Here is a 115,343-nt window from a genome sequence, read left to right as displayed (position 1 = left end):
GTTTTGACTGCCGGATTGGTAAGCATCCACTTCAGCTTCGTTCATTTCTTCCGGTCGGCGCTCAAGCTCCTGCGTTAGCGTTGACTCTTCCGCATTTTCTGCACCCGGCTCTGCTGAAGCCGCGCTCTGTTCAAGGCCTGTTGCATCCGTCAGCCGGCGCGCGGCTTTTTTAGAAACTTTTTTTGCCTTTTTCGGAGCGCTGCCCGCTTCCTGTCCTGGCTGCTCTGCTTTTTCAGCTTCATTGGCATTTGTTTGGGCGTTTTTTTGGTCCTGTATTTTCATGCCGGTTTTTTCTACTTTTTCGCCGACAGTATTTTTAACTCCATTTATTCTGCCCTTAGTTTCTTTAACCTTTTTATTTCCTTTATAAACAACTTTGCTCGCGTCAGCCGCCTGTTTGGCTCCTTTAGCTTTTCCTGAAACGGCTTCTTTCGCCTGTTCACCCGCATTTTTTGCGGTATCTTCAGCGCTTTTCTTCTTATTTTCCACGGTGCCTTGCAGCTGTCTGCCCGATTCCTTTACGTTATCTTTCGCCTGCTTTGCTTTATTCGCAGGTTTTTTTGCTGTCTGCTTAAGCTTGGGAGCCTTTTTTTCTTTCTCCTGGTTTTCAGCTGGCTCATCAGTATTTTCTTCCTCAGAAGATTCCTCTGAGGATTGAAGTTTATTTTTCGTCCCTTTAGTGATTAGAGGAAGCGCTCCGCCAATAAGGCTGCCAGCGGCCATCAATCCGTACGTAACTTTATCTTTAGCGTCGGTCACTGTATCTCACCTTTCTTAACGTGAAAATTTAATTTATACGCAAAAACCCTCATCCGGCCAAAGGCTTCATGCTTTTCCAATGAATAGCTGGAAATAAACAGTCATGAATTCGCTGGGCTGGAGAGGGTCTTTAATGTAATCATTTGAGCAATTTCTTCTTAAATTAAGGAGAGAATTGCTCCAATCACAACAATAGCTCCAATAACCATTAAAATTGTACGAATCATGACAAACACTCGCTTTCTCATCTGAATTGAATAACTTCTTTAGTTGAAATTACCTTTTACTTCATGGATCTAAACTTTTTAATGAATTTATTTTTAAAAAAAGTTCTAAATACCTATATTTCTGATTCATATTTTTAACGAGCGTCTAAATTTTTCTTTATTCTTTGGGGCTCAGGAAAGCCATTGTTAGATTTACTCACAAGAATAATGTGGTTTTCGCACTTATATTTATCAAATATTCGTCAGTGCACGTATGAAAAAGTTCAGAAGTACGAAAAAAGGAAAAAGTACGTTAAGTTTTCTTTCACATATGCTGAATTACCTTTTGGCTTTACCTAGAATAAAACTCGTAGTCGAAAAATAAATACTGCAGGTACATATTAAAAGGAAAGAGGTGCAGCATGGGCAGTAATCATACTGGAATCGTCTCATTTGTAGGTGCCGGACCGGGCGACCCTGAATTAATCACCGCTAAGGGGCTGCGCAAATTACAACAGGCCGATGTGGTTATTTATGACCGTCTGGCTCATCCCGGGCTCCTGCTGCAGGCTTCTCCTGATGCGAAATTTATATACTGTGGCAAGCAGCCGTGCCGGCACACGCTCCGGCAGCAGGACATTCACCACGAGCTCCGGGTCCATGCCCGGCGCGGCAGCCGGGTCGTCCGTTTAAAAGGAGGGGATCCGGGGGTTTTTGGAAGAGTTGGAGAAGAAGCCGAAGAGCTTCAAAAGCATCAGATCCGCTTTGAAATTATTCCGGGGGTCACTTCCGGAAGCGCTGCTCCAGCTTACGCCGGTGTTCCTTTGACCCACCGGGAACATTCACGCTCTTACACCGTGGTGACCGGCCACGGCAAACAGCAGGACGGAATGCCCGATATTCAATGGGGCGGCCTTGCTGCTGGTTCTGATACGATCGTCTTTTATATGGGCGTCAAACACGCCGGATGGATCGCAGAACAGCTGATCCAGCAAGGCCGCTCACCCGAAGAATCGGTTCTTATTGTGCAGTGGGGCACCTACGGCAGGCAGCAGTCAACCGCCGCTTCGCTCGCCGGGCTTGAAGAAGCCGTTCACAGAAAAAAGATTACAAATCCGGCAATTATTGTAGTAGGCACTGTTACCGGAATGCACTCCAGAACGCAGTGGTTTGACCCGGGTAAAAAAACCGGGCGGAGCATTGCAGCCTTCACCGCCGGACGTCCCGGGCTTCAGAATTTTACAGATTATCTGCAGGACGAGCAGGCCGCCATTTGCCATACGAATCAGCCGATTGATGCCGGAGGCCTTTCATCAAACACCGAACATGCTCTTTCACGACTGCTTGAAGAGGAGCTGATCGATACTATTTTCGTCCCCGATTATGCCTCCTATCAACAGCTGAAGCCAGGCATTGACCGGATGATAAGCGAACAGCAAACCACTGCTTCTCCTGTGTACATTATTTTTGATAAGGAGGCCTTCCCTTCAGATGAAGCAGATGTGTTTTATATAGATCCTTCACTGCTGCCTGAACAAATGACAGACCAGTTAAACAGCCTTAATTCGTTTTCTGTGAAAACACCGGCCGGCATTTAAACCGGTGAAAATGTCAGAATTATTTAAATTATCTGAGGAGGATTCATTCATGAATAAAGAGCGTCTCGTCTTAATCGGCAACGGCATGGCCGGTATGTACACCATTGAAGAAATTTTAAAGCAGGAGCCGGACCGTTTTGAAATTACGGTTTTTGGCAAGGAACCGCACCCAAACTACAACCGCATCCTGCTGTCCTCTGTTCTTCAGGGTGACAGTGAATTAAAAGATATCGTTTTAAATGATTACAACTGGTATGAAGAACATAATATTACGCTTCATACAGGCGATGAGGTCAAACGTATTGATACGGAAAACAAACAGGTGGAAAGCGCCGGGGGGATTGTGTGTACTTACGACCATCTGATCGTCGCTACCGGCTCCAACCCTTTTATGCCCCCTATCCCCGGATCTGACAAAGAAGGAGTAATTGCCTTTAGGGACATAAAAGATACCGAAACGATGATTGAAGCCTCCAAAAAATATGAAAAGGCAGCTGTAATTGGCGGAGGGCTGCTCGGTCTTGAGGCTGCCCGGGGCCTGCTGAACCTAAACATGGAAACAGAAGTAATCCACATTCAGGATCAGTTAATGGAGCGCCAGCTCGACCCGAACGCCTCCAAAATGCTGAAGCGTGAGCTCGAAGGCCAGGGCATGCGGTTCCACATGGAAAAGCAGACAGAACAGATTTTCGGACGCAAACGCGTCCAGGGACTTCATTTCAAAGACGGGGAATCACTTTACGCCGATCTCATTGTTATCGCTGTCGGCATCCGTCCTAATATTAGCCTTGCAGAGAATTCCGGTCTGGATACAAACCGCGCGATTGTTGTGAATGATTATCTTGAAACGAGCGCTCCCGATGTATACGCCGTTGGTGAATGTGCAGAGCATAACGGCATTGCCTACGGCCTGGTAGCTCCATTGTATGAACAGGGAAAAATTCTGGCTGAGCGGCTCGTCTCCAAGGAACCAACCGGGACCGGCTACCGGGGCTCTCTTACATCAACCAAATTAAAGGTTTCAGGTGTGGATGTCTTTTCGGCAGGTGAATTTGGAGAAGCGGAAGATTTAAAATCTGTGCTTGTCCATGACGACTTTGATGGCGTTTATAAAAAAGTGAATATCCGTGATAACAAGGTGGTCGGAGCTGTTTTATTCGGAGATACCTCCGATTCACCGAAGCTTTTGAACCTGATTAATAAAAAAGAAGACATCTCCGACGTTGGCAAAGGGCTTATCCTCCCTTCCGAAAGCAATGCGCCAATGGAGAGTCCAGTCGTAGACATGGCGGACGAAGAAACGGTCTGCGGATGTAACGGGGTCTGTAAAGGCGATATCGTTTCTGCCATTAATGACAAAGGACTGACTTCCGTCAACGAAATCAAACAGCATACGAACGCTTCACGCTCCTGCGGCGGCTGTAAACCGCTCGTTTCCGACCTGCTGAATGCCACGCTCGGCGACGAGGCTTCCGGTTCCGAAGTGGAGCCGCTGTGCGGTTGTACCGATCTCTCTCACGAGCAGGTCACTGAAGAAATAAAGACTAAGCAGCTCACCCATACCCGCGAAGTGATGAATGTTCTGGGATGGAAGGAGCCTGAAGGCTGCTCCAAGTGCCGCCCTGCCCTGAACTATTACCTGAGCGTTTCGAAACCAGAAGAGTATGAAGACGACTACTCCTCCCGTTTTATCAATGAACGTGTGCACGCCAATATTCAAAACGACGGCACCTATTCCGTTGTTCCAAGAATGTACGGAGGCGTCACTAATTCAGATCAGCTCCGAAAAATTGCCGATGTCGCAGAAAAGTATGAAGTGCCGCTGCTTAAGATGACAGGCGGCCAGCGTATCGACATGCTTGGTGTCAAAAAAGAAGACCTTCCGTCCATATGGGGAGAACTCGACATGCCTTCCGGCCATGCTTATGGAAAAAGTATACGCACCGTTAAAACATGCGTCGGTGAAGACTTCTGCCGTTTCGGTACTCAGGATTCCATCGGGATGGGTATGAGCATCGAACAAAAATATGAACGGCTCAACACTCCCCATAAAGTAAAAATGGCCGTCTCTGCCTGCCCGAGAAACTGCGCGGAGTCCGGTATCAAAGACATCGGTATTGTCGGTCTTGAAGGGCACTGGGAAATGTACGTCGGCGGAAATGGCGGCGTTGACCTCCGGGGCGGCGAACTGCTCGGAAAAATGAACAGTGATGACGAGCTGTTGGATTCTATCAGTGCCTTTCTTCAGTATTACCGGGAGTCCGCCCACTACCTCGAGCGTACCTCCCACTGGATCGAACGCGTCGGCCTTGATCATGTAAAAGCGGTCGTTCTCGAAGATGAAGAGGGACGGGCAAACTTAATTGAGCGCATGGAAGTAGCCCTCGAGCATAAAGGGGAAGACCCATGGAAGGAACTTACGTATAACGAAAAGAAAAAGCAGGAGCTGTTTGAACAGCGTAAAGTGGAGCTCGTTTAATATGAGGGAGGAATAGTGATGAATAGCGTAGATAAACAAAAAGAAGTAGCTGTAGCAACTGTCGATGAAATTACGGTCGATATTCCTAAAGAAGTGATTATTGAAGAAACTTCAATAGCCATTTTTAAGACTAAAGAAAACACCATTTTCGCCCTGGAAAATAAATGCCCTCACAAAGGAGGACCTCTTTCCCAGGGGATTGTCAGCGGAGAACATGTCTTCTGCCCGCTTCACGACTGGAAAATCAGCCTAAACGACGGACAGGCCCAGGGAGCGGATGAAGGCTGTACCGCCTCCTATGATATAAGAATTGAAAACAACATGGTTTATCTGCTTTTAAAATAAATCTTCTTTGCCCGCATCGGCGAACTTCCTGAGAAATAAGTATGCGAGTGTCAGCTGTCAATTGTTTTTTGAATAAACCAAAAATAATTACCCCACCTTAGGAGGTTCTCCTTTTGACTATTAAAGACCTTTTCCGCTTTCAGGATGAACGTATTAAAATTCTTCATTTCTGCTGGTTTGCGTTCTTCATCTCATTTTTCGCCTGGTACAACATGGCTCCACTCGCGACCACTATGATGGCTGACCTTGGATGGCTCACAACTGAACATATCGCCGCCCTCGGAATTATGAACGTAGCCCTGACTATTCCGGCCCGGATCATTATCGGCTCACTCCTCGACCGATTTGGCCCGCGGGTCGTCTTTTCCACACTGTTGATTATTATGGCGGTGCCTACATTTATTTTTGCATTCGGCAGCACCTGGGCACAGCTTGCCATCAGTCGGCTTGTACTAGGAAGTATTGGCGCAAGCTTTGTTGTCGGTATCCGAATGATCGCAGAATGGTTCCCGCCTAAGCACGTCGGATTTGCTGAAGGGATCTACGGCGGCTGGGGCAATTTTGGTTCAGCAGCAGGAGCTATTATTCTCCCGTGGCTCGCCATTACCCTTATCGGAGGCGATGACAGCTGGAGATACGCGGTCGCCTTTACCGGGGTTATCTGCTTTATTTATGGTATTGTTTTCTATTTAAATGTCCGCGACACACCGGAAGGTCACACGCTTATTAAACCGAAGCGGTCCGGTGCCATGGAAGTGAGCTCCTGGAAAGACATGGCTCAACTGATGTTTTGGACGATACCTGTCGGCGGTGCCGTAGCCCTTAGCGCCTGGAGAGTCTTCGATATGGGCTTTATCTCCACATCTATTGTATACGGCATTTTCACAGCTGTAGGTATCGTATTAATTTATCAAATCTATATGATCGTCAAAGTAAACGTTCCTATTATTAAACAAGGCATAGCAAAAGACGATCAATACAATTTCAAAAACGTTGGAGCGCTGAACAGTACTTATTTCGCCAACTTCGGTGCAGAGCTCGCGATTGTATCGATGCTCCCTATGTTCTTCCAGCTCACCTTCTCCCTTACACCGTCCACAGCCGGTCTTATTGCAGCTTCATTTGCCTTCGTGAACCTGCTTGCCCGTCCGCTTGGCGGTGTACTATCCGACCGCCTTGGAAGCCGGCGCAAGGTGATGCTCGTTTACATGTTTGGCATCGTGATCGGCATGTGCGGCATGGGCATGATCAACTCCGGCTGGCCGGTAATACTCGCTGTCCTCATGACGGTCCTTACTTCGTTATTCGTGCAGGGAGGCGAAGGCGCCACCTTCGCAATGGTTCCAATGGTAAAAAAACGGGTCACCGGACAGGTGGCCGGCATGACCGGAGCATATGGAAGCATCGGTGCAAGCGTATATTTAACGCTTTATACGTTCGTCACCCCGAGCCAGTTTTTCTTCATTCTGGCCGGCGGGGCTTTCGTAAGCTTTATCATATGCTATTTTACACTCGAAGAACCGGAAAATTCCTTTGCCGACGACTACTACCTCTCGAAGGAGGATCAGCTGCTTAAAGAAAAAGCAAAAGGAGCGGCCCTCCGCTCGAAGGAAGCCGTTTCCTACGCCAGCCAGGTTTCTGATAAAGACCGCTGAGTGAGGGCCCGGTCCTGGTTTACCAGGCCGGCCCGCGGAGCGTTTCTCTATTAGGGATAAACGCTCCGCGGGCTGCAGAGGCCACTGCCTGCCATGTCAGCCACAAACCCCGACCAGCTCCCGTGCCGTTCACAACCGGTACAGGAGCTGGTTTTTTATTTATTAAATAGACACCATTCCGGCACAAAAAAGAACGCTGTCGATTCCGGCAGCGTTCGTTGTATCTATTATACTTTTTGTTTTTGCGCTTCTGCCGGCTTCATGGAGACTGCTGCCAGCTTAAACCCCGGCATCTGGCATACTGGATCCAGTGTACCTGCAATCAGCCGGTTCACGTTCTGTTTGCCTGCCCAGTGAAAAGGCACGAAGATCGTATCCTTCCGGATGTTTTCCGACCATTGATTTCTAACCACAATAGAGCCCTGCAGAGATTCCAGGGTGACAAGGTCGTTTTCCTTAATGCCGTACTTTTCTGCTGTTTCTGGATGAATTTCGACGAATGATTCAAAATAACGGGCATTTAATCTGGCGCTTTTTCCAGTCTGAACCCCGGTCAGGTAATGCGACATTACCCTGCCAGTCGTTAAATACAGCGGTCTCGCTTCCGACAGTCGTTCTTTAATAATTTCTTTACCGTTTTCTGGAGTAAAGCAGCGGGCTCTGCCGCCATCATGTACAAAAGAGTCATCAAACAGGCGCTGCCTTCCTTTTTCTTCCGGGGAAGGGCACGGCCAGAAAACGCCCTCTTCCTTTTTAATCCGTTCATACGTAATTCCGTAATAATCAGCCGGTCCCCCCTTTGAAGCAAGACGCAGTTCTTCGAAAACATCTTCTGCCGAGCAGTAGCTGAACCACTTTTCTTTACCAAGACGCGAAGCAATCAGCGATAAAATCTCCCAGTCGTGCTTTGCCTGGCCAGGAGCCGGGCGCATTCCCTGTCTCCAGGTCACCCGCCCTTCCATATTCGTAAGCGTTCCTTCATCTTCAATATAAGCGGTCGACGGGAGGACCAGGTCGGCGTATTCCGCCGTTTCTGAAATAAATAAATCGACGACCACTAAAAAATCAAGCGCCTCCAGCCCCTGCTTCACAATAGAGGCGTTCGGGTTGGAAGCGATAGGATTGGATCCTACTAAAAACATCCCTTTAATTTCCCCGTTCTGCGTTTTCTGCATCATTTCATAGGCGGAGACACCTTTTCCGGGCAAATCCTTCTCATTCACATTCCAAACCGCAGCTATATGCTCCCTGGCTTTTGGGTCTTCAATCGAGCGGTACCCCGGAAGCTGGTCAGATTTCTGGCCGTGTTCCCTGCCTCCCTGGCCGTTTGCCTGACCGGTAATCGCTCCGTATCCAGCACCTGGTTTACCGATGTGGCCGCAGATCAGCGCTAAATTAATAAAATGGCGGACAGCCTGGTGCCCGTCAATCTGCTGCTCCACTCCCCGCGCAGTAAATACCATGCCTGTACCAGCTTCGGCGAAGATCGTGGCCGCCTGCTCAATGTCGCCGCGGGGCACATCTGCCCGTCTTGCAAGCTCCTCTACGCTGTACTGGCGCACGTAAGCTTCAAGCTCTTCAGCACCTTCTGTACGGTTCTGCAGAAACTCTTTATTCTGCAGGCTTTTATCAAAAATCACTTTTAAAAGCGCGGTTGTCAAAGACCAGTCCTCCCCGGGCTTCAGCTGCAGATGCAGGTCTGCCATTTTAGCTGTCTCTGTCACCCTCGGATCAATCACAATAATAAAGGATCCGTTCTGTTTCGCCTGTTCAAAATACGGCATAATGGTTGGCTGGCATTCCGCAATATTAGTACCGGCGAGTATAATGCATTTTGAGTTTGGAATTTCCTCAATGCCGTTGGTAAAACCGCGGTCGACTCCGAACGTCTTTGTCGCCGCCGAGGCAGCAGAAGACATACAGAACCGGCCGTTGTAATCAATGTATTTTGTCTGCAGCCCAACACGGGCAAATTTGCCGAGCAGATAGGATTCTTCATTCGTAAGCGAGCCTCCGCCGTATACCGATAAAGCATCTTTGCCGGAGGCGTTTTGAATTTCCTTCGTCCGCTGTTCAATAATATCCAGGGCTTCGTCCCATTCAATGGACTTAAACCGGCCGTTCACTTTTTTCATCGGCATCGTAATCCGGTCTTCATGAATAACGTGCTGGTAGGCGGAGTGACCTTTGACACATAACCGGCCGTGCGTGGTGGGGTTATCCACACCTACGGTTTTATATTTAATGCCTTTTGTAGTGATCTGCTCCACTACTTCCTTTTTACACTGCATACTGCAGAAAGGGCACTGAGCCTGATGCCGGTTTTCTTCGAGCACCGCCGGCTCTATTGTTTGTCCGTAATTGGATCCGAAATCATTCATGAACTGTACTCCCTTCTGGAATCGAAAAATGATACGGCAGCGGCTTCTTCAAACAGACACTTAACTGGTGGAGCAGCTGCTCTCTTGTCTCCGGATCAAAGAGTCCTTCCCGTATATGAATAACGGTCATACGCCCGCACCATCCGGCAAATGATTCCTTAAAAAACGCTGTTTCCCGGTAATATTGAAGCAGCGCCCAAATATACTCTTTTATTTCCATAAAGGTAGGGGCTGAGAACAGCAGCACGGACTTTTCCTCAAAATGAATATGAAACTCCCACTTGTCTTCCATTTTAAGCAGTCCGGCGTCAACGTGATTACCTTCAAGAATTGAAAAACCCTCCAGCATGACAAAACGGAGCGTATCGGGAAAAGGAACAGCTTCCACCGGTTCCTCGAGCTCCAGAGCGTACGGTACCATTCCGGGATTGTGACGCTCCCGGATCCGGTCCTTGAATACACTCTGAACAGCCGTCATTTGAAAACCTGGAAAGTTAAGGAGGGGAATATCCAGGCTGTCACATACCTCCACCACATCTTCGTCCTCTACATAAGGGAGCTGTATGCGTCCGCCCGCTGTAATGTGAAAATAGCTCAACTGGTATTTTTCGATAACGGCATTTAAATTTTTGATCAGCTCAGGAGATATAATTCCTGCCTTCATGATCGGCTGCAGAGTATAGGTCCCATCCGCCTCCAGGGAAATGTACGGCGAATATGTAAATGGCAGCGTTTCATTGCTTGAAAGCTCTCCCTGCTTCATTTGGATCATATATAGATAGTACGCAATGGCAGGCCGGCACATTTCGCAGCCTTCAGACGTTTTCCAGTTTAACGCCTCCATCGCTTCCTCCGGCGTCGACGGTTTTACTTCCATCAGCCGGTTAATCAACGTAGGATGGTCAAGCCCCGTGCATCCGCACAGCGCTTCTGCCTTGTTTTCCGCTTCCACCTTCCCTTCACAGGCAAGCTTCAGCAATCCCTCTGCCATGCTGCTGCAGCCCCCGCAGGAGGTGGAAGCTCCTGTACAGGTTTTCACTTCATCCAGCGTGGTCAGTTCTTTCTCCTGAACGACCTGGATAATGGTATTTTTATTTACATTATTACAGGCACACACCGTGTCAGATCCCGGCATTTCCAGTAGAAAACCGGCCGGCTCGCTGCTTGCTGACAGCAGCTGTTTTTTCTCCGAAGCATTGATTGGTTTGTCCGTCATCACCAGGCTCTTTAACAGATCGCTGTTAGTCGTATTTCCGTAAAGCACAGCTCCCTGGACCGTTTTATGACGAAAAACTATTTTTTTATAAAGCTCATTCTCTTCATCATGAAGCACCCATGATTTTGTAGCTTCATCCTCTATCAGAGAGCCGACAGAAAACAACTCCACCCCGGATATTTTCAGCTTTGCTGAAGTACTTGACCCTTTATAGTAGGCTTTATGCTCGCCGCTTAAACGCCGGGCCAGTACATCCGCCTGTTCGTTCACCGGCTGTACCAGACCGTATGTCCGGCCGTCATGTTCTATACATTCGCCTATTGCGTATATGTGCTTGTCACTTGTCTCCATTTGATCGTTCACGATTATTCCGCGGTTCGTTTCAATACCGGATGCCTCTGCAAGCTTCAGCTGCGGCCGGATCCCGATTGCAAATACCACCATGTCTGCTTCCATGTGTGTCCCGTCCCCAAAAGCAATTCCTGATACCTTCCGGAGCCCCAAAATAGAAGTAACGTCTTTACTCAGCAAAAATTTCACTCCGCGCCGTTCCAGTTTTCCCTGCAGCATGGCGGCAGACTGCCGGTCAAGCTGGCGGTCCATAATGTTATCCGCCCGCTGTATGACAGTCACTTCTGCATCGAAGCGGCTCAATCCATTAGCCGCTTCAAGCCCAAGCAGACCTCCGCCAATAACCAGAATCCGGCGTTTACATTCAGCTGCTTCTACAAGCCTGCGGCAGTCTTCAAGCGTGCGAAAAGGAAATACTCCCTCTTTTTCTACACCTTCCACCGGGGGGATGAGCGGCGATGATCCTGTAGCGAAAACTAAATGATCGTATGAGTGTTCTCCGCCAGCCGTCACGATTTTCTTTTCCTCTTTTAACACATGCTCGACCGGCTCTCCCGGATGAAAAGATATATTATTCCGGCGGAACCATTTATTTGTATAGGTTGTTAAGTCGTCTTCTGTTATTTCTCCATTTAAATAGGATGAAAGCTGAATCCGGTTGTATGGGAGCGTTTTTTCTTTACTGAAAATAGAAATATGCACCCGGGCCGCCCGCTCACGCAGCTGTTCCATTAACCGGATCGCCGCAAGCCCTCCTCCTATAATGACTACATGCTGTTTTTTCATGTTAGAAACCGCCCTCCCGCAGAGCGAAATATGTTTTCCGAAATTTTCATAAGCTACTATCAGTCTGTAGAAACCTTACGAATTCTTCAATCACCTTGTAAGATAAGCTGTCGATGTTTTTATAGTCCCAGCGTTCCTGCTGAAAACAAAAAAGTTGATGACTTAGGTGAATTGTTCGATAATAGGAGGTAATAATTAAAACGGAGTCAACAGACCTGGAGCATATCGGAGGAGAAGAAATGAAACTAATTGCAACGGATATGGACGGAACATTGCTGGATCAGAACGGAGAAATCAGTAAAGAGAACGCCGAAGCGCTTCAGGCTGCTTCGGCACAAGGCATTGATATTGTGATTGCCACAGGGAGAACCTACGAAGCAGCACACAGGCCATTGGCGTCCGCCGGTCTGTCCTACCCAATTATCAGTATGAACGGGGCAGTCACTTACAAAAACCGGAAAGAAATACAGCGTTCTGCCCCAATATCAGAAAGCTCCTGCGAACGAATTTTAACCGTGCATCACGCTGCCGGTTCTTATATTGAACTGTTTACCAGCCAGGGAATTTTCGCCCCTTCAAGAGAAGCATATATGAGTATCGTTGTAGGAATGCTGCAGACCGCGCACCCCGAGCTGACAACAGCTGCAGCAGAACAGTATGCCGAGCGCCGGCTTGAGGATGAAAATTTCCAGTTCGCAGACGATTTCTTTTCAATACTCGATTACGAGGGCCTCGATGTGTATAAAATGCTCGCCTTTTCTTCAGAGGCTTCCGTTCTCGAGCGGATGAAATACGAGCTCCGGGGTGATAACGAGCTCGCTCTGACTTCTTCGGGCATGGGAAACCTTGAATTAAATCATGTACGTGCCCAAAAAGGCTTTGCCCTTCAGGAGTTCGCGCTCGGACGCGGAATCTCCCTTGAAGACGTTATGGCTCTCGGGGATAACTTTAACGATTTGAATATGCTCCAAATGGCCGGCCGGAGCGTCGCCATGGGAAATGCCGTTCCGGAGGTTAAGGAGGCATCCGGCTTTTCTACAAAAACGAATACTGAACACGGCGTCGCTCACGCTGTGCATGACATGCTCCATGAATTAAAAACTAAAAGCAGCTGATAATCCTGCCGTCCCCCTGCCGGACGGCTTTTGTACGGCCGGCCGGGAATAAGCGCACACAAAAGCATTTTTATGGACTCCTGTGCCCGGAACACCCGGGAAGTAACACTTGCCAACACGCGGTTAATGTGAGAATATAATTTTGTTTGCTAAAAGTACGAAGTACATATATATATAATAATTTGTCATGAATCGTTCACAAACAATTGACAAGATAGCGAACTTTTTTGTCAATATCTCTAAATTTAACGACATATGTGATACATTAGTATCGGATGAACACGGTTGGGGGGAATAAAATGAAATCGGAAAATATCGAACGCACGGTTCAACAAGGATCCCTCGCTGCCCCGAAACAGGCACTTCGTAAAGTACTGGCGGAAACGATTAAAACCGGGATTATCAAATCCAATTTAATCGTTATGTTTGCAGGGATTACCCTTGCTTTATATATTCACAACATCGCTTTTTCCGAAAAAATCGGAGCGATAGTCCTTGCCACGCTTGGCTCAGGTCTTGTTATCGGCGCTGCCGGCACGTTTAACAACTTATACGACCGCGACATTGATAAGATCATGGACCGGACGAAGAACCGCCCTACGGCGACTGGCCGGATGCAGCTGAAAAATGCACTTATACTGGGAATTGTTATGACACTTGCAGGCTTAGGCTTCTTATATGCGGCTTCACCGCTCGCCGCCTTCTTCGGATTTACAGGCTTATTCTTTTATGTTGTTCCATATACAATGTGGAGCAAGCGGCGCACGATCTACAATACAGAGATTGGGAGTATTTCCGGAGCAGTGCCCCCGCTTATCGGCTGGGCAGCTATTTCCAATGACTTTTTCCACCCGGCAGCTCTCGGCCTTTTCGTTATTATGGTTTTATGGCAGATGCCGCACTTCTATGCCATCGCCATACGCAGACATGACGAGTACAAAGCAGCAAATATTCCTATGCTTCCAGTAATCAAAGGAAACCGGCGGACCTATATTCAGACAAACGTATACCTTGTTCTGTTAACGCTCTCGAGCTTTCTTTTCCTTCCTGTCAGCAGCTTTATCGTTGGCGTTTCCTTCGTATTAAGCGCGGCCTGGCTTGCTGCAAGCTTTATATGCTACCGGCGGATGGACAGTAAAAAATGGGCAACTACTATGTTTATTTTTTCGCTGAACCATATGACGATTTTGTTCACTGTCGTAATTGGATTTTCTCTAATCTCCCCGTTTTTTAATTAAAGCATGTTCTGGCACCCGCATGGGTCCCGAACATGTTTTTCTTTACCCTCGTTTTTATATGGACCTGCGGGGGTTTCATTCGAATTCCCATACAGAAATATGTATAATATATTCAAGACCGGTGAAAACGTTGTCAAATTAACATAAAAAAGAGGTGGATGATGACACAGCGCATAGCCTGGATTACAGACAGTACCAGTTCTATCGATGCAGAAACGGCCGCAAAATATAATATTCATATTGTTCCCTTATCTGTTGTGTTTGAAAACGAAAGCTATAAAGAAAATATTGAAATTACAACGGATGAATTTTATGAGCGGCTGCCGCATGAAGAAGTATTCCCTACGACCAGCCAGCCATCTGTAGGCAGTTTTTCCGAACTGTTTGAACAGCTGAAGGATTCTTATGATGCAGGAATTGCCATACATATCAGCAGTCATTTAAGCGGCACTCTTCAGACAGCCCAGCTCGCAGCAGATATGACCGGATTTCCGCTCTTCACTGTGGATTCGAAGATGGGCGCCGGCAGCATCCGCCCGCTGCTGACGAGAGGATCGCAATTAGCAGACGAAGGGCACACGCCGGAGAAAATACATCAGCGGTTAACAGAGATGGCCGGGCACGCCAGAGGCTATCTGCTGCTCGGAAGCCTCGAACAGGCACACAAAGGAGGCAGAATCTCCCGCGGAAAGCTGATCCTTGGCACGCTTTTGAAGATCCACCCTCTTCTTACCTTTGATGGTGGCCAGATTGTTCCTTTTGAAAAAATACGAACCCGGAAACGGGCGGAAAGCCGGCTGCTGCAAATTGCTAAAGAAGCCATAGCCTCCTATCAGGTCGAGGACATGAGTATTATTTATACGACAACGAAGGAAAAAGCAGAGACATGGAAAACAGAGCTGCAGAACCTCTCCCCTGACCTCACGATTCACCTTTGCCCTCTCAGCCCGGTAATCGGTGTTCACGGCGGGGCTGAAACGATGGGAATCATGTGGTATGAATACGGATAAAAAACTTGTGACTTTTCCTTCCAGGCTCTATAATTAGACCAATCCGCACCATACTTTCATTTTGGAGGAAAACGACCGTGCAATTTAATCAGGAAAAAGCCGACGGCTCCTTATACGATTATTTGATTGAGCATATAGATACGATGCGTGGCACATCTTCTGCCGATTCTTTTCCCGACCCCCCTTCCGATGATTATACAAGTCAAAAGCTCGAAGAAATGAAAAAAGTCTTTGCCCAGGAGCTTATTCATGTATTTCAGGAGGAAGAAACCCAGTTTTACGAGCACTTTGAAGAAAAAATCAGTGACATTGTGGAGGAAAATAAGGAAATGTGGCAGCCAATGCTGACCATTCAGGAAGAATTTACTTATTACCGCAACGCCATTTTAGAACAGATCCGCCTGTTTGTTCATCAATATGAGGAATCAATTCCCATCGATCACGTGCTCGACTGGCAGCGCAAAGCACTCCAGGCTTTCGATTACGCCGGGCGGGCGTTCATGAAAGAAGCCATTTATCATATGAACGAACAGATGCAGCTGAAAGAGGCAATGATCATGGAGCTTTCCTCCCCGATCATTTTGATTCAAAAGAAAACCGGCCTCCTTCCGCTCATTGGCCATATCGATGAACAGCGGGGACAGGTTATTGTGGAGCATACGTTAAAGCAGTGCACCGAGAGCGAATTAACACGTCTGTATATTGACCTTTCCGGCGTTCGTGACATCACCACATTCGTTGCTCAGCGCATCATGCAGCTTGCCACCGCCTTAAAGCTGGTTGGGGTAAAGACTACGCTGTGCGGCATGCGTCCGGAAATGGCCCAGACGGCTGTCCAGCTTGGCATCAGCTTTAAAGATATCGATATCGTTTCAGAGCTGACCCATGCACTGCGCACAAACTACGCTTTATAAAACATAAGCCTCTGAGCTCCTAAAGTGTTCAGAGGCTTTGGTCTGCCAATTATTTAAGCAAGGCAAAACCATATATACGATGGCCGATTTTATACATATTCCATTTCCTTCCGCTTCATTCAGCCCGTATATGACATTTGTCATTTTTTCTCCCTGACGTCTATGACTTACAGACGGAGTCAAAATTTTATATTCTATTTATAGAGATACACCCCATAAAGCAGGGAGCGATTAACCATGAGCAGACAAGAACAAATGCAATTGAAAAAAAGTGCTGCCCCTTACGCACATTCTGACCATAAAGCAAGTATTATTCAATTATTTAACTCCATTCTTCCTCTCCTGGCCCTCTGGGCGCTTGCATACGGAGCTTATTTCATATCTCCTTTTATCAGTGCAGCCATTGCGATCGTCGCCGGAGGCTTTGTCGTCCGTACCTTTATCATCTTTCACGATTGCACACACGGTTCATTTTTCAAAAGCAGCAAAGCGAATGACCGGATTGGTACGTTAACCGGGATCATTACTCATTTCTCATACGCAAAATGGAAAAGAAGCCATATGATGCACCATTCCACCAGCGGCAACCTCGACAAACGGGGCACCGGAGATGTTTGGGTCATGACCGTCGAGGAATACCAAAACGCCAGCAAATGGCTCCGGCTCAGCTATCGCATGTACCGCAACCCATTCGTGCTTTTCTTTTTAGGGCCATTTTACCTGTTTCTCGTGGAGAACCGCTTCAACCGTAAAAATGCGAAAAGAAAAGAACGCCTGAACACGTATTTCACCAATATTTCTATTGTAGTTATTTACGCTTTGTTAATCTGGCTTGTCGGCTGGGCTGCTTTTTTCACTATTCAGATCCCTATGCTTTTCACAGCAGGGTTTCTCGGCATCTGGTTGTTTTATGTCCAGCACACATTTGAAGACTCCTACTTTGAAAACGAAGACAAATGGGACTTTGTAAAAGCTGCCGTAGACGGAAGCTCTTACTACGAGCTTCCAAAGGTGCTTCAGTGGATTACCGGCAATATCGGCTACCATCACGTGCATCACCTCAGTCCACGTGTGCCAAACTATAATTTGCCAAAAACCCATGAAAACATTGAACCACTGCAGCAGGCTACAAAGATTACTCTTAGGACAAGCCTCACATCCATTCGGTTCCGGCTGTACGATGAAACAAATAAAACCTTTGTCAGCTTCAAGGAAGCAAATATCCGAAGCAAAAGACAGGCAGAGGCTTCTAGAACCTCTCCAGCACCAGCTGATAAAAAATCTTAAAAACAAACCCTTCTCTGTTACAGAGAGGGGTTTGTTATACTTAATATAAAGAAGTGCTACGCCTCATGAAAAAGGAGCCCGTTTATGCATCACTGGTTCGATATATTTCCAAAAAGTACGGGACTCAGCTTGTACGCCTGGATCATTTTCTGTTTACTGCCATTTTATTTTATTATCCGCTCCGCTACGTACTTTGAAATTACCCTCGGTGTCTTTATGATTCTTCTATTCTTTACAACCTATCGTTTATCTTTCATTAAAAAAGGCTGGACGGTTTATTTATCTGTGAGCATTGAAATGCTGATCAGCATCGGAATGACTCTTTATTTCGGTTATGTTTATTTTTCCCTGTTTTTGGCTTTCTTTATCGGCAATATCCAGCATAAAGCCGGTTTTATCACCTTATACGTTCTCCACCTTATCACTACCCTGACCGCTGTTATTATAGGTTTTTACGTCCAAAATGAACTGTTCATGATGCAGCTTCCCTTTATTGCGATCAGTGTTATCGGCGTCATTCTTCTTCCTTTTAACATCTACAACCGGAATAAGCGTGAAAAGCTTGAAACCGAGCTTCACCAGGCTAACCAACGCATTTCCCAGCTCGTGGTTCTTGAAGAGCGGCAGCGGATTGCCAGAGACCTGCATGATACTCTTGGGCAGAAGCTCTCTTTGATTGGTTTAAAAAGTGAACTCGCAGGAAAATTAATAGACACTAAACCTGAGCGGACTCAGGCAGAGTTAACAGACATTCACCAGACCGCCCGAACCGCATTAAAAGAAGTTCGCGAGCTTGTATCAGATATGAAAGGGGCCAAGCTGAGCGACGAACTCCTCCGCGTAGAAGAGATTCTCCAGGCCGCCGGTATTACTCTTCATGTAACAGGGAGCGCCAGCTTTAACGAAGCCCCGCCTCTCATTGAAAACGTGCTCAGTATGTGTTTAAAGGAAGCTGTCACCAACGTTGTCAAACACAGCGAAGCCACAAACTGTTATATTACGATTGATCAATCAACCACCAGTCTTTCACTTACAGTCGAAGACGACGGCAAAGGCATGTCCTCTGATCAGAAATCGTGGTCCGAAAGCGGTCTGCAGGGTATTAAAGAACGCCTCGGTTTCATCAACGGCCAGTTGGATTATTATTCCTCCGGGGGCACAAAGCTTGCGATTCAAGCGCCCCTGGTCGTTCAGCAAATTAAATGAAGGAGCCGCCAGCTATGATAAGAATAGTGATCGTGGAGGATCAACAGATGCTTTTAGGAGCGCTCGGTTCTCTTCTTGATTTAGAAGAGGATATGGAAGTGGTCGGAAAGGCGGAAAATGGACAGGAAGCTTTGACTCTTATTGAAAATGAGCAGCCCGATGTTTGCATTATGGATATTGAAATGCCGGTAAAAAGCGGGTTAGAGGCTGCAGAGGAACTAAAGGAAAGCACGTGCAAAATTATCATTCTCACCACCTTCGCCCGCACCGGTTATTTTGAACGGGCCCGAAAAGCGGGAATCAGCGGCTACCTTTTGAAGGACAGCCCGAGTGAAGAACTGGCTCAGTCTATCCGCATTATTATGAGCGGGAGAAAAGTCTATTCCCCTGATTTAGTGGATCTTGCATATAACACTGCCGCTACACTTACTAAACGTGAAGAAGAAGTACTCGCTTTAATCGCAGAGGGGAAAAGCACTACAGCCATAGCCCGGCAGCTTTCCCTCACCAACGGCACTGTAAGAAACTATATTTCAGTTATTTTCGATAAGCTTGAAGTAAGCAACCGTGTGGAAGCCGTCACTAAATTTCAGGAATTAAAGCATTAAAGGGCGCCTGCTGCTCCGACTTGCATATGCAGCAGGCTTCTGCTATACTACTTTTATACCATATACATGTATGGGTATAAAAAGAAAGGGGAATTCACATGATCGCAACGCTTCCTCGCATTAATGAACTGGCGAGAAAAAAGGTGAATCAGGGACTGACTGTACAAGAGCAGCAGGAGCAAAAGCAGCTTCGTGAAGAGTACCTTCAGATGATCCGCGGATCGATGGAGGCGACTCTGCTTACCACCACCGTGCAGGACCCGGAAGGTAACGATGTAACACCGGATAAATTAAAAAACATTCAATCCTAAAAGACGCCTGATATAAAAACCGGCACGCTAAATAAAACAGCGTGCCGGCTTATTTTTATTCTTTTTGCGGGCGTTCACTGAGTGTACTGAAGGCTGTGAGTCCAAAAACAGTCGTAATAAACATAATAAACCCCATTGGGACAGCCGTTGTTTCATCAATACCGGCAAGCGGGGAAACTATCGAGCCAATCAAGAGCGGAAGCATACCGAGCAGCGCGCTTGCACTCCCTGCCCGGTGACCCTGTTTGGCAATTGCCAGTGTAAACGAGCTTGTCAGCACCATTCCCATCGCTGTCATATAAATGAAGATGGGAATGACAAGCAGCGCAAGCGGTCCTTCAATGATTGTCATCACGAGAAGAAAAGAACTTGCGCTTACCGCCGTGATTACGGCTGTGCGCAGCAGTTTGCGTTCAGCAATAATGCCTGCCAGCCGGCCTATTAAAAAGCTGCCGGTGATAATCGCGAGACCGTTGATGCCAAATAATACACTGAATACCTGGGCAGAAACCCCGTAGATCTCCTGATAAACAAACGGCGTGCCGGAAACGTAAGCAAAGCTTCCGCCATGCACGAAGCCAAGCGTTAAGGCATAGCCTATAAAAGAACGATCCTTCCACAGATCACCAATAGTGCGGATCGTATATTTGAGTGAACTCGGCGTCCTTCTTTCCTCCGGAAGAGTCTCCTCGAGCCGAAAACCAATCGTAACGACAATGGCAATCCCTACGGCCGCAAGAAAAAGAAAAATTGTCGACCAGTTTGAAAACGGAAGAAGCAAAATAGCTCCCCCGATCATCGGTGCTGCCATCGGGGCGATAGCATTAATAACCATCAATAAGGAAAAGAACTTTGTCAGCTCCCGGCCGCTGAAAATGTCCCTTACCACTGCCCGTGAAACGACAATACCGGCAGAAGCGGTTAAACCCTGCAGCAGCCGAGCAGCAATCAATATGTATATATTCGGTGCGATTGCACAAATAAACGAAGCAGCCGCAAACAATGTGATAGAAACCAGCAGCGGCTTTCTTCTTCCTTTCGCATCACTAATCGGCCCGACAATCACCTGACCAACTGCAAGCCCTACAAGACAGGCAGTTAAACTAAGCTGCACCATAGAAGCGCGGGCGTTCAAATCTTCCGCTATTCCCGGGAAGCTTGGCAGGTACATATCAATATTGAGCGGTCCAAGGATCGCAAGCATACTAAGAATCAACGCCAGCCCGATCCGCTCTTTTCCTTTTGGATTTTGAATCATATATAAGGAACACCTTTCTACTTGAGATAACCGTGCATTCGCATGCAATTTTACATTTTCTGCATACGTTAGTTATTCTATCCCGTTTCCCTGCTCATGTACACCTCATTTCGCCAGCAGCTCTTAAGCGTCAGCATAAGAGCTGCTCATTACTGGTTTTACTCCATAACGGATATACCAACGGGAAACACTATGCCTAATACGATCGTGAACACAATCATAGAATACGTTAGAAAAGCGAACCTGGGGCGGTGTTCACTGCCGATAATATGATTGAGATGAATTTCCATAAAAATAAGGGTTAACAGTCCTGAAGCAGCTTTTAAAAATATTGCCGGAAAATCCGGTGTCAGTCCTATAAGCAGCCCGCCAGAAATTAATCCAGGCAAATATGCACCCCGGAGTGTGTAATGCACTCCTAAAGCAAATTTGTTTCTTCCCGTCTGGTAAAAAATATTCGCAGAAACGAATAACACGAGCAGGAGGACTATCAATGAAAGGTGAGCCGTAACAAGGAATTGCACTATTTGCGGGGTCATTTTCTCTTCCTTTCTTAACTTTAATTCACAGTGCCTCCACTATACTAAAGAAAAATTCGTTTGACGAAGTTTATAATTTTATATAACAGTATTGATATTTACATAACTGTTATAATACAATGATATTATATCCTGGGAGCAGCTTTTTCTGTTCCCTTACTTTGAAGGAGGAATAGTATGACGACGTATCGATCGGCAGGCAGCCTTCATGTACACCCTTCTTTATATCAATTTATTAATGAAGAAGTGCTTCCCGGCTCTGGATTGGAACAAAAACAATTTTGGCAGGACTTCGGACAGATTGTTCACGATTTGACTCCTGAAAACGAAGTGCTTCTGCACACGAGAGATAACCTGCAGAATCAGATTCACGAATGGCACCAGGCTCACTCACGGTGGGACCCGGATCAGTACCGGACGTTTCTCGAAAGTATCGGTTACCTTGAACAGGGGCCGGACGATTTTCAAATTGCAACTGAGCAAACGGACGAAGAAATATCTATGCAGGCTGGGCCGCAGCTTGTCGTTCCCATCAGTAACGAACGCTTCGCCATTAACGCTGCTAATGCCCGTTGGGGGAGTCTTTACGATTCTTTATATGGAAGCGATATCATCAATGACGAAGGCGGGGCAGAGCAGCAGAAAGCCTATAACCCCGTACGCGGAGAAAAAGTCGTTGCTTATGCCAAACAATTTTTAGATGAATACTTTCCTTTGCGCAGCCATTCCCACAAGAGCGCCACCAGCTACTCGATCGAAAATGGCAGCCTCGAAGTTTCTTTTCAGGATGGCAGCAAGGATCAGCTTCAATATCCTGAACAATTTGCAGGTTATCAGGGCGCCAGTGCCCAGCCGGTAGCCGTTCTTTTAAAGCATCACCGGCTGCACATCGAAATTCAAATTGATTACGGCCACCCGGTTGGCAGGACCGATCCGGCCGGAGTAAAAGATCTGGCCGTCGAGTCTGCGCTCACGACTATTATGGATTGCGAGGATTCTGTAGCCGCTGTAGATGCTGAAGATAAAACGCTCGTTTACCGAAACTGGCTCGGGCTCATTAAAGGAGATATTAAAGCCCATTTCCAAAAAGGCGACAAAACAGTGACCCGTATTATGAACCCCGACCGCAGCTACACGTCTCCTGCAGGCGAAGAATTTACTCTTTCAGGCCGTTCTCTCATGCTGAACCGGAACGTTGGCCATTTGATGACGACCGACGCCATATTGAACAAAAAGGAAGAAGAAATTCCTGAGGGCATTATGGATGGGGTCATTACGAGCTTGATCGCCAAACACGACCTGCTTGGGAACGGAAAATACAAAAATTCCCGCGAAGGCTCCATCTATATTGTAAAACCAAAAATGCACGGTTCTAAAGAAGCTGCCTTTGCAGACAAACTGTTTGACCGTATTGAAGACATGCTCCACCTGGAACGCCATACCTTGAAAATAGGTGTTATGGACGAGGAACGGAGAACAACGATTAATTTGAAAGCATGCATTAAAGAAGTAAAAGACCGGGTAATGTTCATTAACACAGGCTTTCTGGACCGGACCGGAGATGAAATTCACACCTCCATGGAGGCTGGACCGATGATCCGGAAAGGCGAAATGAAAACCTCTGCCTGGCTCGGAAGCTATGAAAAATCAAACGTACAGACTGGACTTGCTGCCGGCTTCGAACAGCGTGCTCAGATCGGTAAAGGTATGTGGGCAATGCCTGAGCAGCTGGCAGCGATGATGGATCAGAAAGACGGGCAGTTAAAAGCCGGGGCTTCCACCGCCTGGGTGCCGTCACCAACGGCCGCCACACTGCACGCTCTCCATTATCATCAGGTCGATGTCCCAGAGGTTCAAAAAGATTTAAAGCAGATCTCTGAATCCCATCTTGATTCTATTTTAACTATACCTGTTGCCGACAGGCCAGACTGGTCCCCGGCTGCAATCCAGGAAGAGCTTGATAACAACGCCCAGGGCATTCTTGGATATGTTGTACGCTGGGTTGAGCTTGGCATTGGTTGCTCTAAGGTGCCTGATATCAACAACGTTGCTCTTATGGAAGACCGGGCAACGCTTCGCATCTCCAGCCAGCATATTGCCAACTGGCTTCACCATCATATTTGCTCCAGGCAGCAGGTAATGGATACATTCAAACGAATGGCCGCTGTTGTAGATGAACAAAACGCCCATGACCCCGAATACCGTCCGATGAGCCCGGACTTTGAACAATCAACCGCCTTTCAGGCTGCATGTGATTTAGTATTCAAGGGGTACAATCAGCCAAACGGCTACACCGAGCCTATCCTGCATAAACGCCGTAGAGAAGCTAAGAATCGTTTAAAAGCAGAGACCAAATAACTGCTTTTCCGCCGCCTCGGGACTTCCACTGTATGGAAATCCTGAGGCTCTTTTTTGTTCCCCACTTCAGTTACTTCTTTTACATATGTATACAGCAAAAAAGCCGGCGCCCTGCTGTAACGCGGGACACCGGCCGTATCTTTTCTGTTATTCTTCAGTTTTACTTAAGCAGTGATCGCACTGGATCATTGGTGTTTCCTGATGCTCTGTCATTTCGCCTCCGCAGTCGCTGCAAATCATTGTCGGTATTTCGCTTTGATACTCCATCGTCGTTTCTCTCATTGGAAAAACCTCCTTATGATTTTTTAATACTTACCGGCTGAACTGACTTGATTCTGTAGAGCCCTTCATCGCTGTTGTGGATGATTTTCCGCTTGAGATGGTAGTTGCTACCTGATCGAAGTATCCTGTACCAACCTCACGCTGGTGGCGCGTTGCCGTGTAGCCATGGTCTTCGTTGGCAAATTCCTTTTGCTGAAGCTCGGAATAAGCACCCATGCCGCGCTCCTTATAGCCGCCAGCCAGTTCAAACATGCTGTTGTTAAGAGCGTGAAAGCCGGCCAGAGTAACAAACTGGAACTTATATCCCATCTCGCCCAGCCGCTCCTGGAAGGTTTCAATTTCCTCGTCACTCAGCTTTGCTTTCCAGTTAAAGGAAGGCGAGCAATTATAGGCAAGCATTTTCCCCGGGAATTTTTCGTGAATCGCGTCTGCAAATTTCTGTGCTTCCTCAAGGTTTGGTTCAGAGGTCTCGCACCAGACAAGGTCGGCGTACGGTGCATAAGCAAGACCTCTTGCAATCGCCTGGTCCAGCCCATTATTCGTACGGTAAAAGCCTTCCTCGGTCCGTTCGTTGCTTCGGATAAATGAGTGATCATAGGCATCAATGTCGCTTGTAAGCAAATCGGCCGCATTCGCATCGGTTCTGGCTACGATAATTGTCGGCACTCCCATTACGTCTGCTGCGAGTCTTGCAGAAATAAGATTCTGGATAGCGGTGCTCGTCGGTATCAATACCTTTCCGCCCAAATGGCCGCATTTCTTTTCGGAGGCAAGCTGGTCTTCAAAATGAACACCGGCGGCTCCCGCTTCGATCATCGATTTGGTTAATTCAAACACGTTCAGACGGCCTCCAAATCCTGCTTCCCCGTCGGCTACGATTGGAGCAAAAAAGTTTGTTTCGTCATTTCCTTCAAGATGCTCAATCTGATCGGCCCGCTGCAGCGCCTGGTTGATACGCTGTACTACATGCGGAACGCTGTTGGCAGGATATAAGCTTTGATCCGGATACATATGGCCAGAGAGGTTGGCGTCAGCGGCAACCTGCCATCCGCTTAAATAAATCGCTTTCAATCCTGCTTTCACCTGCTGCACGGCCTGATTGCCGGTAAGTGCCCCAAGCGCCCGTACGAACGGATCCTCCTGCATTAAATTCCAAAGACGATTCGCCCCCATATCAGCGAGTGTATATTCTACTTTAATCGACCCACGAAGCTTCAATACATCCTCTGCTGAATATGGGCGTGTAATTCCTTTCCAGCGTTCCTCGTTCTCCCAGGCTTCTTCCATCTGTTTTACATCTTCCTGACGAATCATATGTCTCTCTCCTTTTTCTTCAGATTAAACAAATTTGAGATGCAGCTGCGTTTTCTGTTATAGTACAATTTGTTTTGTTGAGACTATATTATAACAGTATATAAATTTCGTCAACTGTTTTATAATAATTTTTTGAAATTTTTATTTCCTTTTATATCAAAGGTTCGCAGGTGCCGATTAAAATGAGTTCTTCTTTTTAACAAATAGAGCACTTAAATACTTTCTGTATTAATACAGAAGAACACTTTTTCTCAAGAAGAATGCTTTTACCTTAAAACCTGCTGGTTTTGCAAAACTTACAGCCTTTTTCATTGACGAAACCAACTGGTTCTACTATGATATGTTCTTTGTGTCGGGCTGCTGAAAATCGATTTTTCAGTCCTGACTTTTCTCTGTCCGCATAAATCTTTACTCCATATATAAAAGAAAGTAGGAATATTTGTGTCTTCACAACCCCCGAATCATTGGAAAAACAATGACTGGCCGGTCACGCTTCTCAGCGGTGGACTGTTGATCTTATTTGTCGTTTTTTCTCTTATTAACGCAGGAGCTGTCGGCCAGTTTGTCACGACCACCTTTAACTGGGCTGTTGCCTTTTTCGGAGCTTTTTGGCAGATTCTTTTACTTGCCACTTTTTTCATCGGACTCTATATCGGCTTTTCGAAATACGGACGTGTACGCCTTGGCAATTTAGCAGAACCGGAATTCAGCTATTTTAAATGGCTTTCCATCATTATGTGTACCCTGCTGGCCGGCGGTGGGGTTTTCTGGGCTGCAGCCGAGCCTATTTATCATTTCATGGATCTGCCACCGGTATTTTCCGGGCTGGAAAGCAGTTCCTCCGAAGCAATACAGCCCGCACTCGCTCAAAGCTTTCTACACTGGGGATTTCTCGCCTGGGCTATTCTCGGAACGCTTAGTACTATAGTGTTAATGCATGCACATTACGATAAAGGCATGCCTCTTCGTCCACGGACGCTTCTTTATCCGGTCTTCGGCGAAAAAATCGCTATTCACAGTCCGCTTGGCACGATCGTGGATGTGTGTTCGATCGTTTCGGTAGCTGCCGGCACTATCGGTCCTATTGGCTTTTTAGGTACCCAGGCTGGCTATGGCTTTGAGACCCTTATGGGGATCCCAAACAATTATCCGACACAGTTTATGATTATTGCCGGTCTTGTAGCTGTAGCTTCTATATCCGCCGTCACCGGTATTCATAAAGGAATTCAGCTTTTAAGCCGGTTCAATGTATGGTTTACGATTGTTCTGATTTTATTTATATTGCTTATTGGCCCGGGCGGCTTCATTTTAGACGCCTTTATCTCTTCGTTCGGGGTTTATACGCAGGAATTTGCACAAATGAGCAGCTTTCGCGGAAACAATGAGTGGCTCGGTTTATGGACGATCTTTTTCTGGGGATGGTTTTTGGGCTATGGGCCGATGATGGCCATTTTCATTACGAGAATTTCCCGCGGAAGAACGATCCGGCAGCTGATTCTAGCCGTGTCTATTATCGCTCCTCTTGTCACAAACTTCTGGTTTACCATTGTTGGCGGTACGGGCATCTTTTATGAATTAAACAACCCGGGCTCGGTTTCAGATGCCCTGTTTGAATCGGGCATGCCTGCTTCGATGATGGCAATCGTGCAGCAGCTGCCTCTCGGAACATTTATCGCTTTCTGTTTTCTATTAGTTACTATTCTTTTCGTTGTGACTACGACGGATTCTATGTCCTACACGATTTCAATTGTAGTCAGTGACAGCGAAGAGCCGCATTCTGCCATTCGTGTTTTCTGGGTGGTTATTATGGGAGCCGTGGCTGCCTGCCTGTTGTTTATCGGTGAAGGCAGCGTGGACGCCCTGCAGTCATTTATCGTAGTAACCGCCGTTCCCGTCTCTCTTATTCTGCTTCCAACGCTCTGGCTCGCGCCGAAAGCAGCCAAAGCAATGGCTCAAAAGCAGGGAATTACAGCATCCTCTTCCGTAAATAGTGAAATAAAAAAAGAAGCACAATAATATGCGCAGAGAAAGGGACACCTCCTTTTCTCTGCTTTTTTATGTTTTTTTCAACAATTTCTTTCGGAATCCGATAAAATAGAGAGAACATAAAGCTATATAAGCGTACGTTTTGAATAGGAGGACCTAAGATCATGAATCAATGCTCCAGCTGCACAGCACTGCCTGATTTGGAATCTTCCGGGTATCTGTTGTTCACCCATACAACCTTCAGTGTGCTCCGTGAGCTTCATTATCACATGCTCCAAAACGGTTACAATTCCTACACTCAGGATAATACGCTTCATTATTACTATTCTGCTGTTCAGACACTCGGCCCTTTTCTGGATTTCATTGAACGCACCCTTCCCGGAGACCCGGCCGAGTTAAAGGGCACCTGGACAGGTAAAGATCAGCAGGCCCATGCGAACATGATTAATTTCCACCAACTGAAAGAGCGGATTTCCCGCCCCTCTTTTATGACTGTCATCAATAATGAGCAGTTCACTCATCACATGCAGCCGATTATTCAATTGAACACCGGTGAAGTAATGGGATACGAATTTCTCATGCGCCCGCAGGCAGATGCTGCCCAGTTCCGCCCGGATCAGCTGTTTTCATTTTCCCAGCAGAGCGGCCTGCAGTCGCTTTTAGACAACCGGGCACGCATTGCGTCTATTAAAACCAGTGCCAAATATCTAAAGCCCGGCATCAAACGGTTTATTAATTTTCTCCCCTCTTCGATCTATGATCCGGACCACTGTCTGCTCTCTACATTTGCAACAGCCAAAAGCTGCGGGATTTCTACAAAGGATCTTGTGTTTGAAGTGGTGGAGACAGAAAAGTTTGATGAGCTCGAACACCTGCTCCGTATTTTTCAAGCCTTTCAATCGTACGGTGTACGTGTTGCTTTAGATGATCTTGGAGCCGGCTACTCGACGATTGATGTTATGGAGGAGCTGCAGCCGCATTACGTAAAAATCGACCGTTCACTAGTCGACCATTGCGATCAGGACATTAAAAAGCAGCAGCGGCTGGAAAAAATCGTTTCACGCGCAGGCAGCTACGGTATTATTACGCTGGCTGAGGGAATTGAGCGTTCTGAAGAATTGAACTGTGTGCGCGAAATTGGATTTGACCTGGCCCAGGGGTACCTGATCGGAAAACCAAGAGCAGTACCTGAATCCCCTTCGATTTCGGGCTAATCAGAATAAACCTTTTTATTTCCCGGGCAATAAAAAGGACCGACGCTGAAAAGCCGGTCCTTTTTGCTGTATTTTTTTGTCCCAACAATCCGCTTTAATGAATAAATAAACTCAGAGCAAACGTCCACAGGCAGACAAATAATAGAAGGTACAGGCTGTATTTGAGCGTCATTTTCATTAGTTGCCCTTCCTTACCTGTCTGTCCCACAGCGGCAGTCGCAATAGCGATGGACTGCGGCGAGATCAGCTTCGCCATTACTCCTCCTGCTGTGTTGGCAGCTACCAACAGTGCCCCATCAACGCCAACTCCCGCAGCAGCTGTCGTTTGAATAGAAGCAAACAACGTATTATTATTTACGACCGATCCTGTCATAAATACTCCAATCCAGCCAAGTACAGGTGATAGGAAAGGAAAGATATTCCCTGTCATAGCTGCTGCTTCCCCCATAGCCATCGTTAGTCCACCATAGGTGGCAAGCTTAGCTACTGCAAGAATGGCACAAATGGTGACAATCGGCAGCCACAGCTCTTTTAATGTCTGCATTAATTCTGCATGCGCCCTGGACCAGTTCATGTTTTTGGCAAATAACACTGTCACGAGCACCGCCAGCAGAATAGCTGTACCTGTAGCTCCGATAAAGTTCAGGTTAAATACAATTCCCTGGCCCGCCGAGCTGCTGTACGTTCCCGGCAGAATAAAACCAAGCACCGCAGGGGAAAGTATGCCGCTGTCTTCAAAAAGCGCTTTAAATCCTGGAAAGCTCCATATCATGATAAAAATCGTCAGCAGATAAAACGGTGACCAGGCAAATACTACCGTCCTCCAAGATCCTTTCGCTTTCGGTTCAGCTCGCACATATTCTTTACCATCAAGGCGGAAAATATTAACCGGTTGCCAGAACCGCTGGAGAATGGCAAGAGCTCCCATTGCTGCCAGGGAAGGAATAATATTGGCAAGCTCAGGACCAGCAGTAACCGTAATCACTGCCTGGAGCACCGTATATGTTACAGCTGTTACCAGGATTGCCGGAAGAGTTTCTTTAACCCCCTTTAACCCGTCCAGAAGAAATATCAGTAAAAACGGAATGCTGAAGTTAACGAGCGGAAGCGTGAGTGCAGTCATCTGTGACACATCCATTGCAGTTATTCCCAGCTGAAGTGTATCAATAATACCTACAGGCACTCCGATGGCCCCAAAAGCTCCGGCTGCGCCGTTGGCAATCAGACAAAGCATAGCTGCCTGAAGCGGCTGAAACCCGAGCTGAACGAGCAGCACGGCACAAATAGCTATCGGTACTCCAAACCCTGCAGCGCCTTCCAGAAAGGCATTAAAACAAAAACCTATTAATAATAATTGCACCCGCTGATCTGCGGAAATCGAAGCGATGCTGTTTTGGATCGTTTGAAATTTCCCTGATGCGACCGATACCTTATACAGCCAGACAGCCATGATAATAATATAGCCGATCGGAAACAGCCCCTGCACAATTCCTTCTGTCACTGCCCCGCCGCTTTGAGCAAGCGGCAGGCCGAAAACTCCCATTGCTATTACAAAAGTAACGCCGAGCGTAAGCAAAGCGGCATAGATGCCTTTCATTTTGAACAGTGTCAGGCATACCAGGAACAATAAAATTGGCACTGCAGCTGCCAGAGCAGAAAAAACAATATTTTGAAACGGATCGTACGTTTCCACAAACATGAAAATCCCTTCCTTCTCTTCATCTCTATATGTGAATCATTTCACATATAGAGCATAACCCAGAGAAGCCACTGGCACAATAAATTTGTGAATGTTTTCACATAAAGTTCTAAATTAAAATTTATTCTTTATTTCACCCAGTATTCGGTTTTTCTGTTTGTAATTAAAGCACTTTAATTTTCAAAAAAGTGCAAAAAAATTAATCACTGCATGCAAAATTTTTTTCCTCTCCTCTCTGTTTCACCAGCTGCTTCCTGCTGTAGGCGCCTTCTGAAGTTGGCACGGTTCTTGCAACTTTTACAGTAACCTTACTTTAGGAGTGGGTATGCATGACAGAAACAATGTCTTCGAGTCAGATCATCGATCAAAACGATAAACACGGTGCCCGGAATTACACACCGCTTCCCATTGTTATTACTGAAGCGGAGGGTATATGGGTGAAGGATCCGGAGGGCCGCTCCTATATTGACATGCTGAGTGCATACTCCGCTGTTAATCAGGGCCACCGCCACCCCAAAATTATACAGGCCCTGAAAGATCAGGCCGACCGGGTGACGCTTACCTCACGGGCATTTCATAATGATCAGCTTGCTCCTTTTTATGACAAAGTGTCAGCCTTAACCAACAAGAACATGGTACTCCCCATGAATACCGGGGCAGAAGCAGTAGAAACAGCAGTCAAAGCGATCCGCCGCTGGGGCTACGAAAAGAAAGGGATTCCGGAAGGGCGTGCGGAAATTATTGCATGCGAAGGAAACTTTCATGGACGTACGATGAGCGCTGTCTCCCTTTCTTCGGAAGAGGAATACAAACGGGGCTTCGGCCCGATGCTCCCGGGTATTAAAATCTTACCGTACGGGGATCTCAAGGCGCTCGAAAAAGCCATTACCCCTCATACAGCTGGATTTTTAGTTGAGCCCATTCAGGGGGAAGCCGGAATTATAATACCCCCTGAAGGATTTCTGCAGCAGGCGTCCGAGCTGTGCCAGGCCCATCAGGTGCTGTTTGCCGCTGATGAAATTCAATCCGGTCTCGGACGCGCCGGTAAAATGTTCGCCTGCGACTGGGACGGGGTTACTCCTGATATATACATTCTCGGAAAAGCACTGGGCGGCGGCGTTTTCCCTATATCATGCGTAGCTGCTAACGAGGATATCCTTGGCGTGTTCACCCCGGGATCCCACGGATCTACATTCGGCGGCAATCCCCTCGCCTGTGCAGTGGCGGCTGCTTCTCTTGACGTGATCGAAGAGCAGCAGCTTGCCGCCCGTTCACTTGAACTCGGAGAGCATTTTAAACGCAGGCTTGCCTCTATCATAAACCCTCATATTAAAGAGGTACGGGGCAGAGGGCTGTTTATCGGCATAGAACTCGATATTCCGGCGCGTGCCTGCTGCGAGCAGCTAAAAGACAAAGGAATTCTCTGTAAAGAAACACACGATACTGTTATCCGCTTCGCCCCGCCGCTCGTTATTTCACAGCAGGATCTGGACTGGGCGGCTGAACGAATTGAAGAAGTGCTTACTGAACTTTAATAATAGGAGGCTTTCAAATGTATACAGCGTACCGTCATGAACCCTTTACCGATTTTACGGATGAAAAGAACCGAAAGGAATTTGCAGAGGCAATAAAAGAAGTGGAAAAAAACCTCGGTCAGGACTATCCGCTGATTATTGGCGGTGAGCGGATTATCACTGGGGAAAAGCTTGTTTCCATCAACCCTGCCAATAAAAAGGAAGTCGTCGGAAGTGTTTCCAAAGCCAATCCCGCATTAATTAATCAGGCATTCGATGCCGCAAGCGAAGCGTTTCAGTCCTGGAGAACGACAAGTGCTGATGCACGTGCGGAGGTCATGTTCCGGGCAGCTGCAAAAATGCGCCGGCGGAAGCATGAATTGTCGGCTACGCTCGTGAAAGAAGGCGGCAAGCCCTGGAAGGAAGCAGATGCCGATGTGGCCGAAGCTATTGATTTCGTCGAATATTATGCCCGCCAAATGCTTGAGCTGAAAAACGGCAAAGCGATTAACAGCCGGGAAGGAGAGTACAATCAATATGTGTACCAGCCGCTCGGTGTGGCTGTTACGATTCCGCCATGGAATTTCGCCTGCGCGATCATGGTCGGGACAACGGTCGCCCCGTTGGTGACGGGCAACACCGTTTTGTTAAAGCCGGCCGAGCCGACCCCTGTCATTGCTGCGAAGTTTGTGGACATTCTGATTGAATCCGGCGTGCCGGACGGCGTCATTAACTTCGTACCCGGTGAACCCGAAGAAATCGGCGACCACCTCGTGGACCATCCGAAAACAGCACTCATCAGCTTCACCGGCTCTCGTGCCACCGGCACACGTTTGTACAAAAAAGCCGCCGAGATTCAGGAAGGCCAGCAGCATTTAAAGCGGGTCATCGTTGAAATGGGCGGCAAAGATACAATCGTCGTCGACAGCGAAGCAGATCTCGACACCGCCGCTGAGGCCATCATTGCTTCCGCCTACGGATTTTCCGGCCAGAAATGCTCGGCAGGCTCCAGGGTCGTCGCTCACCAGGACGTGTACGACGAAGTTCTGAGCAAAGTGGAAAAGCAGGCCAAAGCTTTATCCGTCGGGGATCCAACTTCCTATGACAACTACATGGGCCCTGTCGTCAATCAGAAAGCATTTGATAAAATCACCGGCTATATTGATATCGGCAAGCAGGAAGGACGGCTTGTGGCTGGAGGAAAGAGTGACGACTCCAAAGGATACTTCATTGACCCAACCGTCTTTGCCGATCTGGACCCGAAAGCACGAATCATGCAGGAAGAAATTTTTGGCCCGGTCGTCGCTTTTACGAAAGCGTCCTCCTACGAAGAAGCCATTGATATTGCGAACAATACCGAATACGGCTTAACCGGGGCAGTCATCTCCAATAACATCGACCGTCTGGAATACGCCAAGCTGCATTTCCACGTCGGCAATCTTTATTTCAACCGTAACTGCACCGGTGCCATCGTCGGCTACCACCCATTTGGCGGCTTCAAAATGTCCGGCACGGATGCCAAAGCCGGCGGCCCGGATTACCTCATTCAGCACCTGCATCCAAAAACCATCAGTCAAATGCTTTAAAATGGCTAGTTGTGCTGTCTTATATCTTTTACAAAAGAGTTTTCTCCAACGCGGGAAAACTCTTTTTTATCGTTAATCTCATCCCTCACCTGAGCGTTCATTTTGACAGAAGCATCTGTTTGCTTTAGTTTTTATAATGTTGATTAAACCGATAAGAATTTATTAATAAAGGAGGTTCAACTGGTGAAACACTTGATGAAGCGTTACTTTGATGTGTCGCTGATTGCCAAAATCACAACTGCTCTTATTGCCGGTATCGCTGCAGGTTTTATTTTCGGTGAAGACGCCGCCGTGCTCGCCCCTATCGGCGACCTTATGCTTCGGCTGCTTCAATTTATTATAGTTCCGTTGATTTTATTTACACTGATTGTCGGGGTTAATCAGACTACTATTGGTGGTCTCGGCCGGATGGGAGGCAAAGTATTCATTTATTACCTTCTTACCTCTGCTTTAGCTATCGTGGTAGGCACCTCTGTCGCCAGTCTTTTCAACCCTGGCACCGGCACTACGCTGGATGGGAGCGAAAGCTTTGATACACCGGAAAACCCCGGAGTTACAGAGGTTATATTAAATATCGTTCCTGATAATATCGCCGTAGCCTTTACGGAGATGAATCTTCTGGGCATTATTTTTACCGCCTTTGCTTTTGGCATTGCTTTAACTTATCTGCGTTCATCCTCAAGCTATAAAGAAATGGGCGAGCGTCTGTACCGCGGGGCAGAAGCCTTAAACGAACTTACGCTCACCGTTATGAAAGGCATTTTACAGTTCATCCCCTTCGGCATTTTTGCTATTATCGCTGAAATTGTAGGCAGTCAGGGAGCAAATACGCTTCTCTCCCTCGGTAATTTTATACTCGTGCTGTACATTGCCCTTGCAGTACAGCTTGGCCTTTATATTGTCTTTCTTTTAGCTGCCAAAACTAATCTGGGCGCCTTTTTCCGGGAAGCACGCACCCCTATGCTCACGGCCTTCGTCACTCAAAGCAGCTCAGGCACCCTTCCTCTCACGTTAAACGCTGCACGTGATCTTAGATTAAAGCAGAGCCTTTACGGCTTCAGTCTGCCTCTTGGAGCGACGATTAACATGGATGGGGCCGCCATCCGGGTCGCTGTTTCCGCCGTTTTCGCAGCAAACGTCGTAGGCGAGCCGCTCAGCTTTGTGGCCATTCTCCAAATTGTAATTGTCGGCACACTGGCTACGGTTGGTACCGCCGGAGTTCCCGGGGCTGGCATTATTATGATTGCCACCGTTTTTGCCCAGGTCGGTCTCCCGATGGAAGCAGTAGCACTTTTAACCGCAGTTGATGTACTTGTCGGTATGGGAGCAACAGCTTTAAACGTTACCGGGGACCTCGTCGGAACGAAGCTGATCAACAAAACAGAAAAAACGGGCGATGCTGCCGGAAAATAGCATAAAGCCGCGGCCTCATGGAGGATCCGCGGCTTTATTTTAATCCACCGGGCGTCTTCCCGGCTCCATATCAGAATTGGAGGCCGTCATGACTGGTGTTACCGTCAGGTCGGAATACACCCGGTTTTGACAGGAGAGCCTGATATTTTCATCAGTAATGTCTTTGTTTTCGAGAATCGCGGCTTCTGGAGCTTCCTTCGGCCCGAGTTCTCCTTCATTTACTTCACATCTGCAGGTGGTGCACCTGGCGTTCCCGCCGCAGCGGTGCAGAATATCAACACCATTGTCTTCAAGCGCAAGCACTAATTTTTTTCCTTCTTCCACTTCAAATGTACCGTAGCCTTTTACATTAACTGTTGGCATAATAAACCTCCTCTTTGAAATAAAATGCACGTAAAGCGTAACACAATGAAAAACAGCAAGCCTAATCATCCTTTAATCAGCTGCCCCTTTATGCCTTCCGCATTTTATCACGTTTCTTCATCCTGCTTGAGCGGTACAAACGCTACATATTCGACTACAGAGGAGTTCACTTCTCCCTGACTGTTTTTTTCTATAAGCAGCAGTTCCTGCCCCATTCGGCCGCCTACCGGCACGATCATTTTCCCGGGAGCTGCCAGCTGCCCGACCAGGGACTCCGGCACAGTTTTAGCTGCTGCTGTTACCATAATACGATCGTACGGCGCATGCTCCGGCCAGCCTTTACTGCCGTCACCCAGGCGATACTTAATATTCGTAAACCCTGCTTCCTGCAGGCGCTCCCGGGCCCTTTCCTGCAGCGGTAAAATCCGTTCGACTGTATAGATCTGTTCAGCAAAAGCTGCTAATAGAGCCGTCTGGTAGCCGGAGCCCGTACCAATCTCGAGCACCCTGGAAACGGCATCAACGTCCAGCTCCAGCGTCATTTTCAATACAAGCGATGGCTGGGAGATGGTTTGTCCGTGCCCAATCGATAAAGCCTGATCCCAATTTGCAAGATTTTTGTCTGTATCCATATAAAAACTGCGGTCCATTGCCCGAAAGTAGCTTCGTATTTCTTTATCCCTGTCTTTTTTTGACATGGCGGCCTCCTTTCTTCGTATGTTCCCGAATACATACTCTTTGAGAGCTTTCTTGCTTATATTCTTTTCCCGCATGCTTCATTTTCCATTCCTTCTCTTGAAAAAATTGAACGATCCAAGCATACTTTTAGACAAATAGGGTTATTCGTACTACGATTACTCTATACTCGCAATGAAGCGAAATGAAGGAGGTACTCATCAATGGCTATTGTACACGTATCAGACCAGGACTTTTCCGAACAGATTTCCGAAGGTGTCGTTCTAACTGACTTTTGGGCACCTTGGTGCGGACCCTGCAAGATGATTGCTCCGGTTCTCGAAGAAATTAACGAAGAAATCGGCGACAATGTCAAAATTGCTAAATTAAACGTTGACGAAAATCAGGAAACTGCCGGTAAATACGGCGTTATGAGCATTCCAACACTCATGATTTTCAAGGACGGCGAAATGGTAGAACAAATCGTCGGCTTCCAGCCGAAGGACCAGCTTCAGGGTCTGCTTGAAAAACACATGTAATTTTTCTTTATTAAAAATCCCGCGCTCGATATGAGCACGGGATTTTTTCTCTTACTTATAGTGCTTCCACTCTTTTTCCTTTACAGCCTCTTCCCTCTTCTGGCTTTTTCTCCCCCACCAGGACACGAGCAGCGGCCCGGAGATATTATGCCAGACGGAAAAAATAGCGCTTGGAAGCGCAGCAAGCGGCGTGAAGTGGACCGTGGCCAACTGGGTGCCAAGCCCGGAATTCTGCATTCCTACCTCAATAGATACCGCCCTCCGTTTTGTTTCGTCTAATCCCACCAGCTTCGCCGTTACATAGCCAAGGGCCAAACCAAAGCTGTTATGAAGCACAACCGCTGCAAAAACCAATAGTCCGGTTGCAGCAATATTTTCCTGATTTGCTCCCACGACCCCGGCTACAATAGCAATAATTGCTGCCATAGATACAATTGGAAGCGCCTGAACGCTTTTTTCCACTGTTTTTGGAAACAGTTGTTTAATAATTAAGCCGAGCGCGATAGGTATAATAATGACCTGGAAAATGGACAAGAACATTGCCAGCGGGTCCACCGGCAGCCACTCATTTGCAAACACCAATAGAGCAAACGGTGTCAGAAGAGGAGCGAGCAGCGTCGACACTGTCGTCATAGCAACCGATACCGGAAGGTCCCCTTTGGCCAGATAAACCATAACATTCGAGGCTGTTCCTCCCGGACACGCGCCTACAAGTACGAGACCTGCCGCTATTTCCGGCGGAAGCTGCAGAACCAGGGCAATGATAAAGGCCGCAAGCGGCATAATAACGAACTGTGCAATCACCCCGGTCAGCACCGGCAGCGGCTTTTTCGCCACAATACGGAAATCGGAAAGGTTTAGCGTGAGCCCCATGCCAAACATGATGATCCCGAGTAAAATAGTTATGTAGCCGGTAATTCCTACAAATGCATCCGGCAGCAGATAAGCAATGAACGCAACAACTAACACAAAAACAGCAAAATATTTATTTACAAATATATTCAGGCTGTTCATTCTCCCACCCCATTATTTTCTCTAAATTATGAAATATTTAGCATTTTAACGCTATTACACTAATATTTCAATACTTTAGTGTAAAAAAGGAAAAGGAATACTTTGTTTTTCCTTTACACTATTTATTATTGAAACCAGGCCTGCCCCTGGAGTCGTTTGTTTAAAGAAGAGTGGCTGAGGGAATCCTTCGGCAACGTGTTTACTGATAAAAGAAAAACAATTAGGAGGGGATGAAACGTGTGGTGGTGGAAATTTAATCATGACGGTCCAGCCTTTGAACCTTTTGGTACCGGGCAGCTTATGGTATGGCTTTTTCTCGCCCTCGCCTGTATTGGTCTTATACTTTTTCAAAGCTACCTTCGGCGCGAGCCCTTAGCAAGAAAGACGATAAAGTGGTTTATCATTTCCACCTTCCTCCTTGGACAACTGGCCCTGCAGCTTTTTTATATTACAAACGGCATTTGGAACCCGCGGTTTTCACTTCCACTTAAAGTCAGCGATCTGGCCTGGATAGCAGTCGTTATTATGCTTATAACCGGCAGCCGCTTCTGGACGGCATTCGCGTTTTATGCCGGTACCTCAAGCGCCCTGCTTACTATAGTGTTTCCGGACATGGAACGCTACGGCTTTCCCCATTTTCGGTTTCTTCACTTTTTTATTACACATGCGCTGATTGTGGCAGGCGTTGTTTATCAGCTCGTTGTAAAGCGTACGTTTATTTCCTTTCGTTCCTTGTTTGTCGTTTGGGGAGCCTTGAACGTTGCTGCCGTGGCGGCATTTTTGGTAAACCTCTATTTCGACGCCAATTACATGTATTTAATGGAAAAACCAGCGTCTCCTTCCCCTTACGATTTCTTCGGCCCATGGCCCTATTATTTGCTCACGCTTCAAGCGATAGCGTTAACTGCGTTTCTATGCCTGTACGCAGGGTATCGCTTCGTCCTGAAAAAGTTTCTGCTTTTTTAATTTTTCTGTGTTTAAAACGAAGACATTCCACTCCATTCCTGCAGCCGGTAACGCCAATAAAGCAAACGGGAATCATTTTTATATTTTGTGTAATCCAGCGTGTGCGTGCCATTAGAATTATTCCACAGCCGATGATAATAATCCCGTACGCCTTTCAAGGCTTCCGACTCATTACTGCCGGTAACTACAACATCAGTTTCCAAATTGTAATTATTCAAATTTCTTTTTGTCAGGTTCGCTGATCCACCAATAACTACTGTCTCCTCAGCCTTTTCCATCATCATCATTTTGGCATGATACTGTACCCCATCGGCATGATACCAGCGTATGTTAATACGGCCATTTGATTTCTCCACGAGCTCGTTAGCTGCCGGCTGATTGGGTATGCCTATTTTTTCGCTTCCAAAAGCCTCTTCGTTTATATCCATAATAATATCAATATCAGCGCCACGGTCAGCGGCCCCGATGAGCGCTTCGATGACGTCGCGGTCCGCTAAATAAAACATTCCCATACGTAATTTCCCGTCCATGGGTAATTCGCGTATTTCTCTCAGCACCCGCTCTTTAATTTTGCGCTCTGTTAACAGCTGAACCTCGTACTTCCCGTTTTCTTCCGGCACTTCCACTTTAGAGATGAACGAATCGAATTTTTCCCCTGAGCGGCCCGCCATTTCCACTACTTCTTTTTCTGTTTTCAATAAATCCTTCAGCACAGCTCCTCTGACTTCAAAGCCTGTATTTGCATGATATCCGCTGGCATCGTGAGGATTAGCTGAAGTAACCATTCCTGCCTTTTCTGTAACAAGCGTTTTCCGGTGATTGGCTTTAAAGTTTAAAATTTCCAGATAAGAATGAAGCGTTACATCGGGAGCGTTACTCGTGAAAAAGTTAGGTAGCCATCCCCTCCCCTGGTTTTCAAACCACTGAACAAAAGTCCGGTAAAACCATGAGTAAAACGGATTCGAATCCCTTAATGCGTCCAGCTCCGTAAAAATGACTTCAATGCCGCTCCTTTCGAGCCGCTGAAAATGTTCAGGCGTATAAGCCCCGTAAAAAGTGTTAACCGGGTCAGTTATAACCACTATTTCTATGTCCGGCTCCGCTTCTTTTTTGTCGATTAACGCCTCCGACAAACGCCTCGTTAAAGGGAGGAAATCCACTCCCGCTTCATGGTCGCTGTTAAAGTAGAACATGTCCATCACGATAAACTGGTCCGCTTCTTCAATGTTCCGGATCACTGTATCAAATATTTCTTGTTCTGCCACCTGTGACTCTGTGGAGGAAACGTAGGTATGATCCTCCAAAAAAAGAACATGGTCTGTACGATGCTTTCGCCCCTCATAGGAGACATTCGCAGGCAGGGGCTTATTGCTTCCATAAACAGCGGCCGCGACTACAGCTGAAATAGTGCTGAGTAAAGCCACCAGCATCCACTTCTTTCTAAGAGCGTCTCTCTGAAATATTTTCGGAATTTCTCTTTTCATAACAGTGCTCCTTTTATTGGTTTCGCTTCTCCAATCTTTCTTTAACTAAAATTTTCTGCCAACGAACATTACTGTCTGCCTTTCTCTCTGAACCTTCAATTAGTTTCTTATTCCCGACAGGTTAAATATCAAAATGTAGTTTCTGTATATTCTATTTATAAAAAAGATAATTGGATAGCTACTGGATTATTGCAAAAATAAAACATGCATATTTAACACTTATTATGATTATTCATTTTATATTACGAAAACATTACAAGTATATTACTGTTCACCTTCAAAGGTTTTACTCATTTCCCTTAATAATTGCATGAAAAACGTCATATTACAGTTCGCTTCCATTTTTATACATAGTCTTTTTTACCCAAATAACAGCCTTTAGATTCATTTATTAAAAATTCAAAATATTAATAAAGCAATTGAAATTTTTTGCTTTGATTATTTCAGAATTCCTTTTATAAAAGCCTTTTTATTAAAACTATATTACAAAACTTACACATTATTGAATTGTCTCTCACATTCTTATAGAATTGGGTTTATAGAAAAACACATACTAAAGACTCACAAAAATACATTTAGGAGGTGCAGCTTCACTTCGCTACATCCATTATCCTGTCTACTACTTATACTTATAAATTCCAGTATTCATATCGAAAAACTCATCATTATACTCCTACATATATTAAGACAGCGGATGACCAAGCAGGTGAACACACATAATGAAAAAATACTTATTCGGAACAGCAGTAACAGCAGGAGTACTATTCGCAGGCCCCCAGGCAGCGGATGCAGCAATTGATGATCATGGTTCTTTATCCTATGGTGATGTCAACTCCTCCGTAAATGACCTTCAGGAAGCGTTAAAAGAAGAAGGATACTTTGAAGGCTACACCGGCTCCCGTTTCGGCCCTAAAACACTTCAGGCCGTAAAGGACTTCCAGTCTGCAGAAGGAATTTCCTCTCCTGCCGGCAGCTATTATGGCGTAGCGGGACCTTCGACCCAGGGAGCATTAATGGACGTAATTGGTTCCAGCTCTTCATCGAACACATCGAGCAGCTCGAACTCCACTTCCATTGGAAGCCACGGGTCTTTATCTTACGGCGATCGTAATTCTTCCGTAAACGCTCTTCAAAAGAAATTAAAGGAGCACGGCTTTTTCGAGGGCTACACCGGCTCCCGTTTCGGTCCTAAAACACTTCAGGCCGTGAAGGATTTCCAGTCCGCCACAGGTCTTTCGTCTCCTTCCGGCAGCTACTACGGTGTAGCAGGGCCATCTACGCAGAGCGCTCTGATGGATTACGACGGTTCCTCTGCGAGCAGCTCGAGCAGCAATGAACAGGTAGCCGGCGTTTCAACTGGCACTGGTTCAGACATTGTAAGCACAGCGAAGCAGTACATGGGCACTCCTTATGTTTGGGGCGGAGAATCACCTAGCGGTTTTGACTGCAGCGGTTTTATTAACTACGTATATGATAAGCACGGCAAAAGCATGCCGCGTACAGTTGCATCCATTTACAGTGCAAGCACAAAGGTTTCCAGCCCGTCTGTTGGCGACATCGTTTTCTTTGATACACGAGGCGGCGCATCACACGCAGGTATTTATGTTGGAAACAACGAATTTATCCACGCAGGTGCTTCCACCGGCGTTACTGTTTCAAGCATGAATAGTTCCTACTGGGGCCCGCGTTACATGGGCGCCGGCCAAATTTAAACAGTACCAGCACCAAGAGCCAGAAGATCCCTATAGAAGGGTTCTCCTGGCTTTTTATTTTTTTGCTGGATATTTAAAAATAATTTTCAAGAGCGTACGCCACTCCATTTTCCATATAGCTTTTAGTCACGTAATCCCCGGCCTCAATCACTTCTTCCACCGCATTTCCCATCGCAACACTGGTACCGGCGACTTCAAACATTGGCAGATCATTTAAGTTGTCCCCGATAGCTGCTGTGTTTTCGAGCGGCACTCCCATTTCTTCTGCCATACGGCGCAAAGCGTACCCTTTGCTTACGCTTGGGTGGGCGATTTCAAGCTTTGTAATTCCCGAAGACGTCAGAGAAACGTCTGTGCGCGGGGCCAGCCGGTCCCTCAGTTTTTTTAATCTTTTCCGGTCAAAGGACAATACAAATATTTTGTATATTTCTGCCGTTGCCGGGTTCACGTCCCGGTAGTCTTTCATATAGCCCGTGCCGTGCTGGGCATACTGGATGCCCATCTCCTCTTCCGACCAGGCTTCTGTTACCTCTTCGTCCTCTTCCTGTACGTTTCGCACTTCTGCTCTCAGCCGCTCCTTCCCCTCTTTCAGCAGTATTACTCCCTGGTTCGTATATATCTCGTAGTACCATTTTTCATTTTCAAGCTCGGGGAGCAGCTCTTCCGTAATCCCTTCAGGCATGACCAGCTGATCAATGCTCTCCCCGTCCTGGTACGTCCACGCTCCGTTTCCAACCATCATCGGGCAGTCCAATCCAGCGCGCTTCAAAATATCCTCAGTGTCCTGCAGCGACCTTCCTGAGCAGACAGCTACTGTATCTCCGTTTTCCTGTGCGGCCTTTATCGCCTTCACATTTTCTGCACTGATGGAACGATCTTTTTTAATGAGTGTCCCGTCTAAATCAACAGCGATTAGCTTCATTTCTGTTTTCCTCCAATGTAAGAACGATATAAATCTTTCTTATTTACTTTTATCATAAACTTTTAACGGTGTCGCGAATAAATTTACAGGAGGATTCTATTAATATGCTCTTCAAAGTTATATATTCCTGCAGAAGTATGTTTTAATGAAAGAAAGACCATCACAGAAACGGGGAGTTGCAATGAACCAGGCAGCAGATACTTATTGGAAGAATTTTTGGCAGCAGCGAAACGAGGCCCCTCCCGAACAGGTAACAGCCTGGTCCTTTGGCGTGGATCCCGATGAGCTCGCAGAGCTTGTCGTCTCCGGAATCAAAACGGCTACATGTTCTGCTTACATGTTTTATGAGATAGAAAATGAACCTCTTCCTTCGATAGGGGACTACAGCATCGTTTTAAACAGAGCCGGCGATCCGGTATGTATTATCCAAACCACCAGTGTCAAAATTATGCCGATGAACGAGGTGCCCAAAGAATTTGCTGAGGCTGAAGGGGAAGGAGATCGTTCATATGAGTATTGGTGGAATGCACATGAACAATTTTTTACCGAAGCGCTCGAAGAGGTTGGAGAAATATTCCGGGAGGATATGACGGTCGTATGTGAACGGTTCGAAGTAGTGAAATAAGGAAAAACCAGTAAAAAAGAAGCTGTCGGCAAACAGCTTCTTTTTCGTTTATTCTACGGGCTTTAATTTATACACTTCTCTTGATATGACGAGATTTTCTGTGTTTTCCCGATAGGCCTGATAATGCTCGGTCTGAATATGCTGCTGCACGGCTTCTTCATCCTTCCACTGCTCTGAAAAGATAAATACCCCGTCCTGTGCTTCTGATTCATAAAGAACATATTCTATGCAGCCCGCTTCTGCCCGCGAAGGAGCCAGCACCTTTTTCAGCTCTGTTTTCAATGCTTCCTCTTTTCCCGGATCTGCCTGCAGAAATGCTTTAATGGTTACTGTCATACTTTCTCCTCCTTTATATAGTTATTATACGGCTCTCCTGCCTGTTTCTGCACGATTCAGGACTTGAGGCACAAAATAATCTTTCGCAGGAAAATTCACTTCTTTGCTTACTTTGGAAGATTCATACAGTAGAATAAGAAACAACAGCAATTATTGCGGCGAGGTGATCAGCAGTGTACGAAAATTTAAAATCTCTTACCATAGCAAAACAGGCGGAATATCTTACAGAATATCTGGTGGAGTGGAACAGTGTGAACGCTTCAGATGGAGAAGTATCTATCGCCCGGGAGCTCTACCGCATCCTGCGTACGTTTCCTTATTTTCAACAGTTCCCCGAACGCGTCTGGCTGGAGCCGGTTCACGGGGACCCTCACGGACGCCAGAATGTGTTTGCCTTTATTAAAGGACTGCCTTCTTCAGCCCAGACAATTCTTTATCATTCCCACATCGATACTGTAGGCATCGAAGATTACGGAAACATTAAACATCAGGCCTGTTCGCCGAAAGAACTGCTCCCTTACTTTCAAGGCTATACAAATGATCCTGAAGTGCATGCAGACGCCCTAAGCGGGGACTGGATGTTTGGCCGGGGATCTGTTGATATGAAAAGCGGCATCGCCGTGCATATTGTAAATCTGCTTTATTTCTCGGAGCAACCGGAAGAGCTCGAAGGTAATATTCTGCTTTTACTGAATCCCGATGAAGAAAGCGAGCACTGCGGCCTCATCGGCGCGCTCCCTGTTCTTCGTGATTTAAAGCGTTCCCACGGCCTACAGTACCTGCTCGCAATTAATAACGACTTTATCGCCCCTCTGTATGAAGGGGATACTACAAAATATATCTATACAGGAACCGCCGGAAAACTGCTGCCTGCCTTTTTCGTTTTTGGGCGCGAAGTGCACGTCGGTGATACGCTTGCCGGCGTAGACCCCAATTTCGTTGCCGCTAAACTGACGGAGCGCATTCACAACAATTATGATTTAACCGAGCATATTCCCGGGGAACTGATTCTGCCTCCGACATGTCTTTATCAGCGTGATACGAAGGAAAGCTACACTGTTCAGACTGCTTCAGGCAGCCGTGTGTATTTTAATTATTTTTTATACGAAACCACCGCAGAGCAGGTGACCGAACAAATGCTGCAGGCAGCCAGAAGGGCAGCGGAAGAATCGGAGCAGTACTTTGCTTCTCAATACGATAGATACATCGAGGTGACCGGCATGCCTCCGAAAAATATTTCCTGGGAAATAGACGTTAAGACGTATGAAAACTACCGCCTTGAGTTAGAACAAAAGGGACTCGACACGCAGGCAGCCATTCAAAAACGGCTGTCTGAAACAGCAGGCATGGACCTCCGGCTGCGAAGCTTTGAACTAGTGCACGCTCTGCGTGAGCTTGACCCGGATAAAACACCGCAGATCATTTTCTTCTACGCTCCGCCGTTTCTGCCGCACAATTATTTAACAGACACCAATAGCCGGCACCGGAAAATGAAGACATTCCTCTCCTTTATTCTGCAGAACAACTCGGCCAGTACCGGAGAAATATTTGAGATGCGCAATTTCTTTCCCTATTTATCCGATGGCAGCTTTTTATCCATTCAGGAGTCGGATGCGGAGCTGGAGCCGCTGCTGAAAAACTTGCCGGAGGGAGACACTCTTTATCCGGTGCCGGTCAATGCTATAAAACAGCTGAATATCTCCTCCATCAATATGGGTGTTTACGGAAAAGATGGGCATAAATGGACCGAGAGAGTCTACAAGCCATACTCCTTTCACGTTCTCCCCGGCTTGATCCGGGAGACCACTACCCGGATTCTGCGCGAATTTGCCGCTGTAAAAGAATAAATAGCGAAAGCCGGCTCTCCGTAAAAAGAGAGGCCGGCTGTTTTACAGCTGTTTTTCAAAAAGAATGCGATCCTGCTCTTCTCCGTCGTAGTCAGTATGTACCGGAAGCCCGTTCTCCACTTTATCACCCGTCACCAGGTTAAATCCCATCGCCTGATGAAAAGCCACTGAGCCTTCATTATCAGGAGACGTCACCGCCCGGACGATGCGGCGGCCTTCATCAAGTGCGCAGTCAAAAAAAGCTTCGTACAAGCCTTCCGCGATACCTTCTCCCCGGTTATGCGGATGAACACCGGCGAAATGTATATATGCCTCTTTATCTCTTGTCTGAGATAAAAACCCGACAAGAAAACCTGTCATCCGGCCGTTCACTTCTGCAATAAAGCTTGTTTCCTGAAAATGGTCAAACAGAAACTTCGGCAGCTTACCGGCCATATCTCTTCCGCCCCACCATTCGTTAATAACCTGTTTAACCTTATAGTAATCCCTGGTCTGGGCTCTGCGTATGTGCATGTATACCTCCTCCGTTTCAGTTTATGAATGCTCAGCCTCCACCTTCACGTGTGAAAATGAGCGGAAATCAAACAATCCTTTTGCCGTCATTTTCAGCTCCGGAATCACCGGGAGAGCTAAAAAGGAGAGAGTCAGAAATGGATCGAAATCCCGCGGCGCCCCGAGAGAATCAAGAGCCTGATTCAACAGGTTCAGCCGTTCATATACCTCCTCCCACGGTTCTTCTGCCATTAAGCCCGCGACAGAAAGCGGGAGCGAAGCTGATACTTGTTCTTCCTGCACTACAGCCATTCCTCCATTTGACTCTATCACATGTCTGACAGCCGCCAAAATGTCTTTATCTGACGTGCCGGCGGCAATAATATTGTGAGAATCATGGGAAATGGTGGTCGCAATCGCTCCGGATTTAAGATCGAGCCCTTTAACAATACCAACACCGATATTTTCGCTGGCAGTGTGTCTTTCTATGACTGCTATTTTCAGCTGGTCTGCCTCAGTAGAAATACAAAAATGATCGTCTTCCACAGTTACTTGTTCCTTACGCTCTTTAGTCACTATACTGTTTGGTACAATTTCGATTAAACGACAAAAATCCGAAGCAAGCGGCAGAGCGAGATGATTAGCTTTTACTTCACCTGTATTTATTCCCGGAAGCGATGCTGCAGAAGCCCCTCGCTCCGTTTCTTCCAGTGGCCGGACGTTCGCACTAACCACACGCCCTTTTTTGTATACATTATGGATATTGAATCCTTCAAGATCATCCAGCAGCACAAAGTCAGCCTGATACCCCGGTGCTACCGCTCCGAGGTGTTGAAGACCGAAGCATTCAGCGGCGTTTAATGTCACCATCTGCACAGCCGTCACAGGATCAAGCCCTTTACGGACTGCACGCCTCACAATATGGTCCACACTCCCCTCCTCCACTAAATCATCCACCAGCTTATCGTCGGTAACAAACAGGCACCTTCTCGCGTTCCTTGCCGTAATTGCTGGAAACAGCGCGTCTAAATCTTTAGCGACGGTCCCCTCCCGGATCATTAGATACATTCCAAGATCGAGACGCTTTTTTGCTTCTGCAGCTGTAACACTTTCATGGTCTGTGCGAATGCCTGCAGCCATAAAAACATTGAGGCCTTCGGCCGTAAGTCCGGCGGCGTGACCATCTATGGCCTTTCCTTCTGCAGCACCAATAAGCAGCTTCTCCATCATTGCATCCTTTCCTTCTGCCACAGCCGGGAAGTCCATAACCTCGGCCAGACCCAGCACCTCGGGGTTGTTGATAAATGGCAGGAGGTGCTCTGCTTCCAGGATCGCTCCGTTGCTTTCAAACGGTGCTGCCGGGACACATGAAGGAAGCATCACAAACATATCAAGCTCCGTGCGCGCAGCGTCTTCTATCATGTACTCAATGCCACTAGCACCAGCCACATTGGCAATTTCGTGCGGGTCGGTCACTACCGCAGTCACACCGTGGGAGAGCACGACATTTCCAAATTCCCGGGGGGTCAGAAGGGAGCTTTCAATGTGGACATGACCATCAATCATACCAGGAATCATTATTTTCCCCTTCGCATCAATTACTTCCTGTCCATCATAGGAACCGATGCCTGCAAAGTACCCGTCAACGATGGCCACGTCTCCCTCCATCATTTCACCTGTAAACACATTCACGATCGATGCGTTTCTGACGACTGTGTCTGCAGGCTTTTGTCCTCCGGCTACTGCTATACGGTTTTTCAGCATTTCTTTTGTAGTTTTCATTTTTGCTCCTCTCCATTTTGTTTTTTGAAAAAAAGTCCCGGATCCGGCAATAAAAAAATCCTGATCACAAAGACATGCCGGAGCATTTTCTTTGTAATCAGGATTTTACGGTTCCTGGTAGAGACCCCCGTACCATATTAACAGGGTTATACAGTGACTAATTATTACTTATTTTATCCAAAAGGACAGCCGCCTTCAACTCCCCTGCTATATTTTCTGACACCCCTCTTTCTGTACTGCTTTTAACAAAGCAATCGAGAAGAAATACTCCCTCGAGGGGTACGGTATGATTTACGTATAAGGAGGCGAAAGCTGATGACTCAAATCCAAAAAATCACGCCCAATCTTTGGTTCAGCAATAATGCTGAGGAAGCGGTGGACTTCTACACCGGTATTTTTCCTGATTCCAGAATAAAAAGGGTGGCGCGTTATGGAAAGGAAGGATATGACATTCACGGTATGCCCGAAGGCACCGTTCTGACAATTGAATTCGCTCTGGCAGACCAGGAATTCATTGCTTTAAACGGCGGGGACCAGCCATTTACATTTGATGAATCAATTTCTTTTATCGTCAACTGCAGCAACCAGGAAGAAGTGGATTATTACTGGGAGCACCTTTCCGCCGGAGGTGATGAAAAGGCGCAGGTGTGCGGCTGGCTGAAAGATAAATACGGCGTTTCCTGGCAGGTTGTTCCTGAAATACTAAGCAAATATTTAACCGACACTGACCCTGCCAAAGCAGCGAACGTCATGAAGGTAATGCTCCGGATGAAAAAGTTAAATATTCGCTCTCTTGAAAGGGCTTATGAGAATGCGTAAAAGCACCGGAGCCCTGGGCTTCCGGTGCTTCTTTTGCTGATCTTAAACCTTGAATGAGCGTACGGACTGCCCAAGCTCTTCTGCCATATGTGCAAGGGTGCTTGATGCAGATGATATCTCCTGCATGGAAGCGTTCTGCTCTTCAGAGGAGGCAGCAACATTCTGCGTGTGCTCCATGGACTGGTCGGCGATATCAGCGACAGCCTGGACAGAATGCATCAATGCTTCTGCCCGGGCCGTCATCTGCTCTACAGCTGCTGAGGATTCCTCGAGCTGAACCGCGATGTCTTTAGTTGACACTGAAATCGACTGGAAGGCACTCTCCGCCTCTTTTACCTGACGGATTCCTCCTTCTACGGCTTCTTTCCCATCCTCCATCGATGTGACCGATTCCTGGATGTCTGCCTGGATATCTTTAATAAGCGAGCCAATCTGACTCGCGGAACTGCCGGACTGCTCCGCAAGCTTCCGCACTTCTTCAGCTACTACTGCAAACCCCTGGCCGCTTTCCCCGGCGCGTGCAGCTTCAATAGCTGCGTTTAACGCAAGGAGGTTGGTCTGATTGGCGATATTGGTGATCAGCGAAATAATATCATTTATCTGGCCGGACTTGTTTTCCAATTGATGAATAAACGTCGCAGTATAGTTTGTTTTGTCCTGAATCAATGACATCTGCCCAAGCGTCTGTTGTATAACCCGCGAGCCGTTCTCCGCCGTTTCGACATTTATCGACGATGATTCATTAATTGCATAGATATTTCCTGATATACGATCCATGCCGCCGGAAATTTCGGCGACCAGTGATTTTGTTTCTCCCATGCTCCGGGCCTGGTTTTCTGCCCCGCTGGATACTTCCTGGACCGCACGGGACACTTCGTCCGCGGCCGAGCTTGTTTCCTCCGCACTCGCACTAAACTGCTCAGAGGAAGCCGCTACCTGCTCAGAAGTATCTAAAATTTGTTTTACAAGCGCGCTTAAATTTTCCCGCATTTGATTGTATCCTGCTGTCAGTCGGCCTATTTCATCATCTGAAGGGTCTGAAAGCTCTGTGGTGAAATCTCCCTGCCCCGCTGCTGTCAGGGCGCCGGTCACTCGTCCAAGTCTTTTGGATACCCTGCGTGAAAATAAAAATACGCCCCCAATCGCTGCGATGCCGGTGATCATTAAAACAATTAAAAAGGTAATGAGGGCGTTGCCGGTAATTTCATCAAGTATTTCCTGCGAAGCACCTACATACCACATGCCGATAGGCTCTCCCGCTTCATTGTAAATGGGCTCATACGCTGTTTGATAGCTCGTGCCCACTACGTCTGCTTCTCCTGTATACATTGCTTCATCCTGCAGCACCGTTTCCACCACTTCATCTGAAGCCTGCGTTCCGACAGCACGCTCTCCGTCAAGCATCACGTTTGTCGTTACACGTGTGTCATTCATGAAAATAGTTACGGTCCCCCCGGTCATTTCCCCGATGAAATCAACAATACCGGTGTTTCCGCTGATGGTCGTTTCCCCTTTCATTAAATTCCCATCTTCAATACGCCACTCGCCGGGATATTCACTGTTTATGTATTCATAGCCTAAATTTAAATCGGAAACCGCTTTTTCTACAGCTGTTTCTTCCACACCCTTTTTTATCTGATCAAACGTAATAAAACCAATCACAATAGAAAAACCAATCAGAACTGCAGCCATAATTATGTTCAGCTTCGTGCCAAGCTTAAGCTTTTGTATTAATCTTTTCACCATTTTCCTCCTTAAACTAATGTCTTACTATTATTATCGTAATAACCACCGCATAGTTTATAGGGAAAATGGATTTTTATGGATAATTAAAAACCTCCAGCCAATACGGCTGAAGGGATGAATGAGGCATTCGATTAAATATCTTTATGCGTGAAAATATCATGCTCATCAGTGCTCGTCGAGGAGTACTCCGCGGTTACGGCTCCCTCTTCTCCTGCCTGGAACCAATGCTTTGTATTTGGAGGGATCGTGTATTGATCCCCTGCTGTTAGTATTACTTCGCGGGCTGCTGTAAACTGATCTCTGTCCTGTTCCGGGGGCTTCGCCTTTGGATTTGGAGTCGCTTCTCCTTCTACATACAAATAAACGGTGCCAAATTTACAGCGAAATGTTTCCTGCTTTCCCGGATCTCCTGATTCTACTGGCGGATGAAGATGCTCCGGACACGTCTGGCGCGGAAAGAGCACCCATTCTTTAGCGCAGTACCGGTCCGTATTAATATACACGAACAGCTGCAGACCCAGTTCGTCCAGGCGCCCGAGACCGAAATCATTAATCTGAATCTTCCGTATTTCTTCATCTTTCAGCTTAATATCTGCCAACCGGAAGTAGTCATTTACTTTTCTCTGAACTTCAATTTCTGTTAAATCACTCAGCTTCATGCGGTTCCTCCTGATTCTCTTAAGATGATGTGTACATTCCGCCGTTCACATGAATGCACTGGCCGGTCATATAGGAGCCTTCATCCGACGCAAGCAGCACATAAGGACCCATCAGTTCCGACGGCTGGCCCGGACGTCCCATCGGGGCTGAGGTTCCGAATTCCGCCACCGAATCTTCGTCGAATGTAGACGGGATCAGCGGCGTCCAGATTGGCCCCGGCGCTACCATATTCACCCGGATACCTTTACCGACAAGGTTGGCTGCCATACTTCGGGTAAAGCCGTTAATGGCACCTTTGGTGGAGGTGTAATCAATAAGGTTCGGGTTGCCCGTGTATGGATTAATGGAGGTAGTGTTAATGATAGAGCTTCCTTCTTTTAAATGAGGAATCGCAAACTTGGTCATATGAAAGACTGAATATACATTGGTTTTGAACGTTTTATCCCATTGTTCCAGCGAAATGTCCTGCAAATCGCTCGTTGGAAATTGAATCGCAGAATTATTTACAAGAATATCGAGTTTGCCGAATTTATCCAATGTCTTTTCAATCAACGATTTGCACGTCTCTTCCTCCGAAACATCGCCGGGCAGAAGCAAGGCCTGCACGCCTTCGTTCTCAATCAGTTTTTTCGTTTCATCGGCGTCACTCTGCTCTTCCTCCAGATAATTAATCACTACATGGGCGCCTTCCTTTGCATAGGCAATCGCCACTGCGCGGCCGATACCGCTGTCCCCACCGGTGATCAATGCCACCCGGTCTGTAAGCTTTCCGCTCCCTTTGTAATCGAGAGGCTGGATTGGCAATGGGGTCATCTCTGATTCAATGCCCGGCTGTTCCGGCTGGCTTTGCTTCGGCTGTCCACCCAGCTGCTGTTTATTAATATCCATCTATATCAGTGCTCCTTTTCATTGTTAAGGTAATACTTCTTTTAGTTACCTGCTGACAGGAAATAGTAAACATGTGTAACCAGATGCACCTGGAAATGACATCAAAAAACTGCCCGGAACTTCCAGGCAGTTCAACAATTATATTTAGTTTCGAAGAATAATATAAATCAGGTAAATAATATACGCAGCTGCAAGTACCGCTCCCTCCCGGCGGCCAATCCTGAAATTGGTTCTCGAAAAAACGAGCAGCAGCACTGTCAGGATAATCATAAGCGAAATGTCCATAAAAATTTTGCTTTCTACAGCAAGTGGAGAGATCACGGAGGCAGCGCCGAGTACAAAGAAAATATTAAAAATATTGCTTCCGACAATATTACCGATCGCTATGTCTGTTTCTTTTTTAAACGCCGCTGTAATCGATGTAATCAACTCCGGCAAAGAAGTCCCAATGGCAACGATCGTAAGACCGACCAGTGTTTCGCTCATACCAAACGCAAGCGCAATTTCAGTCGCGCTGTCGACCACCAGGTCCCCGCCAAAAATGATGGCTGCAAGTCCGCCGACCGTCAGCAGTATATTTTTTGTCCACGGGGCAATTGGGGAGATCGTTTGGTCAACTGTCTGAGCAGCCCGGTTTCTTCTGGCAACTTCAAATATATAATATAAAAACACGGTAAAAAACAGCAGGAACACAAAACCATCACTGCGTGTAATGACATTTTCACTAAGTGCCTGAAGGGCAGTGTCACTCATTAGAATAAGAAGCGCGACCCCTGCAAGCAGTGTGAAAGGAATTTCTTTTCTCACTGTTTCATTCTCGACAGCGAGGGGGGCGATTAAAGCAGTAACGCCAATCACCAGCGTAATGTTAAAGATATTGCTTCCAATTACGTTACCAAGGGCGACGCCAGCGTTTCCGTCCAAAGCAGCAAGTACACTCACCGTCGCTTCCGGAGAGCTTGTGCCAAAGGCAACAATCGTCAGCCCGATTAAAAGCGGGGACACTTTTAAATTACCGGCAATTTTCGAGGCACCGTCCACAAAAAAGTCGGCTCCTTTAATCAATAGCGCAAAACCAATAAGTAAAAACAAATACGACAACCGCTTCACCCTCATCTCGATGTACTTAATAAAAATTTACTATATCGTCCGCAGAGACTTTTAGTTTCACCAGCCGCTATTATCTTTCGGGAAAAAGAATGTCTATTTCTTCATTCAAATTCTCATGCTGAAAAACCTCTTCTTCGTCCTCTATTATATCAAATGCCTCTTTCACATTTTCGGGAAACTCCCGGTTTAACATGTAGTACTCAAGCAAATCTGCATCCTGGTCGTAATAATACTCTTCAGCTGCAAAACTCAGCTGATCTGAATAGTCCAACAGCTCTGTCAACGTATACTGATAGGCCGAGTGAAATTTTTCATAGCCCTGAGGCTCGTAAACGATCTCTTGTGCTTTGTTTAAAGCTCCGTCGAGAGATAATAATTCTTCATTCGCCCGGTGCCAATAGTCTGAATTTTTATTTTGATTCAACGCTTTCAGCGCTTCTGTAGTTGAAGAAAGCTGAATGCTGATGTATTCCATTTCTTTTAAGATTTCCTGTTCGTAGGCTTCGTTCACCTCGGAGCTATTCAAAGCCCCTGATTCTACAGCAGCAGTTTTAACGTTTTCTTTTTCACTTCTTATTTGACGAAGATCTGCCGCCCCTGACTCAGCCGTTTCTTCTGCAGAGCCCAATGAGACCTTTTCGAGATAAACCTTACTGTCCTGCTGAATTAAGTAGTACATACTGGATCCGCCTATAAGGAGGCCGGCTGCCATCAAAGAAACGACGATTTTTCTTTGTACTGCGATCAGTAAAATAATGCAGGAGGCAACTAATATAAAACCAAAAGCGGTACCAACAACCGGCAGTATCGAAGCTATTTCCACAGTCTTTCCCCCTGAATATGATATTTTCACAGCAGTATATTGTTTTCCCATTTTTGTACATCACTTCAATAGCAGCGGTTAAGTACAATATATCTTCCTTATTATACCTAATACCAGTAAAATTTCCTATAAATTATAGTTATTTCAGCCTAGGTTGATTCAGACTCACATTACCGTTTGTTTTTCTGTGTTATTCAGCATTTCCTTTAAAAAAAGGCCCATTGGATGTCGTCCAATGGGCGCTTAGTGTATATTTGCTATCCTGCCAAACTTTTAGCTATTCGACAGTTACGCTTTTTGCCAGGTTGCGCGGTTTGTCTACATCGCAGCCGCGGTGCATCGCTGCGTAGTAAGAAATAAGCTGCATTGGAATGACCGAAACGATCGGAGTCATCACTTCATGCATATCCGGAAGCACAATATTATCGCCTTCCTGCTGATTGGTTTCCGAAGCAATAACGCACGGTTTCGCGCCGCGGGCCACCACTTCCTGCAGGTTGCCACGCGTGTTTAGGTTCACGTGGTTCTGCGTCGTTACTGCAATGACCGGCGTGCCTTCTTCAATTAACGCAATTGTGCCGTGCTTCAGCTCGCCGCCGGCAAACCCTTCAGCCTGAATATACGAAATTTCTTTCAGCTTTAATGCACCTTCAAGCACAACGTGATAGTCGAGCGCGCGGCCGATGAAGAAGCAGTTGCGGGTTTCACTCAAGTATTCTTTCGCAATGCCTTCCATAACATCTTTTTGGTCACAAAGAGTCTCCATGGCGTTGGCCGCGAGCCCCAGCTGCTGAATAGCATTGAAGTCAGATTCAATACCGCGGGCACGGGCAATGTCCATAGCAAGGATCGACATTACAGCCATCTGCGCAGTGTATGCTTTCGTTGAAGCAACTGCAATTTCAGGACCGGCATACGTATGAAGCGTAAAGTCTGCCTCCCGGGAGAGCGTCGATCCAGGAACGTTCGTAATTGTGATTGACGGATGCCCCTGTTTTTTCACGTTTACAAGCACACCACGGCTGTCTGCGGTTTCCCCGCTTTGGGAGATAAAGATAAACAACGGATTTTCAGAAAGAAGCGGCTGGTTATACAAAAACTCGCTCGCAATGTGTACTTCCACCGGCTTCTGCCCAATTTTCTCGATCATTTCCTTACCTACAAGCCCGGCATGATAGCTTGTACCTGCTGCCAGAATATAAATACGGTCCGAATGATTGATCGCCGCACGAATATCTTCTTCAAGCTTAATGTCTCCATCTTCATCCTGGTATTTCTGGATGATGTTGCGAATAACAAACGGCTGCTCATCAATTTCTTTTAACATAAAATGGTCGTACGTGCCCTTTTCTGTATCGGACTCATCAATGTCTGTCACAAAAGGCTCGCGAGTCTGAACGGTTCCTTCCAGGTCTTTTACCTGAACAGAGTCACGCGTCACAATAACGACTTCTTCATCCATAATTTCAATAAACTGCTTCGTCGTATGAAGCATTGCCATCGCATCCGAAGCAATAACGTTTTTCCCTTCTCCTAAACCAACGAGGAGCGGGCTCTTATTTTTTCCGACATAGATGGTTTCTTCATCATCGTTGTCGATTAATGCCAAAGCGTAGGATCCTTTTAGAAGAGCCAAAGTACGCCGGAAGGCAGCTTCTGTTTTGAGCCCTTCCTGGCTGAACTTCTCTACAAGCTGCACGATAATTTCCGTATCAGTCTGGCTGCGAAGAGACACTCTGTCAAGGTAATGCTGCTGAAGCTGCTGATAGTTCTCAATGACACCATTGTGTACAAGCGTAAAGCGGCCGCTGATGCTTTGATGCGGGTGCGCATTGTCCCGGCTCGGTGCTCCGTGTGTCGCCCAGCGCGTGTGGCCGATGCCTATCGTTCCGGAAGCCTGGCCGTTTACCGTTTCTTCAAGAGCGGCAATACGCCCTTTTTCCTTGTATACACTAACTCCGTCGTTGTCCACTACCGCTATACCTGCAGAATCATACCCCCGGTACTCGAGTTTATGAAGTCCCTTTAACAAAATGTCCGACGCCTGCTCATTTCCAATATACCCTACAATTCCACACATACGTGGATACCCTCCTAATAATCGGCGGGGCATAAGCATATGTCGCGGGACATTTACTGATGCCCCACTCGTCTCGTTTAATTTTTTATTGATGTTATCTTCACGGGTGCTCATTCACAATTCTATTTACCAGTTTTATGCCTGTGTCCTGGCCTTTAGCCACGAAGTCGCCTTCATGATTTGAGCCAGTACTTTCAGCTGAGACATGCAGCCGGGAGGCATCCGCCGATTACTCGATAAACCTCCACCTCGTCAACTGTTTTGTTGTTCGTTCCAAAACAGTCCAAGCGCTTTCAATAATGAAACTTTACTCCTGCTCCTTTCTTCACTAGATTTATACATAATAATACGCTATCTGCTTGCTGTAATCAATTGTGAAATTGTGAAATTTTTTCATGCAAATATGTATATTTCCTATTTTTAAGAAACACTTAATATTAGTCGCAATCTGCATAAAAAAGTTACGTCCCCATATCAACGTTGCCGGAATTAATTTGTTTTAAACGTAAAAAAACACCGGGGGCGGCCCCGGCGCATTATAATTATTTATCCAAGCCCATTTCTGCCTGGACTACGTCAGCAATTTCTTTTACGTAATTGTTGCACAGCTCTTCTGTTTCAGCCTCCGCCATCACCCGGACGAGCGGCTCGGTGCCGGAAGGACGCACAAGAATTCTTCCTTTGTCCCCGGTTTCAGCTTCAATCCGGTCTATCACTTCTTTAACCTTTGGATTATTTTCCACCTCGTATTTATCCGTTACGCGGACATTAACCAGCTTTTGTGGAAACCTCGGCATTTCAGCGGCAAGCTCCGATAATTTTTTGCCTGATTTCTTCACCATATCCACGAGCTGCAATGCGCTCAGCATTCCATCTCCTGTGGTGGTTAAATCAAGGAAAATCAGGTGCCCGGATTGTTCTCCGCCCAGGCTGTATCCGTTTGCCCGCATTTCTTCCATGACGTGACGGTCACCCACCTTTGTCTGCACCGTTTCAACATCAACCTCCCGAAGAGCTTTATGCAGGCCGATGTTGCTCATAATCGTCGTTACTACCGTGTTTTTATTCAGCATCAGCTCCTGCTTCAGATGCTTGCCGCAAATATACATAATCTGGTCCCCATCAACAATATCGCCATTCTCATCTACAGCAATCAGCCGGTCCGCGTCGCCGTCAAAGGCAAGACCGAGGTCCGCGCCTTTTTCAACAACGAAAGCAGCCAGAGCTTCCGGATGTGTGGAGCCGACACCCTCGTTAATATTAATTCCGTCCGGGTTGTTTCCAATGGTAGAAATATCAGCCTCAAGGTCTGCCATTAAATGCGGAGCTAAAGAAGAGGCTGCCCCGTTTGCACAGTCGAGAGCAATATGCAGACTCGAGAAGTCCTCACTGACTGTATTTTTCAAAAACTGGAGATACTTCTGACGGCCTTCAAAATAATCATTGACGCTTCCAAGCTGTCCTCCAACCGGGCGAGGCATCTGGTCGTCTCCTTCAAGATAGCGCTCGATTTCCGCTTCCTGCTCGTCATTCAGCTTGAACCCATCTGCTCCGAAAAATTTGATGCCGTTATCTGCAACCGGGTTATGCGAAGCAGAAATCATAATTCCTGCCTGAGCACTGACTGCCTTGGTTAAATAAGCTACTCCGGGAGTGGTAATGGTTCCCAGGCGCATCACTTCCACCCCAATGGAAAGAAGCCCGGCCACCATCGCCCCTTCAAGCATTTCCCCGCTGATCCGTGTATCCTTGCCTATTAGCACTTTTGGTTGTTCGTGATCTTTCGTTAACAAATAGCCGCCCGCACGCCCAAGCCGGAAAGCAAACTCCGGTGTAAGCTCTGTATTGGCAACACCCCTGACTCCATCTGTACCAAAATATTTCCCCATGGTTAAATCTCTCCTTTATTCTTACACAATTCCCTGATGGTGTTTACTGCTGTTCTTCGTCTGTTTCATTATTTTCGTCCGCAGGAGCTTCCTCTTCATCTTCTGCAGGAGGTTCTTCTGTGTCTCCGGTTCCGTCTTCTTCTGTGTCCCCAGTATCTGTTTGCGGATCTGTTTCTGTATCCTGTTCATTTGATCCGCTTCCGTTTTCTGCACCTTCTGTCGAATCATCCTGACCGGAAGAGCCGCCGTCCCCTTCATTTTGACCAGACTCTCCGGGGTCATCTGTATTTTCGTTTTGCTGCTCTTCCGGCGCCTCATTTTCCGGCTCTGTTTCTTCTTCCGTTTCGTCTCCGCTTTCTTCCTGCTGAAGGGTTACTTCCACATTCTCCCTCGCTGGAGAAATCTGCACTCCTTGCGGTCCGCCCGCTTCCACAGGAAGAATATAGGACTCTTCATTCGAAGAGCCGCTGCCGCTCCAAAGAGCCTCCAGCGTAATATCTTCAGCGCTTACACCTTCAAGTGCCCCCGCATCTCCATATATTTGTACATCCATTTGCCCTGACGAAGGGTTTACCCAGCTCGTCGATGCCCCTGAAGGCAAATTCACAATAGAAATAGGCACATCTTCAAGCGTAGCCTGTTCTTCCCCCTCTATCGTCACAGATGCACTTAAATTTTCAGGATTTGTCCGCTGGATGCCATCCGGAAGCTGTACATCCAGTTCATACGTTCCGCTTTCACTGATTTCATTCAAGTCGAGAGCCGCATTAATGCTTTCTGTACTCTGCACTGCTTCCTCGCTGCCGTAAATAGTTACTGCTTCATCGGAAACCGTGACTTCACTAATTGCTGTATCTGCACTCAAACTTCCCGTTCGTTCGACGTTCACAGGCACCTCTTTTGAAGGAGCATCAGCAGACAACTCCACTGATGCTTCCTGCGGTTCTATATTGACGTCCAGTTCATTGCCTTCCGTATCGAGCGCCACTATCGGGAAGTTTCCATTGATGTCCCCATCTGCTTCAGATACATCCACCTGGGCAACCACCCGGTCAATTTGTTCGATAATTGTTCCGGCCCCGCTCACCGTCACTTCCTCGGGGCTGACGGTCGGGTTCCCAAAAGAAAACTCTTGATTCTGCTCTTCATTCAAAATTTGTGTTTCAAGCGGAAAGGTCGTTTCCTGCTTTTCCTCAAGCGTCACTGTCGCGTACTCCGGTGACGGAGTCACTTCCAGGTCTGTCGGAAAATCCCGGTGGCTTACCTGAACGTTGTGTGTTCCGGCGCCCAGATTCTGCATATCTAAATATAATTCATAACTGTCCGACCGGGAGAGACGAAACAGCATAATAGCCGTCTGTGAACCGGCGAGCGTAACATCTGCGTTCTCAGTCATATTTGTAACAGCATATTCTTCTTCATTGTACTCCGGGGTAATGTTCACATCTTCGATTGTATATGTTTGATCTTCCCCGTCCGGCACGACCCCGGCATTATTTACCGTAGGATCCATATTCACAATTAAGTAAAGCATCACGGCAAAAGCAAGAGAGATAAAGCGGACAAACCACTTGTTTGCAAAAAGCTTATCCATCTTTTTTCCCTCCCCACTGCCAGATACTCGATGAATTGTTTTCTGCCATCAAATCCTTTTCAAGCATTTTACGGAGTGTTTCCTCATCAACATCACGGTGAAGATCTCCGTTTTTAGTAATGGATATGCTGCCGGTTTCTTCCGACACAGCCAGCGTAAGTGCGTCCGTTACTTCACTCACCCCGAGAGCGGCACGGTGCCTTGTGCCCAGCTCTTTTGAAATAAAGGGGTTTTCTGACAAAGGAAGGTAGCAGGCAGCGGCGGCTATTTTGTTCTCTCTCATCACTACCGCCCCGTCATGAAGCGGAGTATTCGGAATAAAAGTATTAATCAGCAGCTCTGATGTAATGTTTGCATCCATGGAAATGCCGGTTTCAATATAATCATTCATTCCTGTTTCGCGTTCGATGGAAATCAGCGCCCCGATACGCCTTTTCGCCATATACTTTGTTGATTTCATAATGGCATCAATAGTTTTTAACGTTTCGTCTTCTTCTACATAAGAAGCTCTCCCGAAGAGCCTTCCCCTGCCGAGCTGTTCAAGGGCACGCCGGAGCTCCGGCTGAAATATGATAATAATTGCAAGCAGTCCGTATGTAACCGAGTTCCCCATAATCCATTGAAGCGTCCGCAGACCAAAAAAACTGCTTATAAACCAAACAGCTAAAATAACAGCAATGCCTTTTACCAGCTGGACGGCCCGAGTGCCCCGGATAATCGTGATTGCTTTGTAAATGACATACGCCACCAGCGATATGTCTACGACAATTCGTATGATGTTAAGTAAATCGAAATCTTGTCCAGCAAACATGGCACTTCCTCCAATTGATTCTATCGCGTAAGCAAAGTAACGGTTATATTATATCACAATCACTTCTATTCTCTGCGTGCTTTATTTGGATTTTCGGCAAATTTTATTATACAGTTTGTCTCCGGAATAATATGCAAACAGCAGCACGCTCTGCCGAAAGCCTGCTGCTGTTTTATAAACGCCTGTATTATGACGCTTCTTCGTCATCCATATGCCAGGCTTCCTGACTTATTCGTTTCGTATGGTACCAGATCCACTCAAGCACCTGGTCCACTTCCTCAATATTGCCGGAAACGCTGCCCGCCGAAGCCATGTACGGCTCCCCATTAATCACCGTAAGATCCCCATTTACGTTCCCATGCACATCAACCTCTCCGTTTCGAACGGTTAAATCTCCCTGCACTGTTTCATCCTCCGGTATGATTACTGCGTTGTTATCATAATCAATATTTACGTTCGCCCGGTCGCCAGTGACCGTCATTTCAGCTCCCGCCTGATCATTCCAGGCAAAAAGCACACTTGAAGCCATCAGCACAATAAACATGGAAACTGCAACCAGCACAGGATGCTGCCTGGACCATGTTTTCCAGGCTGTCCGTTTTCTTTTCTTAGGCAGTTCTTTCATGACGCTGTCAGTAAAAGTCTCCGGAGCCCAAACGTGCGAAGCTCCCTGCACTATTGTCACTGTCCGCTTCAATTCCTGGAGACGGTGCGCGCATTCTGGATTTTTTTTGATGTACGTATGGAACTTTTCTTTTTCGCGTTCATCCATATCGCCGTCAATGTAGCGCTGGATATACTCTTCCTCCCGCTCGTTTAAAGCCATGGTCCCACCCCCTCATTCACGTGTTTCCCAAATGTTTTCTTAAAGCTTCGCGCCCCCTGTGCACATGCGTTTTCACCGTATTTTCGGGAAGATCCAGTATGTCACTGATTTCCTGAATGGAAAGATCTTCAATGTAGCGAAGGACGATAGCTGTCCGGTATTTCGGCGGCAGCTTCAATATCCCTTCCTGCACCCACTCCTGCATTTCCATTGTCACAACCTGTTCATCCGGCAGCTTGTCCGGCGAAGAAAGCTGCGAATATCCATCGAGCCCTTCCGCTCCGGGTATTTCTGCGTCCAGGGAATAGTCCGGCTTTTTCTTACGGAGACGATCGATGCAAAGATTTGTCGTAATACGGAAAAGCCAGGTGGAGAATTTTCTTTTTTCGTCATAGCTCTCAATGTTGGCATATGCTCTCAAAAATGCTTCCTGAGCCATATCCTGAGCTTCGTAGGCATTGCCCACCATCCGATAGGCGATTTGATAAACCTTGTCCTTATACAAATCAACCAATTCCCGAAAAGCTTCCTGATCTCCGTCTTTTTTCACTTCTTTCACTAGCCGTTTCACTGTTGCATCCATTTGGCGACCTCCACCTCGTGGGACTATACATACGTTCAATAAGTCTATCCGTTTCATTTATTCAACAGCCTTCGGCTGCTTAAGACATATTTACTATGGTAATTTTTTCAATTCATCCAATTGTAACACGGTTTTCATCCCCTATCTTTATCCATATTACTATTTATGCACCCTCTAGAACCATAGTCACATTTTGGAAAATATGGCATAAATACCTTTGAAAATGAGTTAAAATGGGTAATAATGTAAACATGAACAAAATAGGAGGTGAAGAACGTTTGTCTCAACAATATTTACGGCAGGAAATAGAACAAACAAGAGACAGACTCCATCAACTGACTTCCACTCATACGGCTTCTCTGGTTTCGGATGATGTCCTGGCTTTAAGTAAGGAACTGGATGTTCTTTTAAATAAATATGAGCTTATATCCCGTAAAACTCTTATGCACTCTTCGTAAATGCATAAGAGTTTTTCTATGCCCGCGTATTCTACCATGATTCTTTCAGACATTCACCCCCGAAGGGTTAAAAGCCTTAAAATTGACATAAAAAAAACAGCCCTTCAGGCTGAATGCGTTCATGTTGTTTGGTGGAGCCTAGCGGGATCGAACCGCTGACCTCCTGCGTGCAAGGCAGGCGCTCTCCCAGCTGAGCTAAGGCCCCCTGAGTATATTTGATTTAACAAAAATGGAGCGGGTGATGGGAATCGAACCCACGACATCAGCTTGGAAGGCTGAGGTTTTACCACTAAACTACACCCGCATAATCTATATATAAATCAATACTGTTCATACTATCACTGCTTATCCTGCTCGTCAAATAATGGAGCGGAAGACGGGATTCGAACCCGCGACCCCCACCTTGGCAAGGTGGTGTTCTACCACTGAACTACTTCCGCAGTTCAAAGCATGGATAATTACAATGGTGAGCCATGGAGGATTCGAACCTCCGACCCTCTGATTAAAAGTCAGATGCTCTACCAACTGAGCTAATGGCTCGTATTAATGGTGGAGGGGGACGGATTCGAACCGCCGAACCCGAAGGAGCGGATTTACAGTCCGCCGCGTTTGGCCAACTTCGCTACCCCTCCACGTGGTGCCGGCCAGAGGACTTGAACCCCCAACCTACTGATTACAAGTCAGTTGCTCTACCAATTGAGCTAGACCGGCGCGTGGAAAACTCACTACATGCCTTTCGGCAAAAGCAGCTTTATGTATGGTGACCCGTACGGGATTCGAACCCGTGTTACCGCCGTGAAAGGGCGGTGTCTTAACCACTTGACCAACGGGCCGTAAGCTGAATTAAAGTTTTCTTTCATTGCTACAATAAAGTATTCTAAAGCATTTTTTCCTCTCTTGCAACCAAATTACTATATTCAAAAAAGTTTGATATTTTTATATTTTGCTTTGTCAGCATATAAAAAGCCGGCCTGTCATCACAGGCCGGCTGAACAATTATTGTCGATTGGATGCAGAGCCTGTTTTTGTGCCGCCTTTACTTCCCTGGCCGCTTTGAAGAGAAAACAGGTTGGAATCGATTGAAAACGTCAGTCTTTCTCTTTCCCGTTTCCGCTTTAATGCCAATTGAATTAACTGGTGAATCAATTCGCTGTAGCTTTTCCCAGCCGGATCCCATAGATAGAAGGAAAGCGAGCCCGGGATCGTATTGATTTCATTTACAAATACTGTTTCGGTGCTGTCCTCAATCAGGAAATCGATTCGGGAGACGCCGCTGCAGCCGAGAATTTGGAACGTATCCTTGGCCAGCTCCCGTACTTCGCCTGCTTTTTCCTCTGTGATGGGCGCCGGGATTTCCCGATCTGTCGCTTCCATCCCCTTGGATGAACTACCGTTTTTACCGCCCTGATATTTGTCTTTATAGCTCAATATTTCATCTGTTTTGAGCACCTTTTCAATCACTGATGCTTCTACGTCCTCGTAGTCGCCAACAACAGAGCAGTTCACCTCTGTCATACCTTCAAGCATTTTTTCCACGAGAATTTTCCCTGCGAATTCAGTGGCTTCTTCCACCGCCTGCTCCAGTTCTTCCCGATTTTTTGCTGTGCCGATACCGACGCTTGAACCAAGGTTAGCCGGCTTTACAATTACCGGATAAGGCACACTTTCTTCAATCATAGCAATGACACTTTCGGTATCCTCTGCCCAGTGGTTGCTGTAGAACCAGACATCATTTAGTACTGGCAGACGGGAGTCTCTTAAAATCTGTTTCATCATCACCTTATCCATGCCTACGGCCGAAGAGGCTACGTCGCAGCCGACGTAAGGCAGGCCGTAAAGCTCAAACAGCCCCTGAAGCGCTCCGTCTTCGCCGAACGTTCCGTGAACAATTGGAAAAGCAACATCAATGGCTGCCACTTCTTTTTTACCAAATTTAGGTGCGGGCTTTTTCTGAAGGACAACATTGTCTTCTTCTCCGTACGTAATCAGCACCTGCTGAGCCTCGTTCAATAATTTCGACATATCTTTGTAGGCTTCAATGTCTCTTAAAATATCGCCGGTATACCATTTTCGTTCTTTATTGATATAAATCGGAACAATTTCGTAACGGTCTTCATCCATGGATTCCATAGCCTGTACAGCTGAAATGACAGAAACCTCGTGTTCGACAGAAATGCCGCCGAAAAATACTCCTATTCTCGTTTTCATATTATTCCACTCCCCATGTCTTTACTCGTTGAATGAATCCGGAAGGTCATTTTCAAGCAGTACCACAGATGGCCGGGTGGCAATTTCGTTCATTTTTGCCAAAGCGTCCTGAAGATCTGAGGCAACGTACAGCTGCTCTTCCGGATAATTTTTTTCTTTTAATCCGTCCTGAAGCGGTACAGTCTGTTTCTTCCCGACCAAAATAATGAAATCACACGCATCTGCCATGTAAGTACCGAGCGCTTTATTTAATTCGTATTCTTTTTCCCCAAGCTCAACCATTCCCGGTGTTATGGCAATTTTGTATTCCGGCATATGACTCAATACTTCCATAGCCATCTTAGAGCCAACCGGATTGGAGTTAAAGCTGTCATCAACAATCGTAATGTTCCCGTTCGTTTTCTTAAGCTCCAGACGGTGTTCCACCGGCTGTGCCTTCCGCAGCGCTCTCGCTATTTTTTCAAACGAGATGCCCTTCTCGGACCCAATGGCCACAGCAGCTAAAATATTATAAATATTATGGCGGCCGAGCAGTTTGGTCTGAATCTCTGCAGTGGTGCCGTCGTATTTTACCACGGTAAACGACGTCCCTTTGGAAGAGTATCCAATATTTTTGGCCCGGTAGTGCAGATCTTCGGCATCGATGCCGTAGTAAATCGTACGGCATTGATTCTGCTGCTCGTAGCTCATAATGTTTTCATCGTCTTTATTTACAAAGGCAGTACCTTCCTGCGGAAGCGTTTCGACAATTTCAAATTTGGTTTTTTTGATATTATCGAGCGTTTTGAATGTTTCGAGGTGCTGCTCGCCTACCGCCGTTAAAACGCCGTACCGCTGGTGCACAATGTCACAGATTTCTTCGATGTCTCCCGGCCTTTTCGCGCCCATTTCAGCAATAAAGATTTCATGGTAGGGCTTCAGCATCGTACGGATCGTTTTCGTCACACCCATCGGTGTATTGTAGCTTTCCGGTGTCATGAGCGTATTAAATTCAGAGGAAAGAACTGTTTCAAGCATATGCTTCGTGCTTGTTTTCCCGTAGCTTCCCGTGATGCCTATAACTTCAAGATCCGGCATCGATTTAATAATTCGTTCTGCATCATTGACGTAGTGCTGACTGATTTTCCGTTCCATTGGATAATTAATATAGTTTGCGCCCATTGTAATAAAATACGTAAGAATCGTCGCAATGACTGTTAAAAACACGAGCCACCCAAACGTATAAAATAAAGCCGTGTTACCCAGCAGAAGCCCTGCTGCAGTAAACAGCGCAAAAAGAACACTGATGGTGATAAACAACCGCTTCACCCGCGCCGTGATTACCAGTGCCTTTTTCTCCTGCAGCTGCGGCATGGTCAGGGCCATAAAAAGAAAATAAAGGAAGCCAATAATCAGCCCTAATGCTTCTGCTCCGAAAAGAAACGGCACAACAGCTACAAGGCCGATCGTGTTCCGGATCGGAAATGCTCTCGAAGCGTGCCCTTTAATCCATCCCCAGAAGCGCTCGTTCTTGTAGGAATTCTGCTGAAGCATATGTGTGCTCCGTTTCGTAAAGCGCACCGTGTAAAAAGCCCAAGCCGCAAGGTATAGAATTGCTAATATAGTGTTAATCATGCTGTGCGGCCTCCTGATTTTCGTTTCTTAAAAAGTGATCAATGATGATTAAAAACTCATTTAAATTGTCAATGTACGAATAATGGCCGGCCCCGCGCAGCACGACAAGGCCCGCATTTGGCATTTTCTGCTCCATGATCCTGGCGTCCGATACAGGAGTGGCCTCGTCATTTTCTCCCCATACGAGCAGTACTGGAGACGTAACATGCTCAAAATGGTGCTGCAGGTCTTCATTGACGACCTTCACCATAGTCTGCTGCATCACCCCGGAAACATTTTGGTAATCTGCCGATCCGACCCGGCCTTTGACCTTGTTTAGAATTTCCTGCTCACGATTTTTTAATCCCGGCAGCTTCAGCAGCTTTTTAAAGGTTTTATACGTATATACTTTTACGTAATATTTCAGCTTTCGTTTTGGCTTAACACCCGCGCTGTCCACCAAAATAATTTTTTTCACCGGATTGCCCGCCGCTGCGTACTTAATCGAAACCCGGCCTCCGAAGGAGTGGCCGATGAGAATCGGGTTCTCTATACCGGTTTTCTGCAGCCATTTTTTCAGCATTTCAGTGTAGTCACCGACCGTCCAGGATTCGGGCGGCTCTCCGCTTTGACCAAAGCCTGGAAAATCAATAGACCAGACCCGGAAGTTCTTTTCCAGCGATTGATGCACCGGGGCAAATGCTTGAATGTTTGCGCCCCATCCATGTAATAAGACGACATCCTCCCCTTCGCCGGAAACATGGTAGTTCACGTTAATCCCATCTATATCTATATACACAGTGAGACTCTCCTATTCTAATTTTTCTATATTCTGCTCGGTGCAGACCTGCCATTTATAGCCGTACTCTATGTAATAAGTCTTTAAAACACAGTAAAAGTCAGCTGAGATACACTTCCCAGTAATTTTTCATATACACAAATCCACCACTTTATATTATCACATAATCTTAAAGACGAGAATGACGACTTTGTGATTCGTCGAAGTGTCTGGACATCCTCGTTCATTATATTTGTTTCCAGGTTTTGTTTCAGTTAATATATGATAGTTCCATACAAAAACAACTTCCCTGAAACTAATAATAGAAAGCGTGAAATTTTATGACGAATGAGTCTTTACACGTCGGCCCGGCTCAGAAAAAGAAGCTTATTTTTCTGGTAGCTTTGATTTTAACCATCGCAGTTATGAACGGCACCATGTTTAACGTAGCTATTCCGGATATCCAGTCGTATTTCGGCATTCCTTCCTCCCAGGTCAGCTGGGTGCTTACCTCGTACATTATGGTCTACGCTATCGGGGCCTTGATGTATGGAAAATTAGCAGACTTTTATTCCATTAAAGCTCTGCTTACCTTTGGCATCATCCTTTTTGCCGCCGGTGCAACGCTCGGCCTTTTTTCTCAAAGCTTTGTCATGCTTCTCGTCGCCCGGGTGCTTCAGGCGGCAGGCGGAGCAACCATTCCCGCACTCGGGTTTGTGATACCTGCCCGCTTTTTCCCGGAGGATAAAGGCCGCGTCTTTGGTCTGATTTCTTCTACAGTAGCCTTCGCTTCCGGCGTGGGGCCAATTGTTGGCGGGCTGCTCGGAGGATGGCTCAGCTGGCGTTATTTGTTTTTATTCTCTATTCTATCGCTTTTAGCCCTGCCTTTTCTCAGAAAATGGCTGCCGGATGAAGAAAAACGCTCCGGGTTTATCGATTATTTAGGAGCCGCGCTTTTCGGAGCAGCCATCGCCGGAATTTTACTGTTTGTGACTACTCTTCAATGGATCTTTCTATTTATGTTTATTGTCTTTATGGCTGTTTTCTCTGTTCGGACGGCGAAAGCGGATGATCCTTTCATCCGCCCGTCCCTGTTGAAAAACAAATATTATACCGTCACCATTTTGACGAGCTTTCTCGGAGTGTGCAGCATGTTCGGACTTTTGTTTATCATTCCGCTTATGACTAGAGAGCTGTATGAACTTTCCACTACGCAGATCGGCCTTGTTATCTTTCCGGGAGCAATACTTGCCGGCTTTCTCGGACGCACCGGGGGCGACCTTGCAGACCGTCACGGCCCAAAAGTAGTCGTTATCGCCGCCCTGATTTTCATTGCTTTTGGAACAATACTGCTTTCCGGGTTTGCCGGCGTTTCCGCGGTCGCTGTCTCTGTTGTTCTAATCATCGCCTATATAGGCTTTCCTCTTATCCAGAGCTCGACCGCCAATATTTTGTCTTCTGTTCTTAAAGAAAATGAAACAGGCGTCGGCATTGGCATGTTCAACCTGATGAACTTTATGGCTGGAGCCTTCAGCAGCGCAATCTTTGGAGCTGTGCTGGAAATTCAGGGCGTAACCACTTCGTTGAACCCGTTTGCTTCCGGAGGCAGCAGTGCCATTTATTCTAATGTTTATCTCGCCCTGACCCTGATTTCTCTGTTCGCCCTTGCAATGTTTACGTACACCTTCCGTGCCTTCCGGGTCGCACCACAGTCGGAGAAGAATACTGAATAAAGAGATCGGCCCAGTGCCGGTCTCTTTTTTGCTATAATAGACAAAATCAAACCGAAGGGAGCGGTGACTTGTGCAGAGACGCCGTGTATCCGTAAGCGATTTAGCTTACGAGGCTTTAAAGCAAAACATTATTGAATTTCATTATTCTCCAGGGCAGGCGCTTCGCGAGGAACAGTTAACTGAAGAAATCGCAGTAAGCCGTACGCCGCTCCGTCAGGCGCTCTACCGTCTCGAGCTCGAAGGATTAATTGTAAAAAAAGCGAATGGACGTATGGAAGTCCAGGCGCTCAGCATTGAAGAAGCCGTCGATATTTTTGCCGTCCGGGAAGCGCTCGAAGGACTTGTGGCTAAAGAAGCTGCCATGCGGGCATCCTCTGAGGCTGTAGCAGCTATGAAAGAAGCACTTCTGCATATGGCTGAAGCAGATGAACGATTCACTTCCATTACGTATGGCAGCCGCTTCCATCATTTATTATATGAACACGCTTCGCCTACGGCGGTTCAGTTTTTAAACCAGCTGAACAGCCGCCTTGAAAGATACCGGCGACTCAGCGGATACCGGCACCCTGATTATACAATCGACACTCCAGTATCTGAACACGAAAAAATCCTCTCTGCTATCGAACAAAAAGATGGCCCGGCGGCCGAGCATTACATGCGTGCCCATATTCGCAGAAGCTTAGCCTCTACGAAAGAAACGCTTGAATTTCATATTTCTTCTTTCTAGCAGCACGTCGAAAAGGGTTTTGCCTTTTTCCAAATAATTGTATACAATTATACAAAGAAACAGCTTATATTTTTAACCGTTTTTGAAAACGCTTTAAAAATAAAGGAGGCACCACTATGTCTGCAGAGAACGAGTACAGCCCCGGACTCGAAGGTATTATTGCCGCCGAGACGTCGATTTCCTATCTTGATGTCGATCAGGAACAAATTGTTATACGCGGATACGACCTGATTGAATTAGCAGAAAACCGTCATTTTTTGGATGTTGCTTATTTGCTGCTTTACGGCTCTCTTCCAAACGCAGCAGAGAAGGAGTCTTTCCAGGACCGCCTTTATCAACAGCTCGAACTGCCCGAATCTCTGACTTCTTCCTTTTCATTATTTCCTGCTTCGATGAGCGCCATGGATATGCTCCGTACCGGCATTTCCCTGCTTGCCGGCTCCGAGAAGCATATGCATGACCATTCCCCAGAAGCAAACCAGGAAAAAGCGGTTAAACTGCTCGGTGCTATACCTGCCATTATGGCGGGCAGCTATCGTACACAGCAGCATGAACCGCTAATTTCTCCAGACCCTTCAATGTCTTTTAGTGCCAATATGCTTCACATGCTCACCGGGAAAACGCCTACAGCATTGGAAACCGAAGTGTTTGATCAGTCTCTTGTGGCTTACATTGAGCATGAAATGCCGAACTCTACCTTTGCAGCCCGGGTGATTGCTTCCACCCAGGCCGATATGTATGGTGCCTTCACGGGGGCGGTAGCTTCTCTGAAAGGTCCTTTGCATGGGGGAGCCAACGAAGCCGTTATGCATCTATTGCTGGAAGCCGGCACCCCGGACGGAGTCGAGCGGCTCTTCCGGGAAAAACTGGCCAACAAAGAACGGATCATGGGATTTGGCCACAGGGTATATATGAAAAAAATGGACCCGCGCGCCCAGTTGATGAAAAAATCGCTGCACCGACTCGCGGAAAAGCAGGATCGCATGGACCTGTATGATATGTGCGTACGCGGCGAAGAGCTTATTGCAGAAGAAAAAGGCCTGCATCCAAACCTGGACTATTATGCAGCGCCGGTGTATTATCTGCTCGGCATCCCCATTGACCTGTATACGCCTATCTTTTTTGCATCGCGGGCAGCCGGACTCGGGGCCCACGTGATCGAGCAGCACAGCAATAACCGTTTGTTCCGTCCGAGAGTCAATTACACCGGGCCGCGGGACATTACGTTAACCTAAAGGAGGAAATGAGGATGAACCAGACGATGCAGCAGACAGATGCTTTACTGACCGATATTGCCGACTATGTATACGATCAGGAAATCTCAAGCGGCGAGGCGTATGACACTGCCCGCTATGTATTAATGGATACGTTAGGGGCAGGGATTCTGGCATTAAGATATCCAGAGTGCACTAAGCATCTGGGTCCTATTGTTCCAGGCACAATCGTCCCAAACGGTGCCCGCATGCCAGGCACCCAGTTTGAACTCGACCCGGTACATGCTGCCTTTAATATTGGCTGCGCGATCCGCTGGCTCGATTATAACGATACCTGGCTTGCCAAAGAATGGGGTCACCCTTCAGATAATCTCGGGGGCATCCTTGCCACCGCAGACTATCTAAGCCGGCAGCGCGTGGCAGAAGGCAGGGAGCCTCTGACGATGAACGACGTTTTAACCGCCATGGTGAAAGCCCATGAAATTCAAGGATGCATCGCTTTAAATCACAGCTTTAACCGGGTCGGGCTCGACCACGTGCTTCTCGTTAAAGTAGCTACGACAGCAGTGGTCACCCATATGCTTGGCGGCAGTAAACAGGAGATGATCAACGCGGTTTCCAACGCCTGGGTGGATAACTCCAGTCTTCGTACGTACCGCCATTATCCTAACGCCGGCTCCCGTAAATCCTGGGCCGCCGGTGATGCCACGAGCCGCGGAGTCCGCCTCGCTTTAATGGCTGTCAAAGGCGAAATGGGATATGCTACAGCTCTTTCTGCCAAAGGCTGGGGCTTTCAGGATGTAATGATGAATGGAGAAGAGCTGTCTGTGCCAAAAATGGATGCCTACGTGATGGAGCACGTCCTGTTCAAAGTCTCCTTCCCGGCTGAATTCCACGCCCAAACCGCTGTGGAAGCCGCTATTGAACTGCACCGGGATGTAAAAGAACGGCTGCAGGATATTGAACGCATCGACATTGTTACTCACGAAGCTGCTATCCGTATTATCGATAAAACCGGCCCGCTGCAAAATCCAGCGGACCGGGATCACTGCCTGCAGTATATGACAGCCGTCGGCTTGATCTTCGGCCGGCTTGACGCTGATCACTATGAGGATTCCGCTGCTGCAAATCCGGTAATTGATCAGCTCCGGAACAAAATGATCGTGAAAGAAAACAAACAGTACACTGAAGATTATCTGGATCCGTCTAAGCGTTCAATTCCCAATCAGGTGCAGGTTCATTTTATGGACGGCACGAGCACCGCTCCAGCAGAAGTGGAATACCCGCTTGGCCACCAGCGCCGCCGGGAAGAGGCCAAGCCGCAGATTATCGAAAAATGCCGACAGAATCTGAATGCTCACTACCCTCCGAAACAGGCCTCCCTGCTTCTGGAACAAATGCTCGACCATGACCGGCTGGCGGAAACTCCTGTTCATCACTTTATGTCAGACTGGGTTTACTAAAAGGAGGAAATACATTGAGTTGGTTAACCGAAGAACCTGTTTCCCAAAAAGAACTCGCCCAATTATTTCGTGACCGTATTAATCAGAAGCCGGCGGTGAAGATTCCCGGTGTTCATGATAGCATGTCTGCACTGATCGCCAGAAACACCGGCTTTGACATTTTATATCTATCCGGCGCTGCCTATACAGCGAGCCGGGGCCTGCCGGATCTTGGCATCATTCATTCCCATGAGGTTGCTGAACGGGCCCGGGATATTGTCCGCGCAGCAAAGCTCCCGATGCTCGTTGATATTGATACCGGCTTTGGGGGAGTGCTTGATGTGGCACGCACCGCCCGGGAAATGACCGAAGCCGGTGTGGCCGCCGTCCAGATTGAAGATCAGGACCTCCCGAAAAAATGCGGGCATTTAAACGGCAAAAAACTGGTATCGGCTGAAGAAATGGTTCAAAAGATTAAAGTTATTAAAGAAGTAGCTCCGACGCTAGCCGTTATTGCCCGTACCGACGCCAAAGGTGTGGAGGGAATGGAAGCAGCTATGGAGCGGGCAGCCCTGTACCGGGAAGCGGGCGCAGACGGTATTTTTCCGGAAGCTCTCTCCGCAGAGGAGGATTTCCGACTGGCCGGAAAAAGCCTCTCCAGCACGCCGCTGCTTGCTAACATGACCGAGTTTGGCCGCACCCCGTATTATCATGCTGATCAGTTTGAATCCTGGGGATTTAATATGATCATCTATCCGGTTACTTCCCTGCGGGCCGCTGCCAAGGCAGTCGAACGGGTTTTTCAGGAAATTCATGACAAAGGCACCCAAAAGGATATGCTTGAGGATATGCAGACACGCGAAGAGTTGTACCGTACTATTTCGTACTACGATTACGAAGCGTTGGATGAAAAAATCGCAAAAACCGAGCTGCCGACAATTGATGAAGATTAAAAAATAAAGCCTGGGGGCACACCCCGGCTTTATTTTTCTTCTTCGCTGTTTGATGACTCTTCTTCAAGCTCTTCTCCGTAATACTCTTCCAGCACCCAGTCATTTTCGTGAAGCGTTCCGGCCAAATCCTCTCCTACATATCGCACGTGCCAGGGTTCATACTGATAGCCGGTAATATCCGTTTTATCTTCCGGATAGCGTATTACAAAGCCATACTCATGCGCATTTTCTTCAAGCCACTCCCCTTCTTTTGTGTCACCTAGATCTGTCGTTAACGAATAGCCGACAGATGAAGTGCTCACGTCCATAGCCAGCCCGCTTTGATGCTCACTTTCTCCGGCCCTTGCGCTATATTTGTTCGCTTCCTCCTCCCCGTCTTCTTCCGCGTTGGCCGCAAATATACTTTCCTGGCGGTCATACGAACGGTATCCCGACACAGCCGAAAGCTCAATTTCCTCTTCTTCAGCCTCCGCGAACATGCTTTCAAGCTGCGCTGCGGCTTCCTCTCTCATATACTTTTTCTGGGGTTCTCCCTCAAATGGAAAAGCCACATCCGGTATTACTAAGTTTTCCGGCTCATAATCTGACGGCAGGTGGTATTCCCGGTTAATTAATGCGTCTGTAGCCGAGGGATTCTCCAAATCCCCCTCTTCTCCTCTCTCAGGTGGCTCCTCTCCTGCATCTGACTGTTCGTCATTCTCTGCCTGCTCTGTCTCCTCTTCTGCATCGCTCTCTGTTTCTTCCTGACTCTCTTCGTTACTTTCCTCAGGAGCGTCCGAAGAATTTTCTTCAGCTTCGTCACTCCCGCTGTCTCCGTTCCCGTTATTTGCACAGCCAGCGCTGAGCAAAAGCCCTGACATTCCTGCAACGATCATCCATTTTTTCATCATGCGCATCCTTTCTCTGCCATTCAAGGCGGTCTTCATGCTTTCGTATTTACGAGACCGTCTGCCTAGTTAATTATTCCTTACTTCCTTAAGAATTTTTCCATCCTTCTTTATGTTAGCATCCCAAGCGCCGATATAAACAATAGAATCAAACATAAAAGGATTGATACGTATGGATAAGGCATCAATCATCGGTATTATAATAGCATTCGCAGCTATCATGAGCGGTATCGCCATAAAAGGGATGGAGCTTATCTCTTTGCTGAACCCGGCCGCTCTATTAATTATTTTTGGAGGCACGATTGCCACTGTAGTAATTGCTTTCCCTGGTAACGAATTAAAAAACGTCCCGAAGCTTTTCGGTGTTTTATTTAAAAACCAAAATGAATGGAGCGTCGCGCAGCTTGTTCCCATGTTCTCCAGCTGGGCACAGACGGCAAGAAAGGAAGGCCTTCTGGCTCTTGAAGGCGACGTACAGGACATTCAGGATCCCTTTCTCCGCAATGGTATGACAATGGCGGTGGACGGACAAAATTCGGACTTTATCCGTGACATTATGAGCGAAGAGCTCGAAGCCATTGAATCCCGTCATCAAACAGGCGTTTCTATTTTTACCCAGGCAGGAACCTACGCCCCTACACTCGGTGTCCTGGGCGCTGTGGTCGGTCTCATTGCGGCGCTTGCCGACATGTCTGACATTGATAAACTCGGAGAAGCAATCAGTGCTGCCTTCGTAGCCACCCTTCTGGGTATTTTCACCGGCTACGTACTCTGGCATCCTTTTGCCAATAAACTCAAGCGCAAATCCAAGCACGAAATCCATGTCCGCAGTGTCATGATTGAAGGTGTATTATCGGTTCAGGAGGGCCAGCCCCCAAAAACGATTGAACAAAAGCTTCTAATGTACGTTCCGGCGAAGGATCGCGAAAAGATTATGGAGGCAGCCCAGGAAACCGAATGGAAAGAAGGTACCGAAAATGGCTAGGCGGCGGCAGCGGAAAAAAGAAGAGGAAGAGCACGTCAGTGAAGCGTGGCTACTCCCATACGCAGACCTCTTAACCCTGCTGCTTGCGCTGTTTATTGTGTTGTTTGCATCAAGTGAAGTGGATGCCCGGAAATTTGATCAGATCTCCGATTCCTTTAACTCGGTTTTCACTGGCGGAAGCGGCATTAATGAATCCGGAAGCTCTGTCGAAGAGCTGAATGCCGAAGATAATATCGATGAAAGCCCTCCAACAGCAATCGAAGAGGCTGAAGACCAAAACGAACTTGCCGAGCTTCAGGAAAGAGTGGAAGGCTTTATTGATGAACGGGGGCTTGAAGGCCAGTTTACGACCCGCCTCTCCGATGATGGCCTGCTCCTTTCCATCAAAGACAATATTTTATTCAATGTTGGTGAAGCTGAAATACGCGAAGAAGCTCTTGAAACGGCTGAGGATATGTCCGAGCTGCTTGTATTAAACCCCCCTCGCAACATTATTATCAGCGGCCATACGGATGACACCCCTATCGCGAATGCGGACTTCAGCACAAACTGGGAGCTCAGTGTCATGCGGGCGGTCCATTTCATGGAAATTGTGCTCGAAAATCCTGACCTCGATCCAAGAGATTTCAGCGCCAAAGGGTTCGGCGAGTTTGAGCCGGTTGCTTCGAATGATACCGAAGAGGGCCGTGCCCAGAACAGACGCGTGGAGGTTTTGATTCTTCCGCGTAACCAAACCGAATCCTCCGAATGAGAAATATGAAATCAAAAACTGGCTGCCCTTCTACAGAGCAGCCAGTTTTCTATCTTTCCGTTTTTAATTGTTCTTTATTCTCTTCGTGGACATGCTTTAACGGTTCTTCAAATTTATGACGGTCAATAAATGCAAAAATGGCGCTCTCCACATATGGATCTTCCAACGATTTTTTCGTATTTTCAATATACCATTCTGAATCCCGGAGACGCTTCTCTATTTCTTCCGGCTTCGAAGCAACCAGGCCATGTCCCGGGACCACGGTATTGTATTTGCCGTCTTTCCATAGCTCATTCAGCTTCTTTAACGTAAACTGGTAGGACTCGCTGTTATATTCAATAATCGGGATCTCTACATTGCTTAAATAGTCTCCGGCGATACAAAGACCGAGCGGCTCTACGACCGCCGCCAATCCATCCACGGTATGACCCGGCGCCAGGTAGAACGTAATTTTAGTTTCTCCTTCTGTAAGCACCTGCTCATCCGAGTCAACAATGATATCCGGTTTCGGATACATGGCTTCATAGCTGCGTTGAATATAGTATGCACTGTCAAACTCTTTCATTTCCTGCACAATTTCTTCTTTATCCGACCTGGCATTAAATCCACGGGAAGCAATGATGGTTGCTTCCGGGAAAGCACCGGCTCCGATAATGTGATCGAAATCCGAATGAGTCAGCAGCAGATATACCGGCTGGCCCTTTTTTCGTTCTTCGACAAAATTCCTTATTTCCTCAATTTCGGCTGGAAGCCATGTAGGATCTGTGATTAATATTAAATCATCTGTCACTACGACAGTCGTATTCGTCTGATAGAGCTCGCTTTGAAATACGCTCCATTGTTCACGGTCTAATCTTTTTGCCACACTGATCACCTTCTTATTAGTCTTCATTTACAGTTTCTTTCCCGAAAATGAAAGTTTTCATTCATAAATTAAAGTATTATTTTATTGAATAATTATATAAATTCATATAAAAGCAGAGTGGCCGCTTTTTGCTTTTTATAAGCAAATCGTTCGCATTCACCCTCCCTTTCTCTTATCGTAAACATACATCCTAATACAAAAGGAGGGAATTTTATTGCTGAAGCAATGGATAAAAAGCCTCTCTTTCTCAAAACGCTGCTACTACTGCAGATCAAAAACTTCTTACATGCGCCCGTACTTCACAAAACAGGATGAAAAAGTCTTTGTCTGCGAAAAATGCCTCGAATACGCTGAAAGAAGGGCTATGCAGCGAGCGGACTAGGAAAAAACGTACGTCATTTTCGTTTTATATATATCGTTTTACGCTTATCTCTTTTTTCGGTCCTGATCTATATTACAATAGAGAAAAAGAACGATTGGAATTGGAGGGGCCCCGATGAACGAACATGATAAGGAAATGCTCGAACTAATTGAAACTGGCGTGGTAACGTTAATGCGCCGGGCGGATTTTAAACGGACGCTTGACAGTCAGGCAAGCAGCCTGGACCGTTCCGCATATTTGATCCTTCAGGTACTGCACCAGCAGAGCCCCCGTTCTGCACGTGAGCTAGCTGATCACTTTCTCCTCGATATTTCGACGCTCAGTCGTCAGATTCACTCGCTGGAGAAAAAAGGTTTTGTCTCCCGCCGCCCGGATCATCACGACAAACGGGTCAACCAGATTTTTATTACGAACGAAGGGATTGAGGCAATCAATACGCTGAAGCAGGAACGGATTCATATGTATGACAGCCTGTTGGCTGACTGGGACAAGGAAGAGCGCGACCAATTTGCCCAGCTGCTCGAGCGATTTAATAACACCCTCGTACAAAAAAGGGGGCTTCCTTCTTCGTAATGCATATGCCGGGCCCTGGACCAGGGCCTGATTTTTTTATCAAAAACAAGAACATTTGTTCGTTTAAAATATTTATTTTGAGGTATACCCTATAGAAAGAAACAATTGTTTCACCAAAGGAGGGCTGGGCCGTGGAGCGTGTTATTTTCCTTATCGACATGCAGTCGTTCTACGCCAACGTTGAAAAGCTGTATTATTCCAGCCTTCAGCATAAACCAACAGCTGTAGCCGGAGATCCGTCCATCCGGAGCGGGGTGATTCTGGCTGCCTGCCCTATTGCTAAACGCGAAGGAGTGAAAACAGCCGAAACACTTGGAGAAGCACAGCAAAAATGCCCAGGGCTTGTTGTTATCCCTCCGCGTATGGAGCTTTATTTAAGAATTTCTGTACAAATTGCCATAGCGCTTGAAGCTTACACTGATAAAATAGAACCCTACAGCGTGGACGAGCTGTTTGCAGATATGACGCATACATACAAACATACGGCTTCCACGCCGGAGCAGGCGGCTCTGTTCATCAACAGGCATCTTCTTCGGGCGTTCGGCGTCTATCCCCGGACCGGCATTGGAGCAACCAAGGTTCTCGCCAAAATGGCCTGTGACCATTTTGCCAAAAAATCGGCCGATGGGATTTTCACCCTGAAGCAGGAACAGCTGGCTTCCACACTTTGGCCTCTGCCTGTAAATCATCTGTTCGGAGTCGGGCGCCGGATGGAAAAGCACCTGCGGCAGATGGGGATTCGAAAAGCCGGCCACCTCGCTGCCTACCCTGTGGAAGAGCTGCGGCACCGCTTTGGGCTGAACGGAGAGCTTCTATGGCAGACAGCGCACGGCATTGACCCTTCCCCTGTCTCTCCCGGCACTCATACGCATCGAAAGGCTGTCGGCCACCATATGACCCTCCCCCGTGATTATTCGAGCTGGGATGATATCAGCGTCGTGCTTCGCGAATTGAGCGAAGAGGTCGGACGCCGGGCCCGGGCGGAGAGCTGCAGCGGCTGGACAGTCACCGTAGGAGCCGAAGGGCATGATAACGGGAATTCTGTTCATTTTCAGCGGCAGGCCTCCCAGGCCGAGCCGATTAATGACGGCAAAGCCATCTACGAAGCCGCCGCCTCCCTGTTTCGTAAACATTGGACACACTACCCGGTCCGGGGACTGAGCGTCAGCCTGCAGCAGCTTGAAAGCAATCAATTTATGCAGTTAGATTTATTTTCCGAAAAAGAGCACCGGGAAGACTTAAACAAAACGATCGATACCCTCAAAGACCGGTACGGACCGGCAGCTGTGCTCCAGGCCTCATCGCTTCTTCCCGGCGGCCAGGCCCTTGCCCGCGCAGAAAAAATCGGTGGTCACTACAAGTAGTTCCCGACTCCTTCAGGAACAGGAGTTGACGGCAAAGCCGAAAAACGGGATGCTGTAATAAATTGTACTTTCAAGGAGGAGAACTTATGAAGGAAACATCTGAACAGTTTTTATACGACCTGCTCCAAACTCCCTCTCCATCCGGCCACGAAATGGCTATTCAGCGTAAATGGCTTCAGTACGTCTCTCCGTATGCTGATGAAGTTCACACAGACACGATAGGCAATGCCTGGGGCACCATCAATCCGGAAGCCCCGTTTCACGTGCTTTTAGCCGGTCACTGTGACGAAATCGGCTTTCTTGTAAAGTCGATCGACAGCAGCGGCTTCGTAAGGGTGGAAAAGCTCGGCGGCATCAGCCAGGTACCTGCACTGGGAATGAAAGTGACCTTTCAGGGCAGGCAGGGACCTATCACCGGCGTTACGGGCGTCAATGCGGAACACAAGGGCGGCAGTAAAAAAGATTTCGCCTTTTCCGATTTGTACATAGACTTTGGAGCTAATAGTAAAGAAGAAATGGAAAAGTATCTTTCCATCGGCGATGCCGGCGTTTATGAGCGCACGCCCGAAAAGCTGTTAAACAACCGTTTCAGCGGACGGGGACTCGACAACCGGACAGGTGCCTTTATTACTGCAGAAGTTCTGCGCCGGCTGCAGAACAAACGCCCGGCGGTGGGCGTCTATGGCGTGAGCACGGTGAACGAAGAAACAAACATGGGCGGGGCTCATTTTGCCGGCGCCGGCCTCCGTCCAGATTTAGCAATTGCCCTCGACGTTACATTTGCTTATGATTACCCCGGGTCCAATCCGAATCAGGAAACAGAAGTAACACTCGGCGGCGGACCCGTCCTTGCCAAAGGGGCTCCGATTCACCCGACAGCTAATGAAGGACTGGAGCAGGCGGCCAAAAAAGCCGGCCTCTCCGTGCAATACGAGCTCACTCCACGGGTGACCGGTACTGACGCTGACCGGCTTCGTCTCGCTGGCGACGGTATTCCAAGCGTTAATGTATCTCTTCCACTACGGTACATGCACGCCCCTGTGGAGACAGCCAGCATGGACGATATCGAAAATGTTATCGAGCTGTTGGTCGAATACATTTGTTCCCTGCAGGAAAATGAAGACCTGAGGCCTATCCGTCCGTAATTTACTTTTATGTATCTTTGATTTCACGCTCTCTTCTTTTTCAGGAAGAGAGCTTTTATCATTTGTATTTTTTTGATTCAAGGCTGTTCATTTGAAGCTAAAACCGCTACGATACAGTTATGAATATTTGTATCTACATCACTTAAAGGAGCTGCAGCCAATGGAAGAACGCTTAGCAGAATTCGGACAAATCATCGATCAAATCATATCCCGGGTGCCGGGTACCTTCGGCGAAAATATCGCTGTATTTGTTCTCGCTATTTTATTGTATCTTTTACTGCGTCCTATATTTTTTTTATGGAAACCGGCAGCGGCCCGGCTGTTAAAAATGCTGTGGTACGCAGCCCTCGGTTATGTTCTGCTGCAGGAAGCCGGATCTATTTTCTTCATTCTTGGCTTTGCAGCTGCTGTGGAGGCATACGACCAGTTTTTTCTCTTTTTTGAGGAACGAAAACGGCGGGCTTCCATCCCAAAGACGGAAGCAAAAACACGGACGAACCGGAAAAGAAAAGGAAGCTCTTAGGATCAGCTGACATTTAAGGAGGTTTAACATAATGAATTTTGCCACCGTGGGAACAAACTGGATCACCGAAGCGTTCATTCAGGCCGGCAGTTCGCTTGAAGACTTTCAGCTGCAGGCGGTATATTCGCGGAATATGGAGCGTGCCCAAACGCTTGCGGATCAGTACGATGCGTCTTCGGCTTACGATGATTTAGAACAGCTTTGCCAGGACACAAACGTTGAAGCGCTGTATATTGCAAGCCCTACGAGATATCACTTTTCCATAGCTATGGCTGGTATCCAGCACGGCAAGCACATCATCTGTGAAAAGCCGATGTGCTCTAATGCGGAAGAGGCAAAGCGGCTTCTTGCCGCTGCTTCAGAATACGGTGTCACTATTATGGAAGCGATCAAAAACATGTATTTCCCGGCCTGGGAGACTGTTTTGAACCACCTTGACGAAATCGGAAAACTCCGCCGGGCATCGATTTCCTATTGTCAGTATTCAAGCCGTTACGACGCTTACCGCGAGGGGACTGTGCTCAACGCTTTTAAGCCTGAGCTTTCCAACGGGGCCTCAATGGATATTGGCACCTACTGCCTCCACCCCGCCCTTGAACTCCTAGGCATGCCGCATACAGTACAGGCGCACGGCTATCTGCTTGAAACCGGAGCCGACGGTCAGGCTGCCGCTCTTTTAGGCTATCCCGAAGCCCAGGCTGTTGTCAGCTATTCAAAAATTTCTGCTTCCACCCAGCCGGTGGAGCTGCAGGGCGAAGACGGCACGATCACCATCGACCATATTAACCATATGCACCGGGTGACCCTTACAAAAAAAGATGAAACGACTATCCTCTGGGAAAACAATCAGGAGGACTCCATGGTTCACGAAATACAGGCCTTTATTCAGCTGTGCGCCGATGAAGATGTGCGGCACATTCCTATCGAACGCTCCATTCAAGTACTGCAGGTGCTTGATGAAATACGTGCACAGATCGGCGTCCGATTTCCTGCAGATACTGAGGAGTAGCGGAAGGTGATGAATCTTTCCTTTTTTTCCTTAATAAATGAAGGGTTAAGTGCTGTATTCGCCGTAGACTTGACTCAGGAATATGTATTTTTCCTGTTCAGCTTTGCATTTTTTCTTCTCTTCCGGCCGCTGTGCTTTTTATGGATGCCTCCGCTTCAGCACCTGCTTCGATGCTCGTGGTACGTAATTATTGCTGTAGCCTTTTTTCAGGAATGGGCCGGAGCGCTTATTATTATTTTTTTCGCTCTTGCTGCAGAATGCTGGCATCTGCTGTTTGCGGCTATGGAAACAAAATCCGGGAAAAGTCCGTCTTAAAAACGGGCTTTTCTTTTTATATGCCCTATGTTAGAATCCTCTCTTGTGTGCAAAAAACAGACGTGTCCTATAATACATAAATCATTTAACAAGGGAGTAGATTTTATCATGAGTTCCACACAGGCGGTATCGTCTAAAAAACGGCTCGGCCTGGCTATTCTGCTGGGCTCACTGGCTGCATTTGGTGCTTTGACTATTGACATGTATTTACCCAGCTTCCCTTCTATAGCACAGGATCTTGATACAAGTGCGTCACTTGTGCAGCTTAGTTTAACAGCCTGCCTGCTCGGCCTCGCCTTTGGCCAATTAATCGTCGGTCCTATGAGCGACGTGAATGGAAGAAAAAAACCGCTATCCGTTTTCTTATTTATTTATATTGCCGCTTCTATTTTATGTATATTTGCCCCGACCATCTGGATTCTGATTGCCTGCCGTTTTCTGCAGGGATTTTCAGCTTCGGCCGGCATCGTTATTTCCCGGGCAATTGTCCGGGACATGTATTCCGGGAAAGAAATGACAAAATTCTTTTCCCTGTTGATGCTTGTAAACGGCCTTGCGCCAATACTTGCTCCAGTGCTTGGCGGAGCCATTCTTAACTTTACGACATGGAACGGCGTCTTTGCCGTACTAAGCGGGATAGGGATTATTATCTTTATTATTGTTTTATCCCTGCTTCCGGAAACCCTCCCGGAAACTAATCGTTCCGACAGCGATATAAAAGAAACCGTACGTACCTTTGGGAGCTTATTAAAGGACCGTTCGTTTATGGGCTTCGCCCTTGCCCAGGGATTGAAAATGGCCGGCATCTTTGCATATGTTTCCGGCACGCCGTTTGTTTATCAAGGCATTTACGGAGCTTCGCCGCAAACATTCGGCTTTTTATTCGCGCTTAACGGAATCGGCATTATTATCGGATCGCAGACTACCGGCCGGCTCGCCGGCATTGTACCGGAACGAAAAATACTCACATTCGGACTCGGGCTGACCCTCATTTCAAGCTCCGTCCTATTAACAATGACTGTGATTCAGGCACCGCTTGCTGCTATCGTCATTCCAATGTTTTTCGTCGTTTCAAGCCTCGGGCTTGTAAATACAGCTTCGTTCTCTCTTGCGATGGAAGAACAGGGCCACCGGGCCGGCAGCGCTGCTGCATTAATCGGGCTGCTTCCATTTTTATTCGGAGCGGCTTCGGCCCCGCTGGTTGGCATCGCCGGAGAGCATACAGCGGTCCCAATGGGAATTGTGATTTTTGGAGCAGACGCTGCAGCAGTACTCAGCTACGTGTTACTAGCTCGCGCGTCGAAAACACCTTCTGCCGAAAAAGAAAAAACCTCGCAGAGCTCCTATTATAAAAATGCAAGACCAAAAACAAGCTCATAAATGGAAATGCCCGGAGTCCTGGAGCCTCCGGGCATTTCAAATTTTTGTATAAAACTCTATATCAACGAAAACCCTGCAGCCGTAAGCCTGGCTGCAGGGTTTATTCATTAATTCTCGATTTTTTTCCATTCCTTTGCCGATTCTGCTGCTTTTTTTACTTCTTCAAGCGTTTTTCCCATCCCTGCTTCGACCGCAGCGATGTACGCTCCTTCCACAAGCGGGGCATCAGCTATTGTAATACGGCCTTCGAGCTCCGGCAGCATTTCAAGAGCCATTTCCGCATTCATTAGTGCACTGCCAATGTCAAACAAAAGCAGCACGCCCTCTTCTGTCGTAACCGATTCCACAGCGCCGGTGATCCGGTCTACACTTGTGCCGATTTCTCCGTCTTCAGTTCCTCCGGCTGCAGCGATTGCAACATCCTCCTGCTTCGTCTGAGATACGAGATCCACGATGCCGTCGGCGAGCTCTTTACTGTGCGAAATAACAATGATGCTGACTTTAGCCATTAAGAGGCCCCCTCTTTATACACTTCTGCCAACGCTTCAAAAACGAGCTGCGATGAAAAGGCTCCAGGGTCCATATGGCCCTTCGAACGCTCGCCTAAATAGGAAGCCCTTCCTTTTTTAGCAATTCGGTCGATGGTAGCTTCTGCTTCGTTTGCAGCCGTTTTGGCAGCCTTCTCTGCGTCTGCGCCGTGCTCCTTCATTTCATCCCGCACAGGAATCCATACGTCGAGCATTGTCTTGTCCCCGAGGGAAGCCTTGCCTCTCGTTTCGATACCGCCGACGGCGGCCTCGATGCCTTCGACCAACGCTGCGCTGTCAAGCACGTCTTTACCCTTCCATGCATTGGCGGCTTTAAGAAATGCCGTACCATATAATGGCCCCGACGCTCCTCCCACCTTCGAAATGAGTGTAGAAGCCACATCTTTATACAATGCGCCAATGTCCTCGTAGGAAGCGTCTTCCACTTTCTTGGCTACTTCCTGAAAGCCGCGGGCCATATTATGCCCGTGATCTCCGTCTCCGATGGCCTGATCCAGCTCGGAAAGCTTGTCCTTATGCTCCTGCATTTTTGCATTGATTCTTAGTGCCCATTGCTTCATTACTGCTGCGCTTAGTTCCATGAAAGCTTCACTCCCTGCCGGATAGTAACAGTTGTTTCCGTTCTTCATCCAGGTTTAAAATCGTTACCGAGCATCCTGTCATTTCAAGCGACGTCATATATTCTCCTACAAAGGTTTTCTTTACGTGAATACCACGGTCTTTCAACAGCTGAATAGCCTTTCTTGCCACAATATAAAGCTCCATTAAAGGCGTCGCTCCCTGGCCGTTGATCATTAACGCTACTTCGCTGCCATCATTTAGGTGCATATCATCGAGCACGTGCTGAACCAGTTCTTCCGTCACGGCGTCTGCCTGCATCAGTTCGCGCCGCTCTACGCCCTGCTCGCCGTGAATACCGGTCCCGATTTCCATCTCGTTCTCATCGAGGGTGAATCCGGGTTTGCCGGAAGCTGGAACGGTACACGGAGAAAGGGAGACTCCCATCGAACGCACGTTGTCAGCCACGCCCTGGGCAATTGCTTTCACCTCGTCCAGGCTCTTTCCCTCAGCCGCTGCTGCCCCTGCAATCATATGCACAAGGGTCGTTCCTGCTACACCGCGGCGGTCCTCCGGATTGGCAATCGCTACGTCGTCCCGTATAACGACCTGTTTGACCGTAATATCTTCTGCTTCTGCGAGATCGGCCGCCATATCAAAGTTCATGACATCCCCGCTGTAGTTCTTGACGATCAAAAGAACTCCGGAGCCGCTGTCGACAGCTTTAATCGCTTCAAGCACCTGGTCAGGTGTCGGAGAGGTGAATACTTCCCCGCTCACTGCCGCATCGAGGAGCCCTTCCCCGACGTATCCGGCATGAGCAGGCTCGTGTCCGCTGCCCCCGCCGCTGATCAGCGCCACCTTGCCCTTGACTGGAGCGTCTGCCCGCACAATGACATTTGTGTTTTCAATCGCCCGGAGCTTATCAGGATGAGCGGCCACCAATCCTTCCACCATTTCAGAAACAATCTGATCCACACCATTAATGAGCTTCTTCATTTCTTTTCCTCCCTCAGTCTATAATCTTGCTTTTATATCTTGGATTTGAGCAATATGACGCTCTTCGTGGAGACCGATCATTTCCAGCCACTGATGAAGAGGCATGGGCCCAAAATTGGGATGCGAAATGGAACGTGCTGCTAATTCCTCACTGGTATGTTTTTCCTCCAGGTGACGGATATAGTCTCTTGTTTCCTTCAATTCCTCCAGCAGGCTCTGCTTGCCATATTCCATGTCCTCCGGCTGGAGCTCCTTCGGGGCTTCTGCCGGACGGCGCCGGTATTTCATCATTTGAATCGGCTTTTCTTCCGCCCTAGTGGTAGGTTCTGTTTCCAGGGCACTTTTCATACTTCTTCCTACAAAGGCTTCAAACAGCCGTAGGTGTTCGACCACCTGGGCCACGCTCCAGTCAGTGGCGTCTGTTTTTATGTTCCAATCTGCTTCCGGCACTGGTTCGATTTCTTCCAGAAGCTGGCTGCGTACATTTTCAATATATTCCATCTTAAAACCTCCATCTAACACAAGGATTCGATGTGTATGTTCAATAATCCTTCTTTCTTCCATGCATACTGTTTATTCCCCTTTTCAAGAAAAATAAATCCTGAACAAAGGTGCAGTTTCACACATAATTATCATCATTTTCGGGCAAAGAAAACAAAGGCAAAAAAGGAGAGAATGCTTATGAGTTTTAACTATGAAGAAGATTTTGACCGTATTAATTTTCGTGAAAAGCCAGAAAAGTACCGTGTAGGACGCGGGGAACAGGGCGTTTTAATGGTGGAACCGTACAAAAGCGAAATTCTGCCGTACTGGAGGTTTAAGACCCCGGACATTGCCGAGGAATCTTCCCGGCAGATTTACGAATTATTTCTGGAGTATAAAAAGCAAAAGGATTTCGTCGGAATGGATATGGCAAGAAAATTTCTGCAGATGGGCTACACGCGCTCACGCCGGTACGCCAATTATAAAGGTGGCAAAAAATACGACAAAGACGGTAACGTGAATGAACGTCAGATCAATGAAGAAAAAGCTGAATCCGCCCGGATTTTTGAAGAAAAATGGATCAAAGCCCGGGAGGACGAAACCTATTTATCATGGAAAAAAGACCATCAGCAAAAGTATGGATAAATAAAAAAGTTAAACTGCTTCTTTATTTCACCTTTGCGGCCACACCCGCGATCCGCTCAGCTGCTTCTTTTAATCGCTCTTCCTCTTCGAGCAGACCAATGCGGACGTATCCTTCTCCCATGCTTCCAAAGCCATGGCCCGGAGCGACTACTACACCCGCTTCTTCGAGCAGCTCTTCGGTAAACGAAGCGGAGGTATAGCCTCCCGGCACTTCCATCCATACAAAAAAAGAACCCCCTGGTGTCTGCACCGCTACGCCGTGATCATGAAGCGCCTGAATAAATACATTTCTTCTGTTTTCATAAACAGCCAGTATATCTTCAGCCATCTTTGCCCCGTGATCAAACGCATACGCTGCTGTTTCCTGAACCGCGCCAAACAAACTTACATACAAATGATCCTGAATTTTATTGATCATCTCTATAACTGAAGCATTTCCCACTGCCACAGCTGCACGCCATCCGGCCATGTTAAACGTTTTTGAAAGGGTGTACATTTCCACACCGACTTCCTTGGCCCCGGGGGTCTGAAGAAAGCTGGGCGGTTTTTCGCTGTCGTAGCCAAGCGACCCATAGGCAAAATCGTGAACGACACAAATGTGGTGCTGTACAGCAGTCCGGACCGTTTCTTCAAAAAATTCTGCCGTAGCGGTACCGGCAGTCGGGTTGTTAGGATAATTTAAAAACATCATTTTTGCCCGGTTCAGCACATCTGCTTCAATCTGCCGAAAATCAGGGCGAAAACTATTTTCTTTTTTAAGCGGCATAAAAGCCGTTTCTGCATTGGCCAGAGCTGTTCCCGAAAGGTAGTCAGGATAACCCGGGTCCGGCAGTAAAGCAGTATCCCCCGGGTTGAGGAGACACTGGCTGATCTCCACAAGCCCTGTTTTTGCACCGAATAAAACCGCCACTTCCGTTTTTGGATCCAACGTCACACCGTATTCCCGCTGATAAAAATCAGCCGCGGACTGCTTCAAAAAATCGTAGCCCCGAAATGGGGAATATTTATGATATTCCGGCTTTTCAGCAGCACTCCTCATTTTTTCCACAATAGGTGCCGGAGTCGGCTGATCAGGGTTTCCCTGTCCCAGATTGATTAAATCTCTGCCTTCTTCTTTCAGTGTCTGGACTTTTCTTGAAAGCGAAGCAAAAAACTGTTCCGGCAGTCGTTCGATTTGTTCAGACGGTTCAAATCGCATAAAATTTCCTCCTGTACGCAGAGTTTCCCTCGTATGTTTTACAATCGTAAAAACAAAGTACCCTCAGTTTAACGTTAAATAAATAAAAGCACATCCCTTCCATTTTTATAAAAAAATATATGAACAACATTTTTTGCTTAGTTCCAAAGGTTTACATTGTAATTATAAAATGAATACCATATAATAGTGATGCAAATGATTATTATTATCAACTGGGAGGATTTACATATTGGTTAAAAAGTGGATTTCTTTATTTGCAGTAGGTTTCGCCTTTTTGTTTGTGCTTGCTGCCTGCGGCAACGGTTCATCCGGAGGTTCCGGAGAAAGTGAAGACAGCGGAGAAAATGCAGAAGCAGAAACAAGAACAGTCACTGACCCGACCGGCCGGGAAGTGGAGATTCCGGCAGACCCGCAGAACGTCGTAGCCTTGCAGAATGTCGCAGACATGCTGATTCTTGATAAACAGCCGATAGGCACCTCTGAGTATTATCTCGATACGTACGGCGATCAGCTTGAAGGAGTGGAAAGCGTTGGCGGCGATACGCCAAACGTAGAGCAGATCAACGAGCTTGACCCGGACATGATTCTTTTGTCGGATTATCAGTCTGACTCTCTGGACCAGCTCGAACAAATTGCTCCGGTATATATGACTTCTTTTGATGATACACCGGAAGAACAGCTTCAGAATACTGCTGATGCATTAAATGAAGAAGACGCAAGCGAAGAATGGCTGACCCAATATGAACAACAGGCCGAGGAAGCCAAACAGACACTCGCAGACAATGACGTGCCGGAAGATGCAACTGCAGCTGTCGTCCAATTTATCGGTAAGGAAGTGTACGTGCACGACCAATCCGTCTTCGCCGGTTTGTATGAAGGCGCCGGGCTTGAACCAACAGAAGGTGTCGAAGAAAATACAGAAACCCAGGCCATTTCTCTTGAAACTGTGCCTGATTACGTAGAAGGGGCAGACTATCTGTTTGTGCTGACCGATCAGGGGGAGCCGACAGAACAGTCCCAGGAGCTTGTGGATGATCTGCTTGCTGATACACAAGCCGTTCAAAACGAACAATTTTATTACGTAAATAATACAAAATGGAGTGACTTCACACTGCTTGGCCGTGAGTACCAGCTCAACGATTCAGTAGAAAAAATCACCGGCGAATAAAACAGAGGCCCGTTCTTTTATAAGAACAGGGCCTTTTTTGTGACTTACTTGTTAATTTCTAAAGTACCTGCGTAAGCTGCTTCATACCTTTCTAAAATATCCTGATAAGAATACGGCTTCGGACTTCTTGCTAAAAGTCTTGTCTGTTTTTCTCCACTTTCAGCCAGCTTTACGAGATCACTTTCTTTAATCCCGAATTTGTCCAATGTAGAAGGAATTCCTACATCTTCAACAATACTTTTCAGCTCCCGAACACCCGCTATTGCGGCTTCCCTTTTTGATAATCCTTCAGTATTCGCCCCTATCCGCTCTGCTATTACTCCCATTTTTTCCATGCAGGAAGGCCAGATGTAATCAAAGATGTAGGGAAGAAGTACAGCATTCGATTCACCGTGAGGGATTTTAAATAACCCCCCTAACGGATAAGCTAAAGCATGTACACCAGCAACACCTGCGTTATAAAAGCTTAATCCTGCAGTCATACTCCCCCAGCTCATTTGTGCACGCGCCTCTTCATTACTGCCGTTCCATACAGCTGTACGAATGTTTTTCGCTATTCTTTCCATTGCATCCAAAGCGAGAGCATCTGTCAGCGGAGTGCTGTTAACAGAAATATATGCTTCCACCGCATGAGTAAGAGCATCTACTCCTGTAGCAGCAGTAATCTTAGGCGGCACCGTCATCGTTAGATCCGGATCTACCACAGCAACATCTGCTAGTAAAAATTCATGGGTGATAACGTCTTTAGTACCTTCGAGCGAAAATACGCTTATATCTGTTACTTCTGCCCCCGTACCGGCAGTTGTTGGTATTAAAAGCTTTGGCAGCCCTCGGCTTGTAAGAGTTTTATCTCCTGAAAGGTTTAAATAATTCTCAATGGACCCTTCGTTACCATGCAGTACAGAAACTGCCTTTGCGATATCAAGGGAGCTTCCTCCTCCGATTCCGATAACAAAATCTGCATCAAATGATTTTAATGCCTGCAGGGCATTCTTCCCAATTTCTACAGGTGGCTCCGGCTTTAGATCGGAATATATTTCATATATCACCCCAGCCTCTTTTAACTGGTCTTCCAGAGGGGCTGCGATGCCGGCATCCAGGACCCCCGGGTCGGCAAATACCATCACCCGCTCTGCCTGGTGGGACTTCAGTAAAGCTGGTATTTCATTTACTGCTCCTTTACCTGAAACAATTCTGATTGGTGAAACAAACGATTTATACATTTTTTCCACTCCTTGTATTTGGTTTTTGTTTTATATCTAAACCACTTTCCTTCGGGGATTCGGTAGTTGCTATAGTTACAATAAACATCGTGAGCATGCCGACGATAACTCCAATACCAGCAGCCCCAAACGGATTAGAGAAGTTAAGGCCAATTGGCAGATACACAAACCAGTATACAACTGTTGCTGCTATTAAAGATGAAATAGCCGCTGTTTTATTTGCGCGGTCCCATATACCGCCAACGACGATAGGTCCCGCCGTAGCTGCCATGATTCCGCCGATACCGATCCACATGAAGACTGCGAGGAACTCCGGTGGAGACCAGGCGAAAAAGATAGCTGCAATTATCACTAAAAATGTACTGTAGCGACTGATGATTAATTCATACCGTTCCGCTTTTGCTTTTGAAATATTAATTTTGGGTACAATCGTTTTACGATACAAGTCGTTAGCGAGCAGCTGGGTCAGTGATACTATCAGACCGTCCGAAGTCGACATTACAGCAGACAGCACAGCAATTGCCAGAAATGCTGCAATTACTGGCGGAAATATTTCACTGAAAAGGACCGGGATTATCTGGTCGGGACTAATACCTGCGTCTGCACCGACTACGGCCACTCCAAGCATTCCGCCCAACGCCATTAAAGGCAGGATTGTAGCAAAAATAGTACAATACATAATCAGCTTTCTAATATCTTTACTGCCTTTGACAGCCATAAACTTGTTACCAAGGTGCGGCTGCACGGAAAAAGGCAAGTGAGCTACAAATAGTAAGGCTACCAGCCAAAAGGCTCCGTACGTATTATCCCCGGGAAGAAACAATTGATTAAAGCCGCCCTGGGGATTTTCATTACTCACTGTGTTCAGCATATCAGTAAAGCCACCATTAACTCCTACGCTCGTCATAAAGCAAACAAATACTGTAATGGCTACTATCAGCATCAGGAATCCCTGTACAGCATCGGTAATAATATCTGAGTGCGATCCTCCCATAAATACATACACAGCAAGTACTGCTGCTGTGATAATTAAACCAACCCCGTAATCAACACCCATCATAGTTTGAAACATTGTCGCAGCAGCAACAAATTGAGAAACGACGTAAAAAATAAGCAGAATGGAAATAATCGTCAATGCAATGCGCAGAAAATCACTTTTGTATCTTTCGCCAATAAATTCCGGAATCGTTCTTGTACCGAATTCATCTCCATATTTCTTTATAACCTTAGCTACAAAAAGCATGCCAATGACGGTAGCTATAGGATAAAGAAGCGGATACCAGAGACTCGGGGTTCCGATACTGTAAGCAAGTCCCGGCATCCCCATAAATGTGGAGCCGCTGGATATGCCCGCTGCAATTACTAAGGCGATTACTAATGGACTATAGCTTGACCTTGCGGTAGCAAAATCCTCTGACGTTTTCGTTCTTTTCATTCCAACCCAGCCGAAATAAAGCATCATTAGTATAAATAAGGCCATAAAAATCCAGGAATAGGTTACAATTTGTGTATTCATAGAATCCCCCCCTATTCTTTTTCTTTTAGAATATTTGTTTTCCAAAGTGTCAGGGCCATTCCGACCCAGGTGCCAACTATACAAACGGCCATAATTATCAGGAAGTTCATTTTATTCTCTCCTTTCTTGATAAAATTGCTGAATAATAGGAAATTTTTCTAATTTATCGTACGATTCTGAACTTACCTCGTATAACATTACTTTCACTTTATCGCTGTTAAGTTTTTTTGCACTTTCAACCTGGTAAGGGGCATAAAAAGTATACGTCTTCTCCCGCTTTACCACAGGAACTTTCCAGGAACGGCGTTGATATAAAAAGTATTTTCTTAATGTCTCTTCTCCCTGCTCCTGAAATTTTTGCTTTTCGATTTCATATGGAATAATTTCTTCGTTCTGCACCTCGATGGTTTCACAGACCGGCAGGCCGTCTATAATTCCCTGCTGATTTGTTATCCCGTCTCCCGCGGTAACAATTTTTTCTGTTCGTTCGCCGAACAGGGTCTGAAACGTCACAATCCATTCGGCTGCGTATTTAGGATAATAACAAGTAAACAAATACTCTTTTTTCTTTCCTTTCATTGTCTGTATTTGCATACTACTCTCTCCTTAACGGTATTTTATACTTATCATTTTTAGTTCCGTCATTTCTTCGACAGCATATTTTACCCCTTCCCTTCCATAGCCGGAATCCTTCACTCCCCCGTAAGGCATATGGTCGAAACGGAGAGTGGGTACATCGTTAATGAGAACCTGCCCGGCTTCTATGCGATGCGCCATATCAACAGCCTGTTTCAGATCATTTGTAAACACCCCCGCATTCAAGCCGAACCGGCTGTTATTCATTTGCTCCAGAGCATCTTCAGAGTTTTTCACTTTGTTGATGATCACCACCGGCCCAAAGGCTTCTTTGCAGGATATAGAGGATGCAGAAGAAACATTGAATAAAATCGTTGGCTCTAAGCCATTACCAATTTTCTCTCCTCCTGTCAGAACCTCCGCTCCCTCTGCTTCCGCTTCTTTAATCCATTCATACAGACGCTGCTGTGATTTTTTATTAATCAGGCTTGAGACCTCCGTACTTTCTTCCAAAGGGTCTCCGAATTGAAGCAGAGCAGTTTTTGCTGAGCATTCCTGTATAAAATCATCAAAAATTTCTTCATGAACATAAATACGCTGAGTACTTAAACAAACCTGTCCATTATAAGCGAATGCTCCCTTTACTGATTTCTCAGCCACTTCACTGATTTCCCCGCGGCATGATTGATCCACATACATCGGCGAATTACTTCCTAATTCAAGAGTCATTTTTTTCAGGCCGGCTTCTGCTTTCAACAGCTTTCCTATTTCCGGGCTGCCGGTAAAAGATATTTTTTTAATCCGTTCATCCTTAAGCATTACCTCTCCTAATGTTTTTCCATCTCCAGGAACTACGGCTATTGCTCCTGCAGGAAGACCTGCTTCACTTAATATCTCTGCCAGCAGCAGGCTTGAAAATGGCGTCTGCTCCGCTGGTTTAACCACTATAGTGTTCCCTGCCGCTATTGCCGGTCCGACCTTGTGAGTAACAAGATTTAATGGAAAATTAAAAGGGGTAATTGCTCCTACCACTCCGATTGATTCATGAAGTGTATAGGCATCCCGTCCTTCGCCGCCTTCTGCAGCGTCTAATTGTAAGTATTCTCCGTTCATTCTTTTTGTTTCTTCACCCGAGAACTGCAGTGTCTGAATCGTCCGTTGGACTTCTGTGCGGGCAGCGGTGACCGGTTTACAGGCTTCCTGAGAGATAATCCTCGCAGCTTCTTCCTTTCTACCCTGCAGGATCGTTGCAGCACGGAATAAAATCCCAGCTTTTTCGTTTGATGTTAACGCTTTCATTTTTTTGTAAGCTTCATCTGCTTTTTCTATTGCTTCGCTCATCTCGGAGGGCATGCCGTCAGCTGCTTCTCCAATCAAATCTTCCGTATGGGGATTAAAAACTGGATAGTAATTTGCAGCCGCCTTATCCTGTGCTAATAAAAATAAACCTTTTTTCATCCTTCATCCTCCTAACAATATTTGTGAATACGTATTCTCGGAAGCGGAATTAAACCGCTCAGTTTATACTGAGCCTGGTTTAAGAGGTCCCGTCGTCTTTCTTTGATACAGAGCAGGCTCCAGGGTAACCTGGATTGGGGACATATTTTCTTTTCCGGCTTCAATGGAATTAATAAGGTGTTCAATTCCAAGCCTTCCTAAATTTTTATTGGACTGGGCACCGATAGTGGTTAATTCAAATCCGTGATGCCGGGCCATGCGTACATTATCCACCCCGCAAATACTAATATCTTCAGGGATCCGGTAGCCGAGCTCCATGAGTGTATCCATGGCAGTAATAGCTATAGCATCAGTAGCAGCAAATATTGCTGTAGGACGTTCTTTTCGCCCCATCATTTTAAAAATGGCATCTGCTATTGCTTCCTCACTGGTGTCAGTTTCGTTTAAAAATACTTTACCAGTCTTCATGGTTTGTTCTGCTATGCCCTCTGTAAACCCTAAATACCTGCCGTAAAAAGTGGATGTATACATCGGCCCTCCAATAAAGCCGATATACTCGTGCCCGAGCTGATACAAATGATCCGCAGCCATCTTTCCAGCCTGATAATTATTTAATTCAACAAAATTCCCACCTTCATTATGCTTACGGTTAAACATTACATAAGGTATTTGAGACGCCTGCAGTTCTTGAAGGATAGGGTCATTCATGAACACTGAAGACAAAATAATACCGTCCACCTGCATGGAGAGCACCGTTTCATATACAGCCATATTGTCTCCGTTATTTTCAAAAAAAACGTTTGTGTTGTACCCCTTCTCTTTCGCGTAGTTCACAATGGACGAAGTTGTTTCTACAAAGAAGGGATTATGCAATGGGCCCGATATAAGCGCTATTGTTTTGGAACGCTTACTAACCAGAGATCTGGCTATAGCGTTCGGCCTGTAGTTTAACTTTCTCATTGCTTCTGTAACTTTCTCTACGTTTTCCTTGCTTACCTTGTTTGAATTATTCAGCACCCTGGACACTGTCGATTGGGATACTCCTGCTTCTCTGGCAACTTCTTTGGAAGAAATCATTTTTTAACTCCTGGTGAATACGTATTCATGGACAACTTGTTTTTTATTATGAAATCGCATACATAAAAAGTCAAGAATAATTTCCCTCATTTCTATAAAAAACACAGCCATGCTTCCAGGCTGTGCTCTCCGCTTATTATTCCATGCCCTGCTGCCTGAACTCCATCTCATACATCCGGTTAAAACGGGCTTCTGTGCGGGCAAATACCGATCCTTCCGGATAGGTTCCATCCTCGCGGCGTACGGCACCCGCCCGTTCACCGGTCAGGATTTCCATACCTTCAGAAATATGGCCGACTGCCCATACATGGAAGCTTCCTGCTTCCGCCGCTTCCACAACCTCTGGATCGAGCATCAAATTGCGGGCATTCTGCTTCGGGATAATTACACCCTGCCTGCCGTTCAGCCCTTTTTCCCGGCAAATTTGAAAAAATCCTTCGATCTTTTCATTCACACCTCCGATCGGCTGAATCTCTCCCCACTGATTGACCGAGCCGGTTACTGCTATGCCCTGGTAAATAGGCACTTCTGCCAAAGAGGAAAGCAGTACGTACAACTCTGTGCTTGAAGCGCTGTCGCCGTCGATCAAACTATAGGTCTGCTCGAAAGTAATACTCGCTGATAAAGGAATAGGACGGTTTTTAGCAAACTGGCCGGAAAGAAACCCGGTCAAAATCATCATGCCCTTGTGATGAATCTGACCGCTGAGAGACGTTTCCCGTTCAATGTTCATCAACCCGCTTTTTCCGACGTACGTCTGAGCCGTAATTTTCGTTGGAATGCCAAACATGGAGTCTCTTGTGCCCATAACGGCCAGTCCGTTAATTTGCCCGACCCGGTAGCCTTCCGTTTGAATCATAATCGTTTCATCGTGAATTTTCTCCCGGTACTGTTCAGGGATGTGACTTGAACGCCTGTATTTTTCTTCGAGTGCCCGGAAAATGTGCTCCGATCTGACATAAGCGTTTCCCTCCTGCAGCGCGTAATGGCTGGATTCTACGAGCAGCTTTGTAATATCCTGAAACCTGGTGGTCATCTTCCCCTGTTCATCTATTAACCGGGAGCTGTAATCAATCACTCTGGCTACAGCTTCCCGGTGAAACGGCAGCAGGCCCTCTTCCTGAACGTAGTTTTTCACGAACTTGGCCATTTTCCAGCTGTTTTCATCGTTTTTAGCCATGACTGTGTCGAATTCTACTTTGACTTTAAACAGCTTATCAAACTCCTCATCAAGTCTCGAGAGCAGGTCGTAAACATAATAGGAACCGATGATGATAACCTTTGTCTGGAAGGGAATAGGTTCCGGCTTAAGTGCACTAGTTGGCAGCAGTCCCCGCTCTTCATAGGAATTTTCGATATGCACGTGTCCGGTCTGAAGCATCCGTTTTAACCCTGGCCATGCGCCTGGGTGCTGCAGCAAATCTGCGGCCTGAAGAATCAAGTAGCCGCCGTTCGCCAGATGCACCGCTCCTGGTTTAATGAAAGTAAAATTTGTCACCAGGCTGCCAATCTGTCCCTGGTATTCCACCTTGCCAAACAGATTGTGATACGTCGGATTGGATTCGTAAATTACCGGGGCCCCGTTTAAATGTTTGTTGTTGACGAGCAGATTCACCACGTACCGCTGATACTGTTTTTCCTTCATTCCTTCAAGCGCCCCTGCTGAACCCTCCTGCCCCTGGCCTTCGGCAAAAAAGTAAAAATGCTCCACAACGTCCCGTTCGTATGCGGTTAAATACGCCTCAACCTTTGGCAAATGCCCATACTGCCTGCGGAGCGGCTCAAATAATTTTTGTACCGCGGCTGAAGCTGTATTTGTCATAAATAATTGCACATCTTTGCGGAAGGTTTCCTCCATTTTGGCGATACGCCGGAGAGCATCCTGCACTTTTTCTTCTACGATTTTTTCGTTCGCCCTCAGCTGTTCCTTTTCTGCTTCAAGCAGGTGCTGATACGTCTCCCGGTTCATTGGCTGACCTCGTTGAAGGGGAATTTTATTAATGCCATTCTGCATACGCTCGAGTTTAAAATGGTGCTGTACCGCAAACTGGTCGGTTTCTTTCCATAGCTCGTCCATCTCTGTGCGCAGCCGTTCAAACATTTCCCGCTTCTGTCTTTCATGACTGTCGCTTGAGAAGGCTGTCTTTAGTTCCCGCTCGATGTTTATCAAAAGCTGTTCGATCCCGCGCCGGAAGCGCTGGCCTTCGCCGGCCGGAAACGAAAGCATTTCCGGACGGTCCGGATTATCAAAATTGTGCACGTAGCACCAATCATCCGGCTGCTTCTGTTTGCGGGCCAGATTTTCCACACTGTGCTGGGTGTAAGTCATTCTCCCTGTCCCCGTCGGACCGACTACAAACAAATTATACCCCGCCTGGCTTACTGAAAGACCAAACTCCATGGCCCGCTCGGCCCGTTCCTGGCCAATCATTTCATATGGAAAGTCCCTCATGTCCTCTGTCGTTTCAAATGAAAAGATTTCAGTATTGAATTCCAGGCGGAGCTCTGCTGGAGAAAGTTTATGCAGAGCAAGCCTTTTTTCATAATCATGATGGTTCATAAAACGCCCCTCCCTTCACGGTTATCCCGTCTTCTGCTACATTTTTGGCGCTTTCGTTCAGATCAGAGCTACGTATCGATTAGTACTATCTATTCCCGTTCTCGTCACTCCTATGCTGTATTCTTTATATTTTCCTGAGAGAAGAACAGTCGGTTTACGAGGTGATGCTCACAATCGCATCTACAATGCTGTAGATACCAAGAAATATGCAGACTAAAACGATAACTCCGCCTGCCAAATTCATCTTCCAATGGTTCACATAATGGCCAAGCCGGTTTTTGTTATTCATAATAACTAAAAGCATAATGGAGACAAAGGGAAGAATAAGGCCATTCAATGCCTGAGCAAAAAGTAAAACATCGAGCGGCTCGAAGCCAAGTCCGGAGGAAATAATTCCAATGGCCATCACGGACAAAAAGACCAGTTTAAAGCGAATGTTCTTCATCCCGCGCTCCCACTTCAATACGCTGCTGATGGTAACCGCTGCTCCGAGCGGTGATGCAAGCGCGGAAGAAAAACCGGCGGCGAATAAGCCTATACTGATAAAAGCGGTAGCCCAGCTTCCGAGCAGCGGTTCAAGCTGTAAAGCAAGGTCTGCCACGGACTCCACTTCCAGTCCGCGGATTGTAGCACCGGATGTGATTAGAATCGCAGCTGTAATTAAACCACCCAAACCAATTGACAAAAACACGTCCAGACGCGCTTCCTTTAAATGTCGCGGCTCACTCCAGCGTTCCTTCACGTTCTCTGAATGAAGGAATAAATTATAAGGAACAACTGTGGTGCCGACAATGGCAATCACTGTAATAACGGCTCCCGTTGGAATAGAGGGAACAAAGGCTCCCTGAAACAGCTCTCCCGGATCAGGCTGGGCCGTGACCATTGTGGTCACAAACGTTATACTCATGACCGCAATTAATACTATCATGACCCGTTCAATCAACTTGTAGCTGCCACTCAGGCCGATCAACAAAATAACGATTCCTACGATCGGTCCGATCGTATTTTCAGAAACGCCTGTCAGTGTCGTTAACCCTAACGAAGTACCAAGTAAGTCACCAGCTATATAGGCAGCACAGCCGAATACAATGGCAATAATCATGAGCCACATAGATCCGTATTTCAGCAGCGGGTTTGTGAACTGGTCTCTTATCGCCGCTCCCAGACCTTTTCCTGTAATAATTCCCAGCCGCGAGCACATCTCCTGAAGTATGATGGTTGTGACAATCGAAAAAACTACTGCCCATAGCAGGGCAAAGCCAAAAGAAGCTCCAGCACCTGTAGCCGTCGTTACCGTTCCCGGGCCTATAAACGACGCTGCTACAATTACTCCCGGGCCAAGCACCCTCACTCTTTCTCTCAACGGCCTCTTTTCTGCTTTTTCCATTGTTCGACCTCCCTTTTTAAAATTGTAGCCATATGAATAAACGCAATATTCATTTTATTAAAAATATTACAGAGACTGAAAATGACCCTCTCTTTCCTCCCGCCGTTTTCACCTACATTAACGAGGAAGTAATCATTAATTATGTCCTATTTTATAATTAACGTTATTAAAACGTAATCTGGATGAAACCTCCCGTATTTTTCTGTTTGTTACACTTACTCGTGGTTCGATAAATTGATTTACACCACGAGGAGGAACCTGAATGTTTAAATCCAACAGACAAGCACCAAAATATATATTATCCTCTGCCGTCGTAACGGCTTTAGCTCTAACACCGGCTTTAAGCGGAAACGCTGATGCCTTCGCTGACCCTGAGTCAGACGAAAGCAGCACTTCCAGCCAAAGCGACTCTTCTGATACAGCAAACGAAACTGAATCTAATGAGGACACTCTGCTTTATCTTGGCGATACCGGCAACAGTGTAGAATCTCTTCAGTCGGCTTTAAGCGATCTTGATTACTATACCTCCGAAGCTGACGGTACTTATGATGATGAAACTGTACAGGCTGTAGAAGCATTTCAAACAGAAAATAATTTAAGCATAGATGGCATCGCAGGCCCTGAAACAATGGGAGCATTGGATGAAGCAGAAGACTCCTCCGGGGCAAGCAGTGACACAGAAGAAAGCAGCAGCGGGAACAGTGAAAATAATGATGAAAGCGAAGAAGTTGCTTCCGCGTCTTCAGAAGAATCTTCGGAGCCTTCCACTGAAAGCACATCAGCCAATGCCTCTGATTCCGGCCTTGTCGATTCCGCGGAAAGCGTACTAGGCACTCCTTATGAATGGGGCGGAACTACAGCAAGCGGCCTGGACAGCAGCGGCTTTATCAATTACGTGTTTGAAGAAAACGGCACAGACGTTTCAAGAACCCATGAAGGCATCTGGCAGAACAACGGGGAATTCGTAGAAGAGCCAAACGTTGGCGACGTTGTCTTTTATGAAGGCACGTATGACACAGAAGGCGCTTCGCACAGCGGCATATACATTGGAGACGACCAAATGATCCATTCCGGCTCAGGCGGGGTGGAAACAGCCGATACCACCAGTGACTACTGGGAAGAGCATTACATCGGTGCAAAATCAATCGATTAATACCCTCATATTTTAAGTAACCGCCTTTCTGCATGCTTGCAGAGGGCGGTTTTTTATTTGAACTGGATATTGACCTTTTAGAAGTTAGTAAAGGAACACAAGCGCCCGGGAAATCAGAGCTGCAGTAAATACTGCCCCTAAAAACGAATGCCAGTGGGCTTTCGATTCCGGTACATTTTCCCGCTGCTCCGTTCCCTGAATTAGTTGCACTAAAGCCAAAGGCATCCCGAGAAAAATCAAATGCCATATTAAAAAGTCTCCTGAGCTAATGGTAAAAAATAATACAAACGCCGTCCCTGTCCATTCCAAAAGCTTCTCTGCTATAATTACTGATTTACTTCTTCGACGCTTCAGTTTATTTTTATAGGGCAATTTGGTTTTCCGCCGCAGCAGCCCGTCGAATATGAACCAAACAATCAATATAAGCACAAATGGAAAAAGAAATTCTACGATACTCTTATCATATGTGTACATAAAATAACCCTTCCCAGCCGATTAATAATTCAATACGACCGGCTGCCAGAAATAAACAAATGCCACGATAACAAAAATAGCGACAATGTTCATCCAAAATCCGGCCTTGACCATATCATCGATGGTTAAATAATCTGAACTGAAAACCGCAGCGTTAGGTGGAGTCGATATGGGAAGCATGAAGGCACAGCTGGCAGTGAGAGCCACGATCCCCATAATGGCGTAAGGGTCTACCCCAATTCCCATCGCAAGGCCGATGCTGATCGGCATCAGCATGTTCGATACGGCCGTATTGGACATGATTTCTGTCATAAATAATACAATGGCAGCAAGAACTATTAAAATTAATACAAAAGGAAGCACTTCAAGTCCCCCCAACAGCTCCCCAAACCATCCTGTTAAATTCGAAGATTCAAACGCAGCCGCGAGAGACAAGCCGCCTCCGAAAAGCAGAAGCAGGCCCCACGGAAGCTCTTTCATATCCTGCCATACCATGAGCCCGCCTCTCTCCTGTTTAGCCGGAAGCAAAAACATCGACGTGGCTCCAATAATTGAGATGGAAGTATCAGACAGACGATAGGCTTCGGGAATAAATCCGCTTGTAATCCAAAGAAAACCGACAATTGTAAAGATTGTCAGCACCGATTTTTCTTCAAACGACATCGGTCCCAGATCTTTTAGCTGGTTCCTGGCAAAATCTGTTGAAATGTCCTTTTGCGCTTTCACACGGAACTGAATTTTCGTTAAATAAAAATAAAGACCGGTCAACAAAATAACCGTTAAAGGAAAACCAAACAAAAACCATTCGGCAAAGGTAACCGTACGATCCAGATTGGAAGAAGCTACGGCTGCAAAAGCAGCATTGGGCACTGACCCTATTAATGTCGCCAGCCCGCCGATAGAAGCCGCATACGCTACTGAAAGAAGCAGTCCCTTAGCAAAACGGTTCAAGGATACTTCATCAAAGAAATCTTTATCCTTCACCTCTTTAATCAGCGCCAGTGCAATCGGCAGCATCATTAACGCCGTCGCAGCATTTGAAATCCACATGGAAAGCAAAGCAGTCGCCAATATAACGCCCAGCACGATGCGCTGACTTCCAGTACCGACAAACGAAATGATTGTCATCGCGATCCGTTTATGTAAGTTCCATTTTTCAATCGCAAGAGCAATGGTAAAACCACCCATATACATAAAAACAATAGGGTCGGCATACGCCATGGTTGCTGTCTCTTCATCCGCCCCTCCTGTGATTGGCAGCAGAAAGATAGGCAGCAGAGAGGTAGCCGGTATCGGCAGGGCTTCTGTAATCCACCAGGAAGCTACCCAGGCTGTAACGGCAAGTACTGCTCTCGGTTCGCTTTCAAGACCGGTAAGTGGTGGGATGAAAAAAAGTAAAGCAAATAAGCCCGGTCCCAGAATCAGCCCGATTTTTTTCCTTCTTGGCATAGTTGCACTCCTTTCAATTCAAAATGCATGCGGTGTCAAAATCTGATCGGAATATTCTGTTTTTTACCGCCGCATAATGCCCATTATATAGATAAAAGCTATTTGTTTGGATATATATTATAAAAAAGAAAAAAATAGGAAAAAAGGTGGGTGCTCTATGGCACCCACCTCCCAAACATTTTTACTTCACCTGTACATAGCTTGGATGAGCAGTGATATATAAACCTGATTTTAACCGGAACATTTCAGTACTGCTTCCGTCCACCTTCACTTTTTCCGTGATGGTGAATGCTTCTCCCTGACTGACCGTTCCCGCTACGGCGTCAGCATCAAAGGATGGACGGGAGCGTACATTCAGCACCTCGGCAAGGACTACCGCAAGTTTTCCTTTCACTACAAAGTTTTCGAGAGCTTCCCATGTGTTCGGGCCAACAATGCCGTCTATGGTTAAATTTTGCGAATCCTGGAAGGAACGGACTGCGTTTTCTGTTTCGTCTCCAAAATCTCCGTCTGTGCCGTACAGCGGCAGTTTTTCCCCTGCATCAAGCAGCATCTGCTGCATCCGGGCGACTGCCGGACCGTTGTCACCGGGACGAAGCGTCGGAGTCAAGTCTTCCCCTACTGGATGGCCCTCACGCACCGCCTCCCTTACACTATCCATATCGATGCCCGGGCACGTGTTTGAGGAGTGGCCGCGATATTCCCGGTGTCCTTTCATATTACTGATGGAAACACCAACTCCTTCTGTCCCCCGAAGTGCTGCCTGAAGATCAAAAAACGAACGTTCCTGTGCTTCGGTAAACGAACCGCTTCCCACCAGGCAGATACCTATTAATGGCGTATTGTTGTTTCCCACATGATATGAAATCCGGTCGATTCCATTGGCCCATTGAATCGTCCCGTCTCTCGTAATTACAAAATGATAACCAACGCTTGGCCAGCCGAGGGAATCCACATGATAATTGGCAAAGGAAAAAGCATCACCACTTGTGGTTGCTGAATGGTGTCTTGCGATTCCTGTAATCTGTGATAGCGACCGCTTCTGGTAAGAACCATTTCTTTTCACGCTTCCCCTGACGTCGACGAGCTGAGGCAGTTCTTGAAACATTAAAACATCCCCTTTTTCATATAGTCAGCCGGTATATTGCGGCTTCTATATATAAAAGGGGATGCTAAGCTGTATTTTACAACCAATTCACTAAATTTTTTTCGTATAGCTTTGAGCCCATCTTTCCATCGCTTCTAAAATCGGGAGAAGACCCATTCCGGCTTCCGTAAGCTGGTACTCTACCCGGACCGGCACCTCTGGATAAATGGCACGTGTCAAAATACCCGCATTTTCGAGTTCACGCAGCTGATTAGTCAATATCTTCGGGGTAACTTCAGGGAGGTTTTTCTGAAAAAAGCCGTATCTGCGTGGAGTACCATCGGAGAGTATCCGAACAATGTCTGCTTTCCATTTGCCACTAATTACAGCCAGCGTCACTTCCATCTCGCAATGTGCCTGGAATGGATCCATCATATGAAAGCTCTCCCTTTTTTATACATAGTATCATAGCGGAAAGCAACAAACAAGAAAGTGCCTACTTTCTTGAAAACGTTTTATCAAATAAACTGGGGATAGGGCGTAAGCGCTCCTACTTCACTACTATGAGGAGGAATCAAAGGATGAGCAACAAAGCAGTGGTTTATCAAGGTGCTGGTAACGTTGAAATTCAAGACATTGGCTATCCTGATTTAGTACTTCACGAAGGCCCCGGAGTCCCGCCGTCTAACGCAGGACGGAAATGTGAACACGGTGTTATTCTTAAGATTGTGACGACAAATATTTGCGGAAGCGACCAGCATATGGTGCGCGGCCGTACAACTGCACCTAAAGGACTGGCTCTTGGACATGAGATTACAGGGGAAGTAGTGGAAGTGGGACGCGACGTAGAGTTTATTAAAAAAGGCGATCTTGTTTCTGTACCATTTAACGTAGCGTGCGGCAGATGTAAATTATGTAAGGAACAAAAAACTCATATATGTTTGAACGTAAACCCTGAGCGACCGGGCGGCGCTTATGGTTATGTAGACATGGGCGGCTGGGTAGGCGGTCAATCTGAATATGTTATGGTTCCTTATGCAGACTTTCAACTGCTCGCCTTCCCGGATAAAGAACAGGCGATGGAAAAAATCATGGACCTGACCATGCTTTCAGATATTTTCCCAACCGGCTTCCACGGAGCCGCTTCTGCAGGTGTACGTCCCGGTTCGACTGTGTATGTCGCCGGTGCAGGACCTGTAGGACTTGCAGCCGCTCACTCAGCACAGCTTCTCGGTGCCTCCGTTGTTATTGTCGGTGACCTTAATGAACAGCGCCTGAAGCAGGCAGAAAGCTTCGGCTGCGAAACTGTAAACTTAACAAAGCATGACAGTCTTGGCGAGCAGATTGAGCAGATCCTCGGTATACCGGAAGTAGACTGCGCCGTTGATGCCGTTGGCTTTGAAGCATCCGGCCACGGGCCCGACGCGAAGGAAGCCCCGGCGACCGTGCTGAACTCGATCATGTCGGTCACCGAAGCCGGCGGGCAGTTGGGTATCCCGGGGCTGTACGTGACAGAGGATCCAGGTGCTTCTGACGATGACGCCAAGCAGGGCTCCCTGAAAATCCGTATCGGCTTAGGCTGGGCAAAGGCCCATACGTTCGTTACCGGACAAACTCCGGTCATGAAATACCACCGCAATTTGCTGAAATTGATTCTAAGCGATAAAGCGCAGATTGCCAAAGCAGTAAATGCCACGCTGATCTCGCTGGATGACGCACCTAAAGGCTACCAGGACTTTGATAAAGGGGCGGCGAAGAAATTCGTTATTGACCCTCACGGCTCTGTCCGGTCTTAAGCAAATAAAAACGAGCAGAAAGTATCTGCTCGTTTTTTTATGACATACGGTCCCACGATTCGATCCCTATAGTACCCGTCAGTTTATAAAATTCCTTCCAAAGCTGTACGTGCTTGGGCCCCCAGGCTTCCTCCGCATGCACATGAGGGACGTAATCCAGAGTAATACCCGTATTTGCCATCACATCATCAAATTGAATTTTGGTCCGTTTCATATGGTAGTCACTCGTTACTACCAGGGCAGAATCAAAATTCCGATCCTGCATAAGTTCTTTTGAATAAACAGCATTTTCATGAGTGCTGACTGCCTGATTTTCCATAATAATTGCTTCTTCAGGTATTCCTGCCCGCACAGCCAGATTTTCATTAAAGCTGCCATCTTCTCCATTGGTTAAGATCACTTTATCCGCATAGCCTTTTTCTATTAAATCAGCTACTGTGTATAAACGTTCAAAATCACCGCTGAGAGCAATAATAACGTCTGCATTCTTCGGTTCATCCTGGTGAGTCAAAAGGGATGCTACGGTTTTTTGCGGAAGTGCAAAAAATGATGCATTAATTAGTAAAGCTGCCCCTATAACAAAAAGCAGACTGCAAAAGATCGTTTTCATGCCTTGTTCCTCCGCCTCTAATGAAAGCTACGGGTATATTGTATCAGAAAGATTGCTCTTCTTAACAGCTATTTCTGAACGACGGACCTATCAGTACAGAGAATTATTTAAGCAAAACCAGTCTTTTTCCAGCTTCTCTACACAAAAAACCTGCTGAGCCAGCAGGTTTTTTTCGTCGTTGGTCTTTTAGAGTTTTTTTACGAAGAACGCAGAGCTTCAAAAGCATTAATACGCGATTCTACCGTCGCGTAAATGTTGCCAGCTTCTAAAGGAGAGACGTCGAATTTTTTACTGGCCAGAATTTCTACATGTTCGTCATTCTTAGCTTCGTCGAACCGCTCCCCCCGCTCTGCCAATGCTTCATACTCATCTCGCATGTAGCGGAATATCGAACTCTGCTGTTCCGGGAGCGAATTTAAAAATTCTTCTACGTCTGCATTTCTTTCAACCATTCTATTGGCCTCCTTGATAGCTGATGCCACCCGTTACTGCTAATAGGTTCTTCCCACGGTTCACCCAAGCATAACGAATGGTTCATTGTTATATAACTGGTTGATGGGTTTAGTATAACAAATATTACAGACTATTGGGAACAAAAAGCTTATACTTTATACATTATTACGTATTTTGCGATCAAGCAACTTTCTTTCCCTTTAGTCATTTTTATACCTTTGTAGAAAAACGTTGCTGTAGACTCAATGGCAGCTTTCCTGCTACTCTATAGATCGATCAATTGCGCAAGGAGACCGGTCATATGAATGATGAACGTATTCGTAATTTAAAACGCGGAGAGCGGGGAGCTATCATCAGCATCTTCGCTTATTTATTTCTCTCTGCTTTAAAGCTCACTGTCGGCCAGCTGGCTAATTCTGCGGCCCTGCGCGCCGACGGTTTAAATAATTTAACAGACACTATCGCTTCGATCGCTGTTTTGTTCGGCCTCCGCTATTCCCAGAAGCCGCCGGACGCTGACCATCCTTACGGCCACTGGAAAGCAGAAATGGTGGCTTCTTTGTTTACTTCTTTTATTATGCTTGCTGTCGGTCTTCAGGTATTTGTGAGCGCGGTGCAGTCTATTCTCGCCGGACCGTCCGAGCCGCCCGGCTTAATTTCTGCATTTGTCGGCGCTTTTGCCGCCGTCTGTATGTTTGGTGTGTACACCTACAACAAAAATTTATCCAAAAAAATTAACAGTCCCTCTATTATGGCTGCAGCTAAGGATAATTGGAGCGATGCCATGGTGAGTATCGGCACAGTTATTGGCATTATTGGTGCTCAGTTTCAGCTGTATTGGCTCGATCCACTGACAGCTGCTCTTGTGGGCTTATTAATTATTAAAACAGGCTGGGATGTTTTCCGTGGCGCAGCCCTGCAGCTCACCGACGGGTTCGATGAAAATAAAATTGAAGATTACCGGGAAACAATTTCCAAGCTGTACGACGTGCAGAAAGTCCGGAATATTAAAGCAAGAAATTACGGGAACAACACCGTGGTGGATATTACCATTCTTGTGGATCCTTCACTCGATATCCAGGAAGCACACAACACAGCTACAAAAGTCGAATACGCTCTAATCGAGCAGCACGGTGTACATGACGTCCACGTGCACGTAGAACCGGAAAACGCCGAGCACTGAACACTGCTCCTTTCAGGAGATCCGGCCCATCTCGATTTCTGGTTCTATTATTGATGAAAATGGGTATAGTTAAAAGCACTTGGCTAACATCGTTCAATTTTGAAGCCAGGAAGCCGAAATAAGAAATGGTACTGAACTTTTATAAGCTGCTATTTTATGATCGTTTTGAAACCATTAAGTTACAGGTGGTGATCAACAACAATGATAAATACACGATTCTCTGTCGCTGTTCATATTCTTTCGCTGCTTGCAAGTGAGCCGGAGCGAAGACTAAGCTCCAGTTACATGGCAGCGAGTGTCAATACAAACCCTGTCGTTATCCGCAGGATCTCAGGTATGCTAAAGCAGGCAGGCCTGCTGCAGACGAAGGCCGGCATCTCCGGTGCTTTAATCACCAAAGCGCCGGAAGATATTACGCTCCTTGATATTTACCGGGCGGTTCAGCAGGAGGACCTGCTGTTTTCCACCCACAGCAGCCCAAACCCTGACTGTCCTGTCGGTCGAAATATTCAAAGCACTCTCAACGAATCCTTTAAGCGGGCACAGAATGCTATGGAAGCCGAGCTGGAAAAGCAGAGCCTGGCGGACGTAACTGCCCATCTCTTTGTATAAAGCTTTTCTACTCGTATATGCCAGCTGTAAAAACTATAAACAAAGGTGTGATAAAGGTATGAAAGCAGGCATTATCGGAGCGTCCGGAAAAGCGGGCAGACATATTTTAAAAGAAGCAGAAGCCCGGGGCATAGAGACGACAGCCATCGTCCGGGACGCTTCGAAGCTTCCTGAGAGCAGCATGCATATAAAAGAAAAAGACCTTTTTTCTTTAACTGCTTCAGATGTATCAGACTTTGACGTGGTGGTGAATGCGTTTGGAGCCGGACTGGGGGAAGAAGAAGCACATGTAGAAGCCGGGCGGCACCTGATTTCTATTATTCAGGAAGTTGCAGCTCCCCGTCTCATCGTTGTGGGCGGCGCCGGCAGCCTGTTTACCGATAACGGAAAAACCACCCGCGTCGTGGAAACGCCGGAATTTCCCGAAGCGGTAAAGCCCACCGCTAACGGGCAGAGCCGGAATTTACAGGACCTTCAGCAGACAACCGGCATACGGTGGACATTTATCAGTCCGGCTGTAAATTTTGATGCAGAGGGCAAACGCACCGGATCTTATTCCACCTCCCATGACGTACTGCCGCTTAACAGCAATCAGGAAAGCTATATCAGCTATGCGGATTACGCGGTGGCAGTTGTCGATGAAATGGAAACAGCGGCTCATGAACACCAGCGCTTCGCTGTCGTTGGCGAACGCGCATAAAGCCCAAATCCGCCTTTTTTGGCGGATTTTTGTATTACAGTCGCAGAAAAACAATCCCTATAAGAACCACTGCAAGGATTACTGCCTGATACCTGGTAATGCGCTCCTGCAGATAAAGCATGGAAAGCACCGCTACTAAAAGCGCGTGAGCTGCAAACAGAGGAGAAATAATACTTGCCGGTCCTTCCCGAAGAGCGGCAGCATATAGCTGCATCCCTCCGAACGAAAAGACCCCCGTAACCAGCCCCCACCTAAAGGCCTTTTTCCTATGTATATGAGCAGTGGCACGGGCTTGCTGCTTCTTTTCCCGGCGCCATCCGTATAACGAATACAGCATGCCAAACAGATAGCCTGTAAACAATACCGGCGTATTCTCAAGTCCGGCCTCTTCTGTTATTTTCAGCCCTCCATTCCGGAAAAACATAAATAATGTGGCTGTTAAAATAAAGCCATACCATATGCCGCTTTTTATCGAGAAGTCCTCCTTCGGATCCAACGGAAGCACAGCAATAGCTGCCATAATTAAACCAATGCCCGCATACTGCACTGCTCCAATCTGCTCCCCGTATACCAGCACACCCAGGAGAACAATCAGCAGAATGTTTGTATTTACCAGCGGAGAGGAAAGACTCGCTGGCCCAACGTTTAAAGCTTTCATGTATAGAAGGTTTCCGAACGTGGACCCCGCCCCCACCATTATCCCGCTAAAAAGCACTGCGAGGTTCATATGCAAGGATTCCTCCATTAAAGCATATACCAGAAAACCGAAGCTCCCGCTAGCGTAGAGCCCTGTCAAAAAAGGCGTTAACGGCAGCTGCCAAAAAGAATTAACCTTCATGAAAAAAGAAGAAAAACCAAACACCACGGCGCTTAACAGCGCTAAAATAAACCACATGGCCCGCACTCCCACTTGTTCTTATGTACTAAGAAGCCGCACAGGCAGCTTCTTTTTATAAAAGATAAAACACATGACCGTACTTATCCACTCTGGAATTTGTACCATCAAAATAGACAGTCCCCTTCTCCGGTTCGAAAGGGTCCTTTGTTTCAAAATTCACTTTAAAATATGGAGAGCCGTCTATTGGTTCATAATGCTCACACGTATACGTCAGCGTAATTTCATCATTCACCTGAATGCGGTCACTACCGGCGATCCCGGAATCAAAAACTACTTTTAGTGTCATATCTTGCTCTCCCTCCTATTTAGCCTCTTCGGCTATTCTCTTTACGGTCCTTCAAATATATTCCCTGCTCTTCCTTTCTTTATACATAATGATTGCTAAAAGCAAGGAATTGTATTATTTTTAAGCGGAGAAAGGGGAATTCCTATGAGCATCCGTCAGGCTGAAGAAGCAGATATTCACGCAATTACCGAGATATATAATGACGCAATCATAAACACGACCGCTGTCTACGATTACCATCCCTATTCGGCAGAAAACCGGCTGGAATGGCTACGGTCAAAAAAGCAAAACGGCCTTCCTGTTTTTGTTTATGAGCAGAATGGAAAGGTCCAGGGGTATGCTGCTTACGGGCCGTTCCGTCCCTGGGCAGCTTTCAAATACTCCATTGAGCATTCAGTGTATGTTCACCCCGGCGCCCGCGGTGCCGGGATCGGCCGTGCCCTGCTCCGTGCCTTAATCGACCAGGCGGAACGGGAAGGCTTCGCCACTATGATCGCCGGCATAGACTCTTCCAACCCGGGAAGCATCTATCTGCACGAAACGGAGGATTTTGAATACGTGGGCACGGTAAAAAAAGCCGGGTACAAGTTTGAACGATGGCTTGATCTTGTTTTTTACCAGCGAGCCCTCTCCGGCCCAGAGACGCCCGAAGAACACTAACAGCTGCCTCTCCCTATCCGGGAGAAGCAGCTTTTTACGGACTATTTTTTCGTTTGTTCTGCAGGAAACCGTTTTGGTTTTCCCTGTGTGGTAAGCAGCACCCCGGCTATCACAATCAGGGCCCCAATCATCTTAGCCGGTGTTAATGTTTCTCCAAGCCAGAGCACCGCCCCCGCCATCGTAACGACGGGAAGAAAATTCAGGAAAACTGAAGCTTTTGAGGCACCAAGCTGGTCTACTGCCCGGTTATAAAACAATAGAGCGATGAAACCTGGAAAAAGCCCCAGATAAGCAAGGCTTGGCAGTTGTTCGCTTAAGGTGAAGGAAGGCACACCGAGAAGGAGCCACTCTGCCGTAATAAAAGGAAGTAATAATATAATGGAGGCTCCTGTCATTACGAGCAGTACACCGTAGGGAGGAAACAGATGCATATAACGTTTAACAGCGATGGAATAAATGGACCAGCAGGCCACCGCCCCTACCATAATACCGTCGCCGGCATTCCAGTTCATTTCTGCTACGGCAAACAGTTTCCCATTCATTACTACCCACAGCGCCCCCACGATGGATAGTACGACACCAATCCATTGAATATAGCGCAGCCTCTCTTTTAAAATATATGTACTTAATAAAACGGTTACTGCTGGAATTACTGTTTCCAGTACAGAAACATTAGTCGATGAAGTAAATTGGAGTGCCCCATAAATGAATGTATTAAAAAACGTGACTCCTGTAGCTGTTAAAATAATAAGAGGCAGCCTATGCTTCCAAAATAAGTTCCTTGCCTTCCAGGCGCTTTTCCATCCCAGGGGTATGATGCACAAAAAAGCAATAATCAGCCTGAAAAAAGCTATCGTAAAAGGAGGAAGATCATTGATAGCCTTTCCTACCAAAATATTTCCAGAATAAAAAAACACTACCATAATAAGCATAATATACGCAGCCATACTGACCGTCCACCTCTTTCTCCTGGAATATTACGGTCATTTCCCGGGAAATTTTGAGATTTCCATACAATCTCCCGCAACTTCCAACACTTTTTTCTTCTTTTACAAGTTTTCATAATAATTATACATTTTTATAGACTATTAAAGCATACAGGAGTAACGACGTGTGTTACAATGCCCGAAGAGCATACAATGGAGAGGAGAAATCAGAGTGAGCAAAAAATGGATTCTGAGTACAGGCCTCGCCCTGTCGGTAGCAATTGTTGGTGCCTGCAGTAACGGCGACGGCGGGGAGAATTCCTCTGATAACAATAACGGAAACGAAGAACAGCAGTCAGAGGAAAACTCCAATAACAACGAAGAAAATAACCAGCAGGAAGAATCAGATGAAGGATCCTCTGAAGAACAGGCCTCCGGTGAAGAACAAGCAGAAGATTTACCTGAACCGGATTTAAGCGATGTACCTGACACAGTCGCTACCGTGAATGGAGAAGAAATTACCAAAGACGAATTTGAACCAATTTTCACTACTAACTATGAGCAGTATGCTCCTCAAGCTGCCGCCTCTGGTGACCAGAGTAATGAAGAACTTCAGGCAAATCTAAAAGAACAAACGGCTGAATCCCTTATTAACCAGGAGCTTTTAGTACAGGAAGCTGAAGAAGGGGATTATGAGGTTAATGAAGAAGACGTAGATGAGCAGGTAAGCTCTCTCAGAGAACAGTTTGAATCTGATGAAGAATACCAGCAGGCTCTTGAAGAACAGGGCTACACAGAAGAAGAACTGCGCGAGGAAGCACGAACTTCCCTGCAGATAAAGGCTCTCCTGGACGAAGAGCTTGAAGATGTAGAAGTCTCTGACGAAGAAGTCGAAGAATTATACGATCAGGTTTCGCAAGGCCAGGGAGAAGAAGCAGGCTCTCTTGAGGACCTTCGTCCACAGCTTGAACAACAGCTTGAATCACAGAAACAGCAGCAGCAGCAGCAGGAATATACTGAGCAGCTGCGTGAAGATGCAGACATCGAAAATAACGTAGCTTCTGAATCAGAAGGAAACAGCGATTCTGAAGAATAACTTGTATAAAAAAACGGCGCAGCCTCTGATTAAGAGGCTGCGCTGTTTTTAATATTTGTTTAGAAAGAAACGTAGGAACGCGGGTTAGCAGCGTTTGATTTTGCCCCGTTCCAGGCACCTTCATGTACTTCAAAATGCAGGTGTCTGCCCGTACTCCGGCCGGTGTTACCCATCACACCGATACTTTCTCCCTGAGATACTGCTTCCCCGTTTGATACGTTAATGGACCTTAAATGAGCGTACAGGGTATTGTACGTTTGTCCGTTAACAGTGTGCTCTAGAATAATTGTATTACCGTAGCCATTCATAGTGCCGGCATAGGTTACTGTTCCGGAAGCAGAAGCAGAAATGCTTGAACTGCCGCCGTACCCAATATCGATTCCATTATGGGATCCGCTTCCACGCTGGCCGTATTCAGACGTTACTGGCCCGGAAGCCGGAAGGGCAAATCCAGAGCTGCTATATGTAGACTCTGCGGCTACTGCTGTATCCTCTGAGGAATCTGAGCTGCTTTTCGAGGAGACCGAATCTCCTAAGTTCATTTCCCCAAACGTTTCCGGCCCGGCAACTCCATCTACGGAGATGCTTTGCGCTGCCTGAAAAGATTCAACACCCTGCTTTGTCAGTGGACCAAAAACACCGTCTACAGGGCCTGCTTCGTAGCCTTTATCATTCAACCATTGCTGCAGGTCCGAAACATCTGAATCCTTCATTCCTGATTTAAGGTTCTGATCCCCGATGGAAGCATCCGCTACTGAAGGCGCGAATAAAATAGCTGCCGCTACTGCCGAGCTCATTACAAATTTTTTCATAAATAGTGCACGTTATGTTTATTAACAGTGTTACTTTCAGGCACGGTTGTGTTTCCTATATGTATAAATTCTGCCCGTTAATAAATTAACGCTGTCACCTCCTAATTTTTTATTTGATATGTTTGCTTACGGCTTAGTATACGTAGCGACTCTCAGCACTACAAGGTCTCACACATTGTTGTTAGAAGACTGTAAACTATTACAATTTTTTGAAATATTACTGCAATGATTGTCATGCAATAATATTCAATATTTTTCCTTTCCCATACTTTTCCTGCATAATTTTCTAGTTATATAAGAAATAGCTCCCGGAGACTTTATTCCCGGGAGCTTTATTCTGGCTATATCTTATTTTTCGCATGCAGGAGATCTTTCACCTGTTCCACCAGGTCTTCAGCATCCTGGGGGTTGTGAACGACATCCGTCTTATCCATATCTACAATTAGTGTATCGCTCGCGCTATAGTAATTTTCCAGCCAGTCGTCGTAGCCTTCCCAGAGCTTCCGGTAGTATTCCACCAGTTCCTCGTCCTGTTCGAAATCCCGCCCGCGTTCGAAAATCCGGTCCATTACTGTTTCGAAGGAGCCACGCAGATAAACGTTAAGATCCGGTGCCTTTTTGTAAGGAAGCCCTTCAATTTCTTTCATCATTTCTTCGAGCAGGCCTTCGTAAATGGAAAACTCCATATCGTTAATATTTCCGAGATCACGATTAATTTTTGTGAAATACCAATCTTCATAAATGCTCCGATCTAAAATAGCATCGTCATCCTTGTAAGCCTGTTTGATCGATTGGAACCTTGTCCGGAGAAAATAGAGCTGAAGCAAAAATGGATACCTTTTTTCATTAATTTCTTTTTGATCTGCCTGATAAAACAAGGGAAGAATCGGGTTTTCTGATACATGCTCATAGTACACTTTCGAATCCAAGCCTTCCCCAAGTATTTGCGCGACGCTCGTTTTGCCAATTCCAATCATTCCACTTACTACAATCACCAAAAATAACCCCTCAATCTAATTATGGATTTGCACACATTGCATTATTATAATATATTTCCCTGCACAGTTGCGACCATTTAAATTTTCCATTCTTCATTCAGAAGACTGTAAACTACAATATCCACGTATTGATCATGCAGCCAGTGTTCCTGCCGCAGTATCCCTTCCTGCTTAAAACCCAGTCTCTCTGGCACCGCCTTGCTTTTTTCGTTAGCCGCGGCAACTTTAATAACGATTTTATTTAAGCCAAGCTGTTCAAAGCCATAAGAAATAAATGCTTTCGCAGCGTCAGTCATAATGCCTTTCCCCTGATAATCCTCTCCCAGCCAGTAGCCAATTTCCCCAAGGCTGTTTTGATGATCCAGACGGTTGAAGCCGGCTACGCCTGCAAGGCTTCCCTGAAAAACGATACCAGCTGAAAAAAGCTTTTGATCCGCCCACCCCTGGCGCACACTATGGATGAACGCTTTTGTGTCCTCTTCTTCATTGGTATGATCGACCCATGGCAGCCACTGTCTTAGATGAGTCCGTGAATTGTCTGTCAGCGCAAAAACAGCCTGCGCATCTGATGGCTCCAGCAGCTTTAAATAGAGATCTTCACGAATACGGTACGTAAACATAAAATGCTCCTCTCTTTTCCCAATATTATTATTACGGATCATTCCCATGCGTTATACTTATAAGGGGGGCGGAAGAGAGCCGGAAGCAATCTCGAAGCCGGGGGCCGCTCTGGTTCGTTTTCAAGCATACTTAAATACATATAACTGATAAATAATGGAGGTGCTTCACCTGTCTGTTCTGCGACGCGCTGGCGTCATTTTCTTTACAGTAATGCTTATATTCGGAATGGGAATGATCTATCAGGCACTGACATGGGAATTGGGGGACAGCGCTCATGAAATACTCCGACTCGGATTTTATCTTTCAGCGCTCATCACCTTAACCCTGGCTGTAGCTCTTACTATCCGTGACCCGCGGATACGGGTTAATACAGTATCTTTACTGGGAGGGTTTCTTATTGGTCTTCTTTTTGCTGTAAACGCGGTGATCGCATTTTATCAGCTTTTTATGTAATAGCCAGGCTTTTAAATCAGCCTGGTCGTTGTTTATTCAGACATCTGCATTTCTTTCACGCGAGCGGTGGTTTCCGCCCGTATTACAGCTCTCCCAATCGCCTCAGCATACGTATAAAAAGAAGAAAGACGGTTGCCTCTATTTGCACTGCGCAAGTCTTCATTAGCGAAAAAAGCACGTCGCTGGGCTGAACTGATCTCAAGCTGTACTCCCTGCATTCTTGCATTTTTATTACATATATTGTTTTCGTACTTTCCTTCTATAGCAGATGGGGGGTCAAAATCCACATTAAAACCGGCAGCAGCCAGCTCTGTACCTATAAGGTCTGCCGTAGACGTATCCAGTCCTCCTATATAGGTTTTTTTCTCCTCTCCCCGGTATCCATGAAGAGTAACTGTAAATAAAGCTTCAGCAGCTAATAAGAGGGCTCTTGGTTCATCAAAACGTGTGGATCTGATATGCAGACTTCTGTTACCGGTACGTTTTTTGGCACGAAAATCATAAGCGGAAAAGTGACAGCTGTGGTGAAGTTCTTCGACCAGTTCACTTGTTCCTGCTTCAATAGCTCCCCCATGCGGAGCCAGAGCTGCCAGGGCTTTACGGCGACCCTGAAGTACACGTATTTCATAATCACGACCTTCTAATTCTACAGCGTTTAATTCAGCATAATCAGCGTACTTCTTTTTCCTCACTTAAACCTCACCACCGCTTCTTTAACAGTAACCGTTCTTTTGCCGGAACGAGTATAGTTTACCCTATTCCGCCAATTTTTAAAATAAGGAGTAGCTTTATCCAGCACGTCTTTTGTTAAAAGCCGCCTGAATACAAAAAGCCAGCCCGGCATTTCGGACTGGCGTTGTCATTTAATTAAATGGAGCTTCCTACCGGATTCGAACCGGTGACCTCATCCTTACCATGGATGCGCTCTACCTGCTGAGCTAAGGAAGCAGATAAAATAAAACGTTTCAGCTATGTAAGCTTATGTATGACTTATTTAGACACAAATACTATTGTAAAGGGCTTTGAAGACATAGTCAACCTCAATTATTAAATCATTTCATATAATAAAAGCCTTCCTCTCAAGTAAGAGAAAAAGGCTTTAGTGCCCGGCAGCGATCTACTTTCACGGGGGGAGAACCCCCGGCTATCATCAACGCTGAAGAGCTTAACTTCCGTGTTCG

At 46.7% G+C, this 115,343-nt stretch carries 105 protein-coding genes, 8 tRNA genes, 1 rRNA gene and 1 riboswitch (1 of these 115 running past the window's edge); of the genes, 48 read left to right on the top strand and 66 right to left on the bottom strand.

Annotated features, from left to right (window positions below; genetic code table 11):
• Positions 1-759, bottom strand: partial view of a hypothetical protein gene (locus tag ACTRXI_RS02625; RefSeq protein ID WP_474260943.1) — the 5' portion only. It extends 237 nt beyond the left edge of the window; 759 of the gene's 996 nt are visible here — the first part of the coding sequence; its start codon is at positions 757-759; the stop codon falls past the left edge of the window.
• A gap of 628 nt (positions 760-1,387) precedes the next feature.
• Here ACTRXI_RS02625 and cobA point away from each other — a divergent pair.
• From cobA to ACTRXI_RS02605, 4 genes are all read left to right on the top strand, one after another.
• Entirely contained in the window at positions 1,388-2,563 is a 1,176-nt protein-coding gene (cobA, locus tag ACTRXI_RS02620) for a uroporphyrinogen-III C-methyltransferase (protein ID WP_474260942.1), read from the top strand.
• A 49-nt stretch (positions 2,564-2,612) separates the two neighbouring features.
• Positions 2,613-5,042, top strand: a complete 2,430-nt coding sequence (gene nirB, locus ACTRXI_RS02615; RefSeq protein ID WP_474260941.1) for a nitrite reductase large subunit NirB — start codon at positions 2,613-2,615, stop codon at positions 5,040-5,042.
• 18 nt (positions 5,043-5,060) lie between these two features.
• Positions 5,061-5,387 carry a nitrite reductase small subunit NirD gene (gene nirD, locus ACTRXI_RS02610; protein ID WP_474260940.1) on the top strand — a complete coding sequence of 109 codons (327 nt, stop codon included), beginning with the start codon at positions 5,061-5,063 and terminating at the stop codon, positions 5,385-5,387.
• A gap of 113 nt (positions 5,388-5,500) precedes the next feature.
• The gene (locus tag ACTRXI_RS02605; RefSeq protein ID WP_474260939.1) at positions 5,501-7,042 is read left to right on the top strand and encodes an MFS transporter; all 1,542 of its coding nucleotides are present in this window, start codon (positions 5,501-5,503) and stop codon (positions 7,040-7,042) included.
• Positions 7,043-7,269: 227 nt separating this feature from the next.
• Here ACTRXI_RS02605 and nasC read toward each other — a convergent pair whose 3' ends face one another.
• Together nasC and nirB (ACTRXI_RS02595) are read right to left on the bottom strand one after the other, a co-directional pair.
• Positions 7,270-9,423, bottom strand: a complete 2,154-nt coding sequence (gene nasC, locus ACTRXI_RS02600; RefSeq protein ID WP_474260938.1) for an assimilatory nitrate reductase catalytic subunit NasC — start codon at positions 9,421-9,423, stop codon at positions 7,270-7,272.
• Entirely contained in the window at positions 9,416-11,776 is a 2,361-nt protein-coding gene (gene nirB, locus ACTRXI_RS02595) for a nitrite reductase large subunit NirB (RefSeq protein ID WP_474260937.1), read from the bottom strand. The genes nasC and nirB (ACTRXI_RS02595) overlap by 8 nt, the downstream gene beginning before the upstream one ends.
• 239 nt (positions 11,777-12,015) lie before the next feature.
• Between nirB (ACTRXI_RS02595) and ACTRXI_RS02590 the strand changes: the two genes are divergently transcribed.
• The 8 genes from ACTRXI_RS02590 (at position 12,016) to ACTRXI_RS02555 (ending at position 19,465) form a co-directional block, all read left to right on the top strand.
• A complete protein-coding gene (locus ACTRXI_RS02590) occupies positions 12,016-12,891 on the top strand; it encodes a Cof-type HAD-IIB family hydrolase (protein WP_474260936.1) in 876 nt (291 codons plus the stop codon).
• A gap of 299 nt (positions 12,892-13,190) precedes the next feature.
• Positions 13,191-14,129, top strand: a complete 939-nt coding sequence (gene cyoE / locus ACTRXI_RS02585) for a heme o synthase (protein WP_474260935.1) — start codon at positions 13,191-13,193, stop codon at positions 14,127-14,129.
• Positions 14,130-14,290: 161 nt separating this feature from the next.
• Positions 14,291-15,139, top strand: coding sequence for a DegV family protein (locus ACTRXI_RS02580; protein WP_474260934.1), 849 nt, complete (start codon positions 14,291-14,293; stop codon positions 15,137-15,139).
• Positions 15,140-15,216: 77 nt separating this feature from the next.
• Positions 15,217-16,053: an STAS domain-containing protein gene (locus tag ACTRXI_RS02575; protein ID WP_474260933.1), complete on the top strand. Its 837-nt coding sequence runs from the start codon at positions 15,217-15,219 to the stop codon at positions 16,051-16,053.
• 237 nt (positions 16,054-16,290) lie between these two features.
• Positions 16,291-17,340, top strand: coding sequence for a Delta(5) desaturase DesA (gene desA, locus ACTRXI_RS02570; protein WP_474260932.1), 1,050 nt, complete (start codon positions 16,291-16,293; stop codon positions 17,338-17,340).
• A gap of 84 nt (positions 17,341-17,424) precedes the next feature.
• Complete coding sequence (locus ACTRXI_RS02565) at positions 17,425-18,546, top strand: sensor histidine kinase (protein WP_474260931.1); 1,122 nt, start codon at positions 17,425-17,427, stop codon at positions 18,544-18,546.
• 14 nt (positions 18,547-18,560) lie between these two features.
• Entirely contained in the window at positions 18,561-19,154 is a 594-nt protein-coding gene (locus ACTRXI_RS02560) for a response regulator (protein ID WP_474260930.1), read from the top strand.
• 98 nt (positions 19,155-19,252) lie between these two features.
• Positions 19,253-19,465, top strand: a complete 213-nt coding sequence (locus ACTRXI_RS02555; protein WP_322526655.1) for a DUF896 domain-containing protein — start codon at positions 19,253-19,255, stop codon at positions 19,463-19,465.
• A 55-nt stretch (positions 19,466-19,520) separates the two neighbouring features.
• On the opposite strand, the gene ACTRXI_RS02550 is transcribed toward ACTRXI_RS02555, so the two are convergent.
• Together ACTRXI_RS02550 and ACTRXI_RS02545 are read right to left on the bottom strand one after the other, a co-directional pair.
• Positions 19,521-20,723, bottom strand: coding sequence for a Bcr/CflA family efflux MFS transporter (locus tag ACTRXI_RS02550; RefSeq protein ID WP_474260929.1), 1,203 nt, complete (start codon positions 20,721-20,723; stop codon positions 19,521-19,523).
• A gap of 158 nt (positions 20,724-20,881) precedes the next feature.
• The gene (locus ACTRXI_RS02545; protein WP_474260928.1) at positions 20,882-21,262 is read right to left on the bottom strand and encodes a DUF1516 family protein; all 381 of its coding nucleotides are present in this window, start codon (positions 21,260-21,262) and stop codon (positions 20,882-20,884) included.
• Positions 21,263-21,439: 177 nt separating this feature from the next.
• On the opposite strand from ACTRXI_RS02545, the gene ACTRXI_RS02540 reads away from it, so the two are divergent.
• Positions 21,440-23,620: a malate synthase G gene (locus ACTRXI_RS02540; protein WP_474260927.1), complete on the top strand. Its 2,181-nt coding sequence runs from the start codon at positions 21,440-21,442 to the stop codon at positions 23,618-23,620.
• A 147-nt stretch (positions 23,621-23,767) separates the two neighbouring features.
• On the opposite strand, the gene ACTRXI_RS02535 is transcribed toward ACTRXI_RS02540, so the two are convergent.
• Together ACTRXI_RS02535 and aceA are read right to left on the bottom strand one after the other, a co-directional pair.
• Positions 23,768-23,902 carry a protein YhfH gene (locus tag ACTRXI_RS02535; RefSeq protein ID WP_474260926.1) on the bottom strand — a complete coding sequence of 45 codons (135 nt, stop codon included), beginning with the start codon at positions 23,900-23,902 and terminating at the stop codon, positions 23,768-23,770.
• A gap of 30 nt (positions 23,903-23,932) precedes the next feature.
• Positions 23,933-25,216 (bottom strand): isocitrate lyase, encoded by a 1,284-nt coding sequence (gene aceA, locus ACTRXI_RS02530; protein ID WP_298784703.1) that lies wholly within the window; start codon positions 25,214-25,216, stop codon positions 23,933-23,935.
• Positions 25,217-25,657: 441 nt separating this feature from the next.
• On the opposite strand from aceA, the gene ACTRXI_RS02525 reads away from it, so the two are divergent.
• Positions 25,658-27,232 (top strand): BCCT family transporter, encoded by a 1,575-nt coding sequence (locus ACTRXI_RS02525; protein ID WP_474260925.1) that lies wholly within the window; start codon positions 25,658-25,660, stop codon positions 27,230-27,232.
• Positions 27,233-27,366: 134 nt separating this feature from the next.
• Positions 27,367-28,416: an EAL domain-containing protein gene (locus ACTRXI_RS02520; protein ID WP_474260924.1), complete on the top strand. Its 1,050-nt coding sequence runs from the start codon at positions 27,367-27,369 to the stop codon at positions 28,414-28,416.
• 94 nt (positions 28,417-28,510) lie between these two features.
• Here ACTRXI_RS02520 and ACTRXI_RS02515 read toward each other — a convergent pair whose 3' ends face one another.
• A complete protein-coding gene (locus ACTRXI_RS02515) occupies positions 28,511-30,115 on the bottom strand; it encodes an L-lactate permease (RefSeq protein WP_474260922.1) in 1,605 nt (534 codons plus the stop codon).
• 329 nt (positions 30,116-30,444) lie between these two features.
• Between ACTRXI_RS02515 and ACTRXI_RS02510 the strand changes: the two genes are divergently transcribed.
• From ACTRXI_RS02510 to ACTRXI_RS02500, 3 genes are all read left to right on the top strand, one after another.
• Complete coding sequence (locus ACTRXI_RS02510; protein ID WP_474260921.1) at positions 30,445-31,650, top strand: ornithine--oxo-acid transaminase; 1,206 nt, start codon at positions 30,445-30,447, stop codon at positions 31,648-31,650.
• Positions 31,651-31,667: 17 nt separating this feature from the next.
• Positions 31,668-33,215, top strand: a complete 1,548-nt coding sequence (pruA, locus tag ACTRXI_RS02505; protein ID WP_474260920.1) for an L-glutamate gamma-semialdehyde dehydrogenase — start codon at positions 31,668-31,670, stop codon at positions 33,213-33,215.
• A gap of 183 nt (positions 33,216-33,398) precedes the next feature.
• On the top strand, positions 33,399-34,628 hold the full coding sequence (locus tag ACTRXI_RS02500) for a dicarboxylate/amino acid:cation symporter (RefSeq protein WP_474260919.1): 1,230 nt from the start codon (positions 33,399-33,401) through the stop codon (positions 34,626-34,628).
• Positions 34,629-34,667: 39 nt separating this feature from the next.
• Here ACTRXI_RS02500 and ACTRXI_RS02495 read toward each other — a convergent pair whose 3' ends face one another.
• A complete protein-coding gene (locus ACTRXI_RS02495; RefSeq protein ID WP_474260918.1) occupies positions 34,668-34,991 on the bottom strand; it encodes a 2Fe-2S iron-sulfur cluster-binding protein in 324 nt (107 codons plus the stop codon).
• 107 nt (positions 34,992-35,098) lie between these two features.
• Positions 35,099-35,689 carry a protein-L-isoaspartate(D-aspartate) O-methyltransferase gene (locus ACTRXI_RS02490; RefSeq protein WP_474260917.1) on the bottom strand — a complete coding sequence of 197 codons (591 nt, stop codon included), beginning with the start codon at positions 35,687-35,689 and terminating at the stop codon, positions 35,099-35,101.
• A 201-nt stretch (positions 35,690-35,890) separates the two neighbouring features.
• On the opposite strand from ACTRXI_RS02490, the gene trxA reads away from it, so the two are divergent.
• Positions 35,891-36,205: a thioredoxin gene (gene trxA, locus ACTRXI_RS02485; RefSeq protein ID WP_322526643.1), complete on the top strand. Its 315-nt coding sequence runs from the start codon at positions 35,891-35,893 to the stop codon at positions 36,203-36,205.
• A 51-nt stretch (positions 36,206-36,256) separates the two neighbouring features.
• On the opposite strand, the gene ACTRXI_RS02480 is transcribed toward trxA, so the two are convergent.
• Positions 36,257-37,219, bottom strand: a complete 963-nt coding sequence (locus tag ACTRXI_RS02480) for a bile acid:sodium symporter family protein (protein WP_474260916.1) — start codon at positions 37,217-37,219, stop codon at positions 36,257-36,259.
• A gap of 237 nt (positions 37,220-37,456) precedes the next feature.
• On the opposite strand from ACTRXI_RS02480, the gene ACTRXI_RS02475 reads away from it, so the two are divergent.
• Positions 37,457-38,185 (top strand): YwaF family protein, encoded by a 729-nt coding sequence (locus tag ACTRXI_RS02475; RefSeq protein ID WP_474260915.1) that lies wholly within the window; start codon positions 37,457-37,459, stop codon positions 38,183-38,185.
• An 11-nt stretch (positions 38,186-38,196) separates the two neighbouring features.
• Here the strand turns inward: ACTRXI_RS02475 and ACTRXI_RS02470 are convergent, their stop codons facing one another.
• The gene (locus ACTRXI_RS02470; protein WP_474260914.1) at positions 38,197-39,669 is read right to left on the bottom strand and encodes a phospholipase D family protein; all 1,473 of its coding nucleotides are present in this window, start codon (positions 39,667-39,669) and stop codon (positions 38,197-38,199) included.
• Positions 39,670-40,388: 719 nt separating this feature from the next.
• Between ACTRXI_RS02470 and ACTRXI_RS02465 the strand changes: the two genes are divergently transcribed.
• Entirely contained in the window at positions 40,389-41,381 is a 993-nt protein-coding gene (locus tag ACTRXI_RS02465; protein ID WP_474260913.1) for a C40 family peptidase, read from the top strand.
• Positions 41,382-41,454: 73 nt separating this feature from the next.
• Here the strand turns inward: ACTRXI_RS02465 and ACTRXI_RS02460 are convergent, their stop codons facing one another.
• On the bottom strand, positions 41,455-42,303 hold the full coding sequence (locus ACTRXI_RS02460; protein WP_474260912.1) for a Cof-type HAD-IIB family hydrolase: 849 nt from the start codon (positions 42,301-42,303) through the stop codon (positions 41,455-41,457).
• Between the two features lie 181 nt (positions 42,304-42,484).
• Between ACTRXI_RS02460 and ACTRXI_RS02455 the strand changes: the two genes are divergently transcribed.
• A complete protein-coding gene (locus tag ACTRXI_RS02455) occupies positions 42,485-42,928 on the top strand; it encodes an ASCH domain-containing protein (protein WP_474261137.1) in 444 nt (147 codons plus the stop codon).
• A 48-nt stretch (positions 42,929-42,976) separates the two neighbouring features.
• On the opposite strand, the gene ACTRXI_RS02450 is transcribed toward ACTRXI_RS02455, so the two are convergent.
• Complete coding sequence (locus ACTRXI_RS02450; protein ID WP_474260911.1) at positions 42,977-43,264, bottom strand: putative quinol monooxygenase; 288 nt, start codon at positions 43,262-43,264, stop codon at positions 42,977-42,979.
• A 173-nt stretch (positions 43,265-43,437) separates the two neighbouring features.
• Between ACTRXI_RS02450 and ACTRXI_RS02445 the strand changes: the two genes are divergently transcribed.
• Positions 43,438-45,111: a M20/M25/M40 family metallo-hydrolase gene (locus ACTRXI_RS02445; RefSeq protein ID WP_474260910.1), complete on the top strand. Its 1,674-nt coding sequence runs from the start codon at positions 43,438-43,440 to the stop codon at positions 45,109-45,111.
• 42 nt (positions 45,112-45,153) lie between these two features.
• Here ACTRXI_RS02445 and ACTRXI_RS02440 read toward each other — a convergent pair whose 3' ends face one another.
• Both ACTRXI_RS02440 and ade read right to left on the bottom strand, forming a co-directional pair.
• Complete coding sequence (locus ACTRXI_RS02440; RefSeq protein ID WP_474260909.1) at positions 45,154-45,624, bottom strand: N-acetyltransferase family protein; 471 nt, start codon at positions 45,622-45,624, stop codon at positions 45,154-45,156.
• 21 nt (positions 45,625-45,645) lie between these two features.
• Positions 45,646-47,385, bottom strand: coding sequence for an adenine deaminase (gene ade, locus ACTRXI_RS02435; protein ID WP_474260908.1), 1,740 nt, complete (start codon positions 47,383-47,385; stop codon positions 45,646-45,648).
• A 74-nt stretch (positions 47,386-47,459) separates the two neighbouring features.
• Positions 47,460-47,559, bottom strand: a riboswitch (purine riboswitch).
• Between the two features lie 141 nt (positions 47,560-47,700).
• Here ade and ACTRXI_RS02430 point away from each other — a divergent pair.
• Complete coding sequence (locus ACTRXI_RS02430; RefSeq protein ID WP_474260907.1) at positions 47,701-48,204, top strand: VOC family protein; 504 nt, start codon at positions 47,701-47,703, stop codon at positions 48,202-48,204.
• Between the two features lie 42 nt (positions 48,205-48,246).
• Here ACTRXI_RS02430 and ACTRXI_RS02425 read toward each other — a convergent pair whose 3' ends face one another.
• From ACTRXI_RS02425 to sigW, 11 genes are all read right to left on the bottom strand, one after another.
• Positions 48,247-49,950: a methyl-accepting chemotaxis protein gene (locus ACTRXI_RS02425; protein WP_474260906.1), complete on the bottom strand. Its 1,704-nt coding sequence runs from the start codon at positions 49,948-49,950 to the stop codon at positions 48,247-48,249.
• 131 nt (positions 49,951-50,081) lie between these two features.
• Positions 50,082-50,609, bottom strand: coding sequence for a D-lyxose/D-mannose family sugar isomerase (locus ACTRXI_RS02420; RefSeq protein WP_474260905.1), 528 nt, complete (start codon positions 50,607-50,609; stop codon positions 50,082-50,084).
• A 19-nt stretch (positions 50,610-50,628) separates the two neighbouring features.
• A complete protein-coding gene (locus ACTRXI_RS02415; RefSeq protein WP_474260904.1) occupies positions 50,629-51,498 on the bottom strand; it encodes an SDR family oxidoreductase in 870 nt (289 codons plus the stop codon).
• A gap of 144 nt (positions 51,499-51,642) precedes the next feature.
• Positions 51,643-52,599: a calcium/sodium antiporter gene (locus ACTRXI_RS02410; RefSeq protein ID WP_474260903.1), complete on the bottom strand. Its 957-nt coding sequence runs from the start codon at positions 52,597-52,599 to the stop codon at positions 51,643-51,645.
• Positions 52,600-52,678: 79 nt separating this feature from the next.
• A complete protein-coding gene (locus ACTRXI_RS02405) occupies positions 52,679-53,431 on the bottom strand; it encodes a hypothetical protein (protein WP_474260902.1) in 753 nt (250 codons plus the stop codon).
• Positions 53,432-53,708: 277 nt separating this feature from the next.
• Positions 53,709-55,511 (bottom strand): glutamine--fructose-6-phosphate transaminase (isomerizing), encoded by a 1,803-nt coding sequence (gene glmS / locus ACTRXI_RS02400; RefSeq protein ID WP_474260901.1) that lies wholly within the window; start codon positions 55,509-55,511, stop codon positions 53,709-53,711.
• Positions 55,512-56,053: 542 nt separating this feature from the next.
• Positions 56,054-57,400 (bottom strand): phosphoglucosamine mutase, encoded by a 1,347-nt coding sequence (glmM, locus tag ACTRXI_RS02395; protein ID WP_474260900.1) that lies wholly within the window; start codon positions 57,398-57,400, stop codon positions 56,054-56,056.
• Positions 57,401-57,443: 43 nt separating this feature from the next.
• Positions 57,444-58,994, bottom strand: coding sequence for a CdaR family protein (locus ACTRXI_RS02390; protein WP_474260899.1), 1,551 nt, complete (start codon positions 58,992-58,994; stop codon positions 57,444-57,446).
• Positions 58,987-59,805 (bottom strand): diadenylate cyclase CdaA, encoded by an 819-nt coding sequence (gene cdaA, locus ACTRXI_RS02385; protein WP_022794289.1) that lies wholly within the window; start codon positions 59,803-59,805, stop codon positions 58,987-58,989. Before cdaA ends, ACTRXI_RS02390 begins: the two co-directional genes overlap by 8 nt.
• A 187-nt stretch (positions 59,806-59,992) precedes the next feature.
• The gene (locus ACTRXI_RS02380) at positions 59,993-60,631 is read right to left on the bottom strand and encodes an anti-sigma factor (RefSeq protein ID WP_474260898.1); all 639 of its coding nucleotides are present in this window, start codon (positions 60,629-60,631) and stop codon (positions 59,993-59,995) included.
• A 16-nt stretch (positions 60,632-60,647) separates the two neighbouring features.
• Positions 60,648-61,214 (bottom strand): RNA polymerase sigma factor SigW, encoded by a 567-nt coding sequence (gene sigW, locus ACTRXI_RS02375; RefSeq protein ID WP_474260897.1) that lies wholly within the window; start codon positions 61,212-61,214, stop codon positions 60,648-60,650.
• A 233-nt stretch (positions 61,215-61,447) separates the two neighbouring features.
• Here sigW and ACTRXI_RS02370 point away from each other — a divergent pair, with 233 nt between their 5' ends.
• Positions 61,448-61,672 carry an aspartyl-phosphate phosphatase Spo0E family protein gene (locus ACTRXI_RS02370; RefSeq protein WP_474260896.1) on the top strand — a complete coding sequence of 75 codons (225 nt, stop codon included), beginning with the start codon at positions 61,448-61,450 and terminating at the stop codon, positions 61,670-61,672.
• Between the two features lie 129 nt (positions 61,673-61,801).
• Here the strand turns inward: ACTRXI_RS02370 and ACTRXI_RS02365 are convergent.
• From ACTRXI_RS02365 to ACTRXI_RS02320, 10 genes are all read right to left on the bottom strand, one after another.
• A tRNA-Ala gene (locus ACTRXI_RS02365) sits at positions 61,802-61,877 on the bottom strand.
• Positions 61,878-61,902: 25 nt separating this feature from the next.
• A tRNA-Gly gene (locus ACTRXI_RS02360) sits at positions 61,903-61,976 on the bottom strand.
• Between the two features lie 61 nt (positions 61,977-62,037).
• Positions 62,038-62,112: transfer RNA gene (locus ACTRXI_RS02355), tRNA-Gly, on the bottom strand.
• 24 nt (positions 62,113-62,136) lie between these two features.
• A tRNA-Lys gene (locus tag ACTRXI_RS02350) sits at positions 62,137-62,212 on the bottom strand.
• Between the two features lie 7 nt (positions 62,213-62,219).
• A tRNA-Tyr gene (locus ACTRXI_RS02345) sits at positions 62,220-62,304 on the bottom strand.
• Positions 62,305-62,307: 3 nt separating this feature from the next.
• Positions 62,308-62,383, bottom strand: a tRNA-Thr gene (locus ACTRXI_RS02340).
• A 47-nt stretch (positions 62,384-62,430) separates the two neighbouring features.
• Positions 62,431-62,505, bottom strand: a tRNA-Glu gene (locus ACTRXI_RS02335).
• A 163-nt stretch (positions 62,506-62,668) separates the two neighbouring features.
• Positions 62,669-63,880, bottom strand: a complete 1,212-nt coding sequence (locus ACTRXI_RS02330) for a D-alanine--D-alanine ligase family protein (protein WP_474260895.1) — start codon at positions 63,878-63,880, stop codon at positions 62,669-62,671.
• 21 nt (positions 63,881-63,901) lie between these two features.
• Positions 63,902-65,494: a UDP-N-acetylmuramoyl-tripeptide--D-alanyl-D-alanine ligase gene (locus ACTRXI_RS02325; protein WP_474260893.1), complete on the bottom strand. Its 1,593-nt coding sequence runs from the start codon at positions 65,492-65,494 to the stop codon at positions 63,902-63,904.
• Positions 65,487-66,272, bottom strand: coding sequence for an alpha/beta fold hydrolase (locus ACTRXI_RS02320; RefSeq protein ID WP_474260892.1), 786 nt, complete (start codon positions 66,270-66,272; stop codon positions 65,487-65,489). The genes ACTRXI_RS02325 and ACTRXI_RS02320 overlap by 8 nt, the downstream gene beginning before the upstream one ends.
• Positions 66,273-66,592: 320 nt before the next feature.
• Here ACTRXI_RS02320 and ACTRXI_RS02315 point away from each other — a divergent pair, with 320 nt between their 5' ends.
• The 5 genes from ACTRXI_RS02315 (at position 66,593) to prpB (ending at position 72,320) form a co-directional block, all read left to right on the top strand.
• Positions 66,593-67,984: an MFS transporter gene (locus ACTRXI_RS02315; protein ID WP_474260891.1), complete on the top strand. Its 1,392-nt coding sequence runs from the start codon at positions 66,593-66,595 to the stop codon at positions 67,982-67,984.
• 70 nt (positions 67,985-68,054) lie between these two features.
• Positions 68,055-68,711: a GntR family transcriptional regulator gene (locus tag ACTRXI_RS02310; protein ID WP_474260890.1), complete on the top strand. Its 657-nt coding sequence runs from the start codon at positions 68,055-68,057 to the stop codon at positions 68,709-68,711.
• A 116-nt stretch (positions 68,712-68,827) separates the two neighbouring features.
• A complete protein-coding gene (mmgD, locus tag ACTRXI_RS02305; RefSeq protein WP_474260889.1) occupies positions 68,828-69,946 on the top strand; it encodes a citrate synthase in 1,119 nt (372 codons plus the stop codon).
• 14 nt (positions 69,947-69,960) lie between these two features.
• Positions 69,961-71,388 carry a bifunctional 2-methylcitrate dehydratase/aconitate hydratase gene (locus ACTRXI_RS02300; protein WP_474260888.1) on the top strand — a complete coding sequence of 476 codons (1,428 nt, stop codon included), beginning with the start codon at positions 69,961-69,963 and terminating at the stop codon, positions 71,386-71,388.
• A gap of 14 nt (positions 71,389-71,402) precedes the next feature.
• Positions 71,403-72,320 carry a methylisocitrate lyase gene (prpB, locus tag ACTRXI_RS02295; protein WP_474260887.1) on the top strand — a complete coding sequence of 306 codons (918 nt, stop codon included), beginning with the start codon at positions 71,403-71,405 and terminating at the stop codon, positions 72,318-72,320.
• Between the two features lie 29 nt (positions 72,321-72,349).
• Here prpB and ACTRXI_RS02290 read toward each other — a convergent pair whose 3' ends face one another.
• Positions 72,350-73,207 carry a M15 family metallopeptidase gene (locus tag ACTRXI_RS02290; RefSeq protein WP_474260886.1) on the bottom strand — a complete coding sequence of 286 codons (858 nt, stop codon included), beginning with the start codon at positions 73,205-73,207 and terminating at the stop codon, positions 72,350-72,352.
• A gap of 172 nt (positions 73,208-73,379) precedes the next feature.
• Between ACTRXI_RS02290 and motA the strand changes: the two genes are divergently transcribed.
• On the top strand, positions 73,380-74,192 hold the full coding sequence (gene motA, locus ACTRXI_RS02285) for a flagellar motor stator protein MotA (RefSeq protein WP_022794276.1): 813 nt from the start codon (positions 73,380-73,382) through the stop codon (positions 74,190-74,192).
• Positions 74,185-74,943, top strand: a complete 759-nt coding sequence (motB, locus tag ACTRXI_RS02280) for a flagellar motor protein MotB (RefSeq protein WP_474260885.1) — start codon at positions 74,185-74,187, stop codon at positions 74,941-74,943. Before motA ends, motB begins: the two co-directional genes overlap by 8 nt.
• 49 nt (positions 74,944-74,992) lie before the next feature.
• Here the strand turns inward: motB and ACTRXI_RS02275 are convergent, their stop codons facing one another.
• Positions 74,993-75,808 carry an MBL fold metallo-hydrolase gene (locus ACTRXI_RS02275; RefSeq protein ID WP_474260884.1) on the bottom strand — a complete coding sequence of 272 codons (816 nt, stop codon included), beginning with the start codon at positions 75,806-75,808 and terminating at the stop codon, positions 74,993-74,995.
• Between the two features lie 496 nt (positions 75,809-76,304).
• Here ACTRXI_RS02275 and ACTRXI_RS02270 point away from each other — a divergent pair, with 496 nt between their 5' ends.
• From ACTRXI_RS02270 to ACTRXI_RS02240, 7 genes are all read left to right on the top strand, one after another.
• Positions 76,305-76,763, top strand: coding sequence for a MarR family winged helix-turn-helix transcriptional regulator (locus ACTRXI_RS02270; RefSeq protein WP_322526611.1), 459 nt, complete (start codon positions 76,305-76,307; stop codon positions 76,761-76,763).
• Positions 76,764-76,894: 131 nt separating this feature from the next.
• On the top strand, positions 76,895-78,127 hold the full coding sequence (locus ACTRXI_RS02265; RefSeq protein WP_474260883.1) for a DNA polymerase IV: 1,233 nt from the start codon (positions 76,895-76,897) through the stop codon (positions 78,125-78,127).
• An 86-nt stretch (positions 78,128-78,213) separates the two neighbouring features.
• Positions 78,214-79,272 (top strand): M20/M25/M40 family metallo-hydrolase, encoded by a 1,059-nt coding sequence (locus ACTRXI_RS02260; RefSeq protein WP_474260882.1) that lies wholly within the window; start codon positions 78,214-78,216, stop codon positions 79,270-79,272.
• A gap of 160 nt (positions 79,273-79,432) precedes the next feature.
• Entirely contained in the window at positions 79,433-79,795 is a 363-nt protein-coding gene (locus ACTRXI_RS02255; protein WP_474260881.1) for a hypothetical protein, read from the top strand.
• A gap of 31 nt (positions 79,796-79,826) precedes the next feature.
• The gene (locus tag ACTRXI_RS02250; RefSeq protein WP_474260880.1) at positions 79,827-80,804 is read left to right on the top strand and encodes a Gfo/Idh/MocA family protein; all 978 of its coding nucleotides are present in this window, start codon (positions 79,827-79,829) and stop codon (positions 80,802-80,804) included.
• 6 nt (positions 80,805-80,810) lie between these two features.
• Positions 80,811-81,119 (top strand): hypothetical protein, encoded by a 309-nt coding sequence (locus ACTRXI_RS02245; protein WP_474260879.1) that lies wholly within the window; start codon positions 80,811-80,813, stop codon positions 81,117-81,119.
• Positions 81,120-81,227: 108 nt separating this feature from the next.
• Complete coding sequence (locus ACTRXI_RS02240) at positions 81,228-82,499, top strand: multidrug effflux MFS transporter (protein WP_474260877.1); 1,272 nt, start codon at positions 81,228-81,230, stop codon at positions 82,497-82,499.
• Positions 82,500-82,606: 107 nt separating this feature from the next.
• Here the strand turns inward: ACTRXI_RS02240 and dhaM are convergent, their stop codons facing one another.
• From dhaM to ACTRXI_RS02220, 4 genes are read right to left on the bottom strand one after another with little or no spacing between them, the layout of a single operon-like run.
• On the bottom strand, positions 82,607-83,008 hold the full coding sequence (gene dhaM, locus ACTRXI_RS02235) for a dihydroxyacetone kinase phosphoryl donor subunit DhaM (protein ID WP_474260876.1): 402 nt from the start codon (positions 83,006-83,008) through the stop codon (positions 82,607-82,609).
• Complete coding sequence (gene dhaL / locus ACTRXI_RS02230) at positions 83,008-83,628, bottom strand: dihydroxyacetone kinase subunit DhaL (RefSeq protein ID WP_474260874.1); 621 nt, start codon at positions 83,626-83,628, stop codon at positions 83,008-83,010. The genes dhaM and dhaL overlap by 1 nt, the downstream gene beginning before the upstream one ends.
• Positions 83,629-83,635: 7 nt before the next feature.
• A complete protein-coding gene (gene dhaK / locus ACTRXI_RS02225) occupies positions 83,636-84,604 on the bottom strand; it encodes a dihydroxyacetone kinase subunit DhaK (protein WP_474260873.1) in 969 nt (322 codons plus the stop codon).
• Between the two features lie 18 nt (positions 84,605-84,622).
• Complete coding sequence (locus ACTRXI_RS02220) at positions 84,623-85,105, bottom strand: DinB family protein (RefSeq protein WP_474260872.1); 483 nt, start codon at positions 85,103-85,105, stop codon at positions 84,623-84,625.
• Positions 85,106-85,285: 180 nt separating this feature from the next.
• Between ACTRXI_RS02220 and ACTRXI_RS02215 the strand changes: the two genes are divergently transcribed.
• On the top strand, positions 85,286-85,732 hold the full coding sequence (locus ACTRXI_RS02215; protein WP_474260871.1) for a DUF4385 domain-containing protein: 447 nt from the start codon (positions 85,286-85,288) through the stop codon (positions 85,730-85,732).
• 22 nt (positions 85,733-85,754) lie between these two features.
• On the opposite strand, the gene ACTRXI_RS02210 is transcribed toward ACTRXI_RS02215, so the two are convergent.
• Positions 85,755-86,930 (bottom strand): aminotransferase class I/II-fold pyridoxal phosphate-dependent enzyme, encoded by a 1,176-nt coding sequence (locus ACTRXI_RS02210; protein WP_474260870.1) that lies wholly within the window; start codon positions 86,928-86,930, stop codon positions 85,755-85,757.
• Between the two features lie 229 nt (positions 86,931-87,159).
• Between ACTRXI_RS02210 and ACTRXI_RS02205 the strand changes: the two genes are divergently transcribed.
• A complete protein-coding gene (locus ACTRXI_RS02205; RefSeq protein ID WP_474260869.1) occupies positions 87,160-88,098 on the top strand; it encodes an ABC transporter substrate-binding protein in 939 nt (312 codons plus the stop codon).
• Positions 88,099-88,142: 44 nt separating this feature from the next.
• Here the strand turns inward: ACTRXI_RS02205 and ACTRXI_RS02200 are convergent, their stop codons facing one another.
• The 7 genes from ACTRXI_RS02200 to ACTRXI_RS02170 all read right to left on the bottom strand — a co-directional run bounded on the left by ACTRXI_RS02200 (position 88,143) and on the right by ACTRXI_RS02170 (position 97,895).
• Positions 88,143-89,321 carry an iron-containing alcohol dehydrogenase gene (locus ACTRXI_RS02200; RefSeq protein ID WP_474260867.1) on the bottom strand — a complete coding sequence of 393 codons (1,179 nt, stop codon included), beginning with the start codon at positions 89,319-89,321 and terminating at the stop codon, positions 88,143-88,145.
• On the bottom strand, positions 89,314-90,837 hold the full coding sequence (locus ACTRXI_RS02195; RefSeq protein WP_474260865.1) for a sodium:solute symporter family protein: 1,524 nt from the start codon (positions 90,835-90,837) through the stop codon (positions 89,314-89,316). Before ACTRXI_RS02195 ends, ACTRXI_RS02200 begins: the two co-directional genes overlap by 8 nt.
• A 111-nt stretch (positions 90,838-90,948) precedes the next feature.
• Complete coding sequence (locus ACTRXI_RS02190) at positions 90,949-91,431, bottom strand: hypothetical protein (protein WP_474260864.1); 483 nt, start codon at positions 91,429-91,431, stop codon at positions 90,949-90,951.
• A 12-nt stretch (positions 91,432-91,443) separates the two neighbouring features.
• Positions 91,444-92,871: an aldehyde dehydrogenase family protein gene (locus ACTRXI_RS02185; RefSeq protein WP_474260862.1), complete on the bottom strand. Its 1,428-nt coding sequence runs from the start codon at positions 92,869-92,871 to the stop codon at positions 91,444-91,446.
• A 63-nt stretch (positions 92,872-92,934) separates the two neighbouring features.
• On the bottom strand, positions 92,935-93,948 hold the full coding sequence (locus tag ACTRXI_RS02180) for a LacI family DNA-binding transcriptional regulator (protein WP_474260861.1): 1,014 nt from the start codon (positions 93,946-93,948) through the stop codon (positions 92,935-92,937).
• Between the two features lie 136 nt (positions 93,949-94,084).
• Positions 94,085-96,508 carry a Lon protease family protein gene (locus ACTRXI_RS02175; RefSeq protein ID WP_474260860.1) on the bottom strand — a complete coding sequence of 808 codons (2,424 nt, stop codon included), beginning with the start codon at positions 96,506-96,508 and terminating at the stop codon, positions 94,085-94,087.
• A 154-nt stretch (positions 96,509-96,662) separates the two neighbouring features.
• On the bottom strand, positions 96,663-97,895 hold the full coding sequence (locus tag ACTRXI_RS02170) for an Nramp family divalent metal transporter (protein WP_474260859.1): 1,233 nt from the start codon (positions 97,893-97,895) through the stop codon (positions 96,663-96,665).
• 262 nt (positions 97,896-98,157) lie between these two features.
• Between ACTRXI_RS02170 and ACTRXI_RS02165 the strand changes: the two genes are divergently transcribed.
• Positions 98,158-99,048, top strand: a complete 891-nt coding sequence (locus tag ACTRXI_RS02165; protein ID WP_474260858.1) for a C40 family peptidase — start codon at positions 98,158-98,160, stop codon at positions 99,046-99,048.
• An 84-nt stretch (positions 99,049-99,132) separates the two neighbouring features.
• Here ACTRXI_RS02165 and ACTRXI_RS02160 read toward each other — a convergent pair whose 3' ends face one another.
• The 4 genes from ACTRXI_RS02160 to ACTRXI_RS02145 all read right to left on the bottom strand — a co-directional run bounded on the left by ACTRXI_RS02160 (position 99,133) and on the right by ACTRXI_RS02145 (position 102,493).
• On the bottom strand, positions 99,133-99,522 hold the full coding sequence (locus ACTRXI_RS02160; protein ID WP_474260857.1) for a DUF4181 domain-containing protein: 390 nt from the start codon (positions 99,520-99,522) through the stop codon (positions 99,133-99,135).
• A gap of 21 nt (positions 99,523-99,543) precedes the next feature.
• The gene (locus ACTRXI_RS02155) at positions 99,544-100,971 is read right to left on the bottom strand and encodes an SLC13 family permease (protein WP_474260856.1); all 1,428 of its coding nucleotides are present in this window, start codon (positions 100,969-100,971) and stop codon (positions 99,544-99,546) included.
• Between the two features lie 181 nt (positions 100,972-101,152).
• Entirely contained in the window at positions 101,153-102,079 is a 927-nt protein-coding gene (locus ACTRXI_RS02150; protein ID WP_474260855.1) for a peptidoglycan-binding protein, read from the bottom strand.
• Positions 102,080-102,169: 90 nt separating this feature from the next.
• Positions 102,170-102,493 (bottom strand): winged helix-turn-helix transcriptional regulator, encoded by a 324-nt coding sequence (locus ACTRXI_RS02145; protein ID WP_474260854.1) that lies wholly within the window; start codon positions 102,491-102,493, stop codon positions 102,170-102,172.
• Between the two features lie 146 nt (positions 102,494-102,639).
• On the opposite strand from ACTRXI_RS02145, the gene fdhA reads away from it, so the two are divergent.
• Entirely contained in the window at positions 102,640-103,854 is a 1,215-nt protein-coding gene (gene fdhA, locus ACTRXI_RS02140; RefSeq protein ID WP_474260853.1) for a formaldehyde dehydrogenase, glutathione-independent, read from the top strand.
• Between the two features lie 37 nt (positions 103,855-103,891).
• On the opposite strand, the gene ACTRXI_RS02135 is transcribed toward fdhA, so the two are convergent.
• Positions 103,892-104,464 carry a YdcF family protein gene (locus tag ACTRXI_RS02135; protein WP_474260852.1) on the bottom strand — a complete coding sequence of 191 codons (573 nt, stop codon included), beginning with the start codon at positions 104,462-104,464 and terminating at the stop codon, positions 103,892-103,894.
• A gap of 197 nt (positions 104,465-104,661) precedes the next feature.
• On the bottom strand, positions 104,662-104,916 hold the full coding sequence (locus ACTRXI_RS02130) for a hypothetical protein (RefSeq protein WP_022794243.1): 255 nt from the start codon (positions 104,914-104,916) through the stop codon (positions 104,662-104,664).
• Positions 104,917-105,218: 302 nt separating this feature from the next.
• Here ACTRXI_RS02130 and ACTRXI_RS02125 point away from each other — a divergent pair, with 302 nt between their 5' ends.
• The 3 genes from ACTRXI_RS02125 to ACTRXI_RS02115 all read left to right on the top strand — a co-directional run bounded on the left by ACTRXI_RS02125 (position 105,219) and on the right by ACTRXI_RS02115 (position 107,412).
• Positions 105,219-106,100, top strand: a complete 882-nt coding sequence (locus ACTRXI_RS02125) for a cation diffusion facilitator family transporter (protein WP_322526588.1) — start codon at positions 105,219-105,221, stop codon at positions 106,098-106,100.
• A 201-nt stretch (positions 106,101-106,301) separates the two neighbouring features.
• Positions 106,302-106,712, top strand: a complete 411-nt coding sequence (locus ACTRXI_RS02120) for an Rrf2 family transcriptional regulator (protein WP_474260851.1) — start codon at positions 106,302-106,304, stop codon at positions 106,710-106,712.
• Between the two features lie 58 nt (positions 106,713-106,770).
• Positions 106,771-107,412: an NAD(P)-dependent oxidoreductase gene (locus ACTRXI_RS02115; protein WP_474260849.1), complete on the top strand. Its 642-nt coding sequence runs from the start codon at positions 106,771-106,773 to the stop codon at positions 107,410-107,412.
• Positions 107,413-107,446: 34 nt separating this feature from the next.
• Here ACTRXI_RS02115 and ACTRXI_RS02110 read toward each other — a convergent pair whose 3' ends face one another.
• Positions 107,447-108,307 (bottom strand): EamA family transporter, encoded by an 861-nt coding sequence (locus ACTRXI_RS02110; RefSeq protein WP_474260848.1) that lies wholly within the window; start codon positions 108,305-108,307, stop codon positions 107,447-107,449.
• A gap of 55 nt (positions 108,308-108,362) precedes the next feature.
• On the bottom strand, positions 108,363-108,596 hold the full coding sequence (locus ACTRXI_RS02105; protein WP_474260847.1) for a hypothetical protein: 234 nt from the start codon (positions 108,594-108,596) through the stop codon (positions 108,363-108,365).
• A 144-nt stretch (positions 108,597-108,740) separates the two neighbouring features.
• Here ACTRXI_RS02105 and ACTRXI_RS02100 point away from each other — a divergent pair, with 144 nt between their 5' ends.
• Positions 108,741-109,256 carry an N-acetyltransferase family protein gene (locus tag ACTRXI_RS02100; RefSeq protein WP_474260846.1) on the top strand — a complete coding sequence of 172 codons (516 nt, stop codon included), beginning with the start codon at positions 108,741-108,743 and terminating at the stop codon, positions 109,254-109,256.
• A gap of 41 nt (positions 109,257-109,297) precedes the next feature.
• Here the strand turns inward: ACTRXI_RS02100 and ACTRXI_RS02095 are convergent, their stop codons facing one another.
• Positions 109,298-110,203, bottom strand: a complete 906-nt coding sequence (locus tag ACTRXI_RS02095) for a DMT family transporter (protein WP_474260845.1) — start codon at positions 110,201-110,203, stop codon at positions 109,298-109,300.
• A 211-nt stretch (positions 110,204-110,414) separates the two neighbouring features.
• On the opposite strand from ACTRXI_RS02095, the gene ACTRXI_RS02090 reads away from it, so the two are divergent.
• Entirely contained in the window at positions 110,415-111,278 is an 864-nt protein-coding gene (locus ACTRXI_RS02090; RefSeq protein WP_474260844.1) for a SurA N-terminal domain-containing protein, read from the top strand.
• Between the two features lie 59 nt (positions 111,279-111,337).
• Here ACTRXI_RS02090 and ACTRXI_RS02085 read toward each other — a convergent pair whose 3' ends face one another.
• The 6 genes from ACTRXI_RS02085 to rrf all read right to left on the bottom strand — a co-directional run.
• On the bottom strand, positions 111,338-112,090 hold the full coding sequence (locus ACTRXI_RS02085; RefSeq protein ID WP_474260843.1) for a peptidoglycan DD-metalloendopeptidase family protein: 753 nt from the start codon (positions 112,088-112,090) through the stop codon (positions 111,338-111,340).
• Positions 112,091-112,431: 341 nt separating this feature from the next.
• Positions 112,432-113,085, bottom strand: a complete 654-nt coding sequence (locus ACTRXI_RS02080; RefSeq protein WP_474260842.1) for a deoxynucleoside kinase — start codon at positions 113,083-113,085, stop codon at positions 112,432-112,434.
• 80 nt (positions 113,086-113,165) lie between these two features.
• Complete coding sequence (locus tag ACTRXI_RS02075; protein ID WP_474260841.1) at positions 113,166-113,708, bottom strand: GNAT family N-acetyltransferase; 543 nt, start codon at positions 113,706-113,708, stop codon at positions 113,166-113,168.
• A gap of 486 nt (positions 113,709-114,194) precedes the next feature.
• Complete coding sequence (locus ACTRXI_RS02070; RefSeq protein WP_474260840.1) at positions 114,195-114,854, bottom strand: poly-gamma-glutamate hydrolase family protein; 660 nt, start codon at positions 114,852-114,854, stop codon at positions 114,195-114,197.
• A 180-nt stretch (positions 114,855-115,034) separates the two neighbouring features.
• Positions 115,035-115,110 (bottom strand) — tRNA-Thr (locus tag ACTRXI_RS02065).
• A gap of 156 nt (positions 115,111-115,266) precedes the next feature.
• Positions 115,267-115,343, bottom strand: a 5S ribosomal RNA gene (gene rrf, locus ACTRXI_RS02060); the annotation flags it as partial.

The organism is Marinococcus sp. LNHM4E3-1, from assembly GCF_056034405.1.
This window is presented reverse-complemented; position numbering and strand designations above follow the sequence as displayed.

Bases quoted from the DNA above. Each gene is read 5' to 3' on its own strand.
- trxA (WP_322526643.1), top strand. From the start codon at position 35,891: ATGGCTATTGTACACGTATCAGACCAGGACTTTTCCGAACAGATTTCC.
- ACTRXI_RS02135 (WP_474260852.1), bottom strand. From the start codon at position 104,464: ATGAAAACGATCTTTTGCAGTCTGCTTTTTGTTATAGGGGCAGCTTTA.
- glmS (WP_474260901.1), bottom strand. From the start codon at position 55,511: ATGTGTGGAATTGTAGGGTATATTGGAAATGAGCAGGCGTCGGACATT.
- ACTRXI_RS02480 (WP_474260916.1), bottom strand. From the start codon at position 37,219: ATGAACAGCCTGAATATATTTGTAAATAAATATTTTGCTGTTTTTGTG.
- desA (WP_474260932.1), top strand. From the start codon at position 16,291: ATGAGCAGACAAGAACAAATGCAATTGAAAAAAAGTGCTGCCCCTTAC.
- ACTRXI_RS02590 (WP_474260936.1), top strand. From the start codon at position 12,016: ATGAAACTAATTGCAACGGATATGGACGGAACATTGCTGGATCAGAAC.
- dhaL (WP_474260874.1), bottom strand. From the start codon at position 83,628: ATGGAACTAAGCGCAGCAGTAATGAAGCAATGGGCACTAAGAATCAAT.
- motB (WP_474260885.1), top strand. From the start codon at position 74,185: ATGGCTAGGCGGCGGCAGCGGAAAAAAGAAGAGGAAGAGCACGTCAGT.
- ACTRXI_RS02540 (WP_474260927.1), top strand. From the start codon at position 21,440: ATGACGACGTATCGATCGGCAGGCAGCCTTCATGTACACCCTTCTTTA.
- ACTRXI_RS02580 (WP_474260934.1), top strand. From the start codon at position 14,291: ATGACACAGCGCATAGCCTGGATTACAGACAGTACCAGTTCTATCGAT.
- ACTRXI_RS02565 (WP_474260931.1), top strand. From the start codon at position 17,425: ATGCATCACTGGTTCGATATATTTCCAAAAAGTACGGGACTCAGCTTG.
- ACTRXI_RS02145 (WP_474260854.1), bottom strand. From the start codon at position 102,493: ATGATGGATCCATTCCAGGCACATTGCGAGATGGAAGTGACGCTGGCT.
- ACTRXI_RS02170 (WP_474260859.1), bottom strand. From the start codon at position 97,895: ATGGAAAAAGCAGAAAAGAGGCCGTTGAGAGAAAGAGTGAGGGTGCTT.
- ACTRXI_RS02220 (WP_474260872.1), bottom strand. From the start codon at position 85,105: ATGGAATATATTGAAAATGTACGCAGCCAGCTTCTGGAAGAAATCGAA.
- nirB (WP_474260937.1), bottom strand. From the start codon at position 11,776: ATGAAAAAACAGCATGTAGTCATTATAGGAGGAGGGCTTGCGGCGATC.
- ACTRXI_RS02165 (WP_474260858.1), top strand. From the start codon at position 98,158: ATGTTTAAATCCAACAGACAAGCACCAAAATATATATTATCCTCTGCC.
- ACTRXI_RS02330 (WP_474260895.1), bottom strand. From the start codon at position 63,880: ATGAAAACGAGAATAGGAGTATTTTTCGGCGGCATTTCTGTCGAACAC.
- ACTRXI_RS02130 (WP_022794243.1), bottom strand. From the start codon at position 104,916: ATGGTTGAAAGAAATGCAGACGTAGAAGAATTTTTAAATTCGCTCCCG.
- ACTRXI_RS02110 (WP_474260848.1), bottom strand. From the start codon at position 108,307: ATGTGGTTTATTTTAGCGCTGTTAAGCGCCGTGGTGTTTGGTTTTTCT.
- ACTRXI_RS02490 (WP_474260917.1), bottom strand. From the start codon at position 35,689: ATGTCAAAAAAAGACAGGGATAAAGAAATACGAAGCTACTTTCGGGCA.
- dhaM (WP_474260876.1), bottom strand. From the start codon at position 83,008: ATGGCTAAAGTCAGCATCATTGTTATTTCGCACAGTAAAGAGCTCGCC.
- ACTRXI_RS02095 (WP_474260845.1), bottom strand. From the start codon at position 110,203: ATGGCTGCGTATATTATGCTTATTATGGTAGTGTTTTTTTATTCTGGA.
- ACTRXI_RS02075 (WP_474260841.1), bottom strand. From the start codon at position 113,708: ATGTTTACGTACCGTATTCGTGAAGATCTCTATTTAAAGCTGCTGGAG.
- ACTRXI_RS02420 (WP_474260905.1), bottom strand. From the start codon at position 50,609: ATGAAGCTGAGTGATTTAACAGAAATTGAAGTTCAGAGAAAAGTAAAT.
- ACTRXI_RS02390 (WP_474260899.1), bottom strand. From the start codon at position 58,994: ATGGATAAGCTTTTTGCAAACAAGTGGTTTGTCCGCTTTATCTCTCTT.
- dhaK (WP_474260873.1), bottom strand. From the start codon at position 84,604: ATGAAGAAGCTCATTAATGGTGTGGATCAGATTGTTTCTGAAATGGTG.
- ACTRXI_RS02105 (WP_474260847.1), bottom strand. From the start codon at position 108,596: ATGACACTAAAAGTAGTTTTTGATTCCGGGATCGCCGGTAGTGACCGC.
- ACTRXI_RS02125 (WP_322526588.1), top strand. From the start codon at position 105,219: ATGAATGATGAACGTATTCGTAATTTAAAACGCGGAGAGCGGGGAGCT.
- ACTRXI_RS02470 (WP_474260914.1), bottom strand. From the start codon at position 39,669: ATGAAAAGAGAAATTCCGAAAATATTTCAGAGAGACGCTCTTAGAAAG.
- ACTRXI_RS02270 (WP_322526611.1), top strand. From the start codon at position 76,305: ATGAACGAACATGATAAGGAAATGCTCGAACTAATTGAAACTGGCGTG.
- ACTRXI_RS02085 (WP_474260843.1), bottom strand. From the start codon at position 112,090: ATGAAAAAATTTGTAATGAGCTCGGCAGTAGCGGCAGCTATTTTATTC.
- sigW (WP_474260897.1), bottom strand. From the start codon at position 61,214: ATGGATGCAACAGTGAAACGGCTAGTGAAAGAAGTGAAAAAAGACGGA.
- ACTRXI_RS02210 (WP_474260870.1), bottom strand. From the start codon at position 86,930: ATGCGATTTGAACCGTCTGAACAAATCGAACGACTGCCGGAACAGTTT.
- ACTRXI_RS02100 (WP_474260846.1), top strand. From the start codon at position 108,741: ATGAGCATCCGTCAGGCTGAAGAAGCAGATATTCACGCAATTACCGAG.
- ACTRXI_RS02430 (WP_474260907.1), top strand. From the start codon at position 47,701: ATGACTCAAATCCAAAAAATCACGCCCAATCTTTGGTTCAGCAATAAT.
- pruA (WP_474260920.1), top strand. From the start codon at position 31,668: ATGTATACAGCGTACCGTCATGAACCCTTTACCGATTTTACGGATGAA.
- ACTRXI_RS02440 (WP_474260909.1), bottom strand. From the start codon at position 45,624: ATGCACATACGCAGAGCCCAGACCAGGGATTACTATAAGGTTAAACAG.
- ACTRXI_RS02200 (WP_474260867.1), bottom strand. From the start codon at position 89,321: ATGTATAAATCGTTTGTTTCACCAATCAGAATTGTTTCAGGTAAAGGA.
- ACTRXI_RS02415 (WP_474260904.1), bottom strand. From the start codon at position 51,498: ATGGATATTAATAAACAGCAGCTGGGTGGACAGCCGAAGCAAAGCCAG.
- ACTRXI_RS02315 (WP_474260891.1), top strand. From the start codon at position 66,593: ATGACGAATGAGTCTTTACACGTCGGCCCGGCTCAGAAAAAGAAGCTT.
- ACTRXI_RS02260 (WP_474260882.1), top strand. From the start codon at position 78,214: ATGAAGGAAACATCTGAACAGTTTTTATACGACCTGCTCCAAACTCCC.
- ACTRXI_RS02555 (WP_322526655.1), top strand. From the start codon at position 19,253: ATGATCGCAACGCTTCCTCGCATTAATGAACTGGCGAGAAAAAAGGTG.
- ACTRXI_RS02155 (WP_474260856.1), bottom strand. From the start codon at position 100,971: ATGCCAAGAAGGAAAAAAATCGGGCTGATTCTGGGACCGGGCTTATTT.
- ACTRXI_RS02195 (WP_474260865.1), bottom strand. From the start codon at position 90,837: ATGAATACACAAATTGTAACCTATTCCTGGATTTTTATGGCCTTATTT.
- ACTRXI_RS02300 (WP_474260888.1), top strand. From the start codon at position 69,961: ATGAACCAGACGATGCAGCAGACAGATGCTTTACTGACCGATATTGCC.
- ACTRXI_RS02515 (WP_474260922.1), bottom strand. From the start codon at position 30,115: ATGTTTGTGGAAACGTACGATCCGTTTCAAAATATTGTTTTTTCTGCT.
- ACTRXI_RS02380 (WP_474260898.1), bottom strand. From the start codon at position 60,631: ATGGCTTTAAACGAGCGGGAGGAAGAGTATATCCAGCGCTACATTGAC.
- ACTRXI_RS02535 (WP_474260926.1), bottom strand. From the start codon at position 23,902: ATGAGAGAAACGACGATGGAGTATCAAAGCGAAATACCGACAATGATT.
- mmgD (WP_474260889.1), top strand. From the start codon at position 68,828: ATGTCTGCAGAGAACGAGTACAGCCCCGGACTCGAAGGTATTATTGCC.
- ACTRXI_RS02250 (WP_474260880.1), top strand. From the start codon at position 79,827: ATGAATTTTGCCACCGTGGGAACAAACTGGATCACCGAAGCGTTCATT.
- cyoE (WP_474260935.1), top strand. From the start codon at position 13,191: ATGAAATCGGAAAATATCGAACGCACGGTTCAACAAGGATCCCTCGCT.
- cdaA (WP_022794289.1), bottom strand. From the start codon at position 59,805: ATGTTTGCTGGACAAGATTTCGATTTACTTAACATCATACGAATTGTC.
- ACTRXI_RS02240 (WP_474260877.1), top strand. From the start codon at position 81,228: ATGAGTTCCACACAGGCGGTATCGTCTAAAAAACGGCTCGGCCTGGCT.
- motA (WP_022794276.1), top strand. From the start codon at position 73,380: ATGGATAAGGCATCAATCATCGGTATTATAATAGCATTCGCAGCTATC.
- nasC (WP_474260938.1), bottom strand. From the start codon at position 9,423: ATGAATGATTTCGGATCCAATTACGGACAAACAATAGAGCCGGCGGTG.
- ACTRXI_RS02520 (WP_474260924.1), top strand. From the start codon at position 27,367: ATGAATCAATGCTCCAGCTGCACAGCACTGCCTGATTTGGAATCTTCC.
- ACTRXI_RS02465 (WP_474260913.1), top strand. From the start codon at position 40,389: ATGAAAAAATACTTATTCGGAACAGCAGTAACAGCAGGAGTACTATTC.
- ACTRXI_RS02510 (WP_474260921.1), top strand. From the start codon at position 30,445: ATGACAGAAACAATGTCTTCGAGTCAGATCATCGATCAAAACGATAAA.
- ACTRXI_RS02290 (WP_474260886.1), bottom strand. From the start codon at position 73,207: ATGAAAAAATGGATGATCGTTGCAGGAATGTCAGGGCTTTTGCTCAGC.
- fdhA (WP_474260853.1), top strand. From the start codon at position 102,640: ATGAGCAACAAAGCAGTGGTTTATCAAGGTGCTGGTAACGTTGAAATT.
- ACTRXI_RS02325 (WP_474260893.1), bottom strand. From the start codon at position 65,494: ATGATTAACACTATATTAGCAATTCTATACCTTGCGGCTTGGGCTTTT.
- nirD (WP_474260940.1), top strand. From the start codon at position 5,061: ATGAATAGCGTAGATAAACAAAAAGAAGTAGCTGTAGCAACTGTCGAT.
- ACTRXI_RS02550 (WP_474260929.1), bottom strand. From the start codon at position 20,723: ATGATTCAAAATCCAAAAGGAAAAGAGCGGATCGGGCTGGCGTTGATT.
- ACTRXI_RS02175 (WP_474260860.1), bottom strand. From the start codon at position 96,508: ATGAACCATCATGATTATGAAAAAAGGCTTGCTCTGCATAAACTTTCT.
- nirB (WP_474260941.1), top strand. From the start codon at position 2,613: ATGAATAAAGAGCGTCTCGTCTTAATCGGCAACGGCATGGCCGGTATG.
- ACTRXI_RS02215 (WP_474260871.1), top strand. From the start codon at position 85,286: ATGAGTTTTAACTATGAAGAAGATTTTGACCGTATTAATTTTCGTGAA.
- ACTRXI_RS02460 (WP_474260912.1), bottom strand. From the start codon at position 42,303: ATGAAGCTAATCGCTGTTGATTTAGACGGGACACTCATTAAAAAAGAT.
- glmM (WP_474260900.1), bottom strand. From the start codon at position 57,400: ATGGGGAAATATTTTGGTACAGATGGAGTCAGGGGTGTTGCCAATACA.
- ACTRXI_RS02185 (WP_474260862.1), bottom strand. From the start codon at position 92,871: ATGAAAAAAGGTTTATTTTTATTAGCACAGGATAAGGCGGCTGCAAAT.
- ACTRXI_RS02495 (WP_474260918.1), bottom strand. From the start codon at position 34,991: ATGCCAACAGTTAATGTAAAAGGCTACGGTACATTTGAAGTGGAAGAA.
- ACTRXI_RS02115 (WP_474260849.1), top strand. From the start codon at position 106,771: ATGAAAGCAGGCATTATCGGAGCGTCCGGAAAAGCGGGCAGACATATT.
- ACTRXI_RS02560 (WP_474260930.1), top strand. From the start codon at position 18,561: ATGATAAGAATAGTGATCGTGGAGGATCAACAGATGCTTTTAGGAGCG.
- ACTRXI_RS02180 (WP_474260861.1), bottom strand. From the start codon at position 93,948: ATGATTTCTTCCAAAGAAGTTGCCAGAGAAGCAGGAGTATCCCAATCG.
- ACTRXI_RS02120 (WP_474260851.1), top strand. From the start codon at position 106,302: ATGATAAATACACGATTCTCTGTCGCTGTTCATATTCTTTCGCTGCTT.
- ACTRXI_RS02255 (WP_474260881.1), top strand. From the start codon at position 79,433: ATGGAAGAACGCTTAGCAGAATTCGGACAAATCATCGATCAAATCATA.
- ACTRXI_RS02425 (WP_474260906.1), bottom strand. From the start codon at position 49,950: ATGGTGAAAAGATTAATACAAAAGCTTAAGCTTGGCACGAAGCTGAAC.
- ACTRXI_RS02450 (WP_474260911.1), bottom strand. From the start codon at position 43,264: ATGACAGTAACCATTAAAGCATTTCTGCAGGCAGATCCGGGAAAAGAG.
- ACTRXI_RS02455 (WP_474261137.1), top strand. From the start codon at position 42,485: ATGAACCAGGCAGCAGATACTTATTGGAAGAATTTTTGGCAGCAGCGA.
- ACTRXI_RS02545 (WP_474260928.1), bottom strand. From the start codon at position 21,262: ATGACCCCGCAAATAGTGCAATTCCTTGTTACGGCTCACCTTTCATTG.
- ACTRXI_RS02370 (WP_474260896.1), top strand. From the start codon at position 61,448: ATGGGTAATAATGTAAACATGAACAAAATAGGAGGTGAAGAACGTTTG.
- cobA (WP_474260942.1), top strand. From the start codon at position 1,388: ATGGGCAGTAATCATACTGGAATCGTCTCATTTGTAGGTGCCGGACCG.
- ACTRXI_RS02190 (WP_474260864.1), bottom strand. From the start codon at position 91,431: ATGCAAATACAGACAATGAAAGGAAAGAAAAAAGAGTATTTGTTTACT.
- ACTRXI_RS02150 (WP_474260855.1), bottom strand. From the start codon at position 102,079: ATGTTTCAAGAACTGCCTCAGCTCGTCGACGTCAGGGGAAGCGTGAAA.
- ACTRXI_RS02160 (WP_474260857.1), bottom strand. From the start codon at position 99,522: ATGTACACATATGATAAGAGTATCGTAGAATTTCTTTTTCCATTTGTG.
- ade (WP_474260908.1), bottom strand. From the start codon at position 47,385: ATGAAAACTACAAAAGAAATGCTGAAAAACCGTATAGCAGTAGCCGGA.
- aceA (WP_298784703.1), bottom strand. From the start codon at position 25,216: ATGATTCGTCAGGAAGATGTAAAACAGATGGAAGAAGCCTGGGAGAAC.